Below are 115,343 nucleotides of genomic sequence, written 5' to 3' on the forward strand. Positions count from 1 at the left end.
TGCGATTGTTCCTAAACAAAATTTACACTATCAGCCATTAGCGGCCCTATATCGCCACACGGCATTACCCATGGCGAAACAATTGACGGAACAAAGCAAACGGAGTATGAAAGTGCTTTTAGATCAACTTCGTGTATGTTATGTTCCTTTTAAGGAGAACTGTCCAACATTTATTAATATCAACGCTCAACATGATTGGCTACAAACAGTGACAAAGGAGTCTAACAATGAATAATTTTTCCCACTGGAACGAAGCAGGTCGTCCTAAAATGGTCGACATTTCTGAAAAAGAAATAACAACACGTACAGCCATAGCACGCAGTACCATTACATTATCCAACGAGGTCTATCAGGCCATCCAACAAGGTGGTATAAAGAAAGGTGATCCTACACAAGTCGCTCAAATCGCAGGGATTATGGGCGCTAAAAAAACAGCTGATATCATCCCTATGTGCCACCCTATTATGCTACAGGGCACAGATCTGCAATTTGACTATGAGAAAATCGATAATGGTTATGCGCTACACATTCAAGCTACTGTCAAATGCAATGGAAAAACGGGTGTCGAAATGGAGGCCCTTACAGCTGTCTCCATTGCTGCCCTCACCTTTTATGACATGTGTAAGGCGGTTGATAAAACGATGGTCATTAAAGAAACCTATCTTGTAGAAAAAACAGGCGGCAAAAGCGGTACCTTTACGCATAAATAAACAGAAAAAATTCGGCATCTTGCCGATTTTTTTCTGTTTTTATGTTTACCCTCCGATATGGGACATTTCAACTTTAGCCTTTTTCCTATTTGCTATCGTCTGTTCGTTCCGCTCGTCTGAATAGCGATCATTTCTTTCTGTCCAGACACTCTTTATACAATTAAGAATTGCTGTATCATCTTGGCCAGATCTTAATAGCTCTCTTAAATCCGTCCCCTCTGTAGCAAACAAACAAGTATATAATTTACCCTCTGCTGAGAGGCGTGCACGTGAGCAAGACGTGCAAAAAGAATCTGTGACTGATGATATAATACCAATCTCCCCTTGATTATCCTTGTATTGGTAACGAGTCGCCACTTCCCCTAGATAATTAGGAGCAATCGGTCGCAGCGGTGAATGCTGATGGATTTGCTCAACGATGTCTTTTTTGGCCAACACATCATCCATGCGCCAACCATTCGAATTTCCAACATCCATATACTCAATAAAGCGTAAAATATGTTGTTTTTCTTTAAAAAATCGTGCCATTTCTATAACATCTTGGTCATTTTTTCCCTTTTGAACGACCATATTAATCTTTACTTGTAAACCGGCTTCCGCTGCCTTTTCAATACCCTCTAACACAGTTGACACCTTCCCGCGATGTCCATTCATCTCAAAAAAACGCTCGTCGTTTAGTGAATCTAAACTAATTGAAACGCGAGATAAGCCTGCTTGTGCCAATGGCTGTGCATATTTTTTTAATAAAGTGCCATTTGTTGTTAAAGCGATATCTTCTACACCTTCTAGGCGATGAATTCGGGCAATTAATTCCGTTAAATCGCGGCGTAATAAAGGCTCCCCACCTGTAATGCGAACCTTTTTGACACCTAGTGAGACGAATATTTTGACTAATCTTTCAATCTCATCGAAGTTTAAAATTTTATCAGATGATAAAAATGCATAATCAGGACCAAACACTTCAGCTGGCATACAATATCGACAGCGAAAGTTGCAGCGATCTGTCACGGATATTCTTAAATCTCTTAACGGTCTTTGTAGTTGGTCTTGTAGATCCGTCATTTAATCTCCTTCTTTCCGTACATTCTGAGCTGGTATGATGATGCGTTGTGGATGTGTATAAATATTCAATGTTTGTTGTCGAATAAAGCCTACCGTCGTAATACCAAGCTGCTCGGCCAATTGCAAGGCTAATTCGGTTGGTGCCGATTTGGACAATACTATTTCACAGCCTATTTTGGATACTTTTAGTAAAATCTCTGATGATATTCGTCCACTAAAAACAATAATTTTATCTTGTATACTAATATTATGACGTAAACAATAGCCGTAAATTTTATCTAAAGCATTATGGCGACCAATATCCATGCGACTTAAAACAATGCCATTGACATCGCAAAGCGCTGCATTATGCACACCACCTGTTTTTTTAAATATATCAGCAGTATCCTGCATGGCATGCATTAAGCGAAAGCAATCCGCAGCAGTAATTTGCACATGAATATCTTCCATTTTTTTTGCTACTAAAGCATCGTTTGTAAAAACAAAGCCTTGTCGACTCATTCCACAACAAGATGTTATATAGCGTTTGTTTTGTGTTTGCTGATAATAAGGATTGACATGCTTTGTTTTAATGTGCACAAAGCCTTCTTGTTCTTGATGCCAAATGTCCTCAATATCTTCGTAACTACGGATCACCCGTTCGGACGCTAAATAACCGATAACCATATCCTCGACATACTCCGGCGTACAAACCATCGTGACAAATTCTTGTTGATTAATTTTCACGGTCACAGCATATTCTGAGACAATTAAATCATCCATTTCCTTCGCTTGCTGCCCTTCAACTCGCACAATCTTCCTCGTAACGGCTCTCTCCATAAGGCATCCTCCTTTATTCACTTATAGGCTTTTCAAAAACAAAGACGGAAATCGCAAAATCCTCTTCAATTTTAATATCTGAAAATAAGTGGAGTAATTTACTGCCCATTAATTCTTCCATGCCTTCCGGTGGGGATTGTGCATATAAATCTTGAATCATGCTCGTCCTTGCGGCATGAACCATTTTTAATCCTTCGGGTGAACCCGCAATAAATTTTTCAGTTGGAGTGATATTCCCATATAAAGTGGAGACAGCCATATTTTCAACAAAAACCGTATGAATACGTTCTGGTCCTTTACCAAAAACTTCTTTTCGTAATTTACGAATCATATCGTTAAATTCATGAACTTTTTTAGACATAGTAACGATTCTCCCATCATCATTATACTTTTTTAGGCAATCACTATGGGGGTCACCCTTACAGTTTGTTAATCATATAGTAACTTTTAAAAAAATAAAAGAGAAAATATTTTTGATAATTATTCTCATGTAAAAATATTGATAATTCATATTGTTCCTTTTGCAGGAAAGGGCTATAATAATAGCACAAATGGAATTTATGTATTTTGATCCCTATGTCTTCCTCTACTTAGAAGTCGCATAGTGTTTATAAATATTTGAATTCTATGATGACCTAAAAATAAAAGTTGATTGAGTTTTTAGCAAGGCCTGCTAAGAATTTTATCCACCATGAATGTATTAGCATGTCTTAGACGTGCCATTTCATGGTGGATTTTTTTTATTTTTTAACCCGAGACATGGATAACTTGTTATGTTCTAACAATTACTCTATTTTGAGGTAGCTTCACGTCGATTTGGGAATTACAATGATAACAAGACAATCTTTTCATCATTTTTGGAAAGCTCGTATTGTAATTCCCTTTTGTCTTAAGCCGTAACAGGTTGTCCGAGTAGTCTCATAGTGTAAAAGGAGGAAATTACCTTGACTCAAATTCATATTAATGGCGTAACGTACGATGTAAACGAAGGCGCTACAATCCTTGATACCATTAATCAACATGACATCCCTCATCCACAGATTTGTCATGTACCTACCGTCGATCCAATCGAAACGTGTGATACATGTATCGTTGAGGTAAACGGCCAATTAGTTCGATCATGCTCAACAAAAGCAGTCGATGGCATGAATGTATTATTAACCTCTGACAAAGCAAAAACGGCGCAAACAGAAGCGATGGATCGTCTTCTTGAAAATCATTTATTGTACTGTACAGTTTGTGATAATAATAATGGGAATTGTACGTTACACAACACAGCCGAGTTAATGGAAATCGAACATCAAAAGTATCCATACAAACCAAAAGTGGAGCCACATGAAGTGGACATGTCACACCCATTTTACCGCTATGATCCAAATCAATGTATCGCATGTGGACAATGTGTAGAGGTCTGTCAAAGTTTACAGGTGAATGAAACACTATCTTTGGATTGGGAAGCAGAAAGACCTCGCGTAATTTGGGATACCGGCGTTGCGATTAATGATTCTTCCTGTGTCAGCTGCGGTCAATGTGTAACCGTTTGCCCATGTAATGCGTTAATGGAAAAATCCATGCTTGGAGAGGCTGGATTTATGACTGGTCTTAAACAGGATATGTTAGATCCAATGATTAGCTTGATAAAAGAAGTAGAACCCGGCTATAGTGGTATCTTTGCTGTTTCTGAAGTGGAAGCAGCGATGCGTAGTAAACGGACGAAAAAGACAAAAACAGTCTGTACATTCTGTGGTGTGGGCTGCTCATTCGAAGTGTGGACAAAAGATCGTAAAATTTTAAAAGTACAACCTTCCGATGGTCCTGTAAATGCCATTTCTACTTGTGTCAAAGGGAAATTCGGTTGGGACTTCATCAACTCTGAAGAACGTATTACAAAGCCATTAATTCGTAAAGATGATGCCTTTGTGGAATCTTCTTGGGATGAAGCACTTGATTTAATTGCTGCTAAACTGGGGGGGATTCAACAACAATATGGCCCTGGTTCTGTGGGCTTTATCTCTTCTTCTAAAATTACAAACGAGGAAAATTACTTAATTCAAAAAATGGCACGCCAATTGTTTGAGACAAATGATGTAGATAATTGCTCCCGTTATTGCCAATCACCGGCAACGGACGGTTTATTACGCACAGTAGGTATGGGTGGGGATGCAGGAACCATCAAAGATATTGCCAATGCTGGTCTTGTCATTATTATCGGGGCTAACCCAGCTGAAGGTCATCCTGTTTTGGCCACTCGTGTCAAACGTGCCCATAAATTACATGGTCAGAAACTAATTGTTGCCGATATACGTAAACATGAAATGGCTGAGCGTTCTGACATATTCATGCGTCCGAAACAAGGTACGGACCAAGTATGGTTAATGGCAGTAACCAAGTATATGATGGATCAGGGTTGGCATGATGAAGCCTTCATTCAGAAAAATGTCCTACACTTGGATGAGTTCAAACAAGTTCTTGAAAAATACACACTTGATTACGCACAAGAAATGACTGGTATCTCAAAAGAAACCTTAATTCAGGTGGCAGAAATGATTCGCGAGGCAGACGGGACTTGCGTTCTTTGGGGTATGGGTGTCACACAAAATACAGGTGGTTCATATACGTCAGCCGCCATTTCTAATTTACTTTTAGCAACTGGTAACTACCGTCGTCCAGGTGCAGGTGCCTACCCTCTTCGCGGCCATAATAATGTTCAAGGCGCTTGTGATATGGGTACACTACCGAATCTATTGCCAGGCTATCAAAAAGTAACAGATGATGAAGCGCGAGCTAAATTTGAAAAAGCATACGGTGTTAATATTCAACCACAACCAGGTCGTAATAATATGCAAATGTTAGATGCGATTATGGAAGGTAAAATGAAAGCAATGTATTTGGTAGGTGAAGATATGGCACTTGTCGACTGTAATGCTAACCATGTAGATGAAGTTCTATCCCAATTAGACTTCTTTGTGGTCCAAGATTGTTTCCTATCACGTACGGCACAATATGCGGATGTTATTTTACCAGCTGCTCCTTCACTCGAAAAAGAAGGTACATTCACTAATACAGAACGTCGCGTTCAACGACTGTATCAGGTTTTACCGACGCTGGGAGAGTCAAAGGCAGATTGGGAAATCCTGCAAGCAGTCGCTTGTCGTCTAGGTGCTGACTGGCATTACAATCATCCAAGCGATATATTCGATGAAATGGCTAGCCTATCTCCCCTTTTCTCACAAGCAAACTACGATGTACTGGAAGGCTGGGGTAGCTTCTGCTGGGGTAGTCATGATGGGAAAGATACACCTTTACTCTATGAGGACGGATTTAACTTCCCTGATAAAAAGGCACGCTTTGCATTAAATGACTGGGTGGAACCAGTTGAATTTGAGGCACAATATGATTGCCATATTAATAACGGACGTATGCTTGAACACTTCCATGAAGGCAACTTAACGAATAAATCAAAGGGTATACAATCAAAAGTTCCTGAGATTTTCGTAGAAGTATCACCAGAATTAGCGAAAGAACGAGGCATTGAGGATGGAGCCCTACTACGCTTAGTATCGCCATATGGTGCATTAAAGCTAAATGCTCTTGTCACAGATCGTGTACAAGGTAACGAATTATTCTTACCAATGAACTCTGTTAGCAAGGATTCAGCTATTAATTTCTTAACAGGTCCAGCCGCAGATGTGAATACGTCAACACCTGCTTATAAACAAACGAAAGTCCGAGTAGAAGTGCTAAAAGCAAAAGGAAAATCACCACTTCCTCGAACAAACCCACGTTATAAAAAGCGCCATCCTCAAAATGGCGTCGAGGTACAACGGAAATGGAATCGTCCTGGCTACGTTCACTTAACAACTACTAATGAAAGAGAGTGAGAGCATGGCTGTCCCGATTACAAACATAAAAAAGCAACCATTTACGGAAGAACAACTAAAAGAACAAAAAATAGACAATCTAAAACAATTACTTTCTGAACATGAAGAAGCAGTTCAGCAAGTATTTACCATTATGTCAGAATTAAATGATATTGGTGCATTAGAAGCCGCTACTAAGTTACTTGAAGCGAAAGAGGATGTGGCTCATATAGCACTTGGACAATTAACACGAAAGCCTGTGACGAATATTATTAATAATTTGATGGGTGTTGCAGGAGCCTTGACAGAGCTAAATCCTGAAACAACAGCAAAACTTATTGAAGGCTTACATGCTGGAGTGGACGAAGCCAATAAAGCTCTAGAGACTGATGAAAAAGTGAGTGCTTTTAAGCTAGTTAAAATGTTAAATGATCCAGATGTTAATCGTGCACTCAATTTTGGTGTCCATTTCTTAAAAGGACTTGGCAAAGGCTTAAAAGATTAGGTGGTGCCTTCATGTTAACGAAAGAAAATATACTAAACACCTTGAAACAGGTAGAAGATCCAGAGCTTCACCAAAGTATCATAGACTTAAATATGGTGCGAAATATTCAAATCAACGGTACACAAGTATCGCTTGATATCATTTTGACTATTCCTGGCTGCCCTTTAAAGGCAAAAATCCAACAGGATGTGGAGGAGGCGTTAAAAACGCTCGGTGTCTCCCCTGTTGTCATTAGCTTTGGGGCAATGACCGAACTGGAACGTCGCACCTTAACTGCCTCTCTACAAGCGGAAAAGGTGACAGACACAGGTATGCCCAAAATGCTGTTGCCCCATTCTGGCGTTCAATTTATCGCAGTAACTAGTGGTAAAGGTGGTGTTGGTAAGTCTACCGTAACCATCAACCTAGCTGTTGCTCTTGCCCGTCTTGGAAAACGTGTTGGTATTTTAGATGCAGATATTTACGGCTTCAGTATACCTACGATGATGAATGTTGACCAAAAACCAACCATGCTGGACCAAACTGCAATTCCTGTGATGGTTCATGGTGTTAAAATCATGTCGATGGGCTTTTTTACACATGACAATCAGCCTGTCATGTGGCGTGGGCCTATGCTTAACAAATGGATTCGAAATTTCCTAGTCAACACACATTGGGGAGATTTAGATTATCTCCTCATTGATTTGCCTCCAGGTACAGGTGATGTAGCAATTGATATGGCAGCGATGATCCCTCAAGCACAGGAGATTATTGTTACAACCCCACATCTTGCTGCATCTCACGTTGCTTCCCGTGCAGGTTTAATGGCTCAACATACCAAACACACCATACTTGGCGTCGTCGAAAATATGGCCTATTTTGAAGGGGCAGATGGTCAAAAAAACTATCTTTTTGGACAAGGTGGGGCTGAGCAATTAGCCGAATTACTGAATACGAATGTTTTAGCACATATTCCTTTTGCTCAACCTGAAGAAAATACAGGCTCCTCCGTGTATGATGCAGATACAATTATTGGTGAAATTTTTACTCACCTAGCAGAGGATTTGCTCTATCAATAAAAAAATCCCTTGATTTGCATATACACAAATCAAGGGATTCTATTTATTCCCCGCTATTTTTTACAGCTCTGCCCAAATAATCACAAACGAACGTGATCTTTCGAGCATTCACCGTTTTAATGGATTACTAATAGCCAGCCTTTTTTAATTCTTGCATGAAATAAAAACGATACGTATTGTGGACAAATGTATCTAATGGAAGCCCTACATTCACCTGATATTTTGTAAAAATAAAATAAAATCGTTTATCCCATTTTAAACGCAATAATTCTCCCGCTTCTTTACCATGCTTACATGTAAATTCCACAATTAAAGGTTCAATCATCCGAAAACAATATTTTTTTAAATGAGCGAGAGCTTCAATATCTTTATCCCTTTGAAAGCGTGTAATCCAATCTAATATTTGCTCGTTCATTATCTTGCTCCAATCTTATCATTCAGAGTTTCTTCCTATTAAATTATACTCTTATTTAGTAGAAGCGAAAAATACTTTCCCGAGCTTCATCATTTTTTGCCTCAAGTTATATCATCACACTGTCATTTACATTTCATCAACAGGACGATTCCAACGTAGGTGATATTGAACAACTTTATCCCTTGACTGTTTATCTAGGACTAAAAGCTGATCACCCGTCTGGATGATATAGCCCTTCTCTAGCGTTCTTACTTTAGGCTGCTGTTGATAGGAATTAATAGCACCAATCTTTTCTTCCCATAGCAATTGATGCTTTTTCATATCGTACAGCACAAGCATATGATCTGCACTCTCTCGCTGGGTCTGTCGATAGGAAAGGAGGGCAACGCTTTCCACAATATCTATAGCCATCACTTTTGGCTCTAAATTTTGATAATTTCGTATAGCAGGCTCTGACAACACTTGTTGACTAAAATCTTGAATCTCTTGATAATTCTCTAAAGGCTGCTGATGAGTAGCAAAATAACCTGGCAAATCCGATTCAATAAAAAAACGTGCAGATATATAATTTTCAGCTTTGGTATCTTTGTTTAAGGCCTTGCCATCATAATGATAAAAATGGCCATCGACACCTTCTAGATAAAGTTCGTTTTGTAACGCTATCATTTGTTGTGCACCACTGCTCAAAATATCTATTAAAGGCTGATGCTGTTGGCGAAATTCCTTTTCAGAAAGTATTTCTTTTCCCGTTTCTATATCTAAAAGTGACAATTGCCCATACTCCCCATCTCGATGGTGAACAAGTAAGCCACCCATAAAATTCCCAATCAGTGTTTCTTTATAAGAAGCAGATTTTGTCCATTGTTTTTCACCTGTCTCCAAATTCACAGCTACAATAAGATAGTGTGAAATCAAATGTGTAATGCCATTTGATGAACCATTATTTTCATAGCCCTGTACCATTTGTACAGCTATTTTTTGTGATTCATCTGTATAAATAGAGGAGTCCGATTTGATTGGAAAGCTTCGTCCTGCTAAACCAAAAACTATCATGAGTCCATTACTTACTACTAAATAAATGACGAGCAAGCTGATAGAAATAACTAGACGCTTCCGTTTAATAGCTATAAATACTAACAATAACAATCCCAGTCCAAAGATAATCCCTAAAAAAATATCGTGAACAAGCCAGCCATTGAAGCGCCAGGAATACATATACCGTTGAAGAAATTGTTCCACTTTACTACCTCCTCTACTAAACAACCTTAGCTAAAATCAGAATAAAGCACATAGCGATCACATTCCAGGCATTGAAATAAATACCCCTGATGATGACCATTGTTCATTAAGGAAGCAGAAACCTCTTCTAGCGAAAAGCCCGTATAATTGTCAAACTGATCGTCAATGCCTAGCTCCACCATATCACTCCAGCCAACATAGCCAATAAATGCACAATAATCTGAGCAATGGGCTACCCAATTATTCCCTTGCCAGCTCACATAGCCTGGCGTTCGATATAGCACTTCCTCCGCCAATCTAGGATTTGTAATATGTTCATCATGAATTAAATCTTGCTGGTAAGAGCCATCATATTTTTGCGCCGCTTCCCCACTATGGATACATGAAGGGCAAAGATAATCTACATCCTCTATCGCGTAAATACCGCCAGTATAATAGACATCCACTTCCTGTTGACAACAATCGCATACAACGATGTCATCTGTCTCAAAAATTTTCGCCTCTAATGGCTTTGGTAAATATTTAAACGTAGGGATGAACGTTTTAATAGGCCGTTGATCTCGTATTTTTTGTGGCATCAACGGAACCATTGAATTTGGTTGATTTATGTAGGTTTGTAGCGTTCCAAATTTTTTACGGTCTTTTTTATCATTATTATTCATAATAGCAGTAAATAGTTGATAAGCTTCTGGATACATCCTTAGTAAACAATAGACCTCGACAAGTATTCTCAATGTTTCTTGCGTTTGTGGCTCATTCTTTAATTGCTCTTTAAAAATATGCATCCGGTTAACCGTGATTGGTTGAGAAGGATTGAAATTATTTCTAAGCTCTTGCCATTCTTCAGCAATTGTCATCAAAATCTGCCTCCTTCGTTTGCCTAATTTTACTATTAAAAAGAATACTCTTTCATGACTTGGCAAATTTCAACTTGATAATGCATGTACCATTTCTCTTTTCCTAATTGCTGGGCCGCTAAATGCTTGGCATTAGCTTTCCATGCTTGAATAGCCTCTAGTGATTCCCAATAGGATACGGTCATGCCCTTCCCTTCCTCATCCCTTACACTTTCAACACGTATGAAGCCAGGCTGTTGCTTGGCTAAGGCATCTATTATTTCGGCCATCTTGCCATAGCCCTCCCCATCATGTTCGGTTCTTTGTGAAGTAAAGATCACTGCATAATATGTTTCCATTTATTTCTCCCCCTCTATAACTTTTATTGTAAACGATAATGACTTTGACTAAAATCAAAATATAGCAAACGAAAGGATTGTGACATATGGGAATTAATCCAAATATGGCTGAAGTCGCAGCACTCCTCGGCGAAACTTCAAGAGCTACTATACTCTCTAGTATGATGGACGGTCGCCTCCATACGGCTAGTGAGCTAGCCTATATGGCCGCTATTAAACCTCAAACAGCTAGCTTCCATCTAGCTAAATTAGTAGAAGGAAAACTAATAAAGGTGGAAAAACAGGGTAGACACCGCTATTTTCAATTAGCAGACGAGGAAATTGCTCAATTTCTTGAATCCTTCCTAGCCATTTCACCTCCTCCTGAAATACGATCTTTAAAACAATCTAGCCAAATAAAATTGTTGCAGGAGGCTCGAACTTGCTATGACCATCTGGCTGGTAAATTAGGTGTTCATTTGACAGAATCGATGATGCGAGCGGGCTATTTAAAATTAGAAGAAAAGCAGTTTGTTTTAACAGATGAAGGCACATTATTTTTCACATCATTTGGTATCGATTTACCTGCATTAAAAAAGAAAAGAAGATCCTTCTCACACGCCTGTTTAGATTGGAGCGAACGGCGTTATCATTTGGCTGGTGCTCTTGGTAGTGAGCTATTCAATCATTTATTCCAGCTTGGCTGGCTTACTCGTGTCCCTGCTATTCGCGCCATTCAGGTGACGGAGAAAGGTAAAATTGGATTGAAAGACGTATTTCAAATAGAGATGTAAACTAATATTGGACTTGAGGCAAAACATTATGACCTCAAGTCTTTTGTTCGACTAAACGTACGATTGACTAGGTAAATTCCGACTAGTATGAATAATCCCCCTCCCATGAAAGATGGTTGTAATGGTTCATCTAATAACAGCCAGCCCGTTAACACGCCAAAAAAAGGAGCTAAAAACAAATAGGCGCTTGTTTTCCCAGGGTCACTATTTTGCAGTAAATAATACCAGCCTGCAAATTGGATAATGGAGGAAAAGAGGCTAAGCCATAATAAAATCAGCAATGAATGCTGATTGACCATAAAAAACGGTTGCTCTAATAATGTACTCGCTAGGAAAAGAAGCAAGCCCCCAAACAGCATTTGATAGGCTGATAAAACCCAAGTATCAAATAACGCCCCCCATTCTTTCGCTAATAATGTGGCAATCGCCCAAAAAACAGCCGATAAAAATCCAAATAGAAGCCCTATTTTCCATTCAACCTGGGCACCCATCGTAATCATCACACCGATTAAACCAAGAAAAACACCTACCCATTGATGCACATGGTAACGTGCTTTAGTAAAAAGGGTGGCAAATAGGACAACAAGTAGTGGGTTTGTAAATGTTAAAATAGAGGACTCACTTGCTGTAATGGTACGGAGGCTTAGAAATATACACCCCATCACTCCCGCCGTTTGAAATCCGCCAAGGATTAATAGCTTCCCCCACTCTTTCCTTGATGTTGGATGCGGTCTTTTCAAGAGGATAACGATAATAGCCATGATGATTCCTGCCAATATAAATCTCAGGGCAGCAAGCAATAAAGGGGATGAATAAGGTAAACCTAATTTTACGACTGCGAAAGATGAACCCATTAAAAAGGTTGTTACTACTAATAAAGCTATAAATTGATAGTTTTTCATACAACATACTCCTTAGCTGATTTTTGATCATTCTATTTGAATTATAAACAGGCAATGATTCAACATTCATCGAAGTATGGATTACATCTAGTTTTGAAACATAAAAAAACTTACCTCCATCATGATAGAGGTAAGACACTTTCACGATTCATGATTCATAAATTTTTTCAGATTTTCAGCAATTTCTCGTGATTTTGTATGGTGTAAGTAATGATCTCCATCCATTATAATGACTTTGCCATGCACTGAATTTTCAACCTGCTCCTCATGGAGTGGTATCCAGTTTTTCTCAATTCCATCACTGTTGTTCGCCTGAACAAATAACAAAAGAGGTAAATCTTTAGGGAATGTAAGGTTTTCTGCTTCTTTAAACTTTTGATATATCCCCTTTAGTTCATTAGAAGTACTCGTATTATAAAAGTTTTTAAGGGTAATCATCCTAATTTGCTCTTTTGTTTCATCGTCATAAGGTAACCCAGCATATGGATCAGTACCCGATAGTTTTAGAGCTACTCTAGCAATGCCTGATTTTTTCAAAAGCTGTAGCGACTTAATGGGGAATTCTGTATCCATACCACCCTGAGTTGGAACACTGCTATCAATTCCGATAAATGCAGTTACCTCATCCGGATATTTATTGACATAATTGAGCCCATAGATCCCTGCTATCGAATGTCCCATTAACATATACTGGTCAATTTTTAATGTCTGTAGCGCTTCATGAATCTCACTTACTATATTCTCTGTGCTGCGCTCTTTCTTAGTATCATCGCTTAGCCCATAGCCAAAAGGCTCTACAGAAACTACCTTATAGTTTGGAGCTAGTTCTTCAATCAGTGGCTGAAAATCAAGCGTTGGAGCTGCTGTTCCGAAGCCTGGGAGTAAGACAATGGTTTCTGTCCCCTTACCTTGAATAGTAATATTCATATTTTCTCCATTAACAGCAACGAGCTGACCATAGGGTTCTATTTTACCTTGTTCTATTTTGTTGAAAATAATGTTAACTGTAAAAACAATAGCGAGTAGTAGCACTCCTATTGCACCTATAATCGCTATCGATTTCAATAATATTCTAGTAAATTTTTTCATGTTTGACGCACGAGGGGGTTCACCTTTACTCATGCCTGCCTCCTTTACACTGTTGTTAACAGCTACCTTATGAGCCGTTAACAACAGTGTAAAGGACGAAGATGTCTTCCCAATGACGGTAATATGAACGCAATATGAACAATAAAAAAAAATGGTACGATATCCTACATGAAGAATCACATAGGAATCGTACAATCGTACCTTTTATTTTTTAATTAGCTGTGGTTGGCAATGTAACAATAAATGTCGTTCCTTGTTCAAGTTTACTCTCCACCTGAACGTCCCCTTTATGCAAGGAAACGATTTGTTTCACAATAGCAAGTCCCATCCCACTTCCCTCATATTTTCGACTGTGGGAACGGTCCGCCTTAAAAAATCGCTCGAATACTCGCTTCTGATCTTCTTGAGAAATGCCAATGCCCGTATCTGTTATGCGAACTAACACATGATGAGCCTCTTGTGACATGCTAATCTTTATTGTGTCGCCATCCTTTGAAAATTTAATACTATTCGTAAGAAGATTTGTCCATACCTGATTTAATTGGTCGTAATCTGCCATGACATAAACCGATTGCAACTGGAGGTTAAAATGGATGTTTTTAGCCATCCATTGTGGCTGGATTGCGACGATTACACGTCTAATTTGTTCATCTAGGCTTAACGACACAAGCTGCATCGGTGGTGCCTTGGATTCAAGCAAACTTAGTTTTAGTAGGCTATCACTCATTTTAGACATTCGTTGAGCTTCAGCCATAATAATATCAAGATAACGGTTTTTTTCCTCAATCGTTAAGTCTACTTGCTTTAGTGCCAAAGCATAGCCAGATATCGAAGTAAGTGGTGACTGAACCTCATGGGACACATTCGAGACGAATTCTTTCCTCATTTGCTCTAATTGCTGCAAATCGGAAGCCATTTCTTCAAAGCTTCTGGCTAAAACACCTAATTCTCCTGATTGTTTAATGTTGAGCTCGACATTAAAATCTCCACCTGCTATATGTCTCGTCGCTTTTGTTAATTTTTTAATCGGTCTGACTAAAAACATAGCCGCTATTAGAAATACTACACTGCCTATAACTAGCGCATATGTGGAAAAATTTAAAATTAACGTGAGCGCAAATGAGACCGAGGAGACAGCTTTTGGTTCGATAAACATCGCTTTGGTTCCTTTGTCAGTTGTTAAAGGCATACCGACAAGTCCTGAAGAAACGTTCGGATTCACTTGCACAACTTTACCATCCAACACGTCTCGAACCTGCTTCTTAGTCACTTTATTCAATGTATCACTTTGAGCGTCTCCATAAGCCTTCATCCCCCCTGCTTCATCATAAACATAGACATCATACGATTTCAGTTGATTCATTTGGCTAAGTAAATGGTCTGCCTCCTGAAAAGGCATTGTGTCAAAAATTAAGACAATGTCCTGTCCAAAATTCAGCAAGGGGATTTGTAAGTATTCATTCAATTTATCTTTAAATAACCATGTGGCTACGAAGAAGGAAACGACTGTACCACCAATGACCGCAACTAGAAATGTTAACACGACGCGTGTATATAAAGATTTGATCATTCATCAACCTCTAGCCTGTAACCAAGACCTCGTATCGTCTCAATATGAAAATCAGCTATCAAAGCGAAGCGCTCACGCAAGCGCTTTATATGTACATCAATTGTTCGATTATCACCAGCATAATCAATTCCCCAAATTTGATCGATCAGCTGTTCACGTGTATATACCTGTCCAGGTGTTTCGGCTAACTTATATAATAATTCAAACTCTTTAAGTGGCAGCGTAATAGCATCCGTTCCAGTCATAATTTTAAAGGTCTGACGGTCAAGAGTAATAGCTCCGAGCTGAATGGTCTGCGAATAACCAATTCTGTAGCGCTTTAATAAAGCCTTTACACGTACCGTCAGCTCTAAAGGATCGAATGGCTTGGTCAAATAATCATCTGTCCCGAGCTCAAAGCCTTTGACTTTTTCCCACGTCTCACCTCTTGCTGTCAGCATGAGTAATGGGATTTCAGCATTGGCTCTCCGTAGCTCCTTACATAGAGTCCAACCATCCATCGTTGGCATCATAATATCAAGCACTACGAGATCAACAGGTGTTGAGTGATAGATGGATAATGCTTCCTTACCATCTTCGGCTTCCACTGTTGCGAATCCTTCCTTGCGCAGAAACAGGCATACAAGCTCGCGAATATTCGGATCGTCATCAGCAACAAGTATAGTTGTCATACATCCGTTCCCTCATTTCCAATATAAAAGTCAACCCTATTATACTATAAATGAACTTCACTTCTCACCTTCATGCCTCTCCTTTCAAGGGAACTCTTCCTTAAGACCCGCAGCTTTTCTTCATTTCTTCTCTTTTTACATAAAATGAAACTTTTGGGTTTTGAATCCGTACTATTTAGAAAATATTGATTTTTCTGGAGGTCATATGTTTAAAATTAGAGGCTTTACCCTTATCTTTATATGCTTTTTAACAGCCTGCTCTCAGAATACCGCAATTCCTAAAGAGCAAATACAAGAAGAAAAAAATAAAGAGAATATCGTGGTAACAGCAGATGGTAAACTTACCTTTGAGATTATTAATAACATGGAGGCTCCCCAAGAAACTGTAGATACGATAAAAGATGAACTATGTAAGGCTTATGAGAATATTTTGCAATCCATCCATACATCCTATGTTCCATCTGAGCATATAACAGTATTTCTAAATGATGGTACTCCCTCATGGGGATTAGCATCAAAAATCGTGTTAGATCTCAGCTTAGAAAATCCCCCACTTGTCCATGAATTGACACATTCCTTACTTGGTTACGGGGGCAATTTTGATACCGATAATGGCTACTTTACGCAGGAAGGTTATGCGGTTTATATGGACGATCAATTCGGTAAAAATGAATTAAATCTTGAAAAGTATATGAAGCATTTTCTGGATTCAGACAAATTAATTCCCATTAGCAAATTAATAGACCCAAATCAAGATGATCATTATTTTCGCGCAGAGCTTCCAAACAAAGAAGAACAGAGTGTCCTTTGGGGGATGAGCTATATACATGCTGCTTCATTTGTTAAATATTTAGTTGAAACGTACGGGATAGAAAAGTTTGAACAAATCTATGATAAGAAAGACCTGGCAAAGAAAATAGAAGTAGTATACGGAAAAAGCGTTAGTGAAATTGAAATGGATTGGTTAGCCTTTATTAACAATCAACCACGGTTTACCTATGAAGAAAAATTAAAATTGCCTGATTTCTATGATACTAATACAATTATTCTCCAGCTTGATCCTACATTTTTTGAAAGGTAGTAAAGAGACCCACGTCAGCACAAAAAATCTAAGTTCGGACCATACCGGACTTAGATTTTTCCTTTTTCCCTATAAGTAAAAGTATGCTCGTAAATCTAGCACCCTCAATTAGGCAATCAGTTTTGCAAACCATGCCACATAATGAGCTCCTGGGATGAATAATAACTGTGCCACAATCGTTCCTAAAAATCTTGAAAACATCATCATGACCGAGGCTCTTTTTAAATCTATATAGCTCCCCCTTTTATTAATTACATCATCGGCAAGAATGGAGATTTTTGGATCAATGAATAGAATTAATAGAATGGTCGCTATGCCATTAATTAAACCAGATGCCATAACGGCAGTTGTTTTTAATTCTGGGACTAATAAAGTGGCATACAAAGCTGATAAAACGCCAATCGTATAGATTGCCGTAATGACTATATTGGTAATAAATAATTGCAGAGGGATATCTCCCAATCCTATATCTTTTAAATAGGTAAAGCGTGGCTTATGAATATGCTTCAAGCTACGTCTTACATATTCAAATGTAAAACCCTTTTTCAGTAATGCTGGGATGGAACCCCTTTCCTCAGCCAGATGAACGATAGCTCTTGAAAAAATGGCCACGAAAGTTGGGATGAGTAAGATGCCTACTAGTGTTCCAACTGATGCCGCTCCAATAATTATACGAAACTGCTGTTCTACATGTGTCAAGGCATCGCCCACAGGTGCAGTATCGACCAAACTACCAGTAAATGGTTGTTGCATCATATTAGCGAGCCGTGAAACCATGACCATTACATTAAAAAGTGCTAAAGCAGATGCTAGTAATCTGACACGCGCACCTGATAAACGTACGGCATAGGCAAGCGTTTCAATGGCATGAATGATTAAAATAAACAAGGCAATCATTATCAATTTATTTGTTATTAAATCCACACTATGTACCTACTCTTTGCTTTCTAACGATTTTACATACTGACGCAAAACAATCAAAATAGTTCCGATTGAAAAATCTTATCTACCTTAAATATAAAAAGCATAGGTAAGGTTTTTTATCCGTTAAAAACTAACAACGCCCTTTCCCTTAATCCCTCTCTATCATGAACCATAAACATAGTACGCCAAAAAACATCCCTTTGAAGCAGAATGACCATTGCGAAGATTTTTCGCAATGGTCATTCTTCCACTAACAGATTGGAATTCTAGCGTAGTTTCCATTTTCCTTCTCTCATTATATTAAACTGCTCTTCTAGACCAAATGACTACTGGAATGAGCAGCAACGACATTAGGCCGCCTGCTAAGGACAATGCCGCATAACTAGCATTCGCAACGACCATCCCAGATAGCGCTCCCCCAGATGCCCCTGCCAATGCCACAAAAACATCCATTTTCCCCTGTGTTTTTGCGCGGGTAGACGGCTCCGTTGCATCAACGATTTGTGCAGTACCACTAATTAAACCGAAATTCCAGCCTAACCCAAGTAAAGAAAGTGCCACTATAAGTAAAACCATCGAATCGCTTGGAGCAAATGCCGCTAATAAACCCGCTAGAAGCAAGGTAACACCGGCAGCAATACTCATGACTGTTCGTCCGACTTTATCAACAAGAATACCTGTGACAAGCGATGGCAGATACATAGCACCTACATGAAATCCAATCACAATACCTACTTCCGATAAACCATGTCCATGGTGTCTCATATGTATGGGTGTCATCGTCATAATCGCTACCATGACAATTTGTGTTAAAACCATCACGGTTGCCCCTACCGCCAAACCACGTTTATTAGCTGTTGGATGTGTGGACGGTATTTCATTTTCTATAGCATATTTTTGCTTAAGCGCCTCAATTCCTTTAGCGATTTCTAAGGGATCCGGACGCAGCATCACAAATAGGACAAATCCTGCTACTATAAAAGCGGCAGCAGATAGCAGAAAAGGACCAGCAAGCGCAGGAATACCAATCGATAATGCCACTTTCCCCATCAATTCTACTAAATTCGGACCTAAAACAGCACCAAATGTTGTCATAAGCATAGTCGTACTTATAGCTGTTGCACGTTGTTTGTCATTCGCTAAGTCTGTACCCGCGTACCGTGCCTGTAAGTTGGTTGCAGTTCCTGCTCCATAGATTAATAGAGATATAAACAGCATAATAACACTATTAAATATCGCAGCCATGACAACTCCAATGGCTCCTAGCCCCCCAACAATAAAACCAGTGGATAACCCTGTTCTACGGCCATGACGTTGTGATAATTTACCAACAATAAAAGCTGCACCAGCTGACCCTAATGTAAATAATGCCGATGGTACACCTGCATATGCATCGGTTCCAAGCATTTGTTGGGCTAATAAAGCACCTACTGTAATACCAGCCGCTAGCCCTGCTCCCCCAAATATTTGAGATAGGCTCACTACTATTAATACACGCCTATATAAGCTTTTTAATTTTTCTGGTGACTCCATATATGATTCTATCGAAAATTCCGCTTTTCCAGACATTCTCTTTACCCCTCTTTCTAGTTGCATAAGATAATACATGTAGCCATTTTATGTATCCTATAAATCGTTCCAACTGGCTCTACGTTATTCTCTAGCCAGCCTCTGCCATTCTAATACACCCTCTTCTAACCGGAAAGCATTGATCCCTTTTGCTTTCAACATTTTTACAGCTTCGGCTGACATTAAGCAATAAGGTCCTCTACAGTAAGCTACAATGTCAATATGTGTTGGCAGGGTAGATAGTTGATTCTCTAATTCTTCAATAGGCATAGAAACGGCTCCTGGAATATGTGCTTGTTCAAATTCTTCTTTTGGTCGAACATCGAGTAATAGCACTTCTCCTTTATCCATGCGTAATACGAGATCCGAAGGTGTTACTCCCTCTATGCCAAGATGCTCATTAAAAAATTCTTCTTTTATTTGTTGAACCGGAATCAATTGTTTTTCAGATAGCGCATGTAATGTCGTTAAAAATTTAGCAATCACTTCATCTGCTAATTCGTAGATAACAAAATTACCTTCCTTTGAAAATTTGACTAATCTGGCATTAAAAAGTGTCTTTAAATGCTGAGACACATTAGCTACGGACATATCTGTACTTTTGGCTAATGCATCAACAGACTTTGGACCTTGAGAGAGAATATCAAGTATTTCTAATCGTTTAGGGCTTGATAAACTTTTTCCAATTCTAGCGAATTCTTGATATAACAAATCCTTTAAATGTCGTTCATGCAATGTTGAGTACCACCTTTCAACTATTCAATTAATTTATTGAATAGTTGAATATTAATTCTTTATTTTACCATTGTCAATTACTTAATTTTACGAAAAAAACCATTTTTTAAGCACAAAAAAGAACATGTTTTAAAAACATGTTCTAGCAATAGGACTAAAGGGCGTGCATGACGACTTTCTTTTTCTTAGAATAAAATAAAAATGTCGTCGTTAAGCTCAAACTAATAATGCCAAATACAAGCCCCATCCCACTTAAGCCAATTACATCTAGCATCATACCTGTAGACAATAGCACGACTTGAAAGACGACCGAATCAATCATATTTCGGAAAGAGAAAAAACGTCCATGAAATTGTTTTGGAACCTGTTTCTGAAAAATAACCATAGTCGTTGGGAAGAAACAGCCGACTGTAAAGCCAAATACTCCAAAGGCTACTAAAGCAAAAAGTTTGATATCTGCTAGTAATAGCAAGAGCTCCATGGACCCAATAATAAATGCCAATGTGAAGAGGAGTGTGCCCATTTGTACTCGATCAGCTATTATTTTTAAGCCTGCCGCACCAAGCATAAAGCCGATACCTTCCACTGTATACAACAAACCTGAAATCGTTGTCGATTGATGCATTTCAGAAATTTTCATAATAACTAAATTAAAAGAGCCTAAAAATAACGTTGGAATTAACATAAGCACCAATGTCATTAGAACCATTGGATGCTCTTTCACCATCGGTAATACCTCTTTAAAGTTTCCTTTTTCTTTGTTTGTTACTGTTGCATTTGTCACTTCATCTAATTGCAATAAACTAGTAATAACAAACATGACGATATATACGATAAATGAAATGATATATAACCATTTTAATTCAAAAAAGCTTAGCATGAATCCTGCTGCGGCTGTACCGATGATTCTAGAAATAGTTCTAGCGTTCATTTGCCAGGCATTCAATGTAATTAAGTCTTGCTCCTTTGCAATCATTGGAATAATGGATTGCAGTGCAGGCATATAAAAGGCAGCTGCTATTTGCAATGTAATTAAAAATAAAATCATCCATACAACCGAATTTGTATAAAGTGCGATAAACATAAATAATACACTCACTATTCGCCCAATACTCGCCATTTGTACAACCGTTTTTTTCTTCGATTGATCGATAATACGACCAGCCATAGGCCCTACGACCAAGCCCGCTAAAATACCACAAGAAATAATTAATGATTTGTGAAAGTCTGAAGGTACTACCTCTTGCATAAAGGCGAGATTTCCAATAATACCAGCCCACAAGCCTAGACCTACGACGAATTCACCTAATAAAATAATCCATACATTTCGATTTCGCCACATGCTGTTCTCCTCGTTGTTCCTACAATGTCATAAAACCTATCGTAACAAAATTTAAAATATTCGTACACAGTGATATAAAAAAATATTACTAGGTTCTATGCCATTCCACCCTTTTCTATCTTTTTTTAAGAAGTATACTATTTTTCCTATAAAGAAAAATCATCCAAAAGTTTGAATTATATAAGCAAAAAAACACCGTTTGATGAATTAATCAAACGATGTTTTTTATTATGATAGCTCCAGCTTATGCACAAGCGCTTTTCTTCTGCGCTCGATTATTTTTTGACTAATTAATGTAATGATAAACAACAAGCCTACAGTTGTGGCCATCATCCCTGCTATAGAGGTATCCCATAGCTTCGCTAAATAATAGCCGATCACGGAAGCTGCAGCCCCAAAGAGCATGCTGTAGATAAACATTTGCTTAATCGTTTGACTAATTAAATAAGAAGTTGCTGCTGGACCAATTAGCATGGCCACGACTAAAATAGCTCCTACGCTATCAAAGGCTGCAACAGTTGTAAATGAAATCGAGGTCATAAATCCATAGTGGAGAAAGACAACAGGTATACCAATTGTTGCGGCATAGACAGGGTCAAAGGTTGCAAGCTTCATTTCCTTAAAGAATAGTAGCAAAAATCCAATATTGATGATTAAGACAAGTAAAAGCATCCATACTGCCTTAGGCATTGCTAGACCTAAAATCGTCCATCGATCCCATGGAACGAAAGCAATCTCTCCCATTAAGACATGCTCTACATCCAAATGAACATTACTTGCAAATAATGTAATTAGCAGGACTCCCGCCGCGAATAACGATGTAAATACCACCCCTATCGCTGCATCCTCTTGAATACCAGAAGAATGTAATAATTGCACAAGATAAGCAGTTAAAATACCCGCAACTGCTGCACCTATCAACATCCAAAAGCCATTTAATGATTGGGTAATGATATAGGCCATCACAATCCCAAAGAGTACAGTATGACTAATGGCATCAGCTATCATGGACATTTTACGCAAAATAAGAAAAACGCCTGCAATCCCACATGTTATACCCACTAATAAGCCAGTTACTACCACCCAGAATTCTATCATCCTACATCACCCTGCTTTCGAAATTGCATTTTTCTACGATATTTATTAATTTGACCAGCAGGACTTATAAAATAGGAGATCAAGAATATACCTGCCGCCACTAGAACGATAATAGGACCGGTTGATAATCCTGTTCGAATCGCGCTAATAAAAGTACCTGTAACACCTGAGATACCTCCAATCGCTGCACTCAAGAGGAGCATCGTACTCAATTTTTTAGTCCATAATTTGGCGCATGCAGCAGGAATAATTAATAAAGCTGACATTAAAATTACGCCTACAGCCTGGATCCCTGTAACAATTGTCATGACAATTAACACTGTTAGCGTGGCCTTTAAAGCTTCAATCGGTAAGCCAATTCCTTTTGCATAAACAGGATCAAAGATGAGTAATTTCCATTCCTTATAAAAGAAAAGACTAACTAAAATAATTATGGCTGCACTGATGAACAGCCACATTAAATCAGCTTTTGTCATCGTTGCGGCTTTGCCAAATATAAAATTATTAAGGCCACTCTGGTTTCCAATTGGACTTCTGTTGACAACTGTTAAAAACACTACACCGACACCAAAAAATACGGTCAGTACTAATCCAATAGCTGCATCCGCCTTCAATTTTGAAAAAGATACAATCCATTGTATACAATACACAGATAAAGCAGATGTAATACCCGCTCCCAGCATTAAAATCGGTAATTCCTTTTGCCCTGTGAGCAGGAACGCAAGTGCGATACCTGGTAATGCTGCATGTGCCGCAGCATCGCCCACTAAGCTTTGTTTTTGCAAGAAGGAGAAAGTTCCAGTTATGCCTGCAGCTATACCCAGTAACATAGTGCCACTAAGTACCCACAATAAGTTACCACTTAACATCTTGAACCCTCCTTATGCATGCTGCATCATGAAAAGTTTACCACCATATGTTTTTTGTAATTGTTCTGGTGTAAAAACATCTTCTGTTGCACCTGATGCTAATATCGTTTTGTTTAGTAGAATCGTATAATCAAAATATTCCTTGACCGTTTGAAGATCGTGATGCACAACAAAAATACTTTTGCCCTGAGCCTTTAATGCTTTTAAAATATCAATAATCGTTTTTTCTGTTGCAGCATCTACCCCAGCAAATGGCTCATCTAAGAAATAAATATCTGCATTTTGTGCTAGAGCTCTTGCTAGGAATACACGCTGCTGCTGTCCGCCCGAAAGTTGTCCTATAGAACGGTCTGCAAAGTCCAGCATCCCTACACTTGCTAATGCTTGCCGAGCGACCAGTTTATCTTGCTTCGTCGGTCTTTTAAATAAACCTGTATGGCCATATCTCCCCATCAACACGACATCGAGGGCATTCGTTGGAAAATCCCAATCAACGGCATTTCGCTGAGGTACATATCCAACTACTAAACTTTTTGGCTCAAAGATTTTACCAAGAATCTCAACTTTCCCCACTTTATTAGGAAGTTGATTTAATATAGCCTTTAAAAACGTTGATTTTCCGGCACCATTTGGCCCGATTATCGCAGCTAGATGACCTTTAGGAACCGTCACACAGGCATTTTCCAATACTGTTTTCTTATCATAAGCTACTGAAAGATTTTCCACTGTTAATGCATCCATTTTATCCACCTACTTTAATGCATCGACAATTGTGTCGATGTTATATTTATACATCCCTATATACGTACCTTCTGTAGTGCCTTCCGCACCCATCGCATCCGAAAATAGTTCTCCACCGATCACGATGTCATGTCCCTTTTCTTTAGCCCCTTCAATCACGGCCTTCATCGCTTTATCAGACACACTAGATTCGATAAAAAGGGCCTTGATTTTATGAGCTACTAAAAAATCAACCATTTCCTGTACGTCTTTGACTCCGTACTCTGAATCCGTACTTAGTCCTTGTAAGCCACGCACTTGGAAACCTCGGCTTCGACCAAAATAATTAAAAGCATCATGGGCAGTAACTAGAATCCTTTGCGGCTCTGGAATTTCTTTGACACGCTGTTGCGCATAGCTTTGTAAATCGTCTAGCTTTTTTAAGTAAGACTCTTCATTTTCTTGAAAATCTTCTTTGAATTCTGGGTATTCTTCTTGAAGTTGCAAACTGATTGCTTGGACAACGCCCTTCCATAGCTCGATATCAAACCAAATATGAGGATCATGTAGCATGGCATCGCTATCACTTGCAAGTAACTGCTTAGTATCTAACGTTTCCCCAACAGCTAACACGGTTTTATCCTTTGCCATTTGTTCAAAAATATCGAGCATCTGTCCTTCTAAATGTAAACCATTGTAAAAAATAACTTCAGCCTTATCCAATTTCGATAAATCACTTTGCGTAGCCTTGTATAAATGGGGGTCTACCCCAGGTCCCATTAATGCTGATACTTGTAAATGATCGCCACTAATTTCTTTTATGGCATCTGCAATTTGTCCTGTCGTTGCGACAACAATTCCTTTTTTTTCTCCATCTGCTTCAGTTGAACAACCGAATAACAGAAGTGAGAGTGATAGTACGAATACACCTAACCATTGTTTCATTGACTTACCTCTACTTTCATTTTATTAGCCATTGCTTGAAAAAAAGCAGTCATGAAACACCGATAAAGGGGGTGGCGGACATGCCTTATTAAATCTTTTGACTACGCCCGCCTTGTCAGACTTGCATCCTTAAATGCATTGCTCTTTCTCATACAGCCTACTTTATTTATATAATTTTCCGAATAAACTGGCGCCAGCTCATCCAGAAAAGGATTAATATTATGCCCGCTCCTACAGACTCTGTAAGTTTCCAAAGAATCGTAAGAAGTAATAAAACAACCATTGGAAGAATCGTCAGCTTGAAATCACCTAACTCTTTCATTCACGCACTCTTCTTTCTTTAGAGATATTTTGTTTCCCTTAGGAAAAATATATGCTTAAAACAAAAATAATTCAACTACTTTATGAAAATTTCTTTTAAAAAATTTTTTTCTAGAGGAAAATTTACTTTCGCCCAAACAAAAAATCTCTAATGCTATGATTAGAGATTTTTTATAAAATAGTGATATTACATGCGTTTATCATTGATTCCAAGTGGTTTTCCTATAAATTCAAATGCATAAATATGCGTTTTAGTTAATTCAATAATGTCTTTTATTAAAGCTTCTTCTGATTTTTCATAGTTGCTTGCAATCCATTGCATCATTAATCCGTAAAAACCATAAGAGGTATAATGTTTGAACATATCCATATTCACTGGTTGATGGTTGATGGTCTCAAAGTTAAATTGTTCTTGATAAATTTTTGTTATCGTAAGAGGCATCCGGGTATGCAATCCAGGAATCGTATCTTCAAAGTTTAATAGCTCAAAAAATGTACGATTCTTATAAATGTAATGAATAATATTAAAAGAAGGAGCTTTTAGCTTCGTTGTATACACTCTTTCTCCAAACAGGTATGGTTCCCCTACCGCTACTTCTAGGCCATTTAACATCTGCTCTAGCAAATTTTCTGCTAGCTCAAATTTATCCTGAAAATGCACATAAAAGGTACTACGATTATAGCCTGCTTGTTCTACAATATCTTTTACTGTAATTGCCTGAAATCCTTGTTTTTTAATTAAATCAACTAAAGCGCTATAAAAATGACGACGGGTTCTTTCCTGTCTTTGTGTCCATTTTGTCACTATTTCTTCCTCCCTTTTAGACATTTTACATAGATATGTCTACTAGTTAGACACTTGCCATGACATTAATGATTGTTTCCGTTTTATAGAGTTTTACAATAAAAGTACACCGTAATCGACGCAGTGTGCAAGAAAATTACTTTTAAGGGAGTGTCATGTATGGGGAAATTACAAGATAAAGTAGCAATTATTACAGGTGGTGCTTCTGGAATTGGAGCAGCAACTGCTGAATTATTTGTAGCAGAAGGTGCTAAAGTGGTACTTGTGGACCTTAATGAAGAAAAAGGTCAAGCATTTGCAGCTCAACTGCAGGCAAAAGGAGCAGAGGCTATCTTTATGAAAGCAAATGTAACAGATGAAAATGAAGTAGCCGCCATTTATCAAACAACACTAGGGACATTTGGCAAAGTCGATGTTCTTTTTAATAATGCAGGAATTGGGCGAGTAACGCCAACTGAGGATTTGCCTTATGCAGAGTGGCGTCAAACAGTGAATGTGGATTTAGATGGCGTATTTTTAATGGCACAGGCTGCCATTAAGGAGATGCTAAAAGCGAATGGCGGGACAATTGTCAATACTGCCTCCATGTATGGATGGGTTGGTTCACCAGGGTCTGCAGCCTACAATGCAGCTAAAGGTGGCGTCATCAACTTAACACGTTCACTAGCATTAGAGTTTGCTACACGCGGTATCCGCGTTAATGCACTTTGCCCTGGTTTTATTGATACACCGATTATTCCTGAGGAGAGCAAAGAGCCATTACGTCATGTAACACCTATGCAACGTTTAGGTCAACCAGAGGAAATGGCAAAAGCCGTTTTATTCATGGCGTGCGATGATTCAACATTTATGACAGGCAACACATTAACGGTGGATGGTGGCTATACTGCCCAATAAATAACACAAAATAATCGCTTCCTCTGTAGAAGGAAGCGATTATTTTTTATTGAGAAAAATTTGCAGTTTTTATCCATTTCCTGCAAACTATTAACATATCGAGCAAGAAAGGATGAAGATGACAAATGAAAAAATTAATAGGTATATTATTATTTTCCATTCTTATCGTAGGCAGTGCAAGCAATGTACAAGCTGCTGGTTTCAAAGATGTGTCTGAGGATCATTATGCCTATGAAGCAATCTTATGGGCAGAAGAATATGATATTGTAAATGGTTTTGCAGATGGTACATTTAAACCGAATGCTACTATTACCGAGCAGCAATTAGCTAAACTTTTAGCTATTTTTTACGAGCTTGAATCTCCCATTGATGAATTAAAAAAACAGACCCCTTCTGCCATGTGGTCGGATGAATTTTATAACCAGCTTGCTAGCTATGGTGTCCCTTTAAACGGCTATTTCGATAATCGGCTACGAGCTGCTACCGTGAAGCGTGGTGTCGTGGCACAAGCTATTACTCATTTAGCTAGTGGCAAAAAAGGATTAGATTCATCTATTCAATTTTTACTTGATTACTATATTTCATCTGGGCAAAATCCACAGTATGAAGACCGTAATTTACAAAAGTTTTATGGTGTGACCAACAATATGACACGTGCACAAGTTGTGACAATGCTGTATCGCATGGATGAACGAAATTTTTATGAAATTTCAGGGGATGCACAAGCTATTCATGACAATGCCAACAAATTATCGTTAAATACACGTGCTAAAAATGCCCAAAATCAACTCGATAAATCCTTGCAGCAAACTACACCTAGCAAGAGTGCTTGGGAAGGCGTTTATACGTATTATTATAAATGGGGTAAAGGAACAAATGACTTTAACCGTCGAGATGCTGTTATTTCAAACGCCACAAGCAACAGTTTTTCCATTGCTTTAACTGCAAATGATGGGACAGCTTCAGGGAAAGTCAACGGAACTGCCACGATAACAAGTTCAAATAAGGCATTAATGAATAAGTCCTCAAACGGCAATCGATGTGTCGTCGAGCTAGAGCGATTAACGAATAATGCGCTGAAAGTTACGGAAGTCGATTGTCGTGCAGAGCGTAGTGAAGGCACCAATTTTTCTGGTACGCTAAAACAACAATAGTTCACAAGAGAGTCTGATACGTTCAGGCTCTTTTTTGAGCGCCCAAAATTTTATAGTGCTGCTTGGCTATGGTAATAAAATCGAGAAGGAAAGGCTGCATATGTTTATCTTTATGCCAAGCAATGTCTGTAAAAATTGGTGCTAAGCTGATTGTCGAGGGAATTTCCTCTAATTGTCCATTTGCTAATTCCTTTTCTACGACCATTCTCGGTAAAAATGTAATACCTAAACCAGCTATCACACATTGCTTAATCGCTTCTATGCTCGCAAATTCTATCATTTGTAGCGGCATACTATTTTCCTGCTGTAGCTGTGCTTCTAAATGATTGCGATAGGAGCACCCTGTTTCCGTTAGTAGCATGGTTTCAGTAGAAAGATGAGAAGCCACGAGAGGCTCCCTTCTATCTTTGGAAGTACTCACAAAAATAAGCTGTTCTTCGAGTAAACGCTCTCGATGTAGCATCGCTGTTTCCTGATAAATATCTGTAATAAAGGCCACATCTAACTTACCTGATTGCAATAACTCCTTGGCAATGTCAGTCGTATGCACAGGCTTAAATATAATTTTCACATGGGGATGCGCCTGTTGAAAATGCTGTAAAATGCTTGGCAGTCGATAAACACATTGACTTTCCTGTGCCCCTACTTTTAACACCACTTGTTCTTGTTCATTGGACATTGCTTTTTTCATTTCACGATCTAGCTCTAGCATTTTTTCGGCATATTGTTGTAAACGCTTGCCTTCCTCTGTTAAAATGATCCGCTTCCCAAGCCTCTCAAAAAGTATAACCCCTAACTCTTGTTCCAAAGTTTTAATCTGCGCAGTAATACTTGATTGAGCATAGTCTAGACGCTGTGCTGTTTGTGTAAAGCTTAATGTTTCTGCTGCTGTTAGAAACGTTTGGAGCTGCTTTATATCCATTTCCTCACCTCTCTAATCATTTTTTTCGATACATTTTTATGGAAGATTCACTTTTATCGATATTAAATCCAGTTTACACTAGCTTAGCAAGAGTGAACAATTTTTCAACCAAACGAGGTCCATTAAACAGAAAAGGATTTGGAAACTTTATCGTCCAAATCCCTTTTTAATCTCCTGTTATTGTAGCTCTTTTCTAAGACATTCAGCTGCTGCCATCGCTTTTAAATCTTGAACTATATCTCCGGGTTTATTTCCTTCTCCTAAAATATACCCTTCAAATGATGTCCCTATAAAGTCAAAGATATGTTGAAACTGCTGGATCATTGGTAGCCCTTTTATATAGGGCATATCACCACCAACTGCTATGACATACGCTTTTTTAGAAGACATGTTGTCCTTGAAATTGGGGTAAGTTAAATCTCTTAAAGTTTGTGACCATCGATCAATAAAGTTTTTCATCGGTCCTGCCATGCTATACCAATAAATAGGTGTAGAAAATAGTAGAATATCATGTGGAAGAATACGTTCAATGATGGAATTATAGTCATCATTGACTTCTGAAAAGCCCTCCTCTGTATGGCGCTTATCTATTATAGGTTGAATTGAATAATCCTTTAGATAAATTTCTTCAACTTTTAAATCTTGAGTGACTAATTTTGTTAAAGTTTCTACGTTCCCATTCGGACGATTTCCACCATAAATAACGGCTATTGACATGTTGGTGATCCCTTCTTCCTTAAAGTTTTCTAGTATTGTTCCCGAATAGTTTTATCTTATAATGATTTCACAAATCGATAAAGATGATTATTTCGATAAAATGAATCGAAAAAATCGATTATAGAGAAGTGACTAGCGTGGGAATTACACCATAAAAACCTCCAGAAAAAAGTTTTTATTCAAATGTGGGAAGTAGCCATCTTCATGGTCAGACCCACCACATTATAAAGAAGCAAAAATTTTCTTTACCCATTCAAGATACTCACGCATATAGTATGGCTGCTTAAAACCATGATTCTGACCTTCTGCTACAATTACAGTGACATCCGCACCTGCAGTTCGTGCGGACTGAATATATTCCTGTGGTCCCTTTACCCCAACAGCTGAATCCTTCGTTCCATAAGCAATAAATTGAGGAATATGTGCAGTTCTGAAATGCTTGGACAAATCAGTTTTATTCAAAAGTTCTTCACGCTCTTCTGGATTTCTAACAGCTCTATCATCAAAAGAAGCAAAAAGCATGGGGACATTATAGCGGTACGTCAATGCAGGATAAATCATGGCTGCAGATGCTACTTGGTCATCAACTGCATCGATAGCATCAAGCTGATAATTTTTGGGAAGCCATTTTTCTCCCTGTATGAGATTAATAAAACTCCCCGTTTGAAAACCACCTGCGCTAAAGCCTATCAATCCAATTTTATTAGGATGTATACCATAATCATTTGCATGATAACGTAGATAACGGACAGCACGCTGCACATCCAATTGGGGAATGGGCCATTCATAGGGGTTGGAACGATAGTGTAGAACGAACGCATTAATACCTGCCTTATTTAATGCTTCAGCGACCTCTTTTCCTTCAGTAGTTCCGCCATCCATTTCCTTAAAGCTATAGCCACCACCGGGGATTACAATGACCGCACTATCACTATTTGCCACGGTATAAGGAATCAAATAAGGTTCATCCTCATAGGTGGTCTTTTCATAGCCTCCCTCCATTTCATGGACATATGTAAACGTATCAATGGCAGCCTCATTATCTTGATAGTCTTCTCCTACAATATTAGTGAAAAATTTGACTGTAGCTAGCAGTCTATTAGGGTTACCTTTAATATTCATATCGTCTAGCTTACTACCAGAATGATTACCTGCGACTTCTTCTCCCCAAATTTCAACCTTTCGTTCAATATCGGCAACTGGCTTACCTGGTTTATTACCAAAAGGATTGATCTCAAGAAAAGCATAGCCAAACCCTATCATCAAAACCAATATAGCTAGCAATATTCCCACAAACTTGGCTGTTTTCTTCATTATTTTCATCATGATTAACCTCCGTAAGTAGAGAAAAAAGTTTGTCACTTCCACAAAATTACCTTTAGTTTAACAAATGGTTTCTCGACAACTCGATTGTCTTTTTAGCCTTAGCCCTCATATTTTTTTACTTCACTATATGTTCCGCAGGAGAATCTTTTTCAAGTCTAAAATCAAATTTATCCATGTTTTTATATTGAGGATCTAGGTAACTAGATGTCGAATCACTATTGGATGCGATTTTAAACTTTTTAAACGAGTCATATTCCTTATCCTTCCATATCCAAATGCCATCCTCCCCTTTTTCTTTATGAAACACATTCCTAACCAACTTGTTTTTTTTATTACTTGTAAAATAATTGGCTATAAATATTCGAGAAGATCCAGCTGTTAGTATATTTTTTTCTATAACGTTATTGTGGGTATCATACTGTAATAAAAGCTGTCCTCCATCTAATCCCTTTGTATCATTACGGTATATAATATTATGAGAAATGGTTGAATTTTTCGTCCCCCCTCTTTTTTCATCATACCCGCCAATCGATATTCCTGTAAAAAAATTATTATATACTGTATTATTTAGTACTTTTATATTGTCTGCATACTTGTTTGCATGTTCAGATGTTACTTCAATTCCGATATCATTCTTATAAAGGGTATTGTACTCAATCGTTATATTCTTACCACCATCGACATATATTCCCCCAGCAGAATAATTCTCGCCATATGCTGGATTCCCATAGGAGGAAATTTCATAAACGTAATTATTTTTTACAGCACCGTTTCGTACATAGTCCCTTTTTTTATCCTTTGAAATTCCTTCAAACCCAATCAGATCAATTCCGATATTATTGCTCCGTCGAACTATATTATTTTCTATTTTAAATCCATTAATATTCCCATTAAGAACTATAGATTCACTTGCACCTAACACTAAATCCTCCACTGTATTACCTACAATATTTATATCTCTCATTGACCCTGTTCCGTAGACAGCGATCCCATGACCATTTCCATCCTCAGCAAAGGTTTTTATTCTTTTCACATGATTATTCGCTAGGGTAATATGGCTACTGGAGCCTGTTACGTAAATTCCTATCACTGTTTCATCTAATTGTTTCGTCGTTAAATCCTGTATAGTGAATCCACTAATGGTAATGTAATTTTTATTCTTTATTGTTACAAGAGATGCATCACCATCCGTATTCTTCATGGACTCTCCACTAAGAATAACTTCTTCATTTTCATACGCCTTGAAAATAATGGGGTTTGATTTTGTACCACTATGTATAACAGAAAGCTTTTCCTTATAAATGCCTTTCCGTATAAATACGGTTGACCCTGCTTCCGCTTCTAATGCCGCCTTTTTTAGCGTACGGTATGGGCTTAATTTTGAACCATTATTTGAATCATTTCCATTACTATCTACAAATATAGTCTTAGCCTGTTTTATTTCCGTATCATTAATCGTTAGCACAATTATCAAAGCAGCTATAAACCCCAAAAATAGTATCCATTTTTTCATAAAATCTTCCTTTTCAAATTAATTCTATGGCGTTAAATGGTCGATTTTCTAATCACCATCTCTGCTAATACTAAATTAATAGTAAAGGCTAACCACGCTCCTAACGAATACGACAACCCATATGGAAGATTCGCTCCATAATGCAGTATCGTCATAACTATGTAAATGGTTAGATTGGCAAACGTTAAGAAAAAGCTTCTTAGCATCCAACTCCGATGGCTATTTACTTGTCCCTTTTTTATAAAACGAAAACCGTTTATCGTCGTAAGCAACCACAGCGTATTTAAAATGAAGAAACCAATCGTACTCCACATGCCCCCATTTGCATAGAGCGCTATATAATATCCTGGAAGTATATTGACTACAATCACTATTACATAGATTCGACCGTTCCAGCGGTGTAGAATAGGTTTTTCCATTCTTATTGTTCTCGAAAGACCTAATGGCCCCGTAATTAAGGCAATAATGGCTAAAATGATATGTAGTTGGATCATCATAATCCATACATTTGCATTCGGAAGTTCTATTTCCTTGTTCGAAAGAAATGTAGAAAATGTGGGGTCGACCACAAAATTTTTAGATGTTGTATGTAATATCCACAATACAGCAATTACTGCTAAACTAATGACTAAGCCTTTCCTTCTCATGTCTTCTTTCCTCTCCGTTTGTAAAGTGACCTTAAAGATTGCTCTTCGCTGGATAGATTAAAATGGTAAATCTATCTATCTCAAAGTATCTAAAAACAGTCTATCATTAATGCCCCTTACTCGGTTACCAATCATTATAAAGCCGCTTTATAAACTTTAATTTGATTTTACATTGAGACAGCTTTCTATCCTCTGTTATGAGACATTTTTAAGCGAATAAAAAAGACCTAATCGCTTTCCGCAACTAGGTCGTTTTTTTGTCTATGCTTCCACTTCTATATGCTGGAAGGTTGTCACATCAAATAGCCCTGTATCTGTTAATTTTAAAGCAGGAATTACGGGTAATGCTACAAAAGAAAATGTCAGTAGAAAATGAAAATCTAAAGTTGGATTGAGTTTCTGTAAAGCATTGTGCAAGCCCGCTAGCTGTTCCTTCGCTTGCTGTGCTGGCACATCTGTCATTAAGCCACCGATTGTTAAAGGCATCTCCGCGAGTATTTCACCATCGGCTACAATAACGAAGCCACCTTGGATTTCCTGAATGCGGGAAAGTGCCAGAATCATATCCTCATCATTTGTGCCAACGACAAGGGCATTATGTGAATCATGGGCTACGGTAGTCGCAACCGCACCTTTTTGTAAACCAAACCCTTTCACAATACCTAAGCCCGTCGTATGCAAATGATGATGGCGTTCGATGACTGCTAGTTTCAGTAAATCTTGTTCTATCGAGGGGACAAATACGCCTTCTTTCACAGGTACATCTATGACTAAATGATTGGTAATCAGCTGATTCGGCACAATTTCCATGACATTCGCTCTTGTCCCCTTTTTGAATGATAGTTGTAAACTATCCTTTGTGATGCTTGGTAAATGAACAGAGTGATGAATATGGGCAGGAACCTTTGCCTCTTGACGACTTGTCAGCATTTCCCCATTTTCAGCCACTTTATGACCATTTTTCCAAACCGCTTTTGCCTGCATCGTCGATAAATCGTCTACTAGTACAAAATCAGCCTTATAGCCTGGTGCAAGTACCCCTCGATCAAATAAACGATAGCATTCTGCGGTATTTACGGTTGCTAGCTGAATTGCCTGCAAAGGTGTCATCCCTTCGGCTATTGCCATTGCAACATCATAATTGATGCTACCTTCATCCATCAATTCATCGACATATTTATCATCCGTACAAAAACCAAAACGACGCGCATTGTGTGGCTGAATGGCTGGCAATAAATCACGCAAATTTTTCGCTGCTGATCCCTCTCGAATAAGGACATACATCCCCTGCTCTACACGATCAATGGCTTCTTCGGCTGTCACACATTCATGATCCGTTTGAATACCTGCAGCTCGGTAGCCTGTTATTTGCTCACTTTGTAAGCCCGCACAATGCCCATCAATTACTAGGTTCGCTTCCTTTGATAATAAAATTTTTTGCAGCATTCCCTCTTCTCCATTTAAGACGGCTGGGAAATCCATAACCTCCGCTAATCCACGAACTTGTTCATGATGCAGAAATGGCTCCAAATCCTGTGCTGTTAATGTTGCCCCGGCGTTTTCAAACTGTGTCCCTGGTACACTTGAAGGAAGCATCACAAAAATATCCATATCGGCCTTTTGTGCATCATCCAGCATAAATTGGATTCCTTCTGCTCCTGCTACGTTAGCAATTTCATGTGGATCAGTAATCACGGTTGTAATCCCATGTGGAATTAAGACACGGCTGAATTCTCCAGGTGTTAGCATCGAAGATTCAATATGTATATGACCATCAATCAATCCAGGAATAACATAGCTCCCCGCTGCATCCTCTACCTCTTTTGCATGAAATCTATTGCTGTGATCCAGTGCGACAATTGTGCCATTCTTCACAACAATGTCCGCTTTCCTCCACGTTAATGTATAGACATCGGCAACTTGTGCATTTTTAAGAATAAAATCTGCCTCTAACTTACCTTGAGATGATAAAATATTTTGCGTTAACTGTTGTAATTTTGTCGTCATAGCCAATACTCCTTTTTCTTTTAAGAACTATCATGCCTGAAAGATGTCTGTTATTGCAACTATTAATCGTAAAGTCCGTAAAAAACGACCATTGATTAATGGTCGCTCGAAAATTCTAGTTCTTTTGGTGGTTGTCCTTTTTTATTCATTAAACGCATACGAATAGGTTCAATTTTTAGGGTCACCATTTCATCCTGATTGCCAATAAAAATACTCGTAAAAAATTCTGCAATTTTATTTTTAATGCCTTCTTCGTGTACTTCAGTGAGCTTTCCCTCTATTTCCACATAGGAATCACCAAAGCCCCCATTTTCATAGCCATACAATATATGGGTATATGGATTTTTACGGAGCTCTTCCATTTTCTCAGAATGCTTATTCGTCACAGTATATAACACAAAATCCTCATGCTGGAACGTCATATAGCGCGAATAAGGCTTCCCGTTTTCTACAGTAGCCATCGTTCCGATCTTTTCACGGTTCAAAACTTCTAAAATTTCATCACGTACTGAAGTCATTTCATCCCATCCTTTCTTCTACAACTATATTTTGCCCTCTCTACCTAAAGCTAAACTGTTTTTTTTGAAAAATGTGAAATGACAAACTTCTGGCAAATTGAAAATATCTTGTTATAATTATTTGATGGACAATAGGAATTTACGGATGAATGAGGGTTAAAAAATGAAACAAGCTTTTTATACACGCTGTTTATTTTTCATAACAGGCATTATCGTGCTATCTTTTGGCGTTACATTAACAATTAAAGGGCAGCTTTTTGGCGTAGGCTCTTGGGATGTTTTACATATTGGCTTAACTAAAACACTCGGATTAACGATCGGTTCATGGTCGATCATTTTAGGACTGGCAATTTTAGCGTTTGATATGCTAATAACGAAAAAATTCCCATTACCAGGAACTTTTATCGATATGTTTTTAGCTGGCATTTTTATTGATATTTTTAATTATTGGCTACCTGATATCGATGGCTTTTGGATGCAGCTTGTTTCTTATCTAACAGGGTTAGTATTACTTGGCTGGGGCTGTGGTATGTATATGGTGGCTAATTTAGGAATTGGTCCGCGCGATACCTTAATGCTAATGATGGTTCATAAACTTGGCTGGAGTGTCACACGTTCCCGGACGACAATGGAAGTTACAGTCGCTGTAATTGGCTTCTTACTTGGTGGTCCTATAGGAATCGGTACGGTGATAATGGCCTTTGGACTTGGACCAATCGTACAATTCGCCTTAACCTATAACGAAAAATTATTTATGAAATGGACTGGCGTGAAAAGCGCCGTCATATAAGTTTTCTGACAATGCAAAAAATGCATTGTCTTTTTATGGATAGAATAAACAAGGAGCCATTTTGGAAAATGGCTCCCTTTTTTCACGCTATGCTTCTGGCTCAGAGGTATTTTGCCCTGTTGCTTCAATTACTTCGGGCGTGTCGTCCACAGTGTCATCTTCTTGTACGTTTTCAGCAGATGGAGGTGTGATCGTCACTAGTGTAAAGTCATCTTCTTGTAAAATTTCAAATGAAAATTGTTGACGTATATCTCCCACATATAGGGATGTTCCGATTGCTATATTCGTGACATCGATTTCGATCGTTTCGGGAATTTCTGTTGGCTTCACTTTAATGCGAACCTCACGATTAGGCTGTAATAGGAAACCTCCATCTGCTACTCCGATGGCATCACCGATTACTGTTACTGGAATCTCCACTTCCAGCTCTTGTGACATGTTGATCGATTTAAAATCAACATGTTTAATATTCCCTTTTAGAGCACAACGCTGAACTTCTGATAAAACGGCATTAATACGCTTTCCATCCACATCTAATTGAAAAACACTTTTTGTACCATGCGCTGCTAGTATTTTCGCAAATGTTCTTGCGTCTAATGTAATGGCTGTTGATTCCATTTGGAAGCCATAGACAACACCAGGAATGGCACCGTTTTGTCGAAGCTGTGTTAGTGAAGATTGTCGTCCTTTTTGGCGTTTACTGGCTGTTAGTATCGTATTCATCGAATATTTCCCCTTTCATGGAAACTAGTCTCAACAATGGTTTTGCCCTTTCCTCGTTTTTTTATACCTATAAACCTGCTCAAAAAATGAGCAAAAAAAGCACCTCCCTGTCTACAAAACAAAGAAGGTGCCTCATGCTTACTTAAAGTGCAATTTTTTGATTCAGTAAATCATGTAAATCCTGCAATTTTTTAATTTCATAATGCGGTTCAATGCCACTTTTATTTTCAACATTGCGGATATTAAACCAACAAGTATCTATTCCGGACTGTAAACCACCTTTTATATCAGATGTCAAAGAGTCTCCAATAATTAGTGCTTTTTCTTTATCAAAATTATCAATTCGTTCAAACACATAATCGAAAAAGGCTGGCATAGGCTTTTGATAGCCCGTTTGCTCTGAAATAAAAATGCCTTTAAAATATTGCGCTAAATTCGCATCCACAAGACGTTTATTTTGTGTAACCGTTATCCCGTTGGACACTACATATAAATGATAATGATTGGCTAGGTGAGCGATTACCTCATAGGCCCCCTCTACATAATGGTGGGCCTCCCGTAAATATTTTTGGAAAAGTGATTCAAAGTATGTCCCATCGACTTCTATGCCAAATTCCTTTAAAGCAATCGAAAAACGTGTATTATGTAAGGTATTTTTCGTTACTTCTCCACGCTCAAAAGCTCGCCACATTGACTCATTAATTTCTTTGTAACGTGCAATCATGTTGGGAGTAACTTGTATATTTTCTTCTTTAAACATGCGGTCAAGTGCAGCATTTTCAGCTAAATCAAAATCTAGTAACGTATCATCCACGTCAAATAATAATATTTCATATTTCGTCATGTCCGTACCTACTTTCTATGATGCATTGTGCTATTTTCTCTATCCATGATAACGTTTTTTTAGAAAAATAACAGTAAATCCACCTTTTTCAGAATAGTAGGACTTGTAAGCATTTTATCTTCATCCATTTCGATACAAATGAATTGGCGAACATTTTCCTTTAAATGGGTAAAAAATGTTTAACTAGTCATAAAATAGCCCTTTCAGTAATTTCATATTTGAAATTATCGATGAATATGAGACAATAGAATGCTAGAAAGGAAGATGTACGAAAGATGACGACCTTACAAAAAATAACGCCTGTCTTTGATCCATGGGAAGCTTATATAGACGTGGAGCAACATGGACAGATGACACTCTCAAATATTGAATTTACAACAACTACACTTTGTAATATGCGTTGCGCACACTGTGCGGTTGGCTATACGCTACAAAATAAAGACCCCGAGGCATTGCCGATTGACTTAATTCTCCAACGGCTAGATGAAATACCTCATTTAAAAACGCTTAGTATCACAGGTGGCGAACCGATGATGTCTAAGAAATCCGTTCAAAGCTATGTATTGCCTTTATTGAAATATGCGCATGAACGAGGCGTGCGAACACAAATCAACTCCAATTTAACATTGGAGCCTGCACGTTATTTACTAATTGCCCCTTATTTAGATGTCCTTCATATTTCACATAACTGGGGTACAATCGATGAATTCGTGGAAACAGGCTTTGCCATGATGGAGCGCAAACCTACTTATGACCAACGTGCAGCTCTATTTCAACGCATGATTGATAACTCAAAAATGCTTGCGGAACATGGTGTAATGGTTTCAGCTGAAACCATGCTAAACAAAAAAACTTTACCGTACTTAGAACATATTCATAACCAAATCATCCATGAAATGAAATGTGCACGTCATGAGGTACATCCAATGTACCCATCAGATTTCGCTAGTGCTCTCACATCTCTGTCACTGGAGGAAACACGTGAAGCGATCCATCATCTACTAGATATTCGTGATGACAATACATGGATGTTATTCGGAACACTTCCATTTTACCCTTGCAGTGCGAATGAAGAAGATCAACGATTACTTCAACGTCTTCGTACAGCGAAAAATGTCACATTGCGTAACGACCCAGATGGCCGTTCACGTTTGAATATCAATATTTTTACGGGCGATGTCATCGTTACTGATTTCGGTGATACACCTGCTTTAGGTAATATTGTACATGATGAGCTTCCAACTATCTTTGATAAATGGATGGCAACTGATTTAGCTAAAACACTCAATTGTCATTGTCCAGCTGTTAAATGCCTAGGTCCTAACGTTTTAGTGAAAAATATGTATTATCGAGATCACACGTTTGTTAGTGGCTCTGCCCGCGTTTAAGCAACTCATAAAGTTAATAAAGAAAGAAACTCCCTTTTGAAGAATCTGTATCAAAAGGGAGTTTCCTTTTATTGTTTTAAAAAAATTTCTTAACTATGTATAAAAAATATGGCGCGGTCTATACTATTAAAGATTTCACTTCAAATCCTATGACTAGGAGGGTTAACCCGATGAGTGCGATTGATCGATAACTCAAAAGGACCATCAAAGCTGAGTAAAGTACAGTTCTTAGGAATATCTTAAGATTCTATGCAGAAGCGAGGCAGAGTGTCATGGAGTATTTAATGTAAGTGGTAATCGAACCCGGAAATTTATTTCCGGGTTTTTCTATTTTATGTACGTTAAAAAGCGTCAATCCTAATAAAAATCACCTCGAAGAGTTACAACGAGGTGATTTTGTTCTATAATAATTCCTCCGCTAGGAATTTATAGGTGTTTAAACGACTTGCTAATTCATATTGATTACAGTTCAGCATGACTTCATCAAAGCCATAATGTTCTTGTTCTTTCATTAAAAAAGCAGCAATATCCTTCGGTGTGCCGACAAGATTGGCTTTGCGATTATTGGCAATTGTCATTTTATCCATTTCAGTTAATGGATAATCCTTTGCTTCTTCAGGCGATATAGTTTGAATAATTTGCCCTTTCATAAGCTGAAGACGAGAAATATCGATTGGTTTTGCCAAGTACTCGGCTTCCTCTAAAGTAGGTGCCACCGTCGCCGCATAGGTCACAATGATTTGTGGTTTTTCCATATAATAAGAAGGCGTAAAATAGGCTTTGTAGGCATCAAAAATATCCTTCGACATATTACCCGTGAAAAACTGGGCATAGGAATAGCCTACACCTAGCTGTCCTGCCTGCATTGCACTTTGACCACTTGAACCTAGCAGCCACGCCTCAGGTAATGAACTATCAACTGGTGCCGCAACGACTTGATCATAGACATGCTCACCCGTTTTTTGGTTATTCATGAGCTTTAGTATAATTTCAAGCTTATCATATTGCTCAGTGAAGCGTTGTCTTCTTCCCTCTGCAAGCGCATAAATAGAGGCATGATCACCACCTGGCGCTCTCCCCACTCCGAAATCAATTCGATGAGGTGCTAAGCCTGACAATGTTTTAAAAACCTCTGCGATCTTATAGGGTGAATAATGCATCATCATGACCCCACCTGTCCCAATGCGCAGGCGCTTCGTTTTCGCAGCTAAAAAAGCAGCGGTTACTTCGGGAGCTGAGCTTGCTAGCGACTGACTATTATGGTGTTCAGCTAGCCACATACGATGATATCCAAGTTCTTCCCCTAATAACGCTAGTTGTTCTGTACGTTGGAAGGCTTCCTCTGCCGAATGACCTTTTGGTATAGGCATTTGATCTAAAATACTTAACTTCATTCAAAACATCCTCTCTGTCTGTAAGCTCCCCCTTTTAACTGTAATATAGTTCTGCTCATTTACAAAGCAAAAAACCTTACTCATAAGCTAGTTGTTTCATTTCCCATGTTTGATAGACCATGCCGACGAGTTTCTGTTTTTGTTCAGCATTTAGAACATTTTCATTAAACTTCATCGCACGAAGGGAAAATTGTTTTGTTTGTTCGTCAACAACGAATTGTAATATAGCATGTCCTTTTTCACCTTGAAACGTAATTTCACCTGATAATTCTATAACTTGCTCCCCTGTTTTCGCTTGATAATATCGCCAATATGGTTCAAAGAATGCGTAGTTAAATGCATTACGAACTGTGACGTCCGAAAAATTCTCCAAATAACCTTCTTTGACGATATCAATATACTCATGATCTGTTATATCTTTTTTTGCATTAAAGACATATCCAACAAGCATCCCCATAAATACGACACAGAGAAATACACGTATATGATTTGCTAAACTCATGTCATCACGTCCCCTTTACGTAAAAACACTATCATTTACATAATACATCAAATTTCTAACTCTAAGCAGAAAATATTTGTTTTTTATAGAAATTATACGAAAACCATTCGTTCGAAATCCGCAAAACTTTATAAAGAGTATTTACAGCCTAACCTCAGTTCGCTACTATCAGATTACTATGATAGAAAAGAGATGACCTGTTGTGCCATTTGATTTAGATCTAAATATTTTAGTCATTCTTATTGTATTTGGTTTTTTAGCAGCATTTATTGATTCAGTTGTTGGCGGTGGTGGACTCATTTCTTTACCAGCTCTTATGTTTGTAGGTCTCCCACCTTCTACAGCGGTGGCAACCAATAAATTAGCAGGTACAATGGGATCACTTACGAGTACTTTGACATTTTATCGCTCTGGCAAGCTTGATATTAAAGCGGTCTATAAGCTATTCCCCTTTGTCTTTTTCGGGTCTATGCTAGGTGCGTGGATTGTCCACTTAATGAATCCTAGTGTCCTAAAGCCGCTCATGCTCATTATGCTGGCTGCCGTAGCTATCTATACGATTTTTAAAAAAGATTGGGGAAGCATCACTACCTATAAAAAATTAACACCAAAACGTTATCTATTATTTGTAGTAGTTATTACAGTCATTGGTTTTTATGATGGCTTCTTGGGTCCTGGTACTGGTTCATTTTTATTATTTGCCTTTCTCATGGTTGGTTTTGATTTTTTACAATCAGCTGGTAATGCGAAATTTTTAAATTTCGGTAGTAATGTGGCAGCCCTTCTTATGTTTATATACTTAGGACAAATCAATTATGCCTATGGTTTACCAATGGGTCTTGCGCAAATTGCTGGGGCCATAGTCGGGTCAAAATTTGCGATTAAACGTGGCAGCGGTTATGTACGTAAGTTATTTATCGTTGTGACCATTCTATTACTCTTGAAAAATACATATGACTATTTCTCATAATCATCTGTTATGCTGACGTATGCCAACAGTATAGAAGGATAAAACTTATCTCATATTGGGGTAAGTTTTTTTTATGGTCATCAACTTTTTCCCTCATTTCGTACGTCTAGTACATGTATACAATTTGACAATGTTAAAAAAGGAGCTTCTTTGGACATGAAAACAAGAAATGCATTTCAACATGAAGAGGTGTTTGTCCAATTCATTCGTGAACAAAAAGAGCGTTTTTATTTGCTCGCGTATAGCTATACAAAAAATGAACAGGACGCACTAGATGTTGTACAGGACAGTATTCAAAAGGCCATGCTGTCATTAGATCGACTAGAAAATGTTGATTATATGAAAAGCTGGTTTTATAAAATAGTCGTTCGTACTTCCATTGATTTTTTACGAAAGCATAAACGCTTACAAGTAACTGATGATGATACTTTGCAATATTTAACCCCCGCTCAAGAGGATGTCTATGAAAACGTAGACCTAGAACATGCATTGGATGAGCTCCCGCAAATGTATCGAGAGGTTGTGATTCTTCATTATTTTGAGGATTTAAAGCTCGCAGACGTTGCGAATATCCTCGATATTAAGTTAAGTACAACCAAATCGCGTCTTTATAAAGCATTAAAACTATTGAAAATACAATTGGAAGATGTGAAGGGAGAAACTGCACATGGATAAAAAATTAAAAAATATAGAAAAACAATATACGGATGTTTCCATTCCTAAGGAATTAGACTTGGTGGTTGAACGAGCTTTGAAGCAAGGTCGGAAAAAGAAAAAGAACCGTACTCCTCAATGGTTGCTTGGCTCGGCAGCTGCAGCTATGCTATTTACAGCTAGTTTAAATGCGAGTCCAGCAATGGCTCGAACGCTATCTGACATACCTGTTGTAGGAAGTGTGGTCAAAGTATTAACTTGGACAGAATATGAGGTTGCAGAAGATAATTTTGATGCCAATATTAAAGTACCTGCTATTGAAAATCTAGATAATCAAGATCTTGCAAATTCGTTAAATGAAAAGTATCGTGCAGAAGGAAAAGCTCTCTACGATGAATTTATTACAGAAGTTGGTGATTTAAAGGCCAGTGGTATTGGTGGTCATTTAGGCGTTGATAGTGGCTTTGAAATTAAAACCGATAATGACCAAATTTTATCGATTGGTCGTTATGTAGTCAATACTGTCGGCTCATCCTCCACTGTCATGGAATACGATACTATTGATAAAGAAAACGAAATTTTAATTACTTTACCTATGCTCTTTAAAGATAAGAACTATATTGAAGCTATTAGTGAAAATATTAAGGAACAAATGCGTACACAAATGGCTGAATCCAATCAGGATAAAGTTTACTGGGTAAAGGGAGCTGGCCTGGCTGACGAAGAGTTGATGGAAGACTTTACAGCTATTCAACCAGATCAACAATTCTATATTTCTGATAAAGGTAAGTTAGTGATTTCATTCGATAAATATGAAGTGGCACCAGGTTTTATGGGCGTTGTGGAATTTGAAATCCCAACAGACGTCTTAAAAGATGAGCTTGTTAGCACAAAATATATCCATTAATTAAATAGGACTTAACGAGGTATTTGAAGATAACACCATCAAATACCTCGTTTTTTCATGGCCATTAACCCATTTTTTGCTTATAAAGCTACAGTTTTTTGTCTAAGCTTATATGTATCAATCAATGTTAGAGGGTTTTCATCATGAAAAGTGTAGGATCCATCAGTATTTTACATGTAATCTTCTTATCCATGACCGTTATTGGCTTAAAAAATCATGTGACTATTATTCCTCCACTGCTAGATGCCGCCAAAAGAGATGGCTGGCTTTCTGTACTATTTTCTGGGGGTATACTTTTCTTTTGGTTATTTTTATTAGTTTACATCCAAAAAAAATCAAAACAAGAACCTATTCGAGACTGGCTCAACGAAAAAGTGGGAAAAGTCGCTTCTTCTATTGTCATCTATATTGTTGCCATTTTTTTATTGATTATCGCAGCTTTTACAATGGTAGAAACATTACAATGGGTAAATACCACGTTTTTACCACAGACACCGGTCCTAATATTACTGTTTGTTTATACCATTCTTTGCATTTTACTAGTGACAACTAGCTTACAAACCATTGTTATTGTCAATGTTTTTGTATTATTTGGCGTTGTCATCCTTGGCTTTTTTGTTGCCTTTACCAATATACAAGTAAAGGATTATAGTTTGTTGCGCCCCTTTTTTGAGCATGGTTTTCAGCCCATTCTACATGGTATGATTTTTCCTGCTTCAGGGTTTATAGAGCTATTATTGCTATTATTTTTACAGCATCAATTTAAAGAACGACTTCGGTGGTATCACTTCACAATTATACTGGCTATCTTAATTGGTCTTACATTAGGTCCATTAATTGGAGCCATTACTGAATTTGGGCCAAGTGAAGCAGCGAAACAACGTTATCCCGCTTATGAAGAATGGGGATTAGTGACCATCGGACGTTATATTGAGCATTTAGACTTCTTCTCTATTTACCAATGGCTAACAGGGACCTTCATTCGTGTAAGTTTCCTTTTATACATTGTGGTAGATTTATTAAAAATGACTGGTGATCCAAAGCGTATTTGGCAAATGCTAGCTCCACCCTTTTTCATCATTTGTTTACCGTTAATTATGTTAAATGAAAGCTTATTTTTAAAGGTAAAGGGACATTATATTTTAAGTGCTACTTTTATTTTTTTATTGGCATTATCTATTTTTTTCATTGTCGTTGCTTACTTATCGGATAAATCTCCTAAAAAGGGGAAAACTGAAAAACAAGACATGAAAAGTGGTGAATCATAATGTCTCAGCAGGAGCATGAGTTAGATTTAAATACAATAAAAAAACTATTTCAAAAATCCGCAGATATACAATTTCAGGAATATAGCTTTAATGAACAGAAGGTACAATTTATAACTTGTGATGCCATGATTGATCAACAAATGCTGAACGGCGTTATTATTCAGCGGATTCAGTATTTATATGATCATTTGGATGAAGTTTCTTTTGAGGAAAATATAGCGAGGCATCTCCATATTCCAAGCCTTCAAAAAATCCAAGATAAGGAACAGCTTATTTCATCAGTTTATAGTGGCTTCCTTTTGCTGTATTTTGAGGAAGCTAATCTTTTATATGCAAGCAATATCGCTAAAAAACCTAATCGTAAGCCGGAAGAAACGCGTATGGAGGTTCTTGTTAAAGGACCCAGAGATAACTTTATTGAAGATATCCGCGTCAATATTGCTTTAATTAGAAAACGATTACCGACCAATTCATTTTGTGTAGAAAAGGTGGAACTTGGAAAACGCTCAAAAACAACTGTGGCCATCTTATACTTTGAAGATATTGTAGATATGGATATTCTGCACGGTATTAAGAAACAGCTAGCTGCGGTCGATACGGATATCGTTTTTAGTGGTGATTTATTGATGGAACGTGTTAATAAAAATTCAAAGTTATTTCCAAAGTTCGATTATACCGGGCGACCCGATTATGCCGTCCAAGCATTAGCAAGGGGACGCTTTATTATTTTCGTAGATGGTGTCGCATATGGCATTATCACACCTGTAAATCTTTTCTTATTATTGAAATCTGCCGAAGATAATGAGTATCCGATCATTTTTAGTTCTGTAGAACGAGTACTACGGATAATCGGTATTCTTATAGGGTTGCTACTACCTGCCTTTTGGCTTGCTTTAACAACCTATCATCAAAATCAATTACCATTACAATTACTAGCAACCGTTGTACAGGCCAAGGCTGGATTGCCTCTCCCTTCTTCACTTGAGATGCTCCTAATGCTTCTGATGTTTGAATTGTTCCGTGAAGCAGGGTTACGACTTCCTTCAGTTATTGGTGGAACCATCAGTGTTGTAGGTGGAATTATTATCGGAGATGCTGCAATTCGAGCAGGTGTAACAAGCCCCGAAATGATTGTTGTTATCGCCATCTCTACCATCGCTTCATTTACCTTGGTCAATCAATCACTTGTGACATCAGTCAGTATATTACGTATTGCTTTCATCCTAGCAAGCGCCTTTTTCGGATTATTTGGCTTTTTTGTTTCTTTATATTTGACACTTCTGTACTTGTGCAATATTCGAATTTACGGCTATTCTTACATGAACCTTGCGACAGATTTAAGGTGGTCCACCATCAAAAAATCTATTTTTCGCCTATCACCAAAAGGTTACGCGGAGCGTAATAAAGCCCTTGCACCTCAGGATTCAACCCGAACAGCCAATGGCCATCACGGAGAAAGTAGAGAGCAAGAAAATAACTAGCATCCCCTCAAATGTTGAGGAGATGCTAGTATTTTTGGCTACATCTTTTGTATGCTAACTTCAATGGTTTCTAAAATCGCTTCCCAATATCGCTTCATTTCTTCTCTCACTTGTTGATTGGAAAGATGTTCCTGATGGAAACTTATGGTCGTTTTATTACTTTCTTTAGAGAGGATTCGAATTTGTACGGTAGAAGGTCGTTGCCATCCCTCTTTTTGCCAAGTAAATCGAAGTTGCAGAAGTGGTTTGACAATCCGAATTTCTCCAGTTCCAGCCTTTGTATGATACTGACAACCAGGTACAAGAATTATATTTTCTCCTCCTCCAAACCATGCATTCAAACCTTCCTCTGCTGTAATAATTGACCATGCTTGCTGTTGTGAGATTGGGAACGTTTTTCTAACCCCTACTTGATATCCAACGGTTTTGGTAAGTCCTATACTTCTTTGTCTATCCATGTCTTAACCCCCATTTATTAATCTGTCATAAACTATTCACTACTAATAGTTCCTCCCCTCTTCTAAAAAATCCTTGTACAATTTTATTTATTTGATAAGTATATGAAAGCAGAAAAAGGCAGAAATGCTATCACACATTTCTGCCTTTTGTTGAATTGATTAACTTTAAGTCATCTCTACATAATCATTTTGAATGCTTTGTTTGTTTTGTCCCTTACGGAATTGGATGTGATGGAGCTTAGCAAAAATACCATTATGAGCCACTAGCTCATCATAAGTACCATCTTCCTCAATACCTTTTGGCGTCACAACCATTACCCGATCTGCGTTCCTTATAGTTGCCAGGCGATGGGCAATAACTAAAGTAGTACGGTTTTCAGCTAGCTCTGATAAAGATTGCTGAATAATCATCTCTGTTTCTGTATCTAACGCAGAAGTCGCTTCATCTAAAATTAAAATTGGTGGGTTTTTCAGGAACATACGAGCAATGGCTAATCGTTGTTTTTGTCCACCGGATAATTTCAAGCCTCGTTCCCCAATTTGCGTATCATACCCCTCTGGTAGCTCTGCGATGAATGCTTCTAAATGGGCCTTTTTTGCCGCTTCTCGAATTTCTTCTTCACTGGCGTTTAGCTTTCCATAGGCAATATTCTCACGAATTGTCCCTGTAAATAAGAAGACATCCTGCTGTACAATACCAATTTGAGATCGTAAGGAAGCCTGGGTCATATTGCGAATATCGATGCCATCAATCGAAATAGCACCTTTTGAAACTTCATAGAAGCGAGGAATTAACGAACAAATGGTCGTTTTACCAGCACCCGATGGACCGACAAACGCAATGGTTTGTCCAGCCTTTACATCAAATGAAATATCTTTTAACACCTGTTTTGATGCATCGTAATTGAAGTGAACATTGTTGAAGGAAATATTACCATCTAAATGGTTAATAACCTTCGCATTTTCACGATCTTGAATTTCTGGTTCCTGCTCAATTAATTCACGGAATCGCTTGAAGCCAGCCATTCCCTTTGGATAAAGCTCTAATAAAGCACTAATCTTATCTATTGGTTTAATGAGTACATTGGTATATAAAACAAAGCTCACTAGCTCCCCGTAAGATAATTTCCCATTAAAGCTGAGCCAAGCGCCGACCACTAACACCATTAATGTAAGGAGGCGTGTCATCATGTAAATAGTCGAGTTAGTTCCTGCCATTATTTTATAGGCATATAATTTAGCCGCACGGAAAAATCCATTTTGCTCCTCAAAGCGTTTAATTTCAAAATCTTCATTTGTAAAGGATTTCACAACACGGACACCGGATACACTATCCTCTACACGTCCGTTAACATCAGCAATTTTGCCATACATCGTTTTCCAAGCATTGTTCATTTTTATATTACTAAATGTCACAAGCCATGTTAAAAATGGCACCATAATCGCTGCAATTAAAGCGAGTGTTGGATTCACATTAAACATTATGGCAAAGGCCCCAACAAAGGTCATAATGGCAATAAATAAATCCTCAGGTCCGTGATGGGCAAATTCCCCAATGTCAAATAAATCATTAGTAATGCGGCTCATTATATGACCTGTTTTAGTATTATCAAAGAATCGGAATGATTGCCTTTGTACATGCGTAAATAATTCCTGACGCATATCTGTCTCAATATTAGTCCCCAATTTATGACCTAAATAGTTCACGATAAAATTTAATAATGTACTTATTGCATACAGTAGCAGCAATAATACACTTATTTTTACAATCATTCCCCAATCGCCGGTTGGTAATAATTCATCAATAAACCACTGAACGGCTAATGGAAAGGCAAGCTCTAAAATGGCTACAATGATTGCACTTGAAAAATCGATGACAAACAATCGTTTATGCGGTTTATAATAGGAAAAAAATTTTCTATACATGTTTGTCTCCTTTCTAAGTTGTAAAAATTTCGCCTATCTTTTAATAGTACCATTTGTGCAAACGTAACGGAAAAGTATTTTTTCTCCATAGCAGTATATTTTTATTTACTTTCAATTTTTCTCATGCTATGATTGGTGTAAGAATTGAATAGCTTTTGACTTTATTGTCAAAGGGGAGTAGCTAGCAGATGCGATCGAAGCATCTGATTCACATTCGTCATTACATGGTTTCGTACCATCGGGTGTGATGGCATAATTTGTCTCACAGAACAATACTTTCTGTGCAACGAACAGTAAATTGCTTAGCAAGACCTTTGCCTATTTTTTAGGCAGGGGTCTTTTTCTTTTGCTTAAAATTGGGAAGAATATGTTAGAAGCAAACATTCATTTCTGTTCAACAATTAAAGGAGGAAACAAATTTGGAGGCAATTATTTTAGAATACGCATGGGTACTCGTCGTATTAATTGTATTAGAAGGTTTGTTGGCAGCTGACAACGCAGTCGTAATGGCAGTTATGGTTAAGCATTTACCAAAAGCACAACAACAAAAAGCTTTATTATATGGATTAGTGGGGGCGTTTGTTTTCCGCTTCGCCGCATTATTCCTTATTACAACGCTTGTTAATTTCTGGCAGATCCAAGCAATAGGTGCTGCTTATCTATTGTTTATGTCTATTAAGCATATTTATGATTCACGGAAGGCATCCCAAAACTCCGAAGAAATCCAAGAGCCGAAGAAACAATCTGGCTTCTGGATGACAGTTGTAAAAGTGGAGCTTGCTGATATCGCGTTCGCGGTGGATTCTATCCTAGCTGCGGTTGCTATTGCCGTAACATTACCACATCTCGGCGATTTTGATATTGGTGGCATTAATGCAGGACAATTCGCCGTTATGTTCTTAGGCGGCCTTATTGGGGTCATCATGATGCGATTTGCGGCTCGTTGGTTCGTAAAAGTTCTTGATAAATTCCCTTCATTGGAAACGGCTGCCTTCCTAATCGTTGGTTGGGTTGGTGTGAAATTAGCCGTGCTAACATTGGCACATGAAAAACTAGGGGTTATTCCACATGAGTTCCCACATTCTACAATTTGGAAAGCGATATTCTGGATTGTCCTAGTAGCAATTGCCCTAGGTGGTTACTTAGTTGGGGTCAAAAATCAAAAGACTCAAGCACAATAGTGATGAAAAAAATCGCCACGACCTATGTCGAGGCGATTTTCTTCTTTACGGGTAAGATTTTATTTTATAGCCAGTCCCTCTCCTATGCCACAAATCTACACATCTTTGCTACCTCACTAGTGGCCCTATCCCACTACCCAACTAACACTTGGCTATACATACGACAAATAGGAAGAAGTATAAATTTTCTAATTGAGAACTAATATCAATTAAGTTTTGCACATTTTCCCATGAAATTTAAAATTTTTGTATGAAGAACTAATAACGCTGTATACTAGTGAAGAAGGCATTTACTGCAAAAGGAGGAAAACTTTTATGTTATCTGAAAAACTACACACAGCACTTAACGAACAAATGAATTTTGAATTTTACTCGGCTCATGCTTACATGGCAATGGCGGCTTATTGCACAGACCAGGATTACGATGGCTTCGCTAACTTCTTTTTAGTACAAGCCGAAGAAGAACGCTTCCATGCGATGAAGTTTTATAACTTCTTAAGTGATATGGGCTACCGTGCAACAATTCAAGGCTTTGAGAGCCCAGGCAATCATTTTGAATCGATTTTAGATGCCTTTAAAACAGCTCTTTCTCATGAAAAAGAAGTGACGCGCCGTATTTATAATTTATCAGATATCGCTTTAGATGAACGTGAGCATGCGACGATGGCGTTTTTAAAATGGTTCATCGATGAGCAGGTGGAGGAAGAATCTACATTTGATACATTAATTCGTAAAATCGAACGTATCGAAAACGACTCCAACGCTATCTTTATGCTAGATGCAGAATTAGCTACGCGTACATTTACGCCTGATGCACAGGCATAATATATGGGAAAATTTAGCTAAAAGTAACAATGGCTACGAAGTTTCATCCAAGATACTTCGTAGCTTTTGTTATTTTAGGCATTAGATATACTAAAGCTATAGCTATTTTTTATAAGAAACATGTCTTTTCTTCTTTATGATGCATCGGGTTCTCGAACTTCTCCATCAAATGCAGCCCGATAAATAGCATAAATATCTTCTCGTTCTAATGGCATCGGACTTCGAGCTAAAATTCTTGTTTGCTTTGTTGCATCATCTGTTAATTGTTCTAAAGCTTCTTCTGGAATATCAAATCCCTTTAATGTGGAAGGAATATTCACATCTTGAACGAGCTGTTGTAAGGCATCCACACATTTATAGGAAGCCTCTTCTTGTGATAAGTAGGCAGATGATAAACCCATGGCATCTAAAATATCTTTCATTCGTTTTTCACAGCTTTGACGAATATACCCCATGACATAGGGTAATAGTACGGCGTTGGAATCGCCATGAGCTATATGAAATTGTCCTCCCAATGGATAGGCTAACGCATGAACACCGGCTACTCCAGCATTGAAGAAGGCTAATCCTGCTAAATAACTACCGTAGCTCATATCTGAACGCGCCTGCTTATTTTCCCCTTCCAGTACAGCTGTACGAATAGAGCCACTGATTAAGCGAATGGCCTGCAATGCAAGGGAATCTGTTACTTCATTGGCATTGACTGAAACATATGCCTCAATGGCATGTGTTAAAGCATCAACCCCCGTTGCAGCTGTTACCTTTGGTGGTAATGAAATCGTTAGCTCTGGGTCTACAATCGCACTGTCCGCCAATAAGTAGTCATGTGTCACAACGTCTTTTGTTGTGTCCAGGGACAGGACAGAAATATTTGTCACTTCTGAGCCTGTTCCAGATGTAGTTGGGATTAAAATTTTAGGTAATCCTTTTTGTTCAAGCGCCTTTGTGCCTGTTAAATTTAAATAATCCGCTACTTTCCCATCATGGACTGCTAAAACAGCAGCAAGCTTAGCTAAATCAAGAGCACTTCCTCCACCTAAACCGATGACAAGATCAAATTGATGTTTTCTAGTAAAATCAACTAGTTTTTCTCCAATAGCAAGTGGGGGCTCTGGGGCAATATCTGTATAAATGGTCGTCGCATATCCTTTTGAAAGCAAGGGCTGTTGAACTTTATCTGTTAGCCCTAATTCCTTTAAAAATGGGTCTGTGACAATTAAAATATTTGTAGCCTTCAATCTTTCTACTTCAGGCAGAAGCTGATTTAAACATCCCCAACCTGTATAGCTTACAGGCGTAAAGGTTAATTTATGCATGGCCTCTCTACTCCTATCTATTCATAATATCCTTCTGTCGATTTTCTAAATGATTTAAATTGGACAGGATCATGGCCAAACCAAACCTGTGAATTCGTTTCATTGGCAAGTCGGCGAATGCGTTCAACTGTTGAATTATAGCCAACCGAATCATAAATAATGCCTGGTGGCTTAACAGGTGGACCAAAGCTTTCTGCTGTGTAGATGGCATCTGACGCTAAAATAATTCCACCTGATTCTGGCATCTGAATATGCAGACCAAGCATCCCCCAAGCATGTCCACTACCAAAATTTAATACTTGAATACCTTCTGCCAGCTTCACATTATCTTCACCACGTTTAATAAGACGCCATTGTAGATTATTTTTAATCCACATATCAATGTCTCCCCAAATATAGGCACCGTCTTTGACATTTCTTGCATATGTTTGTAATGTGCCGTTAAACTCATCTTCTTGCACAATGATCGTCGCATTCGTAAATAATTCTAAGCAGCCTGCATGGTCGAGATGCAAGTGGGATGCCACAACAAATTTGATATCTTCAGGGCGAACGTTTAATTCTTCTAATCGATGATGTAAATAGCATTCTTCTGGCATATTAATAGGGAACGCTTTTTGTGTAAATTCCCCCCAACGTCCATCGGGCCCCATAGCATTTGGATTACACGCCGTATCAAATAAAATTTTGCCCTCTGGATGATCGATAAGTACTGTGTAAACAGGGAATTCTACAAATTCATTTGGTTGATTTGGATGATCGATTGTTGCTGGATTGTGCATGGCAATCATATAATTCTTATCCATTCGCATCGTACCGTTGTCCATTACATACAATTTTGGGTGTTGTTTGATCATTTTCATGTTTCCCATCTCCATTCGTGACTATTGGTTATTCCAAATAATGAGCTTCATTTCTGTCATTTCTTCCATTGCATATTTAATGCCTTCACGACCTGTGCCACTTTCTTTCACGCCACCATACGGCATATGATCTACACGGTAAGTTGGCACGTCATTAATAAGGACGCCTCCTACCTGTAATGCTCTGGACGCTTTAAAAGCTGTCTCAATCGATGGTGTAAAAATACTAGCCTGTAGTCCATAATGAGAATCATTAATAGCTTCTATTGCCTCCTCAATAGTAGCTACTGCATTCACAATAACAACTGGTGCAAAAATTTCCTCACAGGATACCTTGCTATATGACGAAACATTCGATAACACTGTTGGCATTAAAACCTGATTGTCAATATAACCACCAGCAATGATTTTAGCCCCTTCAGCAACCGCTTCTTCAATCCACTCATGAGCTCGTTGTTGTTCATCTGCTGAAATCATCATGGCTACATCGGTTGTTTTATCAAGAGGATCGCCGATGACTAGCTGTGCTACTTTAGCGCTGAGCTTGTCTAAAAACTCATTTACCATACTTTCCATTACATATATTCGCTGCAACGAAATGCATACCTGACCCTGATTTGAAAATGCTCCCATAATCATTCGGTCCATAATCTGATCAAGTTGAACGCCTTCGTCAACAATCACCCCTGCATTTGAGCCTAATTCTAACGTAACCTTTTTTAAACCTGCTCGGTTTCGTAATGAAATCCCTACGGCAGGGCTTCCCGTAAACGTTATCATTTTCACATGAGGATGTGCTAAAAATACATCTCCTACCAATTTTCCCTGCCCGGTCACTAGATTAAAAGCTCCAGCCGGTAAATTAGTTTGTGCTAATAATTTTGCTAGAAAATGAGCAGATAAAGCCGTTTGAGTAGCTGGCTTTAGCACAATTGTATTGCCCGCCGCTAAAGCAGGACCTACTTTATGCGCAACTAAATTTTGTGGAAAATTAAACGGTGTAATTGCTGCAATTACGCCGATAGGCTCTCGTATTGTATAGCCAAAGCGCCCTTCCCCATTTTTAGAAGCGTCCATCGGAATCATTTCGCCCGATAATCGTTTGGCTTCCTCTGCGGCAAATTTATAGGTTTCAATGGTGCGGTCAATTTCAGCGTAGGCATACTTGAGCGGTTTTGCAGATTCTAGTGAAATAATACTAGCTGCCTCTTCTCGGTTTTCCAAAAATAGTGTGGATAAATGCTCCAAAATTTCTGCTCGTTGAAAAGCAGTTAAGGAAGCCATGCTCTTCGCTGCTGCCTGTGCACTTGCAATGGCCTCCTGTACATCTTGTTCAGTGGCCATTGCAAAATGTGCAATCACCTCTTGTGAATGCGGGGCTTGAACCTCCATATAATCTGCCGTCATCTTCCATTCTCCATGAATCCATAAGCCCCTTTTCAAGACTTATCTCACTCCTTTCATTATGGTTACGTATTCATTTCTGAAAATAAAGAAATGAATACGTAACCATTTTAGTGTAAAAAATAAACTGATGTTAAAAATCAGTTCATTTTTTACACGTTGTATTTCTTGGGAAAAGTTTAACAGACTCTGTTTGCTGAATGCAAGTACTTTTTTTCTCCATGACCTCAAATAAATTTTCAATCGCTAAAAACCCCAGGTTTTCTTCTGTTGATATCCCAACTGTTGTTAAAGCAATGGAATGATGTTTACTGAGTTCCACATTATCAATACCAATTACATTGAAATCCCTAGGAACCTGAAAGCCTCTTTCTAAACAAAGGTTCAAAATTTCTATAGCGATGGCATCTGTTGCTGCACAAATTGCTGTAGGTTTTCTGTCTAGTTTTAACAGTTCCTCAAAAGTCTTTTCGATATCTTCCTTATTCGTATTGGTAAAAAATGTAGGTACGGATTTAGCTTCTATTCCATGATCCTTTAATGCCTTTTCAAATCCTTGGTATCGTCCAAAAAATGTACTCATTTGATGGGGACCACCAATCCAGCATAATGATTGATGCCCTAAAGACAAAATATAATTGGCCGCAAGATATCCTGCTTGCACATTATCAATTTCTACAAAATGTCTATTTTCTTGATGCTTACGATTAAACATAATAAAAGGGATTTCGAGTTTTTCTAATTTAAAAAATAAATCGTCTTGATAAAGCATGGAAGACAATATAATGGCATCCGCCTTCGTTTCTAAAACTGCATTATAGATTGAGTGTAAATTATCTTCTGTACCAAAATAAACATTAACTTTATAGCCACGGGCGTTGACATAATTAACGATAGCTGTCGTCGTATCCACAAAAAAAGGATTGTGTAAAGGACCTGATATTAATGTGATAATGCCTGTCTTTTTCTGAACAAGCGATCTAGCTATATCATTTGGAATATAATTTAGGTCCTCAATCGCTTTCATCACTTTTTCAACTGTTTTTGGCTTTACCAGCTCTGGTGTATTCAACACTCTTGACACGGTTGTTTGAGATACACCAGCATGCTTTGCCACATCTTTTGAAGAGACCAAAAAAACCACCCACTTCGTTTTTGTAAAGCTATATTATACCATATATGTCTACTAGTTATAGGGAGTTCGGGGGTCACTTTCTCTCATAAGGCTTTGCCGCCTCACTTGCTTTGAAATTATAGACAGGTTTAATCACCTTAATAATATCTACTGTTTCTCCAATGACAGATGTTATTTCTGCCATAGGCTTATAGGCCATTGGTGCCTCATCTAATGTTTCTTCATTGACTGACGTTGTCCAAATCCCCTGCATCGTCTCTTTAAAATCTTCCATATTCAATGCTTTTTTAGCAGCACGACGTGAGTACATACGTCCTGCTCCATGTGGTGCTGAATGATTCCAATCAGCATTGCCCTTCCCTATACAAATAAGTGATCCATCTCGCATATTCATAGGAATGACAAGCATTTCTCCTTTATTGGCACGGACAGCTCCCTTACGTAGCGTCATTGTCTCCGTCTCAATATAGTTATGAATCGTATCAAATGTATCTATCAGCTGCCAATCCATATGTTTTGCAATGGTTTCAGCAATCGTCCAACGATTCATTTGCGCAAATTGCTGCGCGATTTTCATATCATGAATGTAGTCATGGAAATATTCGCCCTCTAAATAAGCTAACTCTTTCGGAACCGCAGGATGTTTCTTTTTATAGGCTTGGATCATCGCTTGAATTTCCTTTTCTCGCCCCTGTTGTTTAAAGTCCTCTATTTTTCCAGTCAAATCTTGCTGACGCAAATTTTCATAGGCCCTTTTTTGATGCCAGCTTGCTACTTTTGCCCCTACATAACGTGAACCAGTATGAATCAGTAAATAGTACTGATTCTCCTCATCCTTAGCCAATTCAATAAAATGATTGCCTCCACCAAGTGTCCCTAATGATAGATTCGTATACTCATCCTTTAGGCCAGTTGCTTTGAACTGTTTACCTTCAAACGCTAAAAAATGTCGATCAGGCGATAGTTCCTTATGAACCTCTTGACCACTCGGTACATACGTTCGAATGATAGCATCAAGTTTCTCATAATTAACCGTCGTTACATCTAATTGCGCTACAAATACACCACATCCCACATCCACACCGACCAGATTTGGTACAACCCGCTCCTGTAGGTGAATGGTCGTGCCAATAACACAGCCCTTCCCTGCATGATAATCAGGCATAATACGTACCTTTGTGCCTGTCATAAACGCCTGATTTGTCAATTCTTGAATTTGGTCGATGGCGGATGGTAATGCTGTTTCAGCATAAATTTTAGCCTCCGTGTAACGTCCCTTAATTTCAATCATGATTATCCCTCCTTACCATTTATACGTACAAATGGAATGATATGTTTCATTCCATAAAAAAACGCCCTAAAAGATTCATTCTTTTAGAACGTTTTGTGAAGTTAGTCTGCATATTGTATGGCTAGTTTATTTGGTATTACTGGAATATCGTTCGATTTCACATCTTCTTCTTGTAAGGATAGCATTTGCTGCGGATACATTTCCTCGACATCAAAAGGAATAGCAATACTTTCCATTTTATTATTCATTTGACTACGTGCCAGTAAGCCATTCTTTGAAAGATCAATGCTAAGAATAGCCTCCACAGTTTCTTCAAGCATTTCAAGATCCTTTGTTTTCAATGGCATCTGTTCCTGCATTAAGAAGGGTTGAAGATGTTCCTTAATATAACCCTGTGCTTCAATTAAACATGAAAATTCATTTAGTTTATCAGCATAACGCTTTAATTGTCGCTTCTCTTTGGCACGTTGTTGATTTAGTTCAAGCACTTTTTGTTCAATACGACTCATACGCTCCTTTACTAAATTGACTAAGTAAGGCTGAATGTCTCGAACTGCTTGTAACATTGAAGCTTCTGCTTGTAATACTTTATCGTATTGAGCGACACAAACCACTTGTTGGTCATTTAATTTTTGCACACGCTCTTTAAAAAATTCATTTTGGTTATGCTGACCAAAAATAGCTTTCATAAGCCCTTTACCATGAATTTTTTTATGCTGTGCATCTAAACGCTCATATTCTCTTGAATATTCATTGTGCATATTACGATACTCTCGTAACATTTGTTGATAGTAAACAGCGATTTCGGTAAATGTCTCTACCTTATCATCTTGTAAATAATCATGTTGTGAGATGGTTTGTAATAGCTGGTAAAGGGTTTGAACATGTTTAAACGTATTTGCCACCTGCTCATATTCTTGCTCATATTCCTTAACTATTGCTAAGTCACGCTGATAGCGAGAAAACTCAAATTGGGTATCGCCTGCATATTTTTCAATATTCTCAACAGCAGATTGAAATGGGTCACGTCGTGGAATAACAGTTAATTCGAAGCGGAACCGTTCAAGCCATTGCAAGAAACGAATTAAAATGGCATAGGTTTTTTTTTCACTATTTTCGGCCACACGATGTATGTGGGCTATTAAATGGTCATATTGACTTTTTTGCCAAAGCTCAAGGTTGTCCGTTTGCTTAGCTACCAGGGCATTTGTTGCGGAAATAGCTATAAAATCACTCATCAAATGGCCAATACGTTGTTGTTCTGAAATGATAAATGCATCTGCATGCTCATCAGCATCAATTCCATTGATGACACATAAAGGTACCACTCCTTTATGATTTAACGCATCCATTAATAAAAGCTCAGCATCTATTGCCCTAGAGCCGGCACGTAAAACCCAGAAAATTTCATCTACACGGTTCATAAGTGCTTCAGAGAAATAGGCCATTTCACCTCCCCCTGCTTCTAAGGAAACAGAGTCAATGATCGTCACAGATTTTAATAAATCATTTTTCAAATATACTTCTAGGTAATCCAAATGTTCACGTAAAATCTGAGAAGCAAACGTATCACCTGTTGTCAGTAGCTCTAATTTGCTAAGATCAAATATGGCTACAACACCATCTAAAAAATAGGCTTTAATCTCCTCTTGTTCGCCATATCGAATAAATGTATTGACACCTGTCGGATGTCGATCATTTACAGATAGTACCTCACGTCCTAGTAATCCGTTAACTAGTGTTGTTTTGCCTACTCGTTCTTTTCCGACGATTAAAATCATCGTTTGGTTATTTGCATCTTGAATAATACGGTTTAAATGTTTAGCTGTATCTTTCACATATGTATTTTGGACAATAATACCGTACAATTGTCGCAGTTGATCAACAAATTGTGGCAATATATTATTCGCTGAGGTTGTATATTCGATTGGCGTATGGTCAATGTTCGTCATCCTCAAAACCTCTTTTCGTATGCATCTATAAGACCATTATAAATGAAACTAATGCTTTACTAATATATAGATCAACGAAAAGAGGACAATATACTTATGCATTTATAAGGCAAATAGGAATTCATCCTTATATCACTACAATGTTCATTTCACATTTCATTCACAATTCAGACTAAAAGAAATAGCCCATTTTATGAATTTTACTAAAATTGCCATCAAAATTATGCTTTATTACAGCTATCCAGTTCTCCCTTATTCCTATAGGCATACTATTCACCTAGACCCGCCATACGCGCGTATACTTCCCCAAGTGTAGGCATCCCTCCTTGTGCACTAAACTTTTCAACAGACAATGAGGCAGCAAGATTAGCAAAGTACACTGCCTCATCCAATGATTGACCCTCTACTAAGGCATGAGCTAGTGCACCGTTAAAGGTATCACCTGCACCTGTTGTATCCACAGCTGTCGTCATATAGCCTGGGATATGACTGGGAAATGTACCATCAAAATAACGCGCACCATCACTACCTAGCGTTATAATAAGCTTATTAGGATACTTTTCTAGTAGCTGATCGACGGGCTCATTAAAAATTTCTGCACATTCTGTTTCATTTGGTGTTAAATAGGCGATATCCTTCATCCACTGTTTATCAAAATTTGCTGCTGGTGCAGGATTTAACAATACTGGCACTCCTGCTTCTTTACAAAGTTGAATGGCATATGCTGTTGTTTCTTTTGGAATTTCCAGTTGAATGATCACCATTTGGCTTTTTTGTATCAGCTCTTTTGATGCCTCTATATGTGAAGGTGCTAATTCATAGTTTGCACCAGGCACTACTACTATACGATTATCTTGATTGTAAATAAGAATATTAGCAATGCCTGTTGGAGCTGTAGCACTATGAACAATGGCTTCTGTGTTTACTCGCTCTTGCTGCAAACCCGCACATAATGTTTCACCAAAACTATCCTGACCGACGCAGCCAATCATCGCCACGTCACTTCCCAGTCGAGAAGCAGCCACTGCCTGATTTGCCCCCTTTCCTCCTGGAACTGTTTGAAATGCATGACCGAGAATGGTTTCTCCTTGCTTTGGAAAAGCATTCATTTGTACAACTAAATCCATATTTAGACTTCCTATAACTGTAATCATTGATTTCCCTACCTTCCTTCTAAGCTCTATTTTAATGGAGAACCAAGGTCAGGGACAGGGTATGTTAAAGGCCTTTTTAAAGTTTTCCTAACAATCCTTTTCTAGCCTCATGTTCAATTCTACTATCACAATCCTCGCAGGAGAATTTTCCTTTCATATTCCTTTTATACAAGGTATATTTCCTTGTCCCTTCCACAACCTCAAACGTCTTTTTACAAAAAATACAGGAAACTGAATAAGTTATCATTATCTATTCTCCTTTCAAATAACTTGCTACTTCCACATTATCAAAATATACCATTTATTCACAATATTTATATTCAGAATATTCTTGTTAAATTTACTGTTATTCACATTCTATCCATAAATGCTAGGATGGATATTTGCTAACGCATAAAAAAACTGAAGACAACGCTCAGTTTGTCTTCAGTCTACAAAAATATATTAATAGGCTACCCGCTTCTCTTCATATGCAGCAATATGGTCTTCGTATTTAAACGTTAAGGCAATTTCATCCCAACCATTTAGCAAGGTTTCCTTATAGTACGGATCTATTGTGAAATGATAGACTGTCCCATCACCATCAGACACCGTTTGTGCCGCAAGATTCACTTCCACTGCATATGGATTTGCTTTACCCTTGGCTAGGATTTCATCACATTCCGCTTCTGTTAGCTTAATAGGAAGAATGCCATTTTTAAAGCAGTTATTATGGAAAATATCTGCAAAGGAAGGCGCAATGACAACATTAAATCCATAATCCAAAATGGCCCATGGTGCGTGCTCTCGCGAAGAACCACAGCCGAAATTATCCTGTGCCACTAGAATTTTTGACTCTTTAAATTCTGGTTTATTTAATACAAAGTCTTTTATTTCATTACCATCTGCATCAAAGCGCCAGTGATAAAATAAAAACTGTCCAAAACCTGTGCGCTCAATACGCTTTAAAAACTCTTTTGAAATAATTTGGTCGGTATCAACATTTTTGCGATCAAGTGGTGTAATGACACTATTTACGATATTAATTGGTTCCATTTTCAACATCCCTTCCATGTAAAAACAAGCTTCACACAGTTTCCTTTACAAATTCACGTACATCTACAAAATGGCCTGCAATCGCCGCTGCGGCTGCCATTGGTGGCGATACCAAATGTGTACGAGAACCCGCTCCCTGACGTCCTTCAAAGTTGCGGTTGGACGTTGAAGCACAGCGTTCACCCGCTGGGACTACATCATCATTCATTGCTAAACACATAGAGCAACCCGACTCCCGCCATTCAAAGCCGGCATCTATAAAGATTTTATCCAAACCTTCTGCCTCTGCTTGTTTTTTCGTAGAATAAGAGCCTGGTACAACGATTGCTGTAACATCGCCATGTACCTTTCTTCCTTTAATAACATTTGCAGCTGCACGTAAATCGCTCATACGCGAATTTGTACAGGAGCCAATAAAGACATGCTGGATATCAATGGACGTTAATGGTTGCCCTTCCTCTAAGCCCATATAATCAAGTGCTTTTTGAAGCGCAGCTTTATCGGATTCATCCTTATAGTCTGCTAGTGTTGGGACGTGGCCAGAAACACCCGTACCCATCGATGGATTTGTCCCCCATGTAATGATAGGTTCGATTTCTTCTGCATGAATAATACGGACTGTATCGTAAGTAGCATCTTCATCAGAGGCAAGGCTTAACCAATAGTTAGCCGCTTCCTCAAATTGTTCGCCTTGTGGAGCATATTTACGACCTCGAATATAGTCTACAGTTATTTGATCAGGAGATATAAGCCCTGCCTTGGCACCAGCCTCAATCGACATATTACAAATCGTCATCCGTTCTTCCATGGACAGTTTGTGGATAGCCTCTCCAGTAAATTCCACAATATATCCTGTGCCAACGCCAATTCCGAACTTTGCAATAATGGCTAAAATAATATCTTTAGCGGCAACTCCGACTGATAGCTCCCCTTCAACACGAATTTCCATTGTCTTTGGCTTATTTTGCCATAACGTTTGCGTCGATAATACATGCTCTACCTCAGAAGTTCCAATACCAAAGGCAATCGCCCCAAATGCACCATGTGTAGATGTATGTGAATCACCGCAGACAATTGTTTTACCTGGCTGTGTAAGTCCTAGCTCTGGTCCAATAACATGGACAATTCCTTGATCAGGATGGCCCATACCTGCCAGCTCAACACCAAACTCTTCAGCATTTTTGGCTAGAGTTTCAATTTGGTTGCGTGCAATCGGATCATGGATTGTTGGTAGATTTTTTGTTGGAACATTATGATCCATTGTCGCAAAGCTTAAATCTGGACGACGTACTTGACGACCATTCATCCGAAGCCCTTCAAAAGCTTGCGGAGAAGTTACTTCATGAATTAAATGAAGATCAATATATAACAGGTCCGGTTTGCCCTCTTCCTGATAAACAACATGTTTATCCCAAATCTTTTCAATTATATTTTTGCCCATTATCTTCACCTATTTCTTTAAATATATGTTGTCATAATACTTTGTGAAACAAAACTAGTATCAATTTCATTCATAACCTTGTCTGTCCATTCATTCGTTGATAAAACTCGACTGCCATTACGAGCAAGATCTGCTGTAAAATAACCATCATCAAATACCGCACTTACAGCACGTTCAATTTCTGATGCCTCTTCCTTCAAGCCAAATGAGTATTGAAGCATCATCGCTACAGAAAGTATGGTTGCTGCAGGATTTGCCACTCCTTGACCAGCAATCTCAGGTGCTGACCCATGTACTGGTTCATATAAGCCAAAATTATCTCCACGAATAGATGCCGATGGTAATACACCTAGAGAACCTGTAATGACTGATGCTTCATCACTTAAAATATCCCCAAACATGTTTTCCGTAACTACTACATCATAGTGTCCAGGATTTGTAATAAGTTTCATCGCTACAGAATCCACTAGGTTATGCTCTACTACTACATCTGGATAATCTTTTTTCTTTGCTTCTACGACTTCTCGCCATAAACGACTTGTTTCAAGAACATTTGCCTTGTCAACAGAGCATAACTTGCCTCCACGTAAACGTGCTAGCTCAAAGGCATTTTCAACGATACGCTCAACTTCCACTTTCGAGTAAACAGTTGTATCAATTGCGCCATTTTCAGTACGCATACGTGGTTCCCCGAAGTATACGCCCCCTGTTAGTTCACGAACAATCACTAAATCAACGTTTTCTGCTACTTCACGCTTCAATGGAGAAGCATCTAGTAAACTCGGGAACGCCTTTACAGGACGCAGATTAGCAAATAAATCAAAGTGTTTGCGGATTCGCAATAATCCCTTTTCAGGGCGTAATTCTGGTGGATTCTGATCCCACTTTGGTCCACCTACAGCTCCTAGTAGAATCGCATCACTATTCTCACACATCTCAATTGTCTCATCTGGTAGTGGATTATTATGTTGGTCAATGGCAGCGCCCCCGATTGTTCCATACCCTAAATGGAAAGTATGATTAAATCGTTTACCAATCACTTGTAATACACGCACAGCAGAAGCAACAACCTCTGGCCCAATTCCATCACCAGGAAGTACTGTAATTTTTTTCTCCATCATCAAAACACCCTTCTTTGTATAGCGCATTCGCTAATTTAGTAAAAACGCTCACCAAATTAATGGGTGGTGAGCGTATTCAATTTTTCTTGATTAACCTATACGCCATGATTATTGCATCCGACTTGTGAATGAACCTCACACATTTCACTACTTATAAAACAGGACGATTATTTAAACTGGATGTGCACGAAGACTTTCTTTTATTAAATGACGGTTAATAGCATTTAAATAAGCTTTTGCCGATGCTTCCAAAACATCCTGAGAGGAGTTGCGGCCAGTCGTCGATACATGATCATAACGAATATTTACGACAGCTTCACCAAGTGCGTCACGGCCTTTACCGACTGATGTCACACGGTAATCAATCACATGAACAGCATTTGGCACTAGCTGCTCTAGCGTGTTAAAAATGGCTTCTACTGAACCAGCCCCAGTGGCAACTACCGTTTTCTCTAATCCTTCTGGTGTTAGCACAATGGCTGTGGCCGTCGGAATATTTTCTGTACCGTATTGCACTTGAACCATTTTCAATTCAAATAGTGGTACATCTTCTAATTGGATTTGCTGTTCTGTAAGTAAAGTCAGCAAATCTTCCTCTGTAATTTCCTTTTTACGATCCGCCAATTTTTTAAATTCTACAAATGCCTTATTTAACTTTTCATCTGATAGATCAAAGCCCAATGTTTCAGCTCGATCACGGAAGGCTGCTCGACCAGAATGTTTTCCAAGAACTAAAGGTATTTCTCCCTCACCGATAAGTGCAGGTGAAATAATTTCATAAGTTTCTGGATTTTTTAACACACCGTCCTGGTGAATACCAGATTCATGTGCAAATGCATTTCTCCCAACAATCGCTTTGTTTGGCTGAATCACGACGTTTGTCAATTTACTGACTAATTGGGACGTACGTTTAATCTCTTGCAGCTGTATCCCTGTTTCTACCTGATAATAATCCTTGCGAATATGAAGTGCCACGGCAATCTCTTCTAACGCTACATTCCCTGCTCGCTCTCCAATGCCATTAATTGTTCCTTCCACTTGTCCAGCACCATTTTCAATTGCCGCCAACGTGTTGGCCGTTGCCATTCCTAAGTCGTCATGACAATGGGCAGAGAACTTGACTTTATCAGCACCTTTTACGTTTTCCAGCAGATACTTAAATAGAGCACCATATTCGTATGGAGAGGCATAGCCGACTGTGTCAGGAACGTTAATCGTTGTTGCACCTGCGGTAACTACCTCATTCATAATTCGTACTAAAAATTCACGATCTGAACGGAACGCATCCTCAGCGGACCATTGTACAAGTGGAAAATATTTTTTCGCATATTTAACCGCTTCAACCGCTTGCTCAATCACTTGTTCTGGTGATTTTTTCAGCTTGTATTCCATATGAATAGGCGAAGTAGCTAGAAAAATATGAATATGTGGCTGTTGAGCACCTTTAATAGCTTCCCATGTCGTATCAATATCCTTTTGAATACACCGGGCAAGACCCGTTACGACTGAATTTTTTACTGTTTCAGCAATGCGATGGACTGCATCAAAGTCACCTGGTGACGAAGCAGGAAACCCTGCTTCAATAATTGTCACACCAAGACGCTCTAACTGCTTAGCTATCTCTATTTTCTCTGCTGTATTTAAATTAATCCCCGCAGATTGTTCACCATCGCGAAGCGTAGTATCGAAAATATCAATTTTTCGCACTTGTCGCCACTTCTCTTACCACTTTTTCTTTACCTTCGTTGATGAATGGCATCATCTCACGTAGTTTTGCACCTACTTCTTCGATTTGATGGTTTGCACCTGCTTCTTTGAACTTTGTATATTCAGGACGACCATTTTCATTTTCTTGAATCCAGCGGCGAGCAAACGTACCATCTTGGATATCCGTTAACACGTCTTTCATACGAGCTTTTACAGACTCATCGATGATGCGCGGTCCTGCCACATAATCTCCCCACTCAGCTGTATCTGATACTGAGTAACGCATTGTTGCCATTCCACCTTCAAACATTAAGTCAACAATAAGTTTCAGCTCATGTAGTGTTTCAAAATATGCTAATTCTGGTTGGTAGCCTGCTTCCACTAATGTTTCAAATCCTGCTTTTACTAGCTGCGTTGCACCACCACAAAGTACTGCTTGTTCGCCAAATAGATCTGTTTCTGTTTCTTCTTTAAATGTTGTTTCAAGAAGACCACCACGTGCGGCCCCAATGCCTTTACCGTAAGCAAGTGCTAAATCTTTTGCTTGGCCTGTTGCATCTTGATGGATAGCGAATAAACCTGGTACACCAGCACCTTCTTGGAATTGACGACGAACTAAATGCCCTGGCCCTTTTGGTGCTACTAAAAATACGTCTACATCTGCTGGTGGCGTAATTTGCCCAAAGTGAATATTGAAGCCGTGTGCAAACATTAGGGCTTTCCCTGCTTCTAGATGTGGAGCAATCTCTGCCTCATATACAGCTTTTTGTCGCTCATCTGGTAGTAAAATTTGGATCACATCTGCTTCTTGTGCTGCTTCAGCCACTGTTTTTACGTCAACGCCATCTGCTTTAGCAGCATCGAAAGATCCACCTGGACGAACCCCTACCACTACGTCAAAGCCTGATTCTTTAAGGTTTAATGCATGTGCATGACCTTGTGAGCCGTATCCGATAATAGCGATTTTCTTTCCTTTTAAAACTTCCTCGTTAATATTTTGTTCATAGTACATTGTAGCCATTGTTGTTTCCTCCTAGAATTTAGTTTATTTTCATAGCTCTAGATGCAGCCCATTTAAGAAGCCAGCATCTAAAACCTTCAATTTTATAGGCAAACTATTTTAAAATAGAGAGCTGTGGATTTGAGATTTTTTGCGTTTCACGAACTGAGGCTGTTGCTCCTGTACGTGTAAGTTCTTTAATGCCATATGGTCGAATGAGTTCAATAAAGGCATCTATTTTGTCTGGGTGTCCAACTACCTGATATGTCACAACATTTTTAGCTGTGTCAATTATTTGAGCGCGGAACGGTTCGACAATCGAGTTCATTTCCAAGCGTAAATTTGGCGGTGAAATAACCTTTACTAATGCTAGTTCTCGCAGGACAATCGATTTGTCAGTAATGTCATTGACCTTTAATACATCAATTTGTTTGGATAATTGCTTCACCAGTTGTTCAATTTTGCGTTCATCCTCTACATTGACAACAAAGGTCATTTTTGAAAAATTCGGTTGCTCTGTATGACCAACTGTAATGGATTCAATATTAAACTGACGTTTCATAAGTAAACCTGTTAATCGGTTTAACACACCACTTTGGTTAATCACAGTTACGGTAATTACTCGTTTCAATTCTTTTTCACCCCAATCATTTCATGTAAGCCTTTGCCTGGTGCTACCATTGGGTATACACATTCAAGCTGTTTCACACGACAATCAATTAACACAGGCTCATCAGAAAGTAGTGCCTCTCGGAAAATAGCTTCCGCTTCATCCATTGTGTTAATGCGATAGCCTTTAATACTATACGCATCCGCCAATTTAACAAAATCCGGTTGGATTGGCATAAGTGAGGATGAATAACGCTCTTCATAGAATGTTTCTTGCCATTGGCGAACCATTCCTAAACAGCTATTATTCAAGATCACTATTTTTACTGGTAAGTTAAATTCCTGTAGGATAGACAGCTCCTGTGCAGTCATTTGAAAGCCTGCATCTCCTACAATCGAAATAACTTTTTTGTCTGGCTTCGCAAATTGGGCACCAATTGCGGCTGGGAAGCCGAAGCCCATCGTACCAAGTCCACCAGACGTTACCCATGAATGATCGTTGTTTAAGTGATAATATTGCGCTGTCCACATTTGATGCTGACCAACATCTGTTGTCACAATGGCATCACCCTCTGTAATCTCATGAACTAATCGCAATGCCTCTTGTGGTAAAATTTCTTGATCATGATCATTCTTGCAATACCATAATGGATAATCATTGGCATGAGATTTTAAAAAGGCTAGCCAATCGGTTGTATCAGGACCGTCAAAATCCTTTTTCAGTACGGCTTTCAATGCTTCTTTTGCGTCTGCCACAATTGGGATATCTGTCGGTACGTTTTTACCAATTTCTGCTGGATCAATATCGATATGAACAATTGTCGCATTTGGTGCAAATGTAGCTAAATTACCTGTTAAGCGATCATCAAAACGAGCACCAATATTAAGTAATAAATCTGCCTTTGTTATAGCTGTGTTTGCTGTTGCCGTACCGTGCATGCCGGCCATCCCTAGGAATAATTCATGTTCACCGTGAATGGAGCCTAAGCCTAGTAATGTATTCGTTACTGGAATACGATATTTTTCAGCAAATGCCGTTAATTCTTCACGTGCGTCAGCAAAAAGAACACCTGCACCAGCTAAGATGACTGGTTTTTTTGCCAAAGAAATAGCTTGTATCGCCTTTTGAATTTGTAAATAGTTAGGTTTATAGGTTGGTTGATAGCCTGGTAAATAAATTTCATCTGGTGCTTGCGGTGGATTCTCTACATCAAATAACATTTGTGAAACGTCCTTTGGGAAATCCACGACCACTGGTCCCTTACGACCTGTGCTGGCAATATGGAAAGCTTCTTTTACTATACGTGGGATGTCATTCACATCTTGTACTTGATAATTGTGCTTTGTAATGGGTGTAGTAATACCCATAATATCTGCTTCTTGGAAAGCATCCGTACCTATAACAGATGTAGCAACCTGACCAGTGAATACCACTAAAGGTATAGAATCAATCATGGCATCGGCTATCCCTGTGACAAGGTTTGTTGCACCTGGGCCACTTGTAGCAATAACAACACCCGTTTTCCCTGAAACACGCGCATAGCCTTCCGCCGCATGGATGGCACCCTGTTCATGTCTTGTTAAAATATGACGGATTGGATTTTTATACATCGCATCATAAATTGGTAATACAGCACCACCTGGATAGCCAAAGATGATTTCAACACCCTGATCATGCAATGCCTGCACTAGTACATCGGCCCCGTCCTTTGCTTGATAGGTTTGCTCAACTGTTGCAGTTGTTGCTAATTGTTCTTTTTCATTGATTGAAACATTCGCACTCATCAATATGCCTCCTTTATTTCTTTCAAACTCACACATCAGTGTTGTAGATTAATGAAGTGTCACTAGCTGGTTAGTCTATGCTCTCCTCCTGAAGAAAGAGAGTTAGCACATGCCATTATGAAAATAATAAAAAGCCCTTTTCTCCACACGCAAAGAACTACCTTACGTAGGGATGAAAAAGACTTTCCATGGTACCACCCTTTTTTATAGCAAATAATTGCTACCTCGCGAATAAATGACAGCATCTATGCACCAATGCGGAATATATCGCATCCAATAGGGTGTCATAAAACATTTATTCATTAATAACGAGCACTTTCGAATATGCCCGAAGCTATCTAATAGTGTAAACACGTTTAATAGCTCACTCCGAGGGGATGTCGGATCTAGTTGTATCGCCGGCTTCCAGCACGACCGGCTCTCTGGTAGATACAAGGCTCTAGAACCTTTAACCTCATCAACGTTTTCATTTATCTAGTTTTAAATCTTCATAACGCCACCAGTGGAAGCGTTCGTCACTAATTTTGAATATCTTGCGAGCCAACCTCGTTTGATTTTAGGCTCAAAGACTGGTAATTTCGCACGACGTTCAGCTAAAATTTCCTCTGAAACTTGTAAATTAATCGTACGATTTGGTAGATCAATTTCAATCATATCTCCATCTTCTACTAAAGCAATTGGACCACCTTCAGCAGCTTCTGGTGAAATATGCCCGATTGAAATACCACGTGATGCTCCTGAGAAACGACCATCTGTAATCAATGCCACCTTTGTACCAAGGCCACGACCTTGAATCGCAGATGTTGGTGCCAGCATTTCCGGCATTCCTGGGCCACCTTTAGGACCTTCATAGCGAATGACGACTACATGGCCCTCTTTCACTATTCCATTATCAATATTTTCTTGTGCTGCCTCCTGTGAATCAAAAACGATGGCTTGACCTTTGAATACTTGGATGGAAGGATCTACTGCACCAACTTTAATCACTGAGCCCTCTGGCGCGATATTACCGAATAACACCGATAAACCGCCTACAGCACTATATGGATTTTCTTTCGTTCGAATGACTTGATTATTCGTAATGTGATGATCTTTGACTAATTCACCCATTGTCAGCCCTGCCACTGTTGGACGATTAGGATGTATAGCACCTGGGATAGACACCAATTCATTAATAATGGCACTAACGCCACCAGCTTTATTAATATCATCCATTGAAATATCGGAAGCGGGCATGATTTTTGCTAAATAAGGTACTCGTTCTGCGACCTTATTAATATCCTCAATGTTGTAATCTATTTCCGCTTCATTGGCAATGGCTAATGTATGTAGAACCGTGTTAGTAGAGCCACCCATAGCCATATCTAATGCAAAAGCATCGTCGATTGCTTCTTTTGTAATAATATCGCGTGGCTTAATGTCTTCCTTTACCATACGAATTAATTGTTTCGCCGCTTCTTTAATCAGCTTATGACGCTCTTCAGAAGTAGCTACGATTGTTCCGTTACCTGGTAAAGCAACACCAAGCATTTCCATTAAACAGTTCATAGAGTTTGCGGTAAACATTCCTGAGCAGGAACCGCAAGTCGGACAAGCATTATTTTCAATATCTAATAGCTCTTCAGCAGACATATTTCCTGATTTATGAGCACCTACACCTTCAAAAACAGAAGTTAATGAAAGCTGTTTACCTGATGCAGATGTCCCGGCCTCCATTGGACCACCGGACACAAAAATCGATGGTACATTAGTACGAACTGCTGCCATAAGCATACCTGGTGTAATTTTGTCACAGTTTGGAATATAAAATACGCCATCAAACCAGTGTGCATTAATAACCGTCTCAGCTGAGTCTGCTATAATTTCACGACTTGGTAATGAATAGCGCATACCAATATGCCCCATTGCAATACCATCATCGACACCAATTGTATTAAATTCGAATGGAATACCACCCGCTTCAATAATGGCTTCTTTTACAACATCAGCGAACGTACGTAAATGAACGTGACCTGGTATTATGTCGATATAAGAGTTACAAACCCCAATAAATGGCTTTCCTAAATCTTTTGCTTTTACTTTGCCTGTTGCATATAAAAGACTTCGATGTGGCGCTCGATCTACGCCTACTTTTATCATGTCACTTCTCATTTTAAACGCCCCTCATTTATTGCTTTCCATACTATGTTCGTTGCTATATACAAAAATCACAATCTTCTGTCTTTTTATTTTTTGTTTATAGATAACAGCTTTCTAAAGTATTACTGCTGTAACGAACGTGTTAAATTGTTGTTATCATAGTACGAAAAAAAGGTCTCGTCAACACTATTTTTTGAATTGTTTAAACAATTCAAAAAATCTGTCAAAATTGAAATCGTTTACATGCTGATTAAGCATCAGTTTTATCTCGCTTTGATAAAAATTTTGACATTTCGTTCAAATTTTAATTTTTTTAAAATATAGAACAATAGTTTTCTAAATATGAACAGAGAGTTGGAAAGGAAAGTAAAGGAGATAGCGCTTACAATAGAAATAACTTTTTTAAATATCCTGTAAAAAACACATGATCGGGATCATATTGGTGGCGAATGTTTATAAATTTTTCAATTTCAGGATATAATTCATAAACCTTTGGAGCCGTTAAATGATGTTGTTTTCCCCAATGTGGGCGACCTTCATATTTTTGCATTAGAGTATGCACCCATTTAAAATAGGGCTCCTCTGACATCCCTTTATACATATGAAAGGCGATAAAGGCGGACTCTCGCCCCTGTGTAGGGCTTAAAAAACCAGCTTCCCCTGCCGTTGTTCGACATTCTAATGGAAAATGAACATTATAAACGCCCTTTTTAAAGGTTGCATGAATTTCCTCTAAACAAGCTTCAAATTGAGATAATGGGATAGCATATTCACTTTCCTGAAACTTCACACTACGAGGTGAAGGATAAATTTCATAGCTTATACCTATTCTTTCACTTTCTACTACATTAGCTGCTGCTATTTTACTCATGGCACCACTTAAAGCTGGTTTCCACCTACAAAGCTCAGACATAGCAAAAAAAGCACCATTTTCTACAATTTGTAGCTTGAGGTTTTCTATTTTCTTATTCCATTCACTTTGATAGATAGGAGCAACAACATTCATTCGCTTCACCTGTATCGTCTCACTACCAGGGAAATAAAACCATTCCACATGACGATGTTGTTGGATATCCTCCGAAAACCCGATGAGTCCATTAGCTAATGTATCTCTTGCCCCCACATAATGAAGACCATATAATGGCATGACTTTAATAGTTACTTTGACAAGAATACCGAGCATTCCTAGCGAGACATGAAGCGCTTCTGATAAATCGTCCAGTCCTCGTCGATGCTCCTGATAAGTTCCCGTCCCATCCACAAACCCCCACGACATCACGGTCGAGGACAAGGAACCAAGTGTAACCCCTGTGCCGTGTGTACCCGTTGAAACTGCACCTGCAATGGTTTGCTCCTGAATATCTCCCATATTAATTAATGCAAATCCATGCTTTGCTAGCATTGGTCCAATTTCATATAAATAGGTTCCCGCCCATAATGTAGCCTCCTGCTTTTCCTCATTCACAGCGATTAATCCGCGCATATTATGTAAGGAAATAGCTATATGCTCCGGCATTGCCACAGCGCTAAATGAGTGTGCGGCCCCCGTAACACGAATCGTCTTTACTGATTCCCGGGCATGTTTTACAATCATTGAAACCTCCTCAATGGAATGAGGTAAATACATTTCACTTGGGTAAGAAATAACATTCCCAGCCCAATTTGTCCATTTTTCTCCATTCTTCCACTTCTCTATAGAAAACATTGTCCATCCCCCCTGTATGTTGTAAATGGTCCTACATACTTGTCCCCTCGTACACCATGTAATAATGGAAATCGCTCACAAAGCTCCCCAGCCTTTGCATGTCTAAAATAAATGGTGTCGCCAATTTGAATGTTTTTCCCCTTGACCTTAATGGGTGTTTGCACCTCTCCTGCCCCTTCTAAGCTAAGATATGCAAACTTGGCAGGTTCATAGAATACAGGTAACCGATCGCTACCAATCGCACCTGAAGCGGTATATCCTCCACCATGACAAACAACGATATTTTTTTCAGGCTGTCTTGTGACACGTAAGGCAAATCCGGCTGCTTTTTCAAGTCGCAAATGGGTAAATTGGTCAAACAGAGCAGGGGCATAAAATGCAGAGCCTACCGTAATTTCAGTTACTTCTTTCTGTTTAGTTGTGTAGGTCATACTACCTGAGCCTCCTCCATTTACAAAACGTAAAGTTGGAAAATAGGCCTTGATATGAGCGATAGCTAATCGACGAAATTGGGTGACCTGCTTTTTCGCCTGTGATTGCATGACTTCTATTACTCTACCTTTTATAACATTCGCTGGACGATTACCAACACCAGCGATTTGCGCCTCATAGCCCATAGCCCCGACTACTTCAATAGAAGGACTATTTTTGATGGCTTGCAAAAATGGCGTTAACGTCTCAAGGGAATATAATGATGAACGTTTCGTACCAAAATACAATAATTTAAAATCATTTGAAACATTAATATCAATGCAGACTGGGACGCGCACACCCACTTCATTCCCTAACTTGGATAATAGTTCGATATGTTCCTGTCGATCAACCATAAACGTAACGGTTTTCCCCTCTTGAACAAAATACAATAATTGACGTATAGCCGCCTCTTCCATTACTGGATAGCCCAGTAGTAAATCATCAAATTGCTGTTGCAATAAAAAAACCGTCTCTGCTGCTGTAAAAGTCATAAACCCTACTACATTCGGAAGTTTTTGTTGAATATAACGAAGCACCTCTACTGAACGAATCGATTTTGTTGCTAGACGAATTGGCTTTCGCCCACATGCATCCTGTATAATTTGAATATTTTTATCAAGTGCATCAAAATCCAACCAAGCAAATGGCCGTTCCAAATGACAAAACAATTCATCCCACCTTGTTGTCATTTAATCCCTCCCTTTTAAGTACTAAGTATTAGACATGAAATAGAATAATTCCTTTCATTAAAATAAAAACAACCGTGAGCAATTAACTAACTATGCCTACACGGTTGTTTTAAAATGGGACAAACATTTCATTCACCTTTCTATTAAATTGATTACGATGCGTAAAGGAAATCCGCTGCTAGATTTAATAAAACTAACAAATGCAAGCCCGCAATTAGTAGTCCTTGACGATTTAATCGTTTCATTACAGCCATATTCATATATAACACGCTCCTTTTTCTCATTATACTCTTTTTTAGTTTATTTTTCAAACTATTCAAACAATATAAAATTACCCATTTAAAAAGACTTCCTATAAGGAATGTGCTACATCAAATTATGGATGGGCGATTGAGGAGATGAGTCAAAAATATTTTTACGAATGAATAGACTGTTTTTGCAAATAATTTTAGAAAAGGCTCATTCATTTATTTCGAAAGGTGGTGAACGTATTTTAGGTACGATTTGAAGGCGCAAACATACTATAGAAGTAAGCGATAATCGGTGTATGTATTATATAAAAGCTGTTCTATGTAATGTAGGCATTTTTGCAACAATTTATGCAGATGATTTGGCTGTCACTTTAGCTAACGATTCATCGACATGGTGAAGAGCTGCAAGGTTTAACGACAGCCTGATAAAAGCATGTAATTATTACTAAAAAAGATGGCAACGTTTAATCTGCTTCATTCAGGGTATAACTAAGTAATCGCCATTATATCTTAACTTTAAGGAGATGAAAATTATGATTAGTTTCATTTGGTATTTAATCATCGGAGGGATTCTTGGATGGTTAGCAGGCGTAATTTTAGGTAAGGATGTTCCTGGTGGTATCATCGGTAATATTATTGCAGGGATTGTCGGTTCTTGGATTGGTAGTATGGTTTTAGGGAACTGGGGTTGGAGAGTTAGTGATTTCTACGTATTCCCTGCTTTAATCGGTGCTATCGTGCTGATATTTATCGTAAGCCTTATTCTAAAAGGTATGCGTAAAGCGACTTAAATATGCGATGAAGAGCCATCCAATGTGATGGCTCTTTATTTTTCTTGATGTAAAAGAACTGCCGCTTTTAACTCATCATGATAAGCGTTGTACAATTGATAGTAATGCAACACATTTTCCACATATTCCTCACTGTGATTATATTGAAAAACTGCCTTTTTAATCTCTCCTTTTGCTGCACCATATTTCGACAAGTAATTCGCTGCACTAAAGACTGCATCCTCTATGTCATATGGATCTGCTATACCATCCCCATTTGCATCAACACCATAGCCCCCATATTTCGCAATGGTTTGCGGGCTCATCAACTCGTTTTTGGAAATGTTTCCCTTCCCTAAACCTGAACAAGTAGGATGCTTCCAACCAACAAATGTGCAAGGCATAAATTGCATATGCCCTTCTGCTCCCGCTGACGATACCATTGTTTTTACCGTAGAAAAACGAGTCTCAATGCGATGATGTGCAGCAAGTAAGGTCCACGGTACACCATACTTTTCCTCCGCTGCTATGTAAACGGGAATAAATTTCTCAGGAATGCTTATATCAAATTGCTCCTGAATTTCTTCTATGGCCTTTTCCTGGGCAAGCTTTTCAAAAATCGGTAAGGTTTGAAGCTCCTTCCAAGCGAAAAAAGTAAGGACATATACGGTTATTGCTATTGGTATTAATAATGCTATCATACCCAATTTTGTGGCGGGTGATAACATCGGTTTGTTATTCTTTTTTTTAGCCATAAGTCACACCTAATCTAGTATTCTACTTCCATATTACCAAATTTTTCGAAAAAAGTAGTGAATTTTTTTATGTCATACAACCTAGCATCATAGGACATCATTTCCACTACGAAAGCAGTTGAAAGACTTGGGAAAAATATAGTAAAATACAAATTGATTAATTTTAAGGATAATAATAGGGAGGAATTTTATTTTGTGGAAAGACTTTAAAGAATTTGCGATGAAAGGCAATATTATCGATTTAGCAGTGGCAGTTGTCATTGGTGGTGCTTTCGGTAAAATTGTTACCTCCTTAGTTGAAAATATCATTATGCCATTAGTCGGTGTGTTAACAGGTGGTATTGATTTAACAGCAAGCTTTGTCTACGGCTCAGGTGACGCACAAATCAAATTAGGCGTATTTTTACAATCAATTATTGACTTTTTAATTATTGCATTTGCCATTTTTATGGCTTTACGAATTATGACGAAGCTTACCAATAAAAAGGAAGAAGCTGTCGTGGAAGAACCCACTCCTGAACTGGATGCTAAGGAAGAACTCCTAAAAGAAATCCGCGATTTATTAAAAAAAGAACAAGCCTAATCTATCACTAGATTGAATCTGTCTCATTCTGATGGGGCAGATTCTTTTTAATTTGAAAGAAACATACTCACAAGGCTTCCCCTCTGCTCCATGAATAATTATATACTACCATAAAGCCTCCTTGGTAGAACCGGTATTTATCTATCCCCCACCATTCCCTACTATTCCTACGTGATTAACATAAAATAATCTAGCTAATTTTCTGAAATCACCCTTGTTCTTCTTGAATATCCATGTTAAATTGGTAACAATTATTGAGATTACTATTATTAAATGAAAAGCGAATAGCATGCTTTTCATCATAATGGAGAAAAGAGTGACGTCATGACATTAAACAGAAGCATTGAAACAAAACTTGTACAACTAGGCAATTTAAGTGACCCAACCACGGGAGCAGTTAGTCCACCTATTCATTTATCGACTGCTTATAAACATGCTGGAATCGGGGAATCCACAGGCTTTGACTACACACGCACAAAAAATCCAACTCGTGCTCTTTTAGAAGCAGGCTTTGCTGATTTAGAGGGTGGCGATATGGGCTTTGCCTGTAGCTCTGGGATGGCTGCCATTCAATTAGTATTATCCATTTTTAAACCAGGCGATGAATTAGTGGTGCCAGATGATTTATATGGCGGTACATATAGACTATTTAACTTCTTCCAAGAGACATATAATATCAAGCCTGTTTATTCAAAATTTGAATCGGTTGAACAGGTAGAAGCATTAATAAATGAACATACACGTGCATTATTCATCGAAACACCAACGAATCCGCTTATGCAGGAATTTGATTTACAAGTATATGCTGAGCTTGCACATAAGCATGGTGCATTGCTAATTGTTGATAATACATTCTATACACCATACTTCCAACGCCCTATTGATTTGGGAGCAGACATTGTGCTTCACTCTGCAACAAAATATATTGGCGGACATAATGATGTCTTAGCTGGAATCGTAGTGGCTAAAGGTACCGAATTAGCTGAACGCATTGGTTTTATTCATAATGGTAGCGGCATGGTTCTTGGTGCTATGGACTCTTGGTTACTTATTCGCGGCTTAAAAACAATGCACCTTCGCTTAAAGCAACATGATGCCAATGCCAAAGCTATTGCTGCTTATTTAGAGGAAGAGGCACTAGTTACAGACGTCCTTTACACAGGAAAAGGTGGTATGCTGTCATTCCGCTTACAAAAGCCTGAATGGATTGACCCATTCCTTCGTAACTTAAAGTTAATTACTTTTGCAGAAAGTCTTGGTGGTGTAGAAAGCTTTATTACCTACCCAGCTACTCAAACACATGCAGATATGCCTTATGAAGAACGAGTTGAACGAGGAGTTTGCGATCGTTTACTACGTTTCTCAGTTGGGATCGAGGAAGCAGAAGATTTAATTGCAGACTTACGACAAGTATTTGATATCCTTAGAAAAGAGGCATAATTATGAAGCAACATATTGAAACTAGCCTCATTCACGCGGGTGTCCGTGATGGCTACTCAAATAAAAAAGGAGCAGTCAATGTTCCTATATATCTTTCCTCTACTTTCCACCAAGAGAGTATAGATGAGTTTGGCGAATATGATTATGCTCGTTCAGGTAACCCTACGCGCGATGCTCTAGAAAAAGCGATAGCAGAGCTTGAAGGTGGAGTACGTGCCCATGCCTTTTCCTCAGGGATTGCTGCTGTTTCAGGTGCTTTAATGCTGTTGTCACAGGGCGATCATATCGTGATGACAGAAGATGTTTATGGTGGAACATATCGTTTTGTGACGAAGGTTTTACCGCGTTTTGGGATTTCCCATACTTTTGTAGATTTCTCAGATTTAGCAGCCGTGGAGGCCGCTATAACACCGACTACTAAGCTGCTTTATATAGAAACACCATCTAATCCAACGTTAGGCATTACTGATATTCGTGGTGTAGTAGAACTGGCCAAACAACATCAATGCCTCACATTTTTGGATAATACCTTTATGACTCCATTACATCAACGCCCGTTAGAGCTTGGTGTTGATGTCGTGATTCATAGTGCGACGAAGTTTTTATCAGGGCATTCTGATATTATTGCAGGATTAACAGTAACTGCTGACGAAAAGCTAGGAGAGGACTTATACTTTATCCAAAATTCATTTGGCAATATTTTAGGAGTACAGGATTCATTCACACTCTTGCAGAACATCAAAACGACAGATGTACGCTTTAGCCGTTCTGCACAATCTGCTCAAAAAATTGCTGAGTTTTTAGCAACACATACACTGGTTGAACAAGTCTACTACCCTGGCCTCTCGTCACATCCAGGTTATGACATCCATCAGCGTCAAAGTACAAGCTCTGGAGCTGTTTTATCCTTCCGCTTACCGAACTATGCTTCCGCAAAAGCTTTAGTCGAGGCAATGAAAATTCCAGTTTTCGCTGTCTCACTCGGTGGTGTAGAATCCATTCTTTCGTATCCAGCAAAGATGAGCCATGCCGCTATGGAGGCTGAGGAACGTGCCAAACGCGGAATCACAGATGGACTTCTACGCTTTTCTGTAGGACTCGAGCATGTAGATGATTTAATAGCCGATTTCGCACAAGCTTTAGAGGTCGCTGCAAAAGCATAATGGAATAGACGTTAAAAACCGCGCCCATAATGACGCGGTTTTTCTGCATGCTCAATACTTCACCTTAGCCAACACGCGATATAAATAATCGCCATGCCCCTTAGCTAACTTAGTATCTTGCTCAGCTGATATCCAGTAAAAAGAAAAAAGTAAATCTGCTTCATTCATACCCGTAGGATGATGTTGCCAGGTTTCCCTTGTTTCCTCAGAAGTGGTTAAATGATAAAAATAGCGTTTCTGTAAAACACCTGATGGATGGTTAAAATAATCCTGTGCAATAAGCCCTTGGACAACAAGTGTTGTTAGGCCTGTCTCCTCCAACATCTCCCTCTTTACGGCCTCTAATGGTGTTTCTCCTTCTTCTATCGTACCTTTGGGAACTTGAATACCTGCCCCTATTGTATTTTGTTCAAATACGAGAACTTGAATTTGTTCCTCATGCTCTCTCGTAATATAGCCAAATGCTTTTTCAACTACTTGCATGAAGTCTTCCCCCTATCTAATTGTGTGTTACATAAATACAAAAATTGGAATAGCAGGTGAAAAGTGTTGACACTTATTATACGTTAGATGCAAGAAAATGACATTACTTTTGTACAAGAAATGACCAGTCAAGGCTGGCATCATACATATGAAGGAATCATACCTCACGAAACATCAGACTTTGTCATACAAATCGCTTCTGTCACCGATTTCAATGGGTCTCATTGGAATATTTTTATCTGGCAACGATTGACGTATATTTTTCAACCTTAGGATTCTGCGTTGCCTAGTGCTTGTCCTTGTCTCCAAAGAACATCATCTCCTGTTTGAATATCGACACTATTTCCACCCTCACCACAAACCCAGCCTTCGCCTCGGATAACAATCAATAATGGTGGTTCAGGGACTTCATGCAAGCCTACCATACCATTTGGCTGGATAAATAAATCAGTTGTATCTAATTTAATTCCTATCACGCTATGCTAATTCTTCTTGTGCAAATGCTAATAACGTACCATCCTCTTTCTTGTAATAAAAAATAAATGCATCATAGCCATTTCTTTTTACCGTCTCCCAGTCTGTTATTTTACCATTCATTAACTGAACATTTCCTTGTTTATCCACCTCATAGTCATCTGCTTCTTCGTCATAATCAATATTGTAGAAAAATGATAAGACAACTTCAGTGGCGGGCATATAATATTGCTGAAGAGGACGGTTGCTACGATGTTCTTCAGTATAGTCATCGCAAAACAACGCATTATAACCATGTAGAGTCGCATCAAAAAGTAAAATCTCCTCTGCTGACAAAGGGTCCTTGGCAATTATTTTAGCAGTCGAACCTGAAATGAATGGTAAAACCTCTCCTTCTAAGGTTAATAAATCACCATAGTACCAAATTTCAAATTGTGTGTTATTTGAACTAGAGCAAAGCTGTAATTGTGATTCGACCACTTCTGATGGTTGAATCCTTTTGGCAAAATACTGTAAATAGGTAGGAATAGGATTATTCATAGTTGCTTCTCCCCTTTTTTATTCGATAAAATCCTCATACCTCTTATACCGTATTATAATTTAATGAAATTTTACACAAAAAGAAAAGCCCAGAAATTTTTCTGGACTTGATGACACTTACTTTTCTAGCATGATTAAAACTGACGGGCCTTTGCTTCGCTTCGCAAGAGACGGTTATGAAGGGTTATCTCCGTTTCCCCGTTTACTTGCGATTTTGATCGCTTAATCCTTGACCAGTTGCGGTGGATTTTTTGAGATTTGGGGTCTAATTGTTCGAACCTACTCATTTTTCATCCTCCTCATCATTATAGATTTCATAAGTGAAATCTTTTATATTATGACCAGCTAGGATGGAATTATACAACCCCTCTAATAGTCGCTTATGGTTTTCCTATTATTTATTTTCTTTTAGTCAAGTTAAGGCATATTGCACATCTCATTCTGCTCCAATGCGTAAACCATCTTCGTCAATATTAAAATGACCATATGATGTGCCCAACGAGTAGCTTTTTCAGTATTTCCAGCGCCTACTAATGCAAAACAGCCTCGCACTTCATTTCAATAAAAAGCTGAAATCCTCGCCACCCCTTGTTGGAACGTCTAAATGATAGGCTTCGGCATCAAAATGCTCAATCGCTAAACGTTCAACTAAGTCGGCACTAGCTTTACCATTGATGACGACTAGTACCGTATTCATAAATTACCTGTGCTGTACCAACTTGATCAGCATAATGACGAATTTGCCCCTCTAAATGCATACGAACTTCTTGAGAACCATGCTTCATAGGTTCTACTTAAATTCGTATATTCGATGCTACTAATTTCCCTCAAGCACTCCTTCTAGTTTTACCATTGACATCGCTCTTGTTTAACAGAATTTCTGATAAATAATAATGATTCTCATACAAAATCGCTTTTGCGATCAAGCCCCTTTTATAATTTTATCTTTTAAATCGATTGCCCGTGTTCATATAAATCATTAAAAACATCGTAAGTACTACGAAAAGAATAAGACCTACAATAAATAACCACTGTGCTTGAAATATTTCATTCAGCACCCATAAAAGTACACAAAAACAGTAGCCATACATCATCTTCCCCATAAATTTTGCAAGTGCTACTTCGTCATATTTATCTTTTTTATCTGATGACATGGTGTTAAAGCCAGCAATTAAAAATATCCCTTTCCCCTGCGATAATACAAGGGCAAAGCTAAGAAACGGGAGCATAATGATTAAATATACAAAGACACCCACAGTGAATCAGCCTACTTTCCGTGAATAAATTGTTGAATAGTTGGTAGTAAATCCTCATGTAATTGAAGTGTTGGATCTGCATAGGTTGCTAAATTCGCGGCATAGTCTTCTGGTGCCTTTTTCAACACATGGTTCATCCCCTTCATATAAAGAAGCTTTGCATTAGCGTTACCTTTCTTTAATGCCTCTGCATCGACTTCCTTCACTTGTAAATCAGTCGTTCCTTGCACAAGTAGTACACGACTCTTTACTTTCCCAAGCTCTACGGCTGGATTATACTTGAACATTGAAATAAGGAATGGCTGTACAGAAGGACGGAAGACTGCTTGTAATTCTGGCGAAATACTTTCTACTTGCTTTCCTTGCTTAAGAGCTTTCAAAATGTCCTTGGATTCTTTGAATAAATTTGGTGCTAGTTGACTTTTTAATTGCTCCATCAATACTTCATCCATTGGACGCCCAGCACCCGCAATCGAAACAAAGGATTCTACTCCTGTTTGTTGAGCAGCTAATAAACCAATTAATGAACCTTCACTATGCCCAATTACATGAATATTTGTATAGGCTTTATTAGCCTGCAAGGATTGAATGATTTTCACTGCATCCTCCACATATTGGTCAAACGTCACATCTTCTTCTTTTGTCAAGAGTGCTTGATTATCCCCAATACCGCGCTTATCATAGCGTACAGTTGTGATGCCCTCCTGAGCTAAACCTTCAGCAATCATTTTTAAGCTATTATTTTTACCAGCTAAAACTGAATTACCATCCTTATCTGTTGGCCCAGAGCCAGCTATAATAACTGCAACTGGTGATGGAGATGTTGTATTAGCTTTTTGAAGAGCCACCATTAGGTCACCTTGCTGAACTGGAATTTTTAATGTATCGTAGGTGACTGGTTCCTCTTTATATGCTTTTAAGATAAGTGGGAATGTCGCCCCATTTTGTTGAAATGTTGCTTCAATTTGTTCATTTTTGAATGTACCATCAATTTCTATAAATGAGCCATTTAATTGAATGGACACAGTTACCTGATCACCTGTATATTTCACACTCTTCAACGGAAAATTGGATATTCCCTGTGCTGGCACGGATAGAGTACCACCATCTTTCTGTAAATCAACAATGATTGGTAGCTGTCCATTCGGTGTTTCAATATTGCCTTCCCATTTTCCAATAAACTGTTCGCTCATGGCACTTCCCCCCTTTGTTTCATTGTTTTCTGCAATCACTCCCTTTTGCCCACAGCCAGCTAAAAGTAAAAGCGTACAGCATAACACAAACAATTTCTTCAATACAATCTCCCTCCCTATGTGAAAATTACCAATATTTTTGGCAATACTGCCATACTGATTCATGAACACTATTTGTTAGCATAATTAACTATCCAACCAATGCCTTATTTTTTGAACTAACGAGGATGTATCTTATGTACTGTCAAAAAAATGCCCCTTGCAATCGTGAAATGGTAGTGCCATAGCATCAAAAATGCCTACTATTTATAAGCATAATACCCCTACCTCCATTGTTTTAAAATAAACAAGGACAAATTTGTCATGGCTCTTTTTTTAAACACCTGGTACTTGCCACCCTAATAGGTATATGGATTAACTAATTGTAACAAAGTAGAATCTGTTCTACTAAGAGTAGTACAGATTTTTTTCGTTGTCAAATGTAGGTATTTTTTGGTGTCCGTTTTGTTATCTTCCCCCATTGAAAAGCAGCAATAAAAAAGGACCCAGAATAATTCTGGATCCATGGACACTTATTGCTTCTAGTTGATTTTTTACTGGAATGGTTTACGCTTCACCTTAATCTACAGTGAAACAGATCTCTGCTTCACCTTTAGCCTTAAGTATTAAGAAGCTTCAACCCTCCACAGCTGTGGCGGACTTTCCTGAGATTCTTGGTCTTTGGGTGTTTGACTATTACTCATTCTGCATCCTCCCCATCAGTTTAGATGAATAAGTGTTTCCAGTCTTATTATGAACCATTGCCCTTCTGTTTATGCATGATTATAATGTTTTCTTTGGCTAAGAAACTATGCCAGCCATGGTGAATTTGTATTTTGGTCTTGTGGCGTGCAGCAACAGTCATTAAGTCCTGATTGATCGTGCAGCGAAATCCAATCATTTTCCGTAAACCAACTCTACATCTGCTAACGCATTGGATTCCGTCACCTTTGCTGCATCTTCCTTTGTCATCTATTGTTTAATCGATTCATCACCCATCATTTTGTTCCTCCCACCACGTTTTTATACAAAAACCCCAATTCCGCGTCTCCAGAATTGGGGATTGTCCTTCACGTATGTAAGGTACTCTTTTTCACGTCACCCACTGGCTCTGTTGAAAAAGGATAAGGTTTTCATAGTGCCTCACAGGACAGCTTTAATGAATATCTATGCAAAGGTCACGAGGACATGCACGCAAAATTAATGTTGGGCAACTAGACAAGCTTGGGCTTTTTCAATTTGAATTTTGACTTGGTCAAAGCCAGTGCCCCCAAGAGAGTGACGACGTCGAACGGCCGCTTCTGGCGCTAACACATCGTAAATATCCGAATCAATTAACTCGCTTTCATGCTTCATCTCATCCAATGGTAAATCTAATAGGTAAATGCCTTTTTGAATACAAGTGAAGACAAGTTTACCTGTTACCTCATGTGCTTCACGGAATGGCATACCTTTTGTAGCAAGGTAATCAGCTAGCTCTGTTGCGTTCGAAAAGTCAGCATGGACAGCCTGCTGTAAGCGATCCGTATTGACGGTCATCGTACGAACCATACCTTCAAAGATTTTCAGAGAGCCAAGAATCGTATGCACTGTATCGAACATGCCTTCTTTATCTTCTTGCATATCTTTGTTGTACGTTAATGGTGTTCCCTTTAAAACCGTTAACAAGCCCATTAGATTTCCATAAACACGCCCTGTTTTGCCTCGAATGAGCTCAGCCATATCGGGATTTTTCTTTTGTGGCATAATGGAAGAACCTGTTGAAAAGGCATCATCCAATTCAATAAATTTAAATTCATCTGTAGACCATAAAATGATTTCCTCAGCAAAGCGCGATAAATGAGCCATTAACAAGGATGCATTACTTAAAAATTCTACAATAAAGTCACGGTCACTTACAGCATCCATCGAGTTGGCATAAACCTCACTAAACCCAAGCAATTCTGCTGATTTTAAACGGTCTATTGGGAATGTTGTCCCTGCCATCGCTCCTGCCCCTAATGGCAAAATATCAATGCGTTTGATGGATTCTGTGAAGCGTTGCTTATCACGCTCTAGCATCCAAAAATAAGCCATTAAATGGTGGGCAAATGAAATGGGCTGAGCTCGTTGTAAATGTGTATAGCCTGGTGCAATCGTTTCAATATGCTCCTCGGCTTGGACTAATAAAGTTTGTTGGAATGTAGCAATTAAATCAATCGTTTCCTGGACACGCTTTTTCAAAAATAGATGCATATCCGTCGCAACTTGGTCATTGCGGCTACGCCCTGTATGAAGTTTGCCACCAACAGGACCAATTAAATCAATGAGCATCTTTTCTAAATTTAAATGTATATCTTCATTAGCAATGCTAAATTCAAGCTCACCTGCTATTGCCTTATCTTTCAGTTGGGCAAGACCACTCAGTATGGCCTGTACATCAGCTGATGGTAAAATCCCTGTTGCGCCAAGCATTGTGACATGTGCAACACTACCTTCAAGGTCCTCTAGCACAAGTTGTTGATCAAAGCCAATGGATGCACCAAATTCATCTACCCATGCTTCTGCTGATTTTTGGAAACGTCCACCCCATAGTTTTGTCATGTCAGCTCACCTTTTCCTTTATTACTTTTCAAAAGGTGTAGGTCAAGCACAAATGCTTCACCCCACCCTGCTTATTACGATTACTTTTTATTAACAGCTGAGTTCACTACAGTTGGTAGACCCCATAGTTCGATAAAGCCTACAGCGGAAGCGTGGTTGAATTGATCTTCCTTCGAATATGTGGCTAATTTTTCATTGTATAGTGAATTTGGTGATTTACGTCCTTCTACAATGGCATGCCCTTTGAATAATTTCACACGCACTGTACCATTCACATATTGCTGTGACTGGGTAAGGAATGCCTCAAGTGCATCACGTAATGGAGAGAACCATAAACCATCATAAATTAATTCAGATAGTTTTTTCTCAATGACTGGCTTGAAGTGGGCTAATTCTTTGACAAGTGTTAAATCCTCAAGCTCTTTATGAGCCGTTAACAACACCTTAGCACCAGGAATTTCATAAACCTCACGAGATTTAATACCGACTAAACGATTTTCAACGTGATCGATACGTCCAATGCCATGTGCACCTGCTACTGCGTTTAATTCCTGTATTAAATCAGCAAGCTTCATTTCTTTGCCGTTTAAAGCAACTGGTTTACCAGCCACGAATTCGATTTCCACGTACTCTGCTTCATTTGGTGCATTTTCTACTGAAACCGTTAAGCCATAAGCTTCTTCTGGTGGAGATACCCATGGATCTTCCATAATGCCCGCTTCATTCGCACGACCCCATAAGTTTTGGTCAATTGAAAATGGAGAATCTAATGTCGCAGGAATAGGTACATTATGTTTCATCGCATATTCGATTTCCTCATCACGGCTCCAGCCCCACTCACGTACTGGTGCTAATACCTCTAAATCAGGATTCAATGCTTTAATAGAAACTTCAAAACGTACTTGGTCATTTCCTTTTCCTGTGCAACCATGAGCTACAGCATCCGCACCTACTTGGTTCGCAATCTCAACTAATTTTTTCGAGATTAATGGACGAGAAAGAGCCGACACTAATGGATACTTTTGTTCATACCATGTGTGTGCTTGTAATGAAATTAATGCATAGTTTTCAGCAAATTCATCCTTTGCATCCACCATATAAGATTCAATCGCTCCTACTTGTAGAGCTTTGTTTTTTACAAACTCCAGATCTTTCCCTTCACCAACGTCAAGACATACTGCGATAACGTCCCAACCTTGTTCTTTTAACCATGGAATTGCGACCGAAGTATCAAGTCCACCTGAATATGCTAGTACAACCTTTTTATTTGCCATAATTAAATACGCCTCCATTGCTCTATAGATATGTATGTTTATACATTCAATTAAAAGTTTATACACGAATAGTATCATGTTATAAAAATAAAAACAAGCGTATTTTTATAAATTAATAGACTTTTATTTTTCTTATAAAAAGTCAGTTTATCCATACATCACTCTGAAGAAAATCAATGATATTCACTCGAAAAAACACTTTTCTACTATAGACATAAATGTATACTATATAAATTACAACAAAAAAGAATCCAATGTATAAATTGGATTCTTGTGCGCCGCTATTACTGGATAAAAAAACGAACTATTGCTTGGAACAGCTCGACCACGCGTAATGGAAATCTACGCGTTTACTTTCATTGGATAGATTTATTTGACCAAACCTTCTTTGGATTCATAAGTATAAGTAGAAAGGCTGCTATTGAATACAGGATAGCGTTATACATCATTAAAATAATTAAATTCTCGTTTATTATGCCAATAAAAAAATTGAAGAATTGATGAATGATTATAGGAATTATTAAATTTTGATTAATTGAATAGAAGGCTGTCATAATGATGGTCGTAGAAATGATGGAAAGCATAAAGAATACGATGTATTTCAGTAGCTCCAGCCCTGTAAATCCAGTTGTAAACCAAATCGGTAAATGCCAAATCCCCCACCAAAATCCTATGATAATCGCAGATTGTAATGACCCATATTTCTTTTGAAGCTCAAGCAAGGCAAAGCCTCTCCACCCTAATTCTTCTCCTATAGGTCCTGACAACAGATTTTTAAAGAAATAATAACTAAGCATTCCCCAGGATGAAATAGTAAAAATAGCGTCAGCTTCAGCATGATTCATAGCTAGAAGTAAGATGATGATAAAGATGGTGCCTTGAATGAGCAAGACAGAAAGAATGACAGAAAATTGGAGTTGATGTTTAAATTTTTGTTTCACGAAATGTAAAAAGTGCTGCCCTGGATAAATTTTTGGAAATAGTATGGCAAAGGCAAAAGTCGATGACCATGCTGATAGACAGCGGACTATATCGAATACCCATGTAGGAAGCCCTAGCATTTTGACAGCGCCTACAAGGCAAAAAAGTGGTAAAAAGATGATATTAGTGAGGATAACGAAGCTTGCTACTGGTCTTTTTAGCTTCTTTTTTCTGTTCATATAATAAATCCCCCGTTTCGTTCTGAATACCTTCAGCTTAAACCTGGGGGTTGCTCACAGGTCAATACATATTTCTGGCCATCACTCTATTTTATTGGGACATACATTTCTAAAAAAATTCGTTCTAACCCTCCCTCGTAAGTCGCTAGTAATAAGTTAATATAAACGAGACCTAAAAGTTTATAGCCATTTTCTTTTGCTACTCTTCTAATAGTCGCTTCCACTTGGTCATCTGTATTTTTTCCCCCGGTTGACCATCTTCCGTCTTCAATTACCGTATATAAACATTTAGGATGATATAAAACTTGCTCTTCTAATGTTTTCTCGTTTTCTTCTAGCTTTCGCACAATCATAAATTTATCTTTCTGCATGCCCTGTTCATTAAAGTGAATGACCCTTCTTAATGATGTCAGGATCACCGCTTTTTTTAAACTGTCTGTATTTTCTTTGAGTGCGTCATACTCTTCATAAGCTGTATAATGGTCTATTACGCCTAACATGGCTAGAGGTTTCATTTCTTTTATCGTAAAGGTACCTACATATTGTTGAATTTTTTGGCAATCTTCTTTAGCATTTTGGAGTTTTTTTAACAGTAGTTTTTTATAGGCTATCTCCTCTAACACTTGTTGTTCTTTCTCCTCCAATACGAGTTGGATTCCCTCTATGCTCATGCCCTTTCTCACTTCTTGTATTCGTTTAATTTCTAAATCCAATTCTCGATAAAAATTGACGGTTGTCAAATTATAAATATCCAATTGATTATACGTTCTATAGCCATTTTCGCTATTTTGGTGAGGCTTGACCAATCCCTTTTCCTCATAATATTTGATCGTATCTCTAGAAATGCCTAAAAATTTTGCCACTTGTCCAATTGTATACATATTACCCCCCTTTTCTTTGCCAGTATGAAAAAACTGTAGACATGCCAAGAACATGTTTACAGCTAGATGTTCATTATTTTTTATGGAAGAATGACTTCCCTAGGAACTCAATTGTTGCAGGTGCCAATGCATACAGTTTACTAGACAGCCCCATGATTTTTGGGAGGTTGACCTCTCGAACTGGGCGTTCAATTGTTTTAATTGTCGCCTGTGCTACTTCATCAGCTGATAATAAAAATCTGCCTAAAGATGCGCGATAGCCACTTTGATCATTGACCTTGTCTAAAAATGGTGTATCGATTGGACCAGGGTGAATGGCTGTTACTTTTACATGATATGGTGCAAGCTCCATGCGTAGTCCATTGGTAAATCCTACAATTGCATGTTTAGTAGCTGCATAAACACTTGCTTTCGGAGTGGCGACCTTGCCAGCCTGTGAACCAATAAAAATCAAATGCCCTTGATTTCGCTTCATCATCGTGGAAGCTAACCGTTTAGCAAGATAAATGGGTACACCAATATTCAATTCAATCATTTGTGCAATATCTTCATCCATTAACTTAGGAGCCTCAGCAAACTTTCCAACACCAGCTGAAAGGATGGCGACATCAATAGGAGGAAGCTGGGCACAAACAGCGTCGAGTGTATGTAAATGGGTTAAATCAGCTTGGATGACTTTGGCTCCCAAACGTTCTAAAACTTTTAATGCTACAGCATTGCGGCCTGTGGCATAAACGGTATGACCTTGGGCTACTAGCAACTCTGTTATTTTTAAGCCTACTCCACTTGTTGCCCCTGTTACGAAGATCGTCTTCCTATTCATATATAGTCCTACTTTCTTTTAAATAAATAAATACCTTCTTCTGTCTTCGATGAAGTAATATAATTATTTGCCTCTAAATAATCTAAATGCCCCAACGTTTTAGACAAGGTTAATCCAAGCATATGCTGGAAGATAGCTGGATACAATCGTTTCGTCACTTGCACAACCGTTAATTGATCATCCCCTAGTAATTCACAAACTTTCATGGATTGCTGATGCTGTCTTTCTAGTCGTTTATCAATTAATATCGGAATATCTTGTAGTTCAGCCCCATGTCCTGTATACATCATTTTGACAGGCAATTGGCGTAAGATTTCGAGGGATTCATTATATTGTAATAATGATTTTGTACGTCCCAATGAAGGATCTAATGGTGGTTCAATTAAAGGATTGGGCGTGATTTTTTCAAGTAATAAATCTCCGCCAATCACATGATGTGTTTGTTCATCCCAAAAAATAAAATGGCTTTGTGCATGCCCTAATGTTTCAATTGCCTTTAATCCTGGATGCCCAGGTACTTCATCTCCATCGGTCAAAATTTGTGTCAATGGACGTTCTCCTACAAGCTCTAATTCACGACGTACATGCACGCTTTTAGCAATATACTCTTGTGGCACCCCATGTTCAAATAAACATGCACTGTAAAATTGCTCGTGATAACGTAAAAACTCTTCGTCATGACGAAGCCATTTATCATTATAGGCATGGCCTAAAATTTCAGCATATGGAAAAGCATCGACCCATCCCGCATGATCAGGGTGATGATGGGTGAGTACAACTTGTTCAATATCTCGCATATCATAGCCCGCAGCGCGAATCCCCCATTTCAGAGCATCATAGGCTTCTACTGTTTTTGGTCCAACATCAAAAATGCTAAGTGCATCACCTTTCACAATAAATGCATTGACATCTCCTACTTCATAGGGTGTTGGTATTTCTATTTTGTATATAGACAAAGTTGTCTCCCCCTTTTTACTCGCTAGTGAATACTGATTCATTCTATTTTACAAGTTTTTTCTGTTTTCGTCATCTTCCTGTTGACAGGTTGCTTTTCCATCACTATAATTTTGAATAATCTAATTATTAATGTGCGTTGAAGAAGCCGAGTACGTAATTGGTGAAGGTGTTAGAGAGTGTTACATTTGCTGAGAGTAACATCACCCACTCCCATTACCGAACCTATTTCTGAGCAGTTATGCAAACATAACCGTCTCCCTTGCGATAAGAGGGCTAAGAGTTGTGCCAATATTGGCAAACAAAGGTGGTACCGCGGAAACAAGAGCGTTTTCGTCCTTCTAAATAAGGACGAGAGCGCTTTTTTATTTTGAACTGGAGGTTTTATTCATGAAAAAAATTTTATTTATCGGTGCGGGCTCAATGGCAGAGGCATTGATTCAAGGGTGGATAAAGCAAAAGGTATTTTCACCACAGGAAATTTACGTCACCAATCGCTCTGATAAAGAACGTCTGCATTTCTTACAAGAAACATATGGCATCCACTGCATGTTTGATCAGGCCATTTATCGTCAGGCAGATCTAATTATTTTGGCGATGAAGCCAAAAGACGCAATTGCAGCGATGCGTGAGTTAAAACCCAAAATTACAGCACAGTCTGCGATTCTGTCGATTCTAGCGGGTATTGGCATTGGGACGATTACTGAACTTTTAGGGAGCCGTCCAGTCGCACGGGTGATGCCTAACACGTCTGCCACTATTGGTATGTCCGCAAGTGGCATTTCATTCAATAACGAAGTGTCTACTGCACAGCGTATTCTTTTTCTCCAGTTATTAGAGGCTGTTGGCTCTGTTATTGAAGTCGATGAGGATCAATTACATGCAGTCACAGCCCTTTCAGGTAGTGGCCCTGCTTATATTTATTATTTAATGGAGGCGTTCGAGCGTGTAGGGACAGAGGTAGGCCTATCTAAAGATACCGTACGATTATTGATGACACAAACACTTGCAGGTACTGCCGAAATGCTCAAGCAATCCTTAGATGAACCAGATGTTCTACGCAAAAAAGTAACAAGCCCTGGCGGGACAACAGAGGCTGGAATTCAAGCGCTAGAGCAATATCAATTTAATAAGGCGATTGAAGCTTGTATCAAAGAAGCTGTAGCACGATCTCGTTCACTTGCAAATGGATAACATTCGGTGCAAAATAGAGTTTATCACTAGGAATTAGGGGGCTTTATTTTGAGTAAATTATTCGAACCTTATCAATTACAATCCATTTCCTTAAAAAATCGTGTTGTCATGGCACCCATGTGTATGTACTCAGCTGAGGATGATGGTCTGGTCACACCTTTCCATCAAGTCCATTATGCGACAAGGGCAGCTGGGCAAGTAGGATTAATCATTTTAGAAGCTACTGGTGTTGTTCCAGAAGGTCGTATCTCCAATAAAGATTTAGGCATTTGGGATGACGCGCATATTGATGGCTTACGTCAATTAGTAGAGGGTATGAAAGCATATGGGGCTAAAACAGGCATCCAGCTTGGTCATGCTGGACGTAAAGCAACCGTAGAGGGCGAAATTTTTGCCCCATCAGCCATTGCCTTTAGTTCAGACTATCAAACACCTACAGCCATGTCTGAAGAGAACATTCAACATGTGATTGAAGCGTTCAAACTTGCTGCTATTCGTGCGGCAAAGGCAGGCTTTGATGTACTCGAAATTCATGGGGCACATGGCTATTTAATTAGTGAATTTTTATCGCCTGCTACGAACAAACGAGAAGATCAATATGGTGGCTCACAGGAAAATCGCTATCGCATATTACGCCAAATTATTGATGCCATTCGCAGTGTTTGGGATGGGCCATTATTGGTACGTGTTTCTGCAGAAGATTACGCAGAAGATGGCACTACAATGGATGACTTCATCGTCTTTAGCCGCTGGATGAAATCACAAGGAGTAGATTTAGTAGATGTATCAACAGGTGGCGTTGTCCCTGCTACTATCAATGTCTTTCCAGGATACCAAGTTTCTCATGCTGAAGCCATCAAACATGGGGCTGATATCGCTACTGGCGCAGTAGGCCTTATTACAACAGCCATTCAAGCCGAAGAAATTTTACAAAATAACCGTGCAGATTTAATTTTCTTAGCTCGTGTTTTACTCCGTGAGCCGTATTGGCCGCTCCATGCAGCTAAAGAATTAAGTGAAGAACTACAACCACCCGTACAATATGTCCGTGGTTGGTAAACTTATTTCCATAACAAAACAGCTTGTGCGTTCACAAGCTGTTTTTAATTATTTAATTAGAAAAGTGGATTTTGCTTTATTTCTTCATCAATAGCCTCTATTAATGCCGCCGCATCATCCGCAGTGATGATTTCTCCATTAACTATAGCAAAAATACCTTGCTCACAGATTTCACAATGCGATGTACACCCCGACTCCTCGATGTCAAAATCATCACGTTCTAACAAAACATCATATGCATCTGCGGCACCAAGCGATAAATTCGTCATGCAAAACTCGACTCTATTTTTTAATGGCTGTGAATCTTTCTTCTTTTTAAAAAGAGAAAATACCATGTTTATTCCCCCTTACAAATATTTCACTCTGATCTTTCTCATTTTTGAACATCATGTGAATTATAAATAATTTCTAGTGCGTAGTAACTCTAATGGGCGATTTGAGACTTTCGTCGACTCTTTATAGAACAAGTATACGGGTACATTTGGCAATGAAAAATCTTCAAATGGCACAATATTAAAACGTCTCTCCAACTGTTGAAATACGTAGCTGTGAAAGATGAAGTTTTTGTGTCCTGTTCGGAAATTACAAGTTTGAGCCGCTATAATAAAGGACTGTCACCATTTATACTCCATGCTTCATGATTACTATTTTTTCATTAAAACATATATTTAATTTACTAAATTATACAATACTATTAGACTGAAAAATAAATAGATGTGCAAAAGGAGAGATATACATGTCTTATGCTACATTAAGTCGTCAATTTCGACTTTTTGCCGAACAGGAATGCGTGAACTCTAGCCCTCTGTATGAACATTTAGCTAATAAAATGGCTGCGGATGAGGAGCTATTGGAGATTGCCTCCCTGATTCCACCAAATCAACCAGCACCCAATCTATTGTTGGCAGCTGTTCAATATTTATTGATTTCCTTGAAAGATCCTTTAGCTAAGTATTACGCGTCTTTTACGGCAACTCCACATCCCATTCAAGGGGTTTACCCTGTCTTCAAAGCATTTGTGATGGATCATGCAAAACAATTAAAGTCATTATTTCAAGAAAAACTTGTCCAAACCAATGAAATTCGACGTTGTGCCTACCTCTATCCTATGATGACTGACATTTATCACAAGCACCAGCGACCATTGGCCTTCATAGAAATAGGAGCAAGTGCTGGACTTCAGCTTGGTATGGATCACTACAATTATTGCTACAATCATCAATTATCCATTAACAATACGAACAATGGAAGTATCATATCTTCAGAAAACCGAGGGGAAACACTTCCTAAGTCTGTGTCAAAGCCACCCGTTGTTTACCAAAGGATTGGCATCGATTTAAATCCCATTGATCTCCGACAAAAGAAAGAAAGTCAATGGCTGCAAGCTTTAATCTCGCCTGAACACCACGAACGTCGATTGTTGTTAAATGAAGCTCTCCCTATCTTCAGTCAATTAGAAATTCAGTTAATAAAGGGTGATGCAATCCAACTAATAAAGGAGATCAGTCAAACCATTGAGGAAGAAGCCATGTTAGTCGTTTATCATACACATGTTGCCAACCAAATGTCACTCGAATCACGACATTCATTAATAGAGCAATTAAAAGAGATTAGCATGAAACGCCCACTCTACCATTGCTATAACAATTTTTTTGACGTACAGCTACACCAGGATTTTCTGAATCAGGGCACCATACAATCTATTCGGACAATGGAACGTCCTGACGGCCATGGACGATGGTTTCAATGGTCAAATAGTTAAGGTGGCTACTGAAACCAAGAGATGCGTGTTTTTTTCTATGCAGTTGTGGTTATGGAGCGCCTTCAATTTAAACCTTATAAATCGATTCATCAGTAGAAAGGACGTTAAAATGCGAGGAATTAGCTTTGAAATAAAAAATGAATATGGCAGATATATATTGGATATTTTAACAAATCTAATTAGTGCGACTTGGCATTGGTCTATAGGACCTGGAGAATCTTACAAGATAGAGAATGGAACACTTGGTGCAAACCTTTTCCCCGATGATACCATTTTAAATGGCCTATCATTTTTAAACTGTATATCAGTTGATGAATACTATGTAATATTTGCTGACTTGAAAGCCTTTCCTCAACGTGAAGATGTTGTGGAAATTAAAAGCTATGAAGATTTTTTAAAAAGCTCATGTGAAATGGTACTATTAATCATTGATTCAAGCTATGTATCCCTTTTTGTCAAAGAAGAATCTATTATTGATAAGTTGTTCGAACGTGCAACAGCTTCCTATTACACAAACATTCAATTGATCACTGATGAAAATGATACACGTTCTTGTTTAACGGTATGGGGATAAAGATCATCATCTACAAAACGCTGTGGCAGCCTAGTGACACAGCGTTTCTACTACTCTTTAAAAATCGTATTCAGCATCTTTTTTCGCACGAATTTCTGCAAATGCGTCTGTTACCATTACAGTATCCTCTGCTAATCGTTCAAGACGGAAACGGACATCATCATTGACAATTTCTTTGCGTAAAAAGTCTTTTTCTTCTATAAATACATAGGTTGGCACAATATGGGCCTTCATGTAGGCAAGAATCGGCTTTAATTGCTGCTCCACCATTAAATAGTGCTTTGACGTCCCTGCGGTAACAATGACGCTGACTACTTTATCGCGAAAGGCATTGACTGGTAATAGGTCAAAGATATTTTTCAATGTTGCTGGAATAGAAGCCTGGAATGTTGGCGTCCCAATGACAATAGCATCCGCAGCCATGATCGTTTCTGTGACATATTTCGTATCGCCCTCATAGTCAAAGTAATTACGTCCATCACTAAATACTAGTTGATAGTTAGCAAGATCGAGAAGCGTCACTTCATGCTCCGGGTATTTTTTTTGGACAATCTCGGCAAATTTATGCATCGCTGTTCTTGTTTTTGAGCCAATAATGGAACCGGCAAGTGCGACAATCTTCATATGATGGTACACTCCTTATTTTGCTGTATATTTTTTCATTGCTGGGATAATATCGTTGCCGATGATTTCAATGTTTTTCATGATTTTATCAAATGGGACCCCGCCAAAATCAATTTGTGCCATAAAACGCTGCATCCCATATAATTCATATTGATAGAGTAATTTCTCAATAATTTGTTCTTTACTACCGACCATTAAGGCATCTCGTGTATCTGTAGCTTGAGCAAATTGTTGTTTAGGATAGCCTCCCCCACGAATCGCTTGGAAACCACCGTTTAAATGTGGATACATCCCTTGTAATGCCTCTTTTGTTGTATCTGCTACATAAAACAGGCTTGTTGTGGCAACTGGCAATTCATTTGGAACAAAACCTTGTCGCTCTGCCGCTTCTCGATAAGCATCAACAGATGGCTTAAAGTTTACAGCGGGCCCACCTAGAGTCGTTAACATCATGGGAATTCCCATATACCCTGCTTTTATCGCACTCGCTGGCGGCCCACCAACTGCACGCCAAATCGGTAAAGAGCCGTTTTTTGGCTGCGGTAATATTTGAGCATTATGAAGTGGGGCACGGAATTGGCCTTCCCATGTCACAAGCTCTTCATCATTGATTTTCATAAGTAGCTCTAATTTTTCTTCAAAAAGTTCTTCATAATCCTGTAAATCTACACCAAGCAAATGGTATGCTCCTACTCGTGATCCGCGTCCCGCCACAATTTCGGCACGACCATTTGATAATAAATCAATGGTTGCAAAATCCTCATAAACACGCACAGGATCTGAAACACTTAACACAGTGGCAGAGCTGGATAGTTTAATTTTAGAAGTTGCTTGCGCGATAGCCCCCAACACAACAGTATGTGCCTGTGTTGTAAAATAAGATTGATGACTTTCACCAACTCCAAATACATCAATGCCTGCTTGCTCCGCTAATTGGCTAGCTTCAACCAGCTCTTTTAGTCGTTGCTGCGCAGAAATTCGTTCTCCTGTTAATGGGTTGGGAATATGGTCTCCTAAAGAATACAGCCCAAATTCAAGTCCTTGTGATTGATCAATACGATATTTTTCCATTATGAATTACCTCTCCTTATTCAAGCGGCTCTAAAATCGCTTCAATTTCTGCTCGTTTTTCTTCTAAAAATGGTGGAAGATCTAGCTCTTTTCCTAGTTCATCTACCGAGGAATCTACCGTAAACCCTGGGCCATCTGTCGCCATTTCAAATAGAATTCCGTTACGATCTCTAAAATAAAGACTTTGGAAATAATAACGATCGACAACACCTGTGCTAGTTAAACCTAGCTCTTTAATTTTTGTATCCCATTCTAGTAGCTCATCGACCGTTGCTACACGTATAGCAAGATGGTGGATACTTCCTTTACCTGGTTTTTCACTTGGTCCTTCTAATTCTTTGACAAGAATCTCTCCAAGCACTTCCCCCTCTATCGATTGCAGAACTGCCTCTTGGTCATTTTCTGCAACAACGGTATAGTGAAATAAATCTTGTAGTAAATTCACTGTCCGTTGTAGATAACGCACCGTCATTTCAACTGTACCCATCCCTAAAATGCGATGCTCTTCAGGGATTTCATTGCCATCCCATGGTTGCCATTGCGCTGGTGTTTCTTGACCATGATGGTTTAATAACACCATTCTCAACCCTTCATGATCCTCAAAAAATAAGGCGTCTTTCCCCGCATATGTGGAGATGTCACTATGTTCTACCTTTAGCTCTTGGAAACGAAATTTCCAATAAAGTAAACTCTCATAGCTTGGTACAAGTAGACCAATACTTGTTATCGCATTGGTTCCTCGCACAGTACGTCCCGCAACAGGCATCTCAAAAAATGTTAATTCTGTACCCGCCGCCCCTGTTAAGTCCCCATAAAATAAGTGATACATGGATGGGGAGTCTTGATTCACGGTTTTCTTTACACGTCGTAACCCTAAAATTTTAGTATAAAAATGATTATTTTGTTTGCCATTTTTCGTTAGCATCGAAATATGATGATGTCCACTTAATTTGTTCATTGTATGCTCCTCCTCGAAATCACTTGACTAAGCAAGTGATAGGGTAAAAAAAATTACGCTAGTGGTAATTTTTTTTCCTGACTATGCTTTTCCAGCTTTGTCATCAATTTATATAAAGTTTTCATTTCTTCATCTGTTAATACATCTTCAAAAAATGAGGATTGGAAGTGAAGCTGACTAGGTGTTGCTGCATCAATCATTTGCTCCCCTTTTGCCGTCAACGAAATCGTTTTCGTCTTCCAATTTTGCTTACGCTCAATCAGTCCCTCTTTTTCAAGCCTTGCCAGCATGCGAGACATTCCACCTTGTGTGACCGTTACTTTTTCTGCTAGTTGACATTGTGTAATAGGTGCATAGGTTTTTATTTGGATTAGCACATCAAATTGTGCGGTGGTTAGATCAAAACGTTTTAAAAATTCATTGGATAATTGATTACTTTGGGCTGTAAAGCGCATCATGCGAATCCAGGTTAAAGTACCTAATGTATGATTTTTCACGACTTTATCCTCCCTTCTGTTATCACTTTACCACTCAAGTGATAAAGAAGCAAGAGAAATATCTCGAATTTGAGATATTAAATACATAGGGAATATCATCCCTATATAATGCCATGTGTGGTAATAGGGTATAAGTTGCCTTTAAAGGCAAATGATATTCTCCCTGTTTCTTCGGATACGACCATAACGAGTGCATCACTTACCTCACTTAATCCCAATGCAGCACGATGTCTTGTGCCTAATTTCCTTTCCCCTGTATAACGCTCTGACAGTGGTAATACATTTGCCGCCGATTCAATTTGATTATGGTTGACTAATACTGCGCCATCATGAAGAGGATTGCCTGGGAAAAAAATTGATTCTACTAAAGAATGGGTTAAGTCAGCACCTATATGAATACCAGGCTGGACTAGCTTCTCCAAAGCGTCTTCTCGCTGGATCACGATTAAACCACCGTGTCTTCTCAGTGACATATTTTGTACACTATGCGACAGTTCAGGATACTTTTCTGTAAACGGGGAAAGATAACAATTTAAATAAAACGTGGCTGCTTTCATTTCAATTGCCACAAATCTTTCTTTAATTTTTTCAAAATTGCCAAGGAGACAATTTGTTTCTGTATCCATCTGTTGAACACTTTGCTGTAATGACATAATCACGTGGAGAAGCTCATCTTTTAATGTTTCTTTCATTGGTGAAAAATCACAATTTATTGGATTCACAAAAGGCACCTCTCTTTTTTATAAAAGCTTTCCTCTCTTAGTTTCCCTGGAAAAGCTATTTTTATGCGTCACTGAAAGCTAGTGCTATGAAACGTTCTTGTTTTCTAATAAGAAAGACAAGACAAACTCCTATGATACTAACAAAAATACAGATGATTTTCTTCTCCTTGTCAAAAAAAAAACGCATTACCTGTAGAACTAATTTTCTACAAGTAACACGCATAAGCTCTTACATATGTCCAGCCCTAATCTTTCTCACAATACTAAAAGTCGTATATGTAGCAGCTGGTGCTAAAACGACAATAAAAATGATCCAGACTGTTAGATTATTTGTTGCTTTTAACGTTTCATAATTTGTTATGACAAACATGATGAGACCGAATAGTAATAAATAGCTCAGCACATTTGGAAAGATCACGATTAGTCGTAATAGTGCTGGCGGCATCTTTTGCTGATTCATTTTAACCACACCCCTTTTTTCAATTATACGGGAAATAAGTGATTGATCGTACTATATTTTTCCTTTTAGACGCTATAAATATATAGCATCAATACAAAAAACATCTATTAGCTGTCATTCCAATTAATAGATGTTTTTCAGTATTAAAGTAATGTATTGTTTTGCCAAGTATAAATAGCTTGATCGGCAGTTAGAAATGTTTGCGGGAAAGTTTCCTGAGCCTCTGCCAAAAATGGAGGTAAATCTTGTGGAAGAAAACGAGCACTTAAATGATTTAATAGTAAATATTGTGCTCCTGCTTGCTGTGCAACCTTGGCTGCCTCCACATTAGTTGCATGACCATAATTGGCTGCTAAATCCGTTGTTGTGCCGTCAAAGGTTGCTTCATGTACAATGATATCAGCGCCCATTGATAGCTGAACAGCCTCCTCACAATATTTCGTGTCGCCTAAAATAGTTAGTGTAAAGCCTTTTTTGGCTGATGCTACAACATCTTTCGCTTGAATGACATCACCATTTTCAAGTACGACATCATGCCCTCTTTTTAATTGTCCTAAAAGAGGACCCTTGGGAACACCTAAATCCTTGGCTTTTTCAATTAATAATTCACCAGGTAAATCCTTTTGTTCAATACGATATCCATAGCATGGAACAACATGACGCAATTCCTTCGCATAAACCGTAAAACAGGCATCCTCGTATACAATCCCTTCCTCAACCTCTACAAAGTGCAAGGGATATGTTAAATGAGTCTTTGATAAAGCAAAAGTTTGTTCAATCCATTGCTGTAAGCCGACTGGACCAAAAATCGTTAGAGGTTCATCTCCTCCTTGAAATGAACGAGAGCTTAAAAAGCCCGGCAATCCGAAAATATGATCACCATGAAGATGCGTTATAAAAATTTTGGATACCTTCCGGGGCTTTAGCGAGGTGTGTAAAATTTGATGTTGAGTCGCCTCTCCACAATCAAAAAGCCACATTTCGCTTATTTCGTCTAATAGCTTCACCATCAGGGCACTCGTATTTCGTTCTTTGGAAGGCATGCCTGCGCCTGTTCCTAAAAAATGTAGCTGCACAAATGCCACCTCAATTCATGTTTTATCGTTTTATTGTACCTTATTGAGTCTCATAAGAAAAACCTTTGGTAAAAGCTTTATCCAAAGGTTTTGTCGTTTATTTTGGTTGCCAAGAAACAAGAGCTGCATGAAAATCATGACGATAATAATAGCGTCCATCTTTTTCTTCAATAAAAGGCTCCAGCGACTCCTCAATATGTGCTTGTAGGACATCTGTATTTAATATTTTTTTACTTTGTGCCGTCACTAGCTGCTCATAGCTTTCATAAGTATATACGCGTTCTAAAGGGATGATTTGGCAATCAGCGTAAATATCCATTTCGTACAGTAGATTTAAAAACTCAATATAATCTCTTCGAGGGAATTTAATCGTATAGCCATACTTTTCATATAGTATTTCATAGTGTGGCTGAATAGGCCCTGTCGTCATCCCTATGATGGCACGTTTCGTCGCCAGTCGATTCATATGCCCTAAAGCAGCTTTAATTTCATACATACGGTAAAAACAATTCACGCCTAAGACGATATCATGGGGCTCTATATCATCTTTTTCTAAACGTTCCCATTTTGCATGTACATATGAAACGTGCTTCTGATGAGGCATGCACTGCTGTAAATACTGTAGCATACTTTCAGAGCTATCCACACATGTGAGCTTGTCTACTCTATCTGCTAAAGGAAACGTGTAATTGCCCCAGCCAGGACCAATTTCTAATACAGAATGTTGGGGGTCAATACTTTTTTGAAGCTCCTGAAAAATACGTGCAGCATATGGATCCGTTTGCCCCATATTTTTCCGTGCCACAGATTGAGCCCAAAATTGCTCCTCTAGCTGATCATTCACCATACGCTCAGGCATATGCCCTTGCCAGTCTTTCATACCTTCTTGCCATAATGCTTCAAAATTAATGGCTAATGGTCCTTTTCTTGTCATACAGATACCTCTATAGATAATAATTCATATATTTTTTTCATATCAAGATTTGCTCGTACATGACTAGCTAACATGTTATAGGCATCTTCTCTTCGTTCAGCATCACTTTTTACTTCACGTGGTAAAGCAGCTAAACCTTTTTTCATACGGATGTCATTGATAAGCTGACGAGTATAGGTACGATTATGAAATAAACCATGGAAATACGTACCAATTACCTGTTCGTCTTGACTAACAGCCCCATCTTCACGACCATCTTCAAGCAGTAAAAACGGTGTAACTTCTTCACGTAAAATTTTTGTTCGCCCTAGATGAATTTCATAGCCTGTCAAAGTATCCTGTCCTCTTGTGCCAGTCATTTGAACCGTTTTTTTATTGCCTACGAAAATAGTTTCCATCGGCAATAAGCCAAGACCATCAGCAGATTCACCATTTCCCTCCACTGCATCTGGATCTAATAGCGTCTCACCAAGCATTTGAAAACCACCACATATTCCAATAATTTTGGTGCCATGCTCCCTTAATCGGGCAATGGCTTGATCGAAGCCTTGAGCCTTTAACCAGGCTAAATCATCGATGGTACTTTTCGTTCCTGGGAGTATCAGCAAATCTGGCGTACCGAGTTCATGAACTTTTCCAATTAATCGAACTCCCACTTCAGGCTCATCAAAAAATGGATCAACATCTGTGAAGTTTGAAATACGGGGTAAACGAATCATCGCCACATCGACAGCAAATTCCCCTGGTTTTGGCTTTTTAAAGCGTAATGATGATAAAGCGAGCGAGTCCTCCGCTTCAATATTGACCTCTAAATAAGGCACAACACCTAGTACGGGAATGCCTGTTTCTTGCTCCACCCATGCCAAACCATCATCCAATAATTCACGCATGCCTCTAAATTTATTGATGATTAACCCTTTCACTCGTGCTCGCTCCGCTTCATCTAGCAATGCCAGTGTACCAACAATCGAGGCAAAAACCCCACCACGATCAATGTCGGCAACAAGGACAACCGCTGCATCTGCTAAATGAGCCATTCGCATATTAGCAATATCACGATCCTTTAAGTTAATCTCTGCTGGGCTTCCTGCCCCCTCTAAGACAATGACATCATATGTATTTTGAAGCGAACGAACTGATTTTTCCACAATGGGCATGGCTTCCTGTACAAAATTATTGCGATATGTTTTGGCATCCATATTTAAAAAATGCTTCCCGTGGACAATGACCTCAGACATCATATCTTGCTTTGGCTTCAGCAAAATAGGGTTCATATCAGTCGTCGCAACAACACGGGCAGCTTCAGCCTGTACTCCTTGTGCTCGACCAATTTCTCCGCCATCTTTTGTTACAAATGAATTAAGCGCCATATTTTGCGATTTAAAGGGGACAACTTTAAAGCCATCATCTGAAAATATACGACACAACGCCGTACAAATCATACTTTTTCCAACATCGGAAGCTGTTCCTTGAATCATGATTGATTTTGCTGGCATAATCAATTATCCTCCGTCATTATAGGTGTCACGCTGTTCCACGAGACACAGATATTTGCCTTTCTTTCGTTAGGTTTTCTCTCCTATCCATCATGCGTTACCTAGCTCAGGAGTAAATCCTCCACCCTAAAGGTAAAGGTATATTAAAATTCAAGCCCCTTCACAGCTGGAATACCTTCATCATAATAATGCTTAGTAGCATCAATCGTAGAAACTAAATCCGCCATTGCTAGCAACGCGGGGTTGGCACTGCGTCCAGTCACCACTAGATGCATGGTCGAAGGACGTTGCTGAATTGCTTCTATGACTTCTGCCAGTGGTAGAACATCATCAATTGGAAACTTACTTATAGCCAATGCATTATTTAGCTCATCTAGCACTAATAAATCAATGCTGTCATCTTGTAGAGCTGCCTTCGTTTTTTTCCAAGCCTTTGCTAAGGCTACACGATGCTCCTCAGGTGTTTTGGTCCAAGTGAAGCCAATGCCCATTTGTTCCATTTCCACACCAAGCTTACGCAGGGCAATTTGCTCTCCATACGTACGCTCAGGTGATTTAATAAATTGCATATAGCGCACATTTAACCCACGACCGATCGCACGTAATGTAACACCTAGGGATGCTGTCGTTTTGCCCTTTCCTTCGCCTGTATACACTAAAAACAAGCCTTTTCTTGCCATGCTGTTAGCCTCCTTATAGCCAAGTTGTCTTTTCTTCAAATGGCGTACGCTTCTTGTCGGTGAACTCCTGCACTTGTGGGTAGCCAATAAAAATTGTCCCTACCACTTTCTGTGCTTCACTTGCACCGATAAACGAATGCATGCGTGAATCATGTACAAGACCAACACCACGTGTACGCCAAACAAAGCCAAGACCTAGCTCCTCTGCTGTTAACCACATTGACATAATGGCGCTACATACAGCAAAAACGTTGTCCTCTGTCGCATCGGTATCCCCTTCCACCACATCTGCTGTTACAACAATAGCGACGGGGGTTGTTTGTACAACCTTTAATGAGCTTTCCACTAAATTCGGCTTTGTCGGAAAGCGTTCTTGTAAATAAGCGCTTGCCATTTCCTCATAACGATCCATAGCTTCACCTTGAATGATGTAGAAATGCCAAGGCTCTCTCATTCTGTCATTAGGGGCAAATGTAGCAGCCTCTAAGATTTGCTCAATTTTCTCTTTTTCTACTGGTTGTGCTGTGTAATTTCGAATAGCTCGACGCTTTTTTAGTGCTTCGATGACTGTCATGTTGCTTCCTCCTTCTGCTCTCTTATGAGATGATTATGAAAAAGCAAGTCCCTGCTCTTCAAACCATTGTATTTTTTCACGTACATTGACGACATCGCCAACTACAATCATGGAAGGATTATGATACCCTTCACGTTCAATAATGTTCGCAATTTCATCTAGTTGCCCTGTTATAGTTCGTTGTTGAGCAGTTGTTCCCCATTCAATAACCGCTACTGGCGTTGTGGCTTTACGCCCATTCTCGATTAATTTTCGAGCTATATAGGCAATATTGCCAACGCTCATATAAAAAGCGACAGTATCAATGCCCGTTGCTAATGCTGGCCAATTCAAAAAATCCTGTCCTTTTTCTTCTCGGCCATGTCCAGTCACGAGGGCAAAGCTTGTGGCAAAGTCTCTATGTGTCACAGGAATCCCAGCATAAGCTGGAGCCGCAATACCTGCAGTTATACCCGGCACAATTTCATAGGAAATGCCATGATTTTTTAAGATTTCAGCCTCTTCTGCACCACGACCAAAGACGAATGGATCGCCACCTTTAAGACGTGTAACAATTTTGCCCTGCTGCGCCTTCTCCACAAGTAATGCATTAATTTCATCTTGAATTAGGTGGTGCTTTCCTGGTAATTTCCCACAATAAACGAGTTCCGCATCCTTTTTCGCGAAGTCTAGCAATGCTGGATTCACAAGACGGTCATATGCAATAATATCAGCCTTTTGAATACATTCCAGACCATAAACCGTAATGAGCTTTGGATCTCCAGGTCCTGCGCCAACGATATAAACTATTCCATCCTTCATTGCTTTGCTCCCATCAATAGTTGTTGTAAATAAGCTTCACGTCTATCCATCTCACCTTGACGTGTCCATTCTAGGATGTTTGGCTCTAGCAAGGCCTGTAATGCCTCACGTCTTTGTGGGCCTTTATCAAACTTGGCAACAATCATTAAACGAGCTTGCTGCAAAAAGCATACGTAATCTTCATAGGCATCATCAAATTGATCCTCTAAATCTGCTTTAATTTTTCGTGCTAGCCCAGGACTTGCTCCCGATGTCGAGACAGTTAACACTAAAGGACCACGACGAACTGTCGCGGGAGTAATAAAATCACTTTCACTTTGTCTATCTGTTCGATTCATTAATTGCCAATGCTGTGCCGCCTCTTGCACGGCTTCGTTAACAGTCGTCACATTTGTGGCAGCAATAATAAGGATTGCATCATCCAAATCACGTGGTTCAAACTCTTTTCGTTTCCAAGTAATTTGCCCCCACTCGACTAGTGGCTGTAAATCTTCATGTAAGGTCGGACTAACGATGACGATATTCGCCTTCGCTGGTAAAAGGGATGCCACCTTTTGTGTGGCTACGTGACCACCGCCTACGATTACAACTGTTTTATATTCTAGATTAATATGAATAGGAAAATAATTAGTCATCATTCTTCACCTTCTTGCAAGCTGTTAACCAATTGTCAACTAGCTTTGGGTTTGATACAAAATGAAAATGCGTATAACCAGCCACCAAATTCCCTACTTGATAGCCTTCTTGTTTTTTGCCAAAGCGACCAATCGTTTCGTAGGCCGGTGTGTGATGGGAGCCATTATATTTGGAATAGTGGAATTCATGTCCCTTTGCCTGTTCCTCTGAACCGATTAAGAAATTACCTGCTGTACCAAAAATTTCACGATAGCCAAGTGCTGCTAGCTTTGTTTGCATAGCTACCTCCCCTGGGATTACACCTATCATGTCATAACGCTCTCCATGGCTATCTGTAATAGCTTCTGTTAAATACATGAAGCCCCCACATTCAGCCAATGTCGGTAGACCTTTGTTTATGGCTGCACGTATAGATTGTTTGGCAATCGTATTTGCAGCAAGTGTCTGTGCAAACTCTTCAGGAAAGCCACCCCCTATATATAAGCCATCAGCCTCACTTGGTACTGGCTCATTGGCAAGTGGTGAGAAAAATTGTAATGTCGCACCTTTCGCCCGTAATAACGCCAAATTTTCTTCATAATAAAAATTAAATGCCACATCTTTTGCTACAGCGAGACAAATATTTTGTGTAGGCTCCTCTGTAAATAATTTGCCTGATTCCTGAAGTACAGGGGCCTTAGTGATACGGAGTAATTGCTCTAAGTCAATGGTCTTGGCCATTAGTTCTCCTAGCTTGTCAAAAAATGAATGCAGCTCTCCTCTTTCAATAGCAGGGACTAGTCCTAAATGACGACTTGGAATATCAATCCCTTCCTCGCGCTTTAAGTAGCCGATTACAGGAATACCACATTCTTGTTCAATAGCAGCCTTAGCAATTTCATAATGACCCACACTACCCACCTGATTGGCTATCACACCAACGATATTTGGTTTATCTGATAATAATTGAAATCCTTTGACAACTGCCGCAACACTTCTAGCCATACTTGCACAATTAACGATTAAAATAACAGGACTCTCTGTCACTACACTGATATCTGCGGCAGAGCCAGCATCTGATAATGGACTTTTGCCATCATAAAAGCCCATCACCCCCTCAATAATAGATACATCCGCATCCTCACTAGCGCGTGCTACAATATCACATACTGCTTCATGCGAGAACATCCAACTATCAATATTGCGTGATATTCTACCTGTTACGGCCGTATGATAGGTTGGATCGATATAATCAGGTCCGCATTTAAAGCCCTGCACGACTTTCCCTTTATTTTGTAAAGCCTTCATCAGTCCAATGGTAAAAGTAGTTTTGCCTACCCCACTGCCTGTCCCGGCTAATACAAAGCGATTGGTTTGCATGGACTTCCTCCTTAAAATTGGTATCTAGCAACTGAAATCGTAGCATTACCTGATTTTTTCTTTTCTAAGATAAGTGATTTGGCCTGAGCATAACGCATTGCCGCAGGTTCACTGACACCGTATGCCCCTGTATATTTAAAGACTGTTTCCGAAGGTGATGGAAACTCAATTTCATTTAATTCTGATGGTGAATAGGTAACGAACTCCCAATCATATTTTTTTGTAATATCGAGGAAGCATTGCTCATCTTTCTTCAAATCAATTGTACAAAGTGCCTTCACACTTTTTTTCGAAAGATTAAGCTCTGCCAGGGTTTCATCAATGACTTGTTCAATCTCCTCAATAGATGTACCACGATTACAGCCCATGCCTAAGACAATTGATTTTGGTCGATAAATGACACCATTTTCAAGCAAAACTTCTTCTTCTCGTTCGATTATACGGTCCGTTATTAACAATGTTGCATGAGGCTTAGCCTCTATGGCCGTCTGTGTAGATGGATAAATTTTAATTTGCTCTGGCATTGGTGTATCACGCATCCACCAATCCCGTTCACCAGTTTCCTGTACAATAGCCACATGTTCCTCATTGACGACAGAAGCACTGACAGGCGTTAATTTATCGGCACTATCCCAAACCCAGCCAAAGCGTGCACCAAATAAATCGACAGGAATAGTCTTTTGCACATCGGAAGCTGTTGTAATAATAGGGTTGGCACCAAGAGCTGCCGCTACCTCATGCGTTAGTTCATTGGCACCTCCAAGATGTCCTGACAAGACACTTATTACGTTTTCGCCTCGATCATCAATAACTACAACACCTGGATCAGTCTTTTTATCCTTTAAAATGGGGGCAATCATTCGTACAACTGCTCCTAAAGAAATAATTAAAATCAAACCTTTGTATTGTTTAAATAGAGTTGGCAAAAGCAAACGCACTGTTCCGGTAAACAGTTGAATATGCTTTTCCTCCTCATCACCCTGTTCAAATTTACTCATATAATACAAATCACTTGCTGCAAACGTTTGTTGGAGTCGTCGTCCTATTTGAACACCGTGCTTTGTAATCGCTACAACAGCATATGGATTGCGCTGATCAACTTCTGGTAATATCCCCTCTTGTAACTCAATCACTTGTCTTCACACCTTTTCTGAAGCCGTGTGTAAAGGTTGCATCATATAATTTCGAGCGATATTGATCCTTATCATGAATATTAGGATCTAGCGCCCAGCCTGCTAGAATCATCGCATGCTTACGAATTCCATTCACACGCATCGCTTCATCTAATTCGATTAATGTTGTACGAACAATTTTTTGATCTGGCCAAGAAGCACGTTGAATAACTGCTACGGGTGTGTCATCAGCCCAACCAGCACTTTGAAGTTCCTTGACAATTTTCTTTGTGAGCGTCGCACTTAAGAATAGAGCAATTGTACAATGATGGCTTGCTAAATCACGTAATTTTTCAAATTCGGGTACAGGGGTACGCCCTTCAGCACGAGTTAAAATTAAAGTTTGTGTTAAATCAGGAATCGTTAGCTCAGCCCCAATTGCCGCTGCTGATGCAAAAACAGAGCTAACCCCTGGAATAACTTCGTAGCCAATGCCTTGCTTTTTTAAGAGTGCTACTTGTTCCATAATCGCTCCATACATAGCCGGATCACCTGTATGCATGCGAGCTACTATTTTCCCCGCATGGACCCGATCAGCCATCACAGCGACCATTTCCTCTAAATGCATCCCAGCTGTTCGAATAATTTCCGCATCTGGTCTAGCTTTCGCAATGAGATCTTCACTCACTAATGAATCTGTATACATCACTACATCTGCTGTCTGTAACATATGTAAGCCTTTTACTGTAATTAAATCTGGATCACCAGGACCAGCGCCGACTATATAGATTTTTTTCATTATTTACGCACCACCATTAATGTTAAATATTCTAAATCGACACCATCCAACTCGCGTACATCCCAAATGACTTCTTCGTCAGATGTTACCTTTGTCACAACAGATGCTTGATCCAGTAAATCTAAATCACGTAGTACCTGTAGCATTAAATCAATTACTTTTGCTACTTTAATAAAGACTACAGCATCATGACTTTCAATCGCTTCTCGCATTGCCGCATAATCATCATAGGCAGGAATGATCGCCACACGATCATCACCATCAGCTAATGCAATGCCCAGGCGAGAAGCGGAGCCATTAAATGAAGATATCCCCGGAACCGTACGAATTTCTACATCTGGATGCATGTCCTGCATTAACTTCATCATATGGATAAACGTACTATATAATAACGGATCACCTTCTGTAACGAAGGCCACATCCTTGCCCTCCTGTAATTTTTCATATACAAGCTCGACTGACTTTGTCCATTCACGCTCAAGGACAGCTTCATCCTTCGTCATAGGAAATACAAGACCAAGCATATCTTTTTCCTCTGGATTAATATAAACGTCTACAATACGATGGGCATAGCTCTTACTGCCTCTCAGCTTTTTGGGATAAGCAATAACAGGTGACTCTTGAATCACACGAAACGCCTTCACTGTAATTAATTCTGGATCGCCAGGACCAACGCCCAAGCCATATAAAACACCTAAATTAGTCATGATTTTCTTCCTTTCGATAAGCCGAAATAATATATATTGGATTTAATGGCACAAAGCGTGTCATATCTAAAATCGGTTTGCTACGCGCAAGCTGTGCCTGTAAAATATCAACCGCAAAATCACAAGCCTTAAACGCTTCCACTGCTTTATATAAATTTTCAATTGTCGCTGCATTTAAAACAATGCGACCATTTGGTTTTAAGCGGTTACAGCACAATTGTAGTAATTCGACCATTTCACCACCAGTCCCACCGATAAAAATGGCATCAGGGTCTGGGAAATGTTCGAGTCCCTCTGGAGCTTTACTATGAATGGCTGTTAGATCCACACGGAATTTTTGCTGATTGTGTAGACAGTTTTCTAAATCAGGTGCATTTTTTTCAACGGCGTATACTTGCCCCTCAGGTGCAAGCTTACCTGCTTCAATGGCCATAGATCCTGTACATGTGCCAATATCCCAAATAACACTATCCTTTTGAAGTTGCATCGCCTGTAAGCTTAAAACACGAATTTCCTTTTTGGTAATGAGTCCTTTATCTGGCTTTCGTTGAGAAAATTCTTCATCATCAATACCGAGCTTGTAGCGTTTTGGTTCAAAGGTTTGTTGTAAAATAACTACGTTGAGAGGGGAAAAATGTGTGGTCTCCATTTCATCTAACGAATACCAACCATATTTTTCACCTTCACCCTGTAGATTTTCGGCTACAAATGCTCGATATTCGGTCATTCCAAAATGCTTTAAATAACGTGCGAGCGCATTTGGGCTATTTTCAGCATCTGTTAATAGAGCTATTTTCTTGTTCCCATCGATGCGCTGTGCCAAGCCTTTCATAGGTCGTCCATGAATACTTGTGACATAAGCATCCTGCCAGCTTTCTCCCATTTTCGCGAAGGCTAGTTGTATGGAGCTCATGTATGGATAAACCTCCAAATCTAGCTTTTTCGCTAAATAGCCGCCAACGCCGTAAAATAATGGATCTCCTGATGCGAGAATAATCGTATCTCTTGTTTCCTCTGACAATCTCTCAACAAGTGCTGAAAGACCTCCTTTGATCTTGATTTTTTCCCCTGTAAAATGTGGAAAAAAATCAAGCACGCGCTCACCACCGACAAGTACCTCACAGTCTTCAATCCACTGGTGGTATTGTGGTAATAAGCTTGCTAATCCGTTATCCCCGATTCCAATTAATTTCATCGATCGATGCAATGTCATCAGCCCTTCCTAATAATTGTCCCTGCATCGAATAAATCGATGTGGAAAGCGTTAAACCGCCCTTTATATGATGAATGGAGGAATAGCAGCAGGCCTCACACAAACGATGGAAAAATGATTCATATCCTTTTTCCATCATAATTTCACCTACTTGCGACGCTGTGTTGGCCTCTCGTATTTCGGCTATTATGTCTGCATCTGCCCCTACATCTTCGGCAAGTTGTGCTAAAAAGTTAAAATCAATCGGAGCACTTTTGGAATGCACCATCATTACCCCTTGTGCCACCTTTGAAAATTTCCCCATCATCCCAACAAGGGACACTTGTTTAATACCGAGTCGCTTACAATGCTTTAAAGTAAAGCCAACAAAATCGCCCATTTCCACAAAAGCTTCTTCAGGTAAATGGGGGTATTGTTTCATCGCAAATTTTTCACTGCGACCACCTGTTGTCACTACTAAATGCTCACAGCCGGCCTCTTTAGCGACGCTAATGGCCTGTACAATACTAGCCATATACGCTGAACTTGAAAAAGGCACGACGGTTCCCCTTGTGCCTAAAATAGAGATGCCTCCAAGTATACCAAGACGACCATTTAACGTTTTTTTTGCAATCTCCTCGCCCCTAGGTACGGAAATCACTACGTTAACCCCTCGCGTAATTTGAAATTCATCCAATACACCTTGAACAGTGCTGTGAATCATTTTCCGTGGGACAGGATTAATGGCCGCCTCTCCAACAGGCACTGGTAAGCCGGGCTTTGTGACACGCCCGACTCCAATCCCTCCATCTAAATGAATACCAGGTATCTCTGCCCAGCTCACAGTACCGACGATGAGTGCCTGATGTGTGGCATCTGGGTCATCACCAGCATCTTTAATCGTTTCACAGCTGACGGCATTGTTTTCAAATAGGCATTTTTCAATAGTAAAGGTCGCATCCCTACCTATTGGCAAATGAATCGTGCTTGTTTCTTGCTCTTCATTTGTAATAAGGGCAAGTAAAGCTGCCTTTGTTACTGCAGTTGCACAGGCTCCTGTTGTATAACCGTGACGCATGTCCTTAGGATCCTTTTTTGGCTTCCGCTCCATTATTTTTTCGCCTGTTCATCCGCTAAAAGTGAAATGGCATTTAATGCGGCAACCGTCACTGTACTACCGCCTTTACGACCAACATTTGTAATGTACGGAATACCTTCAAGTTTTAGCAGCTCCTCTTTCGATTCAGCCGCAGACACGAAACCTACAGGCATACCAATAATTAAATCTGGTTTTGCTAAGCCTTCCTTAATTAAACGAATCAATTCTAGTAATGCAGTTGGGGCATTACCAATAGCATAAATACCGCCTTCATGTAATTTTGAGGCTTTTTGCATCGATATAATGGCACGCGTTGTATTTTGCTTTTTCGCTTCTACAGATACATCCTCATCCGCAATATAGCAATGTAAATCGCCACCATGTTTTTGGAAACGTTTTTTACCAGAACCACTTTCAATCATTTGCACATCCGCAATTACATGACGCCCTGCCAGAATAGACTTAACACCTGCTTCAAGTGCTCCTGGTGTAATAATAACGCTACGACCTAGCTCAAAGTCAGCAGATGCATGGATAATACGGCGCACAACCTTCCATTCATCCTCTGAAAAGTTATGCTCCCCCATTTCTTCTGCGATAATTGAGAAACTGTAATCGTAAATTTTATCTGGGTCTACTGTTAATGGTTTGAAATCAGTTTTAAAATCCATTGTTATTGCCTCCTAAAGTGTATGTTTTACAGCCTGTAACACTTCTTCAAAAGTGGAATATTGTTGGCCATATTTAATATTGGGTCTTGCAATAAGAATTGTTTCTATAGAACAGGCAAGGGCTGCCTCTAGCTTCTCGTCTACCGAGCCCACTTTGCCGCTTTCTTTAGTGATCATTAAGGTCACTCCATATTGACGGAATAATGCTTCATTTAATTCCTTTGAAAATGGGCCTTGAATGGCTACAATATCTCGCTGTGCGACACCGAGCGCCTCACATTTTTCCATATTGTCAAGTCGTGGGAGCATACGAGCAATGACTCTTGTGTTTTCTAAGCCTTGTAAAACTTTCGTAAATGTAGCAAGCGTTTTACTGCCTGTTGTCAGCATAATGACACCACGCTTTTCAGCTGCTAACTGAGCCGCCTCTTCATAATCCTTTACAACTGTAATAAGTGGGTGAGCATAATGCTCATGGGCACGTTCATAGCGGATATATGGTACTTGCGCTTTTTCAGCTGCTGCCATAGCATTTTTCGATGCCTCTTCAGCAAATGGATGAGAGGCATCTACGACCAATTGAAAGCCTTGTTCCATTATAATAGTCGCCATTTCTTCCGCTGTTAGTCTCCCTATTAAGGAAGGCAAGCCAACGTCAGCAAGACTAGAGGCTGCCGATTCCGTCACAACAGTGGCAGTTACAGCATGACCTGTACTTTGCAATTCAAGGCCCAGATTTCTTGCATCACTCGTCCCTGCTAACATGAAAATCATTTAACGGGCTCCTTTTCATGATGATGATGGTCATGGTCATGGTCATGGTCGTGGTGGTGGTCATGTCCATGATCGTGATGATGATGGTGGTGGTCATGTCCATGATCGTGATCATGATGGTGATGATGATGTGCATGTCCATGAATAGCAGCGTAAGCACGATAATCTTCAAGATCTTGCATACCTGTAGATGTACCATTCATCGCTTGCTCAATACGCTCTAATAAAACATTTTGTAAACGTTCGTGGTAGCCAAAGTAGTTGGCAATTTGAATTTCACATGCAGGAAATTGCTCATTGAATTTCTCACACATAACATGCATACGCTCCATTAAAATACCAGTGAATAAAAAGTAAGGAAGCATGATTATTTTCTTAGCACCTAGTTTGACGCAGCGTTCAATGCCTTCTTCAACACGTGGGTCCGTTACACCCATAAAGGCACTTTCTACGTATTTAACAGGTAGTTTTTCCCATAGCAATCGTGTGATTTTATAAAAGTCCCCATTTGCATAAGGATCACTGCCACCTCGAGCAATTAATAAAACGGCTGTATCTTCCTGTTCTTGTTCTGTATTAAATCCAATTTCAACTAAACGATCTTGTAATATCGCAAATATTTCTTCATGAATGCCAATTGTTTGACCATATGTGAATGTGATATTCGGATAATGCTCACGGGCATGCTCGATTTCTGCCGGGATATGTAGCTTGGAATGACCTGCATGAAGTAATATAATCGGGATTACATGTACCTCTGTAGCACCCTTTTTCACACAATTTGTAATACCTTCTTCAATGTTAGGAGAAGCAAATTCTAGGAAACATGTTTCTACTAGATATTGTTCATCAATGCGAGATGTCATTTGCTCGATAAATGTACGTACCTCATCATTTCCTGCTGCTAAACGGCTACCATGGCCAACAAATAATATAGCTTTCATCTCTTTTCTCCTCACTAGTCGCCGCACGGAGCTGGCTCTATTTTTATTTTGGAAGACATATCTTGATACGTAAAATGCAATATCTTTTTCACACGCTTGAAGTATTTAAATAAGCGTTCGTTTGGATGCGCATTGGCTTTATATTCTTCAATAATATCTGTAATTAAAGGAATCAATTGTTCAGGCTCCAAGCCTTCTACAACAGGCTGTGCTGCATGAGCCGTACGTCCGACTGGTTTCGCTCCAATAAAGACATCAAATTTACTTTTACGATAGACAATCCCAATATCGTCAAATACTGCTCGATAACAAGCCATCCCACAGCCATTAAAGCCAATATTTAATGTTTTCGGTAAAGACAGACCACCAAGCTTTTCTTGAATTTCCTCCGCATATGGTATGGAATCTGCTTTTTCACCGTAGCAAAAATCGCAAGCCTTCAACGACAATACATCACCAATTGGTGCTAATAAAAAGCCTACTTGCTGTAATTTTTCAGTGATGCGTTCAGGCGTAGTTGTAGGTATTTTTAAATGGATTTGATGATCTGGTGTGTATTCCATCGATCCATCTTCGCCTACGACCTCTGCTAACGTCATCATTTGCTGTGGTGTAAAAAATTTATTGGCCACTCCAGGGCTCACTGCTAATTCAAAAATGGATTCTATTTTTTGTTGTACAAGCTTTGGAGTAACCTTGATAGCATTTGTTCCCTTTACCATTGCAAGTGCCGCTGTAGCCATTTCAAGTGCCGTTTTTTTCGGCTTTGGCATAACGGCTACACTGGGTTTATTCATTCGCCCTGCATTGGGGTCTGCCGCAAAGTCATTGCGTGCT

The 115,343-nt window shown here is 38.9% G+C and carries 115 protein-coding genes and 1 other annotated feature (2 of these 116 only partly in view); of the genes, 26 read left to right on the forward strand and 89 right to left on the reverse strand.

From position 1 onward, the window contains the following. A protein-coding gene (locus AC3CH7_RS09640) for a molybdenum cofactor guanylyltransferase (protein WP_012294883.1) crosses the window boundary here: on the forward strand, positions 1 to 235 show its end. The gene continues 356 nt to the left of window position 1, outside the view; only the last 235 of its 591 coding nucleotides appear in the window; its start codon lies beyond the left edge, outside the window; it ends in the stop codon at positions 233 to 235. Then, a complete protein-coding gene (moaC, locus tag AC3CH7_RS09645; RefSeq protein WP_012294884.1) occupies positions 228 to 710 on the forward strand; it encodes a cyclic pyranopterin monophosphate synthase MoaC in 483 nt (160 codons plus the stop codon). Before AC3CH7_RS09640 ends, moaC begins: the two co-directional genes overlap by 8 nt. Positions 711 to 755: 45 nt before the next feature. Here the strand turns inward: moaC and moaA are convergent, their stop codons facing one another. From moaA to AC3CH7_RS09660, 3 genes are read right to left on the reverse strand one after another with little or no spacing between them, the layout of a single operon-like run. After that, positions 756 to 1,772: a GTP 3',8-cyclase MoaA gene (gene moaA / locus AC3CH7_RS09650; protein ID WP_036162002.1), complete on the reverse strand. Its 1,017-nt coding sequence runs from the start codon at positions 1,770 to 1,772 to the stop codon at positions 756 to 758. After that, complete coding sequence (gene fdhD / locus AC3CH7_RS09655) at positions 1,773 to 2,591, reverse strand: formate dehydrogenase accessory sulfurtransferase FdhD (RefSeq protein ID WP_031416178.1); 819 nt, start codon at positions 2,589 to 2,591, stop codon at positions 1,773 to 1,775. A 13-nt stretch (positions 2,592 to 2,604) separates the two neighbouring features. After that, positions 2,605 to 2,952 carry a Na-translocating system protein MpsC family protein gene (locus AC3CH7_RS09660; RefSeq protein WP_031416179.1) on the reverse strand — a complete coding sequence of 116 codons (348 nt, stop codon included), beginning with the start codon at positions 2,950 to 2,952 and terminating at the stop codon, positions 2,605 to 2,607. A 583-nt stretch (positions 2,953 to 3,535) separates the two neighbouring features. Here AC3CH7_RS09660 and fdhF point away from each other — a divergent pair. From fdhF to AC3CH7_RS09675, 3 genes are read left to right on the forward strand one after another with little or no spacing between them, the layout of a single operon-like run. Beyond that, entirely contained in the window at positions 3,536 to 6,472 is a 2,937-nt protein-coding gene (fdhF, locus tag AC3CH7_RS09665) for a formate dehydrogenase subunit alpha (protein WP_198696051.1), read from the forward strand. A gap of 4 nt (positions 6,473 to 6,476) precedes the next feature. Continuing rightward, positions 6,477 to 6,956, forward strand: coding sequence for a helical membrane plugin domain-containing protein (locus tag AC3CH7_RS09670; protein ID WP_031416181.1), 480 nt, complete (start codon positions 6,477 to 6,479; stop codon positions 6,954 to 6,956). Between the two features lie 11 nt (positions 6,957 to 6,967). Continuing rightward, positions 6,968 to 8,014 carry an Mrp/NBP35 family ATP-binding protein gene (locus AC3CH7_RS09675; RefSeq protein WP_332289844.1) on the forward strand — a complete coding sequence of 349 codons (1,047 nt, stop codon included), beginning with the start codon at positions 6,968 to 6,970 and terminating at the stop codon, positions 8,012 to 8,014. A gap of 127 nt (positions 8,015 to 8,141) precedes the next feature. Here the strand turns inward: AC3CH7_RS09675 and AC3CH7_RS09680 are convergent, their stop codons facing one another. The 4 genes from AC3CH7_RS09680 to AC3CH7_RS09695 form a co-directional block, all read right to left on the reverse strand. Further along, a complete protein-coding gene (locus AC3CH7_RS09680; protein ID WP_031416182.1) occupies positions 8,142 to 8,429 on the reverse strand; it encodes a hypothetical protein in 288 nt (95 codons plus the stop codon). 126 nt (positions 8,430 to 8,555) lie between these two features. Beyond that, on the reverse strand, positions 8,556 to 9,668 hold the full coding sequence (locus tag AC3CH7_RS09685) for a PA2928 family protein (protein ID WP_036162004.1): 1,113 nt from the start codon (positions 9,666 to 9,668) through the stop codon (positions 8,556 to 8,558). A 26-nt stretch (positions 9,669 to 9,694) separates the two neighbouring features. Beyond that, positions 9,695 to 10,525, reverse strand: a complete 831-nt coding sequence (locus tag AC3CH7_RS09690; RefSeq protein WP_031416183.1) for a CbrC family protein — start codon at positions 10,523 to 10,525, stop codon at positions 9,695 to 9,697. A 35-nt stretch (positions 10,526 to 10,560) separates the two neighbouring features. Beyond that, positions 10,561 to 10,863, reverse strand: a complete 303-nt coding sequence (locus AC3CH7_RS09695) for an antibiotic biosynthesis monooxygenase family protein (protein ID WP_332289840.1) — start codon at positions 10,861 to 10,863, stop codon at positions 10,561 to 10,563. Positions 10,864 to 10,949: 86 nt separating this feature from the next. On the opposite strand from AC3CH7_RS09695, the gene AC3CH7_RS09700 reads away from it, so the two are divergent. After that, a complete protein-coding gene (locus AC3CH7_RS09700) occupies positions 10,950 to 11,636 on the forward strand; it encodes an ArsR/SmtB family transcription factor (protein ID WP_203582498.1) in 687 nt (228 codons plus the stop codon). A 26-nt stretch (positions 11,637 to 11,662) separates the two neighbouring features. Here AC3CH7_RS09700 and AC3CH7_RS09705 read toward each other — a convergent pair whose 3' ends face one another. The 4 genes from AC3CH7_RS09705 to AC3CH7_RS09720 form a co-directional block, all read right to left on the reverse strand. Continuing rightward, positions 11,663 to 12,538, reverse strand: coding sequence for a DMT family transporter (locus AC3CH7_RS09705; RefSeq protein ID WP_036216717.1), 876 nt, complete (start codon positions 12,536 to 12,538; stop codon positions 11,663 to 11,665). A gap of 141 nt (positions 12,539 to 12,679) precedes the next feature. Beyond that, the gene (locus tag AC3CH7_RS09710) at positions 12,680 to 13,660 is read right to left on the reverse strand and encodes an alpha/beta fold hydrolase (RefSeq protein WP_325881587.1); all 981 of its coding nucleotides are present in this window, start codon (positions 13,658 to 13,660) and stop codon (positions 12,680 to 12,682) included. A gap of 178 nt (positions 13,661 to 13,838) precedes the next feature. Then, complete coding sequence (locus tag AC3CH7_RS09715) at positions 13,839 to 15,197, reverse strand: HAMP domain-containing sensor histidine kinase (RefSeq protein ID WP_325881589.1); 1,359 nt, start codon at positions 15,195 to 15,197, stop codon at positions 13,839 to 13,841. Next, positions 15,194 to 15,868 (reverse strand): response regulator transcription factor, encoded by a 675-nt coding sequence (locus tag AC3CH7_RS09720; protein WP_012294898.1) that lies wholly within the window; start codon positions 15,866 to 15,868, stop codon positions 15,194 to 15,196. The genes AC3CH7_RS09715 and AC3CH7_RS09720 overlap by 4 nt, the downstream gene beginning before the upstream one ends. A gap of 205 nt (positions 15,869 to 16,073) precedes the next feature. Here AC3CH7_RS09720 and AC3CH7_RS09725 point away from each other — a divergent pair, with 205 nt between their 5' ends. Continuing rightward, on the forward strand, positions 16,074 to 16,949 hold the full coding sequence (locus AC3CH7_RS09725) for a gluzincin family metallopeptidase (RefSeq protein WP_416277601.1): 876 nt from the start codon (positions 16,074 to 16,076) through the stop codon (positions 16,947 to 16,949). 108 nt (positions 16,950 to 17,057) lie between these two features. On the opposite strand, the gene AC3CH7_RS09730 is transcribed toward AC3CH7_RS09725, so the two are convergent. From AC3CH7_RS09730 to AC3CH7_RS09775, 10 genes are all read right to left on the reverse strand, one after another. Then, positions 17,058 to 17,846, reverse strand: coding sequence for a lipid II flippase Amj family protein (locus tag AC3CH7_RS09730; RefSeq protein ID WP_012294900.1), 789 nt, complete (start codon positions 17,844 to 17,846; stop codon positions 17,058 to 17,060). A 327-nt stretch (positions 17,847 to 18,173) separates the two neighbouring features. After that, positions 18,174 to 19,442 carry an MFS transporter gene (locus tag AC3CH7_RS09735; RefSeq protein ID WP_036162013.1) on the reverse strand — a complete coding sequence of 423 codons (1,269 nt, stop codon included), beginning with the start codon at positions 19,440 to 19,442 and terminating at the stop codon, positions 18,174 to 18,176. An 84-nt stretch (positions 19,443 to 19,526) separates the two neighbouring features. Further along, complete coding sequence (locus AC3CH7_RS09740) at positions 19,527 to 20,177, reverse strand: ArsR/SmtB family transcription factor (RefSeq protein ID WP_198696048.1); 651 nt, start codon at positions 20,175 to 20,177, stop codon at positions 19,527 to 19,529. Between the two features lie 154 nt (positions 20,178 to 20,331). Then, the gene (locus AC3CH7_RS09745) at positions 20,332 to 21,519 is read right to left on the reverse strand and encodes an MFS transporter (RefSeq protein WP_012294904.1); all 1,188 of its coding nucleotides are present in this window, start codon (positions 21,517 to 21,519) and stop codon (positions 20,332 to 20,334) included. Positions 21,520 to 21,747: 228 nt separating this feature from the next. Continuing rightward, entirely contained in the window at positions 21,748 to 22,617 is an 870-nt protein-coding gene (locus AC3CH7_RS09750) for a metal ABC transporter permease (protein ID WP_031416198.1), read from the reverse strand. Beyond that, complete coding sequence (locus AC3CH7_RS09755) at positions 22,614 to 23,486, reverse strand: metal ABC transporter permease (RefSeq protein WP_031416199.1); 873 nt, start codon at positions 23,484 to 23,486, stop codon at positions 22,614 to 22,616. The genes AC3CH7_RS09750 and AC3CH7_RS09755 overlap by 4 nt, the downstream gene beginning before the upstream one ends. A gap of 12 nt (positions 23,487 to 23,498) precedes the next feature. Beyond that, a complete protein-coding gene (locus AC3CH7_RS09760; RefSeq protein WP_031416200.1) occupies positions 23,499 to 24,227 on the reverse strand; it encodes a metal ABC transporter ATP-binding protein in 729 nt (242 codons plus the stop codon). A gap of 9 nt (positions 24,228 to 24,236) precedes the next feature. Further along, the gene (locus AC3CH7_RS09765; protein WP_036164020.1) at positions 24,237 to 25,151 is read right to left on the reverse strand and encodes a metal ABC transporter solute-binding protein, Zn/Mn family; all 915 of its coding nucleotides are present in this window, start codon (positions 25,149 to 25,151) and stop codon (positions 24,237 to 24,239) included. 166 nt (positions 25,152 to 25,317) lie between these two features. Beyond that, on the reverse strand, positions 25,318 to 25,473 hold the full coding sequence (locus AC3CH7_RS09770) for a hypothetical protein (protein ID WP_172799064.1): 156 nt from the start codon (positions 25,471 to 25,473) through the stop codon (positions 25,318 to 25,320). Positions 25,474 to 25,659: 186 nt separating this feature from the next. Further along, positions 25,660 to 26,301: a TetR/AcrR family transcriptional regulator gene (locus tag AC3CH7_RS09775; RefSeq protein ID WP_051890856.1), complete on the reverse strand. Its 642-nt coding sequence runs from the start codon at positions 26,299 to 26,301 to the stop codon at positions 25,660 to 25,662. A gap of 135 nt (positions 26,302 to 26,436) precedes the next feature. On the opposite strand from AC3CH7_RS09775, the gene AC3CH7_RS09780 reads away from it, so the two are divergent. Together AC3CH7_RS09780 and AC3CH7_RS09785 are read left to right on the forward strand one after the other, a co-directional pair. After that, positions 26,437 to 27,174 carry an SDR family NAD(P)-dependent oxidoreductase gene (locus AC3CH7_RS09780; protein ID WP_012294909.1) on the forward strand — a complete coding sequence of 246 codons (738 nt, stop codon included), beginning with the start codon at positions 26,437 to 26,439 and terminating at the stop codon, positions 27,172 to 27,174. A gap of 125 nt (positions 27,175 to 27,299) precedes the next feature. Further along, positions 27,300 to 28,328, forward strand: a complete 1,029-nt coding sequence (locus AC3CH7_RS09785) for an S-layer homology domain-containing protein (RefSeq protein ID WP_012294910.1) — start codon at positions 27,300 to 27,302, stop codon at positions 28,326 to 28,328. A 22-nt stretch (positions 28,329 to 28,350) separates the two neighbouring features. Here the strand turns inward: AC3CH7_RS09785 and AC3CH7_RS09790 are convergent, their stop codons facing one another. The 7 genes from AC3CH7_RS09790 to AC3CH7_RS09820 form a co-directional block, all read right to left on the reverse strand. Then, positions 28,351 to 29,250 (reverse strand): LysR family transcriptional regulator, encoded by a 900-nt coding sequence (locus tag AC3CH7_RS09790; RefSeq protein ID WP_036162017.1) that lies wholly within the window; start codon positions 29,248 to 29,250, stop codon positions 28,351 to 28,353. A gap of 177 nt (positions 29,251 to 29,427) precedes the next feature. Continuing rightward, positions 29,428 to 29,967, reverse strand: coding sequence for a flavodoxin family protein (locus tag AC3CH7_RS09795; protein ID WP_012294911.1), 540 nt, complete (start codon positions 29,965 to 29,967; stop codon positions 29,428 to 29,430). A 222-nt stretch (positions 29,968 to 30,189) separates the two neighbouring features. Next, entirely contained in the window at positions 30,190 to 31,293 is a 1,104-nt protein-coding gene (locus AC3CH7_RS09800) for an alpha/beta hydrolase (protein WP_230591240.1), read from the reverse strand. Between the two features lie 115 nt (positions 31,294 to 31,408). Further along, on the reverse strand, positions 31,409 to 32,806 hold the full coding sequence (locus AC3CH7_RS09805) for a right-handed parallel beta-helix repeat-containing protein (RefSeq protein ID WP_488381713.1): 1,398 nt from the start codon (positions 32,804 to 32,806) through the stop codon (positions 31,409 to 31,411). Positions 32,807 to 32,838: 32 nt separating this feature from the next. Next, the gene (locus tag AC3CH7_RS09810) at positions 32,839 to 33,453 is read right to left on the reverse strand and encodes a DUF2306 domain-containing protein (RefSeq protein ID WP_036164028.1); all 615 of its coding nucleotides are present in this window, start codon (positions 33,451 to 33,453) and stop codon (positions 32,839 to 32,841) included. A 261-nt stretch (positions 33,454 to 33,714) separates the two neighbouring features. Next, positions 33,715 to 35,460: an adenine deaminase gene (ade, locus tag AC3CH7_RS09815; RefSeq protein WP_036164029.1), complete on the reverse strand. Its 1,746-nt coding sequence runs from the start codon at positions 35,458 to 35,460 to the stop codon at positions 33,715 to 33,717. Between the two features lie 95 nt (positions 35,461 to 35,555). Further along, on the reverse strand, positions 35,556 to 35,978 hold the full coding sequence (locus AC3CH7_RS09820; protein WP_012294916.1) for a pyridoxamine 5'-phosphate oxidase family protein: 423 nt from the start codon (positions 35,976 to 35,978) through the stop codon (positions 35,556 to 35,558). Positions 35,979 to 36,141: 163 nt separating this feature from the next. Here AC3CH7_RS09820 and AC3CH7_RS09825 point away from each other — a divergent pair, with 163 nt between their 5' ends. After that, positions 36,142 to 36,768, forward strand: a complete 627-nt coding sequence (locus tag AC3CH7_RS09825) for a YczE/YyaS/YitT family protein (protein WP_012294917.1) — start codon at positions 36,142 to 36,144, stop codon at positions 36,766 to 36,768. An 87-nt stretch (positions 36,769 to 36,855) separates the two neighbouring features. Here AC3CH7_RS09825 and AC3CH7_RS09830 read toward each other — a convergent pair whose 3' ends face one another. Together AC3CH7_RS09830 and AC3CH7_RS09835 are read right to left on the reverse strand one after the other, a co-directional pair. Then, the gene (locus tag AC3CH7_RS09830) at positions 36,856 to 37,491 is read right to left on the reverse strand and encodes a 50S ribosomal protein L25/general stress protein Ctc (RefSeq protein ID WP_036162019.1); all 636 of its coding nucleotides are present in this window, start codon (positions 37,489 to 37,491) and stop codon (positions 36,856 to 36,858) included. A 142-nt stretch (positions 37,492 to 37,633) separates the two neighbouring features. Continuing rightward, positions 37,634 to 38,335, reverse strand: coding sequence for a YjjG family noncanonical pyrimidine nucleotidase (locus AC3CH7_RS09835; protein ID WP_036164040.1), 702 nt, complete (start codon positions 38,333 to 38,335; stop codon positions 37,634 to 37,636). 275 nt (positions 38,336 to 38,610) lie between these two features. On the opposite strand from AC3CH7_RS09835, the gene yfkAB reads away from it, so the two are divergent. Beyond that, a complete protein-coding gene (gene yfkAB / locus AC3CH7_RS09840) occupies positions 38,611 to 39,723 on the forward strand; it encodes a radical SAM/CxCxxxxC motif protein YfkAB (protein ID WP_012294920.1) in 1,113 nt (370 codons plus the stop codon). Between the two features lie 401 nt (positions 39,724 to 40,124). Here the strand turns inward: yfkAB and AC3CH7_RS09845 are convergent, their stop codons facing one another. Further along, on the reverse strand, positions 40,125 to 41,117 hold the full coding sequence (locus AC3CH7_RS09845) for an LLM class flavin-dependent oxidoreductase (RefSeq protein WP_031416215.1): 993 nt from the start codon (positions 41,115 to 41,117) through the stop codon (positions 40,125 to 40,127). Between the two features lie 76 nt (positions 41,118 to 41,193). Continuing rightward, on the reverse strand, positions 41,194 to 41,619 hold the full coding sequence (locus AC3CH7_RS09850; RefSeq protein WP_036162020.1) for a hypothetical protein: 426 nt from the start codon (positions 41,617 to 41,619) through the stop codon (positions 41,194 to 41,196). 202 nt (positions 41,620 to 41,821) lie between these two features. Here AC3CH7_RS09850 and AC3CH7_RS09855 point away from each other — a divergent pair, with 202 nt between their 5' ends. The 5 genes from AC3CH7_RS09855 (at position 41,822) to AC3CH7_RS09875 (ending at position 46,899) form a co-directional block, all read left to right on the forward strand. Then, a complete protein-coding gene (locus AC3CH7_RS09855) occupies positions 41,822 to 42,589 on the forward strand; it encodes a TSUP family transporter (RefSeq protein ID WP_036162021.1) in 768 nt (255 codons plus the stop codon). 156 nt (positions 42,590 to 42,745) lie between these two features. Further along, complete coding sequence (gene sigV / locus AC3CH7_RS09860) at positions 42,746 to 43,264, forward strand: RNA polymerase sigma factor SigV (RefSeq protein WP_012294925.1); 519 nt, start codon at positions 42,746 to 42,748, stop codon at positions 43,262 to 43,264. Next, positions 43,257 to 44,150: an anti-sigma-V factor RsiV gene (gene rsiV / locus AC3CH7_RS09865; RefSeq protein ID WP_036216742.1), complete on the forward strand. Its 894-nt coding sequence runs from the start codon at positions 43,257 to 43,259 to the stop codon at positions 44,148 to 44,150. The genes sigV and rsiV overlap by 8 nt, the downstream gene beginning before the upstream one ends. Before the next feature lie 143 nt (positions 44,151 to 44,293). Continuing rightward, on the forward strand, positions 44,294 to 45,418 hold the full coding sequence (locus AC3CH7_RS09870; protein WP_012294927.1) for an endospore germination permease: 1,125 nt from the start codon (positions 44,294 to 44,296) through the stop codon (positions 45,416 to 45,418). Then, positions 45,418 to 46,899, forward strand: a complete 1,482-nt coding sequence (locus AC3CH7_RS09875) for a spore germination protein (protein ID WP_488381714.1) — start codon at positions 45,418 to 45,420, stop codon at positions 46,897 to 46,899. The genes AC3CH7_RS09870 and AC3CH7_RS09875 overlap by 1 nt, the downstream gene beginning before the upstream one ends. Before the next feature lie 38 nt (positions 46,900 to 46,937). On the opposite strand, the gene AC3CH7_RS09880 is transcribed toward AC3CH7_RS09875, so the two are convergent. Together AC3CH7_RS09880 and AC3CH7_RS09885 are read right to left on the reverse strand one after the other, a co-directional pair. Continuing rightward, entirely contained in the window at positions 46,938 to 47,357 is a 420-nt protein-coding gene (locus tag AC3CH7_RS09880) for an SRPBCC family protein (RefSeq protein WP_036164045.1), read from the reverse strand. A gap of 165 nt (positions 47,358 to 47,522) precedes the next feature. Beyond that, entirely contained in the window at positions 47,523 to 49,283 is a 1,761-nt protein-coding gene (locus AC3CH7_RS09885; RefSeq protein ID WP_488381715.1) for an ABC transporter ATP-binding protein, read from the reverse strand. A gap of 419 nt (positions 49,284 to 49,702) precedes the next feature. Between AC3CH7_RS09885 and AC3CH7_RS09890 the strand changes: the two genes are divergently transcribed. Beyond that, entirely contained in the window at positions 49,703 to 50,464 is a 762-nt protein-coding gene (locus AC3CH7_RS09890; protein WP_031416224.1) for a TerC family protein, read from the forward strand. Positions 50,465 to 50,779: 315 nt separating this feature from the next. Further along, positions 50,780 to 51,289, forward strand: coding sequence for a ferritin (locus AC3CH7_RS09895; RefSeq protein ID WP_031416225.1), 510 nt, complete (start codon positions 50,780 to 50,782; stop codon positions 51,287 to 51,289). Positions 51,290 to 51,423: 134 nt separating this feature from the next. Here the strand turns inward: AC3CH7_RS09895 and AC3CH7_RS09900 are convergent, their stop codons facing one another. The 17 genes from AC3CH7_RS09900 to AC3CH7_RS09980 form a co-directional block, all read right to left on the reverse strand. Then, positions 51,424 to 52,605 (reverse strand): iron-containing alcohol dehydrogenase, encoded by a 1,182-nt coding sequence (locus AC3CH7_RS09900; RefSeq protein ID WP_031416226.1) that lies wholly within the window; start codon positions 52,603 to 52,605, stop codon positions 51,424 to 51,426. Between the two features lie 17 nt (positions 52,606 to 52,622). After that, positions 52,623 to 53,468, reverse strand: a complete 846-nt coding sequence (ahlS, locus tag AC3CH7_RS09905) for an AhlS family quorum-quenching N-acyl homoserine lactonase (protein ID WP_373561624.1) — start codon at positions 53,466 to 53,468, stop codon at positions 52,623 to 52,625. A 21-nt stretch (positions 53,469 to 53,489) separates the two neighbouring features. Further along, entirely contained in the window at positions 53,490 to 54,911 is a 1,422-nt protein-coding gene (locus AC3CH7_RS09910) for an aldehyde dehydrogenase family protein (RefSeq protein WP_488381716.1), read from the reverse strand. Between the two features lie 106 nt (positions 54,912 to 55,017). After that, the gene (locus AC3CH7_RS09915) at positions 55,018 to 56,016 is read right to left on the reverse strand and encodes a LacI family DNA-binding transcriptional regulator (protein ID WP_488381717.1); all 999 of its coding nucleotides are present in this window, start codon (positions 56,014 to 56,016) and stop codon (positions 55,018 to 55,020) included. Positions 56,017 to 56,080: 64 nt separating this feature from the next. Then, positions 56,081 to 57,298 (reverse strand): RtcB family protein, encoded by a 1,218-nt coding sequence (locus tag AC3CH7_RS09920; RefSeq protein WP_012294936.1) that lies wholly within the window; start codon positions 57,296 to 57,298, stop codon positions 56,081 to 56,083. Between the two features lie 101 nt (positions 57,299 to 57,399). Continuing rightward, positions 57,400 to 59,250, reverse strand: a complete 1,851-nt coding sequence (locus tag AC3CH7_RS09925; protein WP_036164055.1) for a dynamin family protein — start codon at positions 59,248 to 59,250, stop codon at positions 57,400 to 57,402. 269 nt (positions 59,251 to 59,519) lie between these two features. Then, positions 59,520 to 60,404, reverse strand: coding sequence for a ribokinase (gene rbsK, locus AC3CH7_RS09930; protein WP_031416235.1), 885 nt, complete (start codon positions 60,402 to 60,404; stop codon positions 59,520 to 59,522). Positions 60,405 to 60,848: 444 nt separating this feature from the next. Then, positions 60,849 to 61,439 (reverse strand): 3-isopropylmalate dehydratase small subunit, encoded by a 591-nt coding sequence (leuD, locus tag AC3CH7_RS09935; RefSeq protein WP_031416237.1) that lies wholly within the window; start codon positions 61,437 to 61,439, stop codon positions 60,849 to 60,851. A 31-nt stretch (positions 61,440 to 61,470) separates the two neighbouring features. After that, entirely contained in the window at positions 61,471 to 62,880 is a 1,410-nt protein-coding gene (gene leuC / locus AC3CH7_RS09940; RefSeq protein WP_012294940.1) for a 3-isopropylmalate dehydratase large subunit, read from the reverse strand. A 17-nt stretch (positions 62,881 to 62,897) separates the two neighbouring features. Then, positions 62,898 to 63,998, reverse strand: a complete 1,101-nt coding sequence (gene leuB / locus AC3CH7_RS09945) for a 3-isopropylmalate dehydrogenase (RefSeq protein ID WP_036162816.1) — start codon at positions 63,996 to 63,998, stop codon at positions 62,898 to 62,900. A 174-nt stretch (positions 63,999 to 64,172) separates the two neighbouring features. Further along, positions 64,173 to 65,708 (reverse strand): 2-isopropylmalate synthase, encoded by a 1,536-nt coding sequence (locus tag AC3CH7_RS09950; RefSeq protein ID WP_099805317.1) that lies wholly within the window; start codon positions 65,706 to 65,708, stop codon positions 64,173 to 64,175. Beyond that, positions 65,695 to 66,729 (reverse strand): ketol-acid reductoisomerase, encoded by a 1,035-nt coding sequence (gene ilvC / locus AC3CH7_RS09955; RefSeq protein ID WP_012294943.1) that lies wholly within the window; start codon positions 66,727 to 66,729, stop codon positions 65,695 to 65,697. The genes AC3CH7_RS09950 and ilvC overlap by 14 nt, the downstream gene beginning before the upstream one ends. A 94-nt stretch (positions 66,730 to 66,823) precedes the next feature. Then, entirely contained in the window at positions 66,824 to 67,339 is a 516-nt protein-coding gene (gene ilvN, locus AC3CH7_RS09960) for an acetolactate synthase small subunit (protein ID WP_031416242.1), read from the reverse strand. After that, positions 67,336 to 69,102, reverse strand: coding sequence for a biosynthetic-type acetolactate synthase large subunit (ilvB, locus tag AC3CH7_RS09965; RefSeq protein ID WP_036164059.1), 1,767 nt, complete (start codon positions 69,100 to 69,102; stop codon positions 67,336 to 67,338). The genes ilvN and ilvB overlap by 4 nt, the downstream gene beginning before the upstream one ends. A gap of 480 nt (positions 69,103 to 69,582) precedes the next feature. Then, the gene (gene ilvD, locus AC3CH7_RS09970; protein ID WP_031416245.1) at positions 69,583 to 71,253 is read right to left on the reverse strand and encodes a dihydroxy-acid dehydratase; all 1,671 of its coding nucleotides are present in this window, start codon (positions 71,251 to 71,253) and stop codon (positions 69,583 to 69,585) included. Between the two features lie 370 nt (positions 71,254 to 71,623). Then, positions 71,624 to 72,946, reverse strand: a complete 1,323-nt coding sequence (locus AC3CH7_RS09975) for a D-arabinono-1,4-lactone oxidase (protein WP_012294947.1) — start codon at positions 72,944 to 72,946, stop codon at positions 71,624 to 71,626. After that, complete coding sequence (locus AC3CH7_RS09980; RefSeq protein ID WP_031416246.1) at positions 72,934 to 74,109, reverse strand: amino acid deaminase/aldolase; 1,176 nt, start codon at positions 74,107 to 74,109, stop codon at positions 72,934 to 72,936. The genes AC3CH7_RS09975 and AC3CH7_RS09980 overlap by 13 nt, the downstream gene beginning before the upstream one ends. A 784-nt stretch (positions 74,110 to 74,893) precedes the next feature. Here AC3CH7_RS09980 and AC3CH7_RS09985 point away from each other — a divergent pair. Next, the gene (locus AC3CH7_RS09985; RefSeq protein ID WP_004231402.1) at positions 74,894 to 75,151 is read left to right on the forward strand and encodes a GlsB/YeaQ/YmgE family stress response membrane protein; all 258 of its coding nucleotides are present in this window, start codon (positions 74,894 to 74,896) and stop codon (positions 75,149 to 75,151) included. Between the two features lie 35 nt (positions 75,152 to 75,186). Here AC3CH7_RS09985 and AC3CH7_RS09990 read toward each other — a convergent pair whose 3' ends face one another. After that, the gene (locus AC3CH7_RS09990; RefSeq protein ID WP_031416249.1) at positions 75,187 to 75,885 is read right to left on the reverse strand and encodes a lytic transglycosylase domain-containing protein; all 699 of its coding nucleotides are present in this window, start codon (positions 75,883 to 75,885) and stop codon (positions 75,187 to 75,189) included. 193 nt (positions 75,886 to 76,078) lie between these two features. Here AC3CH7_RS09990 and mscL point away from each other — a divergent pair, with 193 nt between their 5' ends. The 3 genes from mscL to AC3CH7_RS10005 all read left to right on the forward strand — a co-directional run bounded on the left by mscL (position 76,079) and on the right by AC3CH7_RS10005 (position 79,071). Further along, the gene (mscL, locus tag AC3CH7_RS09995) at positions 76,079 to 76,468 is read left to right on the forward strand and encodes a large conductance mechanosensitive channel protein MscL (protein ID WP_008180473.1); all 390 of its coding nucleotides are present in this window, start codon (positions 76,079 to 76,081) and stop codon (positions 76,466 to 76,468) included. Positions 76,469 to 76,792: 324 nt separating this feature from the next. Further along, complete coding sequence (locus tag AC3CH7_RS10000; RefSeq protein WP_012294952.1) at positions 76,793 to 77,908, forward strand: methionine biosynthesis PLP-dependent protein; 1,116 nt, start codon at positions 76,793 to 76,795, stop codon at positions 77,906 to 77,908. Between the two features lie 2 nt (positions 77,909 to 77,910). Further along, on the forward strand, positions 77,911 to 79,071 hold the full coding sequence (locus AC3CH7_RS10005) for an aminotransferase class I/II-fold pyridoxal phosphate-dependent enzyme (RefSeq protein WP_012294953.1): 1,161 nt from the start codon (positions 77,911 to 77,913) through the stop codon (positions 79,069 to 79,071). Positions 79,072 to 79,122: 51 nt separating this feature from the next. On the opposite strand, the gene AC3CH7_RS10010 is transcribed toward AC3CH7_RS10005, so the two are convergent. The 13 genes from AC3CH7_RS10010 to AC3CH7_RS10070 form a co-directional block, all read right to left on the reverse strand. Continuing rightward, positions 79,123 to 79,554 carry an NUDIX hydrolase gene (locus tag AC3CH7_RS10010; protein WP_012294954.1) on the reverse strand — a complete coding sequence of 144 codons (432 nt, stop codon included), beginning with the start codon at positions 79,552 to 79,554 and terminating at the stop codon, positions 79,123 to 79,125. A 269-nt stretch (positions 79,555 to 79,823) separates the two neighbouring features. Beyond that, positions 79,824 to 80,030, reverse strand: coding sequence for a cupin domain-containing protein (locus AC3CH7_RS10015; RefSeq protein WP_197150245.1), 207 nt, complete (start codon positions 80,028 to 80,030; stop codon positions 79,824 to 79,826). Position 80,031: 1 nt separating this feature from the next. Further along, positions 80,032 to 80,568, reverse strand: a complete 537-nt coding sequence (locus tag AC3CH7_RS10020; RefSeq protein WP_488381718.1) for a hypothetical protein — start codon at positions 80,566 to 80,568, stop codon at positions 80,032 to 80,034. A 134-nt stretch (positions 80,569 to 80,702) separates the two neighbouring features. Further along, on the reverse strand, positions 80,703 to 80,855 hold the full coding sequence (locus AC3CH7_RS10025) for a YpzG family protein (RefSeq protein ID WP_004231380.1): 153 nt from the start codon (positions 80,853 to 80,855) through the stop codon (positions 80,703 to 80,705). A gap of 266 nt (positions 80,856 to 81,121) precedes the next feature. Further along, positions 81,122 to 81,265: a hypothetical protein gene (locus tag AC3CH7_RS10030; RefSeq protein WP_012294959.1), complete on the reverse strand. Its 144-nt coding sequence runs from the start codon at positions 81,263 to 81,265 to the stop codon at positions 81,122 to 81,124. 244 nt (positions 81,266 to 81,509) lie between these two features. Further along, positions 81,510 to 81,824 (reverse strand): DUF3784 domain-containing protein, encoded by a 315-nt coding sequence (locus tag AC3CH7_RS10035; RefSeq protein ID WP_488381719.1) that lies wholly within the window; start codon positions 81,822 to 81,824, stop codon positions 81,510 to 81,512. Positions 81,825 to 81,835: 11 nt separating this feature from the next. Continuing rightward, positions 81,836 to 83,119 carry an alpha/beta hydrolase gene (locus AC3CH7_RS10040; protein ID WP_488381720.1) on the reverse strand — a complete coding sequence of 428 codons (1,284 nt, stop codon included), beginning with the start codon at positions 83,117 to 83,119 and terminating at the stop codon, positions 81,836 to 81,838. A gap of 1,137 nt (positions 83,120 to 84,256) precedes the next feature. After that, the gene (gene argH, locus AC3CH7_RS10045; RefSeq protein ID WP_031416256.1) at positions 84,257 to 85,639 is read right to left on the reverse strand and encodes an argininosuccinate lyase; all 1,383 of its coding nucleotides are present in this window, start codon (positions 85,637 to 85,639) and stop codon (positions 84,257 to 84,259) included. A gap of 80 nt (positions 85,640 to 85,719) precedes the next feature. Then, positions 85,720 to 86,913, reverse strand: coding sequence for an argininosuccinate synthase (locus tag AC3CH7_RS10050; protein ID WP_036162036.1), 1,194 nt, complete (start codon positions 86,911 to 86,913; stop codon positions 85,720 to 85,722). A 356-nt stretch (positions 86,914 to 87,269) separates the two neighbouring features. Continuing rightward, positions 87,270 to 88,073, reverse strand: a complete 804-nt coding sequence (locus AC3CH7_RS10055) for a CPBP family intramembrane glutamic endopeptidase (protein WP_488381721.1) — start codon at positions 88,071 to 88,073, stop codon at positions 87,270 to 87,272. An 86-nt stretch (positions 88,074 to 88,159) separates the two neighbouring features. Further along, on the reverse strand, positions 88,160 to 88,954 hold the full coding sequence (locus tag AC3CH7_RS10060; RefSeq protein ID WP_031416259.1) for a MerR family transcriptional regulator: 795 nt from the start codon (positions 88,952 to 88,954) through the stop codon (positions 88,160 to 88,162). Positions 88,955 to 89,027: 73 nt separating this feature from the next. Then, positions 89,028 to 89,777 (reverse strand): SDR family NAD(P)-dependent oxidoreductase, encoded by a 750-nt coding sequence (locus AC3CH7_RS10065; RefSeq protein ID WP_012294969.1) that lies wholly within the window; start codon positions 89,775 to 89,777, stop codon positions 89,028 to 89,030. Positions 89,778 to 89,785: 8 nt separating this feature from the next. Further along, entirely contained in the window at positions 89,786 to 90,775 is a 990-nt protein-coding gene (locus AC3CH7_RS10070) for an MBL fold metallo-hydrolase (protein WP_051800271.1), read from the reverse strand. Between the two features lie 86 nt (positions 90,776 to 90,861). Next, positions 90,862 to 91,075 (forward strand) — a binding site (T-box leader). 46 nt (positions 91,076 to 91,121) lie between these two features. Between AC3CH7_RS10070 and proC the strand changes: the two genes are divergently transcribed. Then, positions 91,122 to 91,925 carry a pyrroline-5-carboxylate reductase gene (gene proC / locus AC3CH7_RS10075; protein ID WP_197225259.1) on the forward strand — a complete coding sequence of 268 codons (804 nt, stop codon included), beginning with the start codon at positions 91,122 to 91,124 and terminating at the stop codon, positions 91,923 to 91,925. Positions 91,926 to 91,973: 48 nt separating this feature from the next. After that, positions 91,974 to 92,984 carry an NADPH dehydrogenase NamA gene (namA, locus tag AC3CH7_RS10080; RefSeq protein WP_012294973.1) on the forward strand — a complete coding sequence of 337 codons (1,011 nt, stop codon included), beginning with the start codon at positions 91,974 to 91,976 and terminating at the stop codon, positions 92,982 to 92,984. Positions 92,985 to 93,040: 56 nt separating this feature from the next. Here the strand turns inward: namA and AC3CH7_RS10085 are convergent, their stop codons facing one another. Further along, the gene (locus tag AC3CH7_RS10085) at positions 93,041 to 93,319 is read right to left on the reverse strand and encodes a YuzB family protein (RefSeq protein WP_080717362.1); all 279 of its coding nucleotides are present in this window, start codon (positions 93,317 to 93,319) and stop codon (positions 93,041 to 93,043) included. Positions 93,320 to 93,720: 401 nt separating this feature from the next. On the opposite strand from AC3CH7_RS10085, the gene AC3CH7_RS10090 reads away from it, so the two are divergent. Beyond that, positions 93,721 to 94,746, forward strand: coding sequence for a DUF2332 domain-containing protein (locus tag AC3CH7_RS10090; protein WP_488381722.1), 1,026 nt, complete (start codon positions 93,721 to 93,723; stop codon positions 94,744 to 94,746). 109 nt (positions 94,747 to 94,855) lie between these two features. Next, positions 94,856 to 95,320 (forward strand): DUF2691 family protein, encoded by a 465-nt coding sequence (locus tag AC3CH7_RS10095; protein ID WP_012294976.1) that lies wholly within the window; start codon positions 94,856 to 94,858, stop codon positions 95,318 to 95,320. 57 nt (positions 95,321 to 95,377) lie between these two features. Here the strand turns inward: AC3CH7_RS10095 and AC3CH7_RS10100 are convergent, their stop codons facing one another. The 23 genes from AC3CH7_RS10100 to cobJ form a co-directional block, all read right to left on the reverse strand. Next, positions 95,378 to 95,944 (reverse strand): NADPH-dependent FMN reductase, encoded by a 567-nt coding sequence (locus AC3CH7_RS10100; protein ID WP_031417509.1) that lies wholly within the window; start codon positions 95,942 to 95,944, stop codon positions 95,378 to 95,380. A 15-nt stretch (positions 95,945 to 95,959) separates the two neighbouring features. Then, positions 95,960 to 97,015 carry an LLM class flavin-dependent oxidoreductase gene (locus AC3CH7_RS10105; RefSeq protein ID WP_012294978.1) on the reverse strand — a complete coding sequence of 352 codons (1,056 nt, stop codon included), beginning with the start codon at positions 97,013 to 97,015 and terminating at the stop codon, positions 95,960 to 95,962. Positions 97,016 to 97,031: 16 nt separating this feature from the next. After that, on the reverse strand, positions 97,032 to 97,973 hold the full coding sequence (locus tag AC3CH7_RS10110) for a ring-cleaving dioxygenase (RefSeq protein ID WP_488381723.1): 942 nt from the start codon (positions 97,971 to 97,973) through the stop codon (positions 97,032 to 97,034). A gap of 53 nt (positions 97,974 to 98,026) precedes the next feature. Continuing rightward, positions 98,027 to 98,431, reverse strand: a complete 405-nt coding sequence (locus tag AC3CH7_RS10115; protein ID WP_206700972.1) for a MarR family winged helix-turn-helix transcriptional regulator — start codon at positions 98,429 to 98,431, stop codon at positions 98,027 to 98,029. Between the two features lie 140 nt (positions 98,432 to 98,571). Then, a complete protein-coding gene (gene cdaS, locus AC3CH7_RS10120; RefSeq protein WP_080695213.1) occupies positions 98,572 to 99,192 on the reverse strand; it encodes a sporulation-specific diadenylate cyclase CdaS in 621 nt (206 codons plus the stop codon). 229 nt (positions 99,193 to 99,421) lie between these two features. Then, a complete protein-coding gene (locus AC3CH7_RS10125; protein WP_008178293.1) occupies positions 99,422 to 99,652 on the reverse strand; it encodes a hypothetical protein in 231 nt (76 codons plus the stop codon). A gap of 143 nt (positions 99,653 to 99,795) precedes the next feature. Further along, positions 99,796 to 100,728, reverse strand: coding sequence for a ribonuclease Z (gene rnz / locus AC3CH7_RS10130; RefSeq protein WP_488381724.1), 933 nt, complete (start codon positions 100,726 to 100,728; stop codon positions 99,796 to 99,798). Between the two features lie 97 nt (positions 100,729 to 100,825). Next, the gene (locus AC3CH7_RS10135) at positions 100,826 to 101,662 is read right to left on the reverse strand and encodes a class I SAM-dependent methyltransferase (RefSeq protein WP_031417504.1); all 837 of its coding nucleotides are present in this window, start codon (positions 101,660 to 101,662) and stop codon (positions 100,826 to 100,828) included. Further along, on the reverse strand, positions 101,659 to 103,158 hold the full coding sequence (locus tag AC3CH7_RS10140) for a cobyric acid synthase (protein ID WP_012294985.1): 1,500 nt from the start codon (positions 103,156 to 103,158) through the stop codon (positions 101,659 to 101,661). Before AC3CH7_RS10140 ends, AC3CH7_RS10135 begins: the two co-directional genes overlap by 4 nt. A gap of 143 nt (positions 103,159 to 103,301) precedes the next feature. Beyond that, the gene (locus AC3CH7_RS10145; protein WP_012294986.1) at positions 103,302 to 103,838 is read right to left on the reverse strand and encodes a cob(I)yrinic acid a,c-diamide adenosyltransferase; all 537 of its coding nucleotides are present in this window, start codon (positions 103,836 to 103,838) and stop codon (positions 103,302 to 103,304) included. A gap of 13 nt (positions 103,839 to 103,851) precedes the next feature. Then, positions 103,852 to 104,412, reverse strand: coding sequence for a nitroreductase family protein (locus AC3CH7_RS10150; protein ID WP_012294987.1), 561 nt, complete (start codon positions 104,410 to 104,412; stop codon positions 103,852 to 103,854). Positions 104,413 to 104,445: 33 nt separating this feature from the next. Then, positions 104,446 to 105,213 carry a uroporphyrinogen-III C-methyltransferase gene (gene cobA, locus AC3CH7_RS10155; protein WP_031417498.1) on the reverse strand — a complete coding sequence of 256 codons (768 nt, stop codon included), beginning with the start codon at positions 105,211 to 105,213 and terminating at the stop codon, positions 104,446 to 104,448. Further along, complete coding sequence (locus AC3CH7_RS10160) at positions 105,210 to 105,848, reverse strand: precorrin-2 dehydrogenase/sirohydrochlorin ferrochelatase family protein (protein WP_012294990.1); 639 nt, start codon at positions 105,846 to 105,848, stop codon at positions 105,210 to 105,212. The genes cobA and AC3CH7_RS10160 overlap by 4 nt, the downstream gene beginning before the upstream one ends. Beyond that, positions 105,841 to 107,208 carry a cobyrinic acid a,c-diamide synthase CobB gene (locus tag AC3CH7_RS10165; protein ID WP_036164068.1) on the reverse strand — a complete coding sequence of 456 codons (1,368 nt, stop codon included), beginning with the start codon at positions 107,206 to 107,208 and terminating at the stop codon, positions 105,841 to 105,843. The genes AC3CH7_RS10160 and AC3CH7_RS10165 overlap by 8 nt, the downstream gene beginning before the upstream one ends. An 11-nt stretch (positions 107,209 to 107,219) precedes the next feature. Next, the gene (locus tag AC3CH7_RS10170; protein ID WP_012294992.1) at positions 107,220 to 108,341 is read right to left on the reverse strand and encodes a cobalt-precorrin 5A hydrolase; all 1,122 of its coding nucleotides are present in this window, start codon (positions 108,339 to 108,341) and stop codon (positions 107,220 to 107,222) included. Beyond that, positions 108,334 to 109,119, reverse strand: coding sequence for a precorrin-4 C(11)-methyltransferase (cobM, locus tag AC3CH7_RS10175; protein WP_012294993.1), 786 nt, complete (start codon positions 109,117 to 109,119; stop codon positions 108,334 to 108,336). The genes AC3CH7_RS10170 and cobM overlap by 8 nt, the downstream gene beginning before the upstream one ends. Further along, positions 109,119 to 109,826 carry a precorrin-2 C(20)-methyltransferase gene (cobI, locus tag AC3CH7_RS10180; RefSeq protein ID WP_012294994.1) on the reverse strand — a complete coding sequence of 236 codons (708 nt, stop codon included), beginning with the start codon at positions 109,824 to 109,826 and terminating at the stop codon, positions 109,119 to 109,121. Before cobI ends, cobM begins: the two co-directional genes overlap by 1 nt. After that, a complete protein-coding gene (locus AC3CH7_RS10185) occupies positions 109,819 to 111,039 on the reverse strand; it encodes a bifunctional cobalt-precorrin-7 (C(5))-methyltransferase/cobalt-precorrin-6B (C(15))-methyltransferase (protein ID WP_036164072.1) in 1,221 nt (406 codons plus the stop codon). The genes cobI and AC3CH7_RS10185 overlap by 8 nt, the downstream gene beginning before the upstream one ends. After that, the gene (locus AC3CH7_RS10190) at positions 110,996 to 112,129 is read right to left on the reverse strand and encodes a cobalt-precorrin-5B (C(1))-methyltransferase (protein ID WP_012294995.1); all 1,134 of its coding nucleotides are present in this window, start codon (positions 112,127 to 112,129) and stop codon (positions 110,996 to 110,998) included. Before AC3CH7_RS10190 ends, AC3CH7_RS10185 begins: the two co-directional genes overlap by 44 nt. Next, on the reverse strand, positions 112,129 to 112,788 hold the full coding sequence (locus AC3CH7_RS10195; RefSeq protein WP_012294996.1) for a precorrin-8X methylmutase: 660 nt from the start codon (positions 112,786 to 112,788) through the stop codon (positions 112,129 to 112,131). The genes AC3CH7_RS10190 and AC3CH7_RS10195 overlap by 1 nt, the downstream gene beginning before the upstream one ends. A 12-nt stretch (positions 112,789 to 112,800) precedes the next feature. Then, on the reverse strand, positions 112,801 to 113,562 hold the full coding sequence (cobK, locus tag AC3CH7_RS10200) for a precorrin-6A reductase (RefSeq protein WP_031417486.1): 762 nt from the start codon (positions 113,560 to 113,562) through the stop codon (positions 112,801 to 112,803). Continuing rightward, on the reverse strand, positions 113,559 to 114,506 hold the full coding sequence (locus AC3CH7_RS10205; protein ID WP_488381725.1) for a sirohydrochlorin chelatase: 948 nt from the start codon (positions 114,504 to 114,506) through the stop codon (positions 113,559 to 113,561). The genes cobK and AC3CH7_RS10205 overlap by 4 nt, the downstream gene beginning before the upstream one ends. 14 nt (positions 114,507 to 114,520) lie before the next feature. Further along, positions 114,521 to 115,343, reverse strand: the 3' portion of a protein-coding gene (gene cobJ / locus AC3CH7_RS10210; protein ID WP_198694964.1) for a precorrin-3B C(17)-methyltransferase. The gene runs 845 nt beyond the window's last position; 823 of the gene's 1,668 nt are visible here — the last part of the coding sequence; the start codon falls outside the window, past its right edge; its stop codon occupies positions 114,521 to 114,523.

Source organism: Lysinibacillus sp. F12 (genome assembly GCF_057773605.1).

What these genes read in the sequence shown, in the direction of transcription:
- AC3CH7_RS10145 (WP_012294986.1), bottom strand. Translation starts at nt 103,838, where the DNA reads ATGGCAAGAAAAGGCTTGTTTTTAGTGTATACAGGCGAAGGAAAGGGC.
- AC3CH7_RS10025 (WP_004231380.1), bottom strand. Translation starts at nt 80,855, where the DNA reads ATGAGTAGGTTCGAACAATTAGACCCCAAATCTCAAAAAATCCACCGC.
- AC3CH7_RS10190 (WP_012294995.1), bottom strand. Translation starts at nt 112,129, where the DNA reads ATGGAGCGGAAGCCAAAAAAGGATCCTAAGGACATGCGTCACGGTTAT.
- AC3CH7_RS09675 (WP_332289844.1), top strand. Translation starts at nt 6,968, where the DNA reads ATGTTAACGAAAGAAAATATACTAAACACCTTGAAACAGGTAGAAGAT.
- AC3CH7_RS09900 (WP_031416226.1), bottom strand. Translation starts at nt 52,605, where the DNA reads ATGCATAAATTAACCTTTACGCCTGTAAGCTATACAGGTTGGGGATGT.
- AC3CH7_RS09690 (WP_031416183.1), bottom strand. Translation starts at nt 10,525, where the DNA reads ATGACAATTGCTGAAGAATGGCAAGAGCTTAGAAATAATTTCAATCCT.
- argH (WP_031416256.1), bottom strand. Translation starts at nt 85,639, where the DNA reads ATGACAAAACTATGGGGTGGACGTTTCCAAAAATCAGCAGAAGCATGG.
- AC3CH7_RS10050 (WP_036162036.1), bottom strand. Translation starts at nt 86,913, where the DNA reads ATGGCAAATAAAAAGGTTGTACTAGCATATTCAGGTGGACTTGATACT.
- AC3CH7_RS10205 (WP_488381725.1), bottom strand. Translation starts at nt 114,506, where the DNA reads ATGAAAGCTATATTATTTGTTGGCCATGGTAGCCGTTTAGCAGCAGGA.
- AC3CH7_RS09980 (WP_031416246.1), bottom strand. Translation starts at nt 74,109, where the DNA reads ATGACAACAAGGTGGGATGAATTGTTTTGTCATTTGGAACGGCCATTT.
- AC3CH7_RS10095 (WP_012294976.1), top strand. Translation starts at nt 94,856, where the DNA reads ATGCGAGGAATTAGCTTTGAAATAAAAAATGAATATGGCAGATATATA.
- AC3CH7_RS10065 (WP_012294969.1), bottom strand. Translation starts at nt 89,777, where the DNA reads ATGAATAGGAAGACGATCTTCGTAACAGGGGCAACAAGTGGAGTAGGC.
- AC3CH7_RS10160 (WP_012294990.1), bottom strand. Translation starts at nt 105,848, where the DNA reads ATGACTAATTATTTTCCTATTCATATTAATCTAGAATATAAAACAGTT.
- ilvD (WP_031416245.1), bottom strand. Translation starts at nt 71,253, where the DNA reads ATGAGAAGTGACATGATAAAAGTAGGCGTAGATCGAGCGCCACATCGA.
- leuD (WP_031416237.1), bottom strand. Translation starts at nt 61,439, where the DNA reads ATGGAACCAATTAATATCGTAAATAGTGTCATTACACCACTTGATCGC.
- AC3CH7_RS10195 (WP_012294996.1), bottom strand. Translation starts at nt 112,788, where the DNA reads ATGGATTTTAAAACTGATTTCAAACCATTAACAGTAGACCCAGATAAA.
- AC3CH7_RS10060 (WP_031416259.1), bottom strand. Translation starts at nt 88,954, where the DNA reads ATGTATACAATTGGACAAGTGGCAAAATTTTTAGGCATTTCTAGAGAT.
- AC3CH7_RS09695 (WP_332289840.1), bottom strand. Translation starts at nt 10,863, where the DNA reads ATGGAAACATATTATGCAGTGATCTTTACTTCACAAAGAACCGAACAT.
- AC3CH7_RS10105 (WP_012294978.1), bottom strand. Translation starts at nt 97,015, where the DNA reads ATGGAAAAATATCGTATTGATCAATCACAAGGACTTGAATTTGGGCTG.
- AC3CH7_RS09975 (WP_012294947.1), bottom strand. Translation starts at nt 72,946, where the DNA reads ATGTTTTCTATAGAGAAGTGGAAGAATGGAGAAAAATGGACAAATTGG.
- AC3CH7_RS09720 (WP_012294898.1), bottom strand. Translation starts at nt 15,868, where the DNA reads ATGACAACTATACTTGTTGCTGATGACGATCCGAATATTCGCGAGCTT.
- AC3CH7_RS09715 (WP_325881589.1), bottom strand. Translation starts at nt 15,197, where the DNA reads ATGATCAAATCTTTATATACACGCGTCGTGTTAACATTTCTAGTTGCG.
- cobM (WP_012294993.1), bottom strand. Translation starts at nt 109,119, where the DNA reads ATGAAAAAAATCTATATAGTCGGCGCTGGTCCTGGTGATCCAGATTTA.
- AC3CH7_RS10005 (WP_012294953.1), top strand. Translation starts at nt 77,911, where the DNA reads ATGAAGCAACATATTGAAACTAGCCTCATTCACGCGGGTGTCCGTGAT.
- AC3CH7_RS09760 (WP_031416200.1), bottom strand. Translation starts at nt 24,227, where the DNA reads ATGGATGCATTAACAGTGGAAAATCTTTCAGTAGCTTATGATAAGAAA.
- ilvC (WP_012294943.1), bottom strand. Translation starts at nt 66,729, where the DNA reads ATGGCTACAATGTACTATGAACAAAATATTAACGAGGAAGTTTTAAAA.
- AC3CH7_RS10090 (WP_488381722.1), top strand. Translation starts at nt 93,721, where the DNA reads ATGTCTTATGCTACATTAAGTCGTCAATTTCGACTTTTTGCCGAACAG.
- rsiV (WP_036216742.1), top strand. Translation starts at nt 43,257, where the DNA reads ATGGATAAAAAATTAAAAAATATAGAAAAACAATATACGGATGTTTCC.
- AC3CH7_RS09705 (WP_036216717.1), bottom strand. Translation starts at nt 12,538, where the DNA reads ATGAAAAACTATCAATTTATAGCTTTATTAGTAGTAACAACCTTTTTA.
- moaA (WP_036162002.1), bottom strand. Translation starts at nt 1,772, where the DNA reads ATGACGGATCTACAAGACCAACTACAAAGACCGTTAAGAGATTTAAGA.
- AC3CH7_RS09845 (WP_031416215.1), bottom strand. Translation starts at nt 41,117, where the DNA reads ATGAAGTTAAGTATTTTAGATCAAATGCCTATACCAAAAGGTCATTCG.
- AC3CH7_RS09820 (WP_012294916.1), bottom strand. Translation starts at nt 35,978, where the DNA reads ATGACTTCAGTACGTGATGAAATTTTAGAAGTTTTGAACCGTGAAAAG.
- AC3CH7_RS10115 (WP_206700972.1), bottom strand. Translation starts at nt 98,431, where the DNA reads ATGATGCGCTTTACAGCCCAAAGTAATCAATTATCCAATGAATTTTTA.
- AC3CH7_RS10020 (WP_488381718.1), bottom strand. Translation starts at nt 80,568, where the DNA reads ATGAATAATCCTATTCCTACCTATTTACAGTATTTTGCCAAAAGGATT.
- AC3CH7_RS09805 (WP_488381713.1), bottom strand. Translation starts at nt 32,806, where the DNA reads ATGAAAAAATGGATACTATTTTTGGGGTTTATAGCTGCTTTGATAATT.
- AC3CH7_RS09725 (WP_416277601.1), top strand. Translation starts at nt 16,074, where the DNA reads ATGTTTAAAATTAGAGGCTTTACCCTTATCTTTATATGCTTTTTAACA.
- AC3CH7_RS09810 (WP_036164028.1), bottom strand. Translation starts at nt 33,453, where the DNA reads ATGAGAAGGAAAGGCTTAGTCATTAGTTTAGCAGTAATTGCTGTATTG.
- AC3CH7_RS09920 (WP_012294936.1), bottom strand. Translation starts at nt 57,298, where the DNA reads ATGATTGAAATTAAGGGACGTTACACGGAGGCTAAAATTTATGCTGAA.
- AC3CH7_RS09880 (WP_036164045.1), bottom strand. Translation starts at nt 47,357, where the DNA reads ATGGATAGACAAAGAAGTATAGGACTTACCAAAACCGTTGGATATCAA.
- AC3CH7_RS09785 (WP_012294910.1), top strand. Translation starts at nt 27,300, where the DNA reads ATGAAAAAATTAATAGGTATATTATTATTTTCCATTCTTATCGTAGGC.
- AC3CH7_RS09875 (WP_488381714.1), top strand. Translation starts at nt 45,418, where the DNA reads ATGTCTCAGCAGGAGCATGAGTTAGATTTAAATACAATAAAAAAACTA.
- AC3CH7_RS10135 (WP_031417504.1), bottom strand. Translation starts at nt 101,662, where the DNA reads ATGACAAGAAAAGGACCATTAGCCATTAATTTTGAAGCATTATGGCAA.
- AC3CH7_RS10010 (WP_012294954.1), bottom strand. Translation starts at nt 79,554, where the DNA reads ATGCAAGTAGTTGAAAAAGCATTTGGCTATATTACGAGAGAGCATGAG.
- sigV (WP_012294925.1), top strand. Translation starts at nt 42,746, where the DNA reads ATGAAAACAAGAAATGCATTTCAACATGAAGAGGTGTTTGTCCAATTC.
- AC3CH7_RS10100 (WP_031417509.1), bottom strand. Translation starts at nt 95,944, where the DNA reads ATGAAGATTGTCGCACTTGCCGGTTCCATTATTGGCTCAAAAACAAGA.
- AC3CH7_RS10165 (WP_036164068.1), bottom strand. Translation starts at nt 107,208, where the DNA reads ATGCAAACCAATCGCTTTGTATTAGCCGGGACAGGCAGTGGGGTAGGC.
- AC3CH7_RS09795 (WP_012294911.1), bottom strand. Translation starts at nt 29,967, where the DNA reads ATGTCAATAGCCGTTATTTATGGTGGAAATCGTCCGAATGGGAACGTA.
- AC3CH7_RS09700 (WP_203582498.1), top strand. Translation starts at nt 10,950, where the DNA reads ATGGGAATTAATCCAAATATGGCTGAAGTCGCAGCACTCCTCGGCGAA.
- rbsK (WP_031416235.1), bottom strand. Translation starts at nt 60,404, where the DNA reads ATGATTACAGTTATAGGAAGTCTAAATATGGATTTAGTTGTACAAATG.
- AC3CH7_RS10125 (WP_008178293.1), bottom strand. Translation starts at nt 99,652, where the DNA reads ATGAATCAGCAAAAGATGCCGCCAGCACTATTACGACTAATCGTGATC.
- AC3CH7_RS09825 (WP_012294917.1), top strand. Translation starts at nt 36,142, where the DNA reads ATGAAACAAGCTTTTTATACACGCTGTTTATTTTTCATAACAGGCATT.
- AC3CH7_RS09800 (WP_230591240.1), bottom strand. Translation starts at nt 31,293, where the DNA reads ATGATGAAAATAATGAAGAAAACAGCCAAGTTTGTGGGAATATTGCTA.
- cobA (WP_031417498.1), bottom strand. Translation starts at nt 105,213, where the DNA reads ATGAAGGATGGAATAGTTTATATCGTTGGCGCAGGACCTGGAGATCCA.
- AC3CH7_RS09790 (WP_036162017.1), bottom strand. Translation starts at nt 29,250, where the DNA reads ATGGATATAAAGCAGCTCCAAACGTTTCTAACAGCAGCAGAAACATTA.
- AC3CH7_RS09735 (WP_036162013.1), bottom strand. Translation starts at nt 19,442, where the DNA reads ATGTCTGGAAAAGCGGAATTTTCGATAGAATCATATATGGAGTCACCA.
- AC3CH7_RS09755 (WP_031416199.1), bottom strand. Translation starts at nt 23,486, where the DNA reads ATGTTAAGTGGTAACTTATTGTGGGTACTTAGTGGCACTATGTTACTG.
- AC3CH7_RS10185 (WP_036164072.1), bottom strand. Translation starts at nt 111,039, where the DNA reads ATGACATTGCATCGATCGATGAAATTAATTGGAATCGGGGATAACGGA.
- AC3CH7_RS09835 (WP_036164040.1), bottom strand. Translation starts at nt 38,335, where the DNA reads ATGACGAAATATGAAATATTATTATTTGACGTGGATGATACGTTACTA.
- ilvB (WP_036164059.1), bottom strand. Translation starts at nt 69,102, where the DNA reads ATGAGTGCGAATGTTTCAATCAATGAAAAAGAACAATTAGCAACAACT.
- AC3CH7_RS09830 (WP_036162019.1), bottom strand. Translation starts at nt 37,491, where the DNA reads ATGAATACGATACTAACAGCCAGTAAACGCCAAAAAGGACGACAATCT.
- AC3CH7_RS09895 (WP_031416225.1), top strand. Translation starts at nt 50,780, where the DNA reads ATGTTATCTGAAAAACTACACACAGCACTTAACGAACAAATGAATTTT.
- AC3CH7_RS09990 (WP_031416249.1), bottom strand. Translation starts at nt 75,885, where the DNA reads ATGGCTAAAAAAAAGAATAACAAACCGATGTTATCACCCGCCACAAAA.
- ade (WP_036164029.1), bottom strand. Translation starts at nt 35,460, where the DNA reads ATGACGACAAAATTACAACAGTTAACGCAAAATATTTTATCATCTCAA.
- cobI (WP_012294994.1), bottom strand. Translation starts at nt 109,826, where the DNA reads ATGACTAATTTAGGTGTTTTATATGGCTTGGGCGTTGGTCCTGGCGAT.
- AC3CH7_RS09670 (WP_031416181.1), top strand. Translation starts at nt 6,477, where the DNA reads ATGGCTGTCCCGATTACAAACATAAAAAAGCAACCATTTACGGAAGAA.
- AC3CH7_RS09660 (WP_031416179.1), bottom strand. Translation starts at nt 2,952, where the DNA reads ATGTCTAAAAAAGTTCATGAATTTAACGATATGATTCGTAAATTACGA.
- AC3CH7_RS09745 (WP_012294904.1), bottom strand. Translation starts at nt 21,519, where the DNA reads ATGTGGCGAAATCGAAATGTATGGATTATTTTATTAGGTGAATTCGTC.
- AC3CH7_RS09885 (WP_488381715.1), bottom strand. Translation starts at nt 49,283, where the DNA reads ATGTATAGAAAATTTTTTTCCTATTATAAACCGCATAAACGATTGTTT.
- AC3CH7_RS09780 (WP_012294909.1), top strand. Translation starts at nt 26,437, where the DNA reads ATGGGGAAATTACAAGATAAAGTAGCAATTATTACAGGTGGTGCTTCT.
- moaC (WP_012294884.1), top strand. Translation starts at nt 228, where the DNA reads ATGAATAATTTTTCCCACTGGAACGAAGCAGGTCGTCCTAAAATGGTC.
- AC3CH7_RS10030 (WP_012294959.1), bottom strand. Translation starts at nt 81,265, where the DNA reads ATGAATACGGTACTAGTCGTCATCAATGGTAAAGCTAGTGCCGACTTA.
- AC3CH7_RS10055 (WP_488381721.1), bottom strand. Translation starts at nt 88,073, where the DNA reads ATGAACAGAAAAAAGAAGCTAAAAAGACCAGTAGCAAGCTTCGTTATC.
- proC (WP_197225259.1), top strand. Translation starts at nt 91,122, where the DNA reads ATGAAAAAAATTTTATTTATCGGTGCGGGCTCAATGGCAGAGGCATTG.
- AC3CH7_RS09680 (WP_031416182.1), bottom strand. Translation starts at nt 8,429, where the DNA reads ATGAACGAGCAAATATTAGATTGGATTACACGCTTTCAAAGGGATAAA.
- AC3CH7_RS09925 (WP_036164055.1), bottom strand. Translation starts at nt 59,250, where the DNA reads ATGACGAACATTGACCATACGCCAATCGAATATACAACCTCAGCGAAT.
- leuB (WP_036162816.1), bottom strand. Translation starts at nt 63,998, where the DNA reads ATGGAGAAAAAAATTACAGTACTTCCTGGTGATGGAATTGGGCCAGAG.
- AC3CH7_RS09770 (WP_172799064.1), bottom strand. Translation starts at nt 25,473, where the DNA reads ATGAAAGAGTTAGGTGATTTCAAGCTGACGATTCTTCCAATGGTTGTT.
- AC3CH7_RS10150 (WP_012294987.1), bottom strand. Translation starts at nt 104,412, where the DNA reads ATGACAGTCATCGAAGCACTAAAAAAGCGTCGAGCTATTCGAAATTAC.
- leuC (WP_012294940.1), bottom strand. Translation starts at nt 62,880, where the DNA reads ATGGGCAAAAATATAATTGAAAAGATTTGGGATAAACATGTTGTTTAT.
- AC3CH7_RS09750 (WP_031416198.1), bottom strand. Translation starts at nt 22,617, where the DNA reads ATGATAGAATTCTGGGTGGTAGTAACTGGCTTATTAGTGGGTATAACA.
- AC3CH7_RS09730 (WP_012294900.1), bottom strand. Translation starts at nt 17,846, where the DNA reads ATGATTGCCTTGTTTATTTTAATCATTCATGCCATTGAAACGCTTGCC.
- yfkAB (WP_012294920.1), top strand. Translation starts at nt 38,611, where the DNA reads ATGACGACCTTACAAAAAATAACGCCTGTCTTTGATCCATGGGAAGCT.
- cobK (WP_031417486.1), bottom strand. Translation starts at nt 113,562, where the DNA reads ATGATTTTCATGTTAGCAGGGACGAGTGATGCAAGAAATCTGGGCCTT.
- AC3CH7_RS10085 (WP_080717362.1), bottom strand. Translation starts at nt 93,319, where the DNA reads ATGGTATTTTCTCTTTTTAAAAAGAAGAAAGATTCACAGCCATTAAAA.
- AC3CH7_RS09765 (WP_036164020.1), bottom strand. Translation starts at nt 25,151, where the DNA reads ATGAAACAATGGTTAGGTGTATTCGTACTATCACTCTCACTTCTGTTA.
- AC3CH7_RS10140 (WP_012294985.1), bottom strand. Translation starts at nt 103,158, where the DNA reads ATGCCAGCAAAATCAATCATGATTCAAGGAACAGCTTCCGATGTTGGA.
- AC3CH7_RS10110 (WP_488381723.1), bottom strand. Translation starts at nt 97,973, where the DNA reads ATGAACAAATTAAGTGGACATCATCATATTTCGATGCTAACGAAAAAT.
- AC3CH7_RS09985 (WP_004231402.1), top strand. Translation starts at nt 74,894, where the DNA reads ATGATTAGTTTCATTTGGTATTTAATCATCGGAGGGATTCTTGGATGG.
- ahlS (WP_373561624.1), bottom strand. Translation starts at nt 53,468, where the DNA reads ATGAAAATGATCAAACAACACCCAAAATTGTATGTAATGGACAACGGT.
- AC3CH7_RS09775 (WP_051890856.1), bottom strand. Translation starts at nt 26,301, where the DNA reads ATGTCTAAAAGGGAGGAAGAAATAGTGACAAAATGGACACAAAGACAG.
- AC3CH7_RS09710 (WP_325881587.1), bottom strand. Translation starts at nt 13,660, where the DNA reads ATGAGTAAAGGTGAACCCCCTCGTGCGTCAAACATGAAAAAATTTACT.
- AC3CH7_RS09850 (WP_036162020.1), bottom strand. Translation starts at nt 41,619, where the DNA reads ATGAGTTTAGCAAATCATATACGTGTATTTCTCTGTGTCGTATTTATG.
- AC3CH7_RS10070 (WP_051800271.1), bottom strand. Translation starts at nt 90,775, where the DNA reads ATGAATCAGTATTCACTAGCGAGTAAAAAGGGGGAGACAACTTTGTCT.
- AC3CH7_RS09870 (WP_012294927.1), top strand. Translation starts at nt 44,294, where the DNA reads ATGAAAAGTGTAGGATCCATCAGTATTTTACATGTAATCTTCTTATCC.
- fdhD (WP_031416178.1), bottom strand. Translation starts at nt 2,591, where the DNA reads ATGGAGAGAGCCGTTACGAGGAAGATTGTGCGAGTTGAAGGGCAGCAA.
- AC3CH7_RS10000 (WP_012294952.1), top strand. Translation starts at nt 76,793, where the DNA reads ATGACATTAAACAGAAGCATTGAAACAAAACTTGTACAACTAGGCAAT.